The organism is Mucilaginibacter sp. P2_A5, assembly GCF_056404995.1.
This window is the reverse complement of record NZ_JBFUCY010000014.1, coordinates 1-115,343: the sequence shown is the minus strand read 5'-3', so window position 1 is coordinate 115,343 and position 115,343 is coordinate 1. Positions and strand designations below refer to the sequence as shown.

Annotated in this window: 97 protein-coding genes, 2 tRNA genes and 1 riboswitch; of the genes, 55 read left to right on the top strand and 44 right to left on the bottom strand. The window is 42.1% G+C overall.

Annotated elements, in window-relative coordinates; translation table 11 throughout:
- Window positions 1–579: 579 nt before the first annotated feature.
- The gene (tnpA, locus tag AC1DXF_RS14015) at window positions 580–1,044 is read left to right on the top strand and encodes an IS200/IS605 family transposase (RefSeq protein ID WP_477449361.1); all 465 of its coding nucleotides are present in this window, start codon (window positions 580–582) and stop codon (window positions 1,042–1,044) included.
- Between the two features lie 809 nt (window positions 1,045–1,853).
- On the opposite strand, the gene AC1DXF_RS14010 is transcribed toward tnpA, so the two are convergent.
- A complete protein-coding gene (locus AC1DXF_RS14010; protein WP_477449360.1) occupies window positions 1,854–2,045 on the bottom strand; it encodes a hypothetical protein in 192 nt (63 codons plus the stop codon).
- 311 nt (window positions 2,046–2,356) lie between these two features.
- On the opposite strand from AC1DXF_RS14010, the gene AC1DXF_RS14005 reads away from it, so the two are divergent.
- The 10 genes from AC1DXF_RS14005 (at window position 2,357) to trpC (ending at window position 14,619) form a co-directional block, all read left to right on the top strand.
- Window positions 2,357–4,810, top strand: coding sequence for a TonB-dependent receptor (locus AC1DXF_RS14005; RefSeq protein ID WP_477449359.1), 2,454 nt, complete (start codon window positions 2,357–2,359; stop codon window positions 4,808–4,810).
- 106 nt (window positions 4,811–4,916) lie between these two features.
- The gene (gene pnuC / locus AC1DXF_RS14000) at window positions 4,917–5,555 is read left to right on the top strand and encodes a nicotinamide riboside transporter PnuC (protein ID WP_477449358.1); all 639 of its coding nucleotides are present in this window, start codon (window positions 4,917–4,919) and stop codon (window positions 5,553–5,555) included.
- 46 nt (window positions 5,556–5,601) lie between these two features.
- Complete coding sequence (locus tag AC1DXF_RS13995) at window positions 5,602–6,693, top strand: acyl-CoA dehydrogenase family protein (protein ID WP_477449357.1); 1,092 nt, start codon at window positions 5,602–5,604, stop codon at window positions 6,691–6,693.
- A gap of 432 nt (window positions 6,694–7,125) precedes the next feature.
- A complete protein-coding gene (pafA, locus tag AC1DXF_RS13990) occupies window positions 7,126–8,844 on the top strand; it encodes an alkaline phosphatase PafA (protein ID WP_477449356.1) in 1,719 nt (572 codons plus the stop codon).
- 207 nt (window positions 8,845–9,051) lie between these two features.
- Window positions 9,052–9,675 (top strand): thiamine phosphate synthase, encoded by a 624-nt coding sequence (locus AC1DXF_RS13985; RefSeq protein WP_477449355.1) that lies wholly within the window; start codon window positions 9,052–9,054, stop codon window positions 9,673–9,675.
- A gap of 221 nt (window positions 9,676–9,896) precedes the next feature.
- Window positions 9,897–10,721: a hypothetical protein gene (locus AC1DXF_RS13980; RefSeq protein ID WP_477449354.1), complete on the top strand. Its 825-nt coding sequence runs from the start codon at window positions 9,897–9,899 to the stop codon at window positions 10,719–10,721.
- A gap of 69 nt (window positions 10,722–10,790) precedes the next feature.
- Complete coding sequence (locus AC1DXF_RS13975; RefSeq protein WP_477449353.1) at window positions 10,791–11,273, top strand: cytochrome B; 483 nt, start codon at window positions 10,791–10,793, stop codon at window positions 11,271–11,273.
- Window positions 11,274–11,552: 279 nt separating this feature from the next.
- Entirely contained in the window at window positions 11,553–12,962 is a 1,410-nt protein-coding gene (locus AC1DXF_RS13970; protein ID WP_477449352.1) for an anthranilate synthase component I family protein, read from the top strand.
- A gap of 80 nt (window positions 12,963–13,042) precedes the next feature.
- On the top strand, window positions 13,043–13,612 hold the full coding sequence (locus AC1DXF_RS13965; protein ID WP_477449351.1) for an anthranilate synthase component II: 570 nt from the start codon (window positions 13,043–13,045) through the stop codon (window positions 13,610–13,612).
- Window positions 13,613–13,836: 224 nt separating this feature from the next.
- The gene (trpC, locus tag AC1DXF_RS13960; RefSeq protein ID WP_477449350.1) at window positions 13,837–14,619 is read left to right on the top strand and encodes an indole-3-glycerol phosphate synthase TrpC; all 783 of its coding nucleotides are present in this window, start codon (window positions 13,837–13,839) and stop codon (window positions 14,617–14,619) included.
- 74 nt (window positions 14,620–14,693) lie between these two features.
- Here trpC and AC1DXF_RS13955 read toward each other — a convergent pair whose 3' ends face one another.
- From AC1DXF_RS13955 to AC1DXF_RS13885, 15 genes are all read right to left on the bottom strand, one after another.
- On the bottom strand, window positions 14,694–16,097 hold the full coding sequence (locus tag AC1DXF_RS13955; protein ID WP_477449349.1) for a SusD/RagB family nutrient-binding outer membrane lipoprotein: 1,404 nt from the start codon (window positions 16,095–16,097) through the stop codon (window positions 14,694–14,696).
- A 5-nt stretch (window positions 16,098–16,102) separates the two neighbouring features.
- Entirely contained in the window at window positions 16,103–19,378 is a 3,276-nt protein-coding gene (locus AC1DXF_RS13950) for a SusC/RagA family TonB-linked outer membrane protein (protein WP_477449348.1), read from the bottom strand.
- A 598-nt stretch (window positions 19,379–19,976) separates the two neighbouring features.
- The gene (locus tag AC1DXF_RS13945) at window positions 19,977–22,295 is read right to left on the bottom strand and encodes a GH92 family glycosyl hydrolase (RefSeq protein ID WP_477449347.1); all 2,319 of its coding nucleotides are present in this window, start codon (window positions 22,293–22,295) and stop codon (window positions 19,977–19,979) included.
- 173 nt (window positions 22,296–22,468) lie between these two features.
- Window positions 22,469–24,646 (bottom strand): hypothetical protein, encoded by a 2,178-nt coding sequence (locus AC1DXF_RS13940; RefSeq protein WP_477449346.1) that lies wholly within the window; start codon window positions 24,644–24,646, stop codon window positions 22,469–22,471.
- A 243-nt stretch (window positions 24,647–24,889) separates the two neighbouring features.
- Window positions 24,890–27,304: a Kelch repeat-containing protein gene (locus AC1DXF_RS13935; RefSeq protein WP_477449345.1), complete on the bottom strand. Its 2,415-nt coding sequence runs from the start codon at window positions 27,302–27,304 to the stop codon at window positions 24,890–24,892.
- Between the two features lie 315 nt (window positions 27,305–27,619).
- Window positions 27,620–28,543: an NAD(+)/NADH kinase gene (locus tag AC1DXF_RS13930; protein WP_477449344.1), complete on the bottom strand. Its 924-nt coding sequence runs from the start codon at window positions 28,541–28,543 to the stop codon at window positions 27,620–27,622.
- Window positions 28,540–29,562: an SPFH domain-containing protein gene (locus AC1DXF_RS13925; protein ID WP_477449343.1), complete on the bottom strand. Its 1,023-nt coding sequence runs from the start codon at window positions 29,560–29,562 to the stop codon at window positions 28,540–28,542. Before AC1DXF_RS13925 ends, AC1DXF_RS13930 begins: the two co-directional genes overlap by 4 nt.
- A 74-nt stretch (window positions 29,563–29,636) precedes the next feature.
- Entirely contained in the window at window positions 29,637–32,360 is a 2,724-nt protein-coding gene (locus AC1DXF_RS13920; RefSeq protein ID WP_477449342.1) for a DEAD/DEAH box helicase family protein, read from the bottom strand.
- Window positions 32,361–32,453: 93 nt separating this feature from the next.
- Window positions 32,454–33,566 (bottom strand): metallophosphoesterase family protein, encoded by a 1,113-nt coding sequence (locus tag AC1DXF_RS13915; protein WP_477449341.1) that lies wholly within the window; start codon window positions 33,564–33,566, stop codon window positions 32,454–32,456.
- Between the two features lie 98 nt (window positions 33,567–33,664).
- Window positions 33,665–34,486, bottom strand: a complete 822-nt coding sequence (locus AC1DXF_RS13910; RefSeq protein ID WP_477449340.1) for a universal stress protein — start codon at window positions 34,484–34,486, stop codon at window positions 33,665–33,667.
- A 10-nt stretch (window positions 34,487–34,496) separates the two neighbouring features.
- On the bottom strand, window positions 34,497–35,921 hold the full coding sequence (locus AC1DXF_RS13905; protein ID WP_477449339.1) for an inorganic phosphate transporter: 1,425 nt from the start codon (window positions 35,919–35,921) through the stop codon (window positions 34,497–34,499).
- A 149-nt stretch (window positions 35,922–36,070) separates the two neighbouring features.
- Window positions 36,071–38,863: a S8 family peptidase gene (locus AC1DXF_RS13900; protein ID WP_477449338.1), complete on the bottom strand. Its 2,793-nt coding sequence runs from the start codon at window positions 38,861–38,863 to the stop codon at window positions 36,071–36,073.
- Between the two features lie 88 nt (window positions 38,864–38,951).
- The gene (locus tag AC1DXF_RS13895; RefSeq protein WP_477449337.1) at window positions 38,952–39,776 is read right to left on the bottom strand and encodes a M57 family metalloprotease; all 825 of its coding nucleotides are present in this window, start codon (window positions 39,774–39,776) and stop codon (window positions 38,952–38,954) included.
- A 453-nt stretch (window positions 39,777–40,229) separates the two neighbouring features.
- Window positions 40,230–41,783 carry a PAS domain-containing protein gene (locus tag AC1DXF_RS13890; protein WP_477449336.1) on the bottom strand — a complete coding sequence of 518 codons (1,554 nt, stop codon included), beginning with the start codon at window positions 41,781–41,783 and terminating at the stop codon, window positions 40,230–40,232.
- Window positions 41,784–41,794: 11 nt separating this feature from the next.
- Window positions 41,795–42,388, bottom strand: coding sequence for a TlpA family protein disulfide reductase (locus tag AC1DXF_RS13885; RefSeq protein WP_477449335.1), 594 nt, complete (start codon window positions 42,386–42,388; stop codon window positions 41,795–41,797).
- 133 nt (window positions 42,389–42,521) lie between these two features.
- Between AC1DXF_RS13885 and AC1DXF_RS13880 the strand changes: the two genes are divergently transcribed.
- The 8 genes from AC1DXF_RS13880 (at window position 42,522) to AC1DXF_RS13845 (ending at window position 48,084) form a co-directional block, all read left to right on the top strand.
- Window positions 42,522–43,136 carry a C40 family peptidase gene (locus tag AC1DXF_RS13880; protein ID WP_477449334.1) on the top strand — a complete coding sequence of 205 codons (615 nt, stop codon included), beginning with the start codon at window positions 42,522–42,524 and terminating at the stop codon, window positions 43,134–43,136.
- 160 nt (window positions 43,137–43,296) lie between these two features.
- Window positions 43,297–43,369 (top strand) — tRNA-Met (locus tag AC1DXF_RS13875).
- 166 nt (window positions 43,370–43,535) lie between these two features.
- Window positions 43,536–44,174, top strand: coding sequence for an MBL fold metallo-hydrolase (locus AC1DXF_RS13870; protein ID WP_477449333.1), 639 nt, complete (start codon window positions 43,536–43,538; stop codon window positions 44,172–44,174).
- A gap of 266 nt (window positions 44,175–44,440) precedes the next feature.
- Window positions 44,441–45,667, top strand: a complete 1,227-nt coding sequence (locus AC1DXF_RS13865; protein WP_477449332.1) for an ABC transporter permease — start codon at window positions 44,441–44,443, stop codon at window positions 45,665–45,667.
- 9 nt (window positions 45,668–45,676) lie between these two features.
- The gene (locus AC1DXF_RS13860) at window positions 45,677–46,051 is read left to right on the top strand and encodes a hypothetical protein (protein ID WP_477449331.1); all 375 of its coding nucleotides are present in this window, start codon (window positions 45,677–45,679) and stop codon (window positions 46,049–46,051) included.
- 140 nt (window positions 46,052–46,191) lie between these two features.
- On the top strand, window positions 46,192–46,563 hold the full coding sequence (gene rbfA / locus AC1DXF_RS13855; protein WP_177183692.1) for a 30S ribosome-binding factor RbfA: 372 nt from the start codon (window positions 46,192–46,194) through the stop codon (window positions 46,561–46,563).
- A gap of 9 nt (window positions 46,564–46,572) precedes the next feature.
- Window positions 46,573–47,259 (top strand): peptidoglycan DD-metalloendopeptidase family protein, encoded by a 687-nt coding sequence (locus tag AC1DXF_RS13850; RefSeq protein ID WP_477449330.1) that lies wholly within the window; start codon window positions 46,573–46,575, stop codon window positions 47,257–47,259.
- A gap of 150 nt (window positions 47,260–47,409) precedes the next feature.
- Complete coding sequence (locus tag AC1DXF_RS13845) at window positions 47,410–48,084, top strand: energy transducer TonB (RefSeq protein ID WP_477449329.1); 675 nt, start codon at window positions 47,410–47,412, stop codon at window positions 48,082–48,084.
- Between the two features lie 54 nt (window positions 48,085–48,138).
- On the opposite strand, the gene AC1DXF_RS13840 is transcribed toward AC1DXF_RS13845, so the two are convergent.
- The 5 genes from AC1DXF_RS13840 to AC1DXF_RS13820 all read right to left on the bottom strand — a co-directional run bounded on the left by AC1DXF_RS13840 (window position 48,139) and on the right by AC1DXF_RS13820 (window position 51,653).
- Window positions 48,139–48,330, bottom strand: a complete 192-nt coding sequence (locus AC1DXF_RS13840; RefSeq protein ID WP_090640317.1) for a hypothetical protein — start codon at window positions 48,328–48,330, stop codon at window positions 48,139–48,141.
- 187 nt (window positions 48,331–48,517) lie between these two features.
- A complete protein-coding gene (locus AC1DXF_RS13835) occupies window positions 48,518–49,012 on the bottom strand; it encodes a thioredoxin family protein (RefSeq protein WP_477449328.1) in 495 nt (164 codons plus the stop codon).
- 391 nt (window positions 49,013–49,403) lie between these two features.
- Window positions 49,404–49,613, bottom strand: coding sequence for a hypothetical protein (locus tag AC1DXF_RS13830; protein ID WP_477449327.1), 210 nt, complete (start codon window positions 49,611–49,613; stop codon window positions 49,404–49,406).
- Between the two features lie 257 nt (window positions 49,614–49,870).
- On the bottom strand, window positions 49,871–50,635 hold the full coding sequence (locus tag AC1DXF_RS13825) for a LytR/AlgR family response regulator transcription factor (protein ID WP_477449326.1): 765 nt from the start codon (window positions 50,633–50,635) through the stop codon (window positions 49,871–49,873).
- Window positions 50,616–51,653, bottom strand: coding sequence for a sensor histidine kinase (locus AC1DXF_RS13820; RefSeq protein WP_477449325.1), 1,038 nt, complete (start codon window positions 51,651–51,653; stop codon window positions 50,616–50,618). Before AC1DXF_RS13820 ends, AC1DXF_RS13825 begins: the two co-directional genes overlap by 20 nt.
- Window positions 51,654–52,025: 372 nt before the next feature.
- Between AC1DXF_RS13820 and AC1DXF_RS13815 the strand changes: the two genes are divergently transcribed.
- From AC1DXF_RS13815 to AC1DXF_RS13780, 8 genes are all read left to right on the top strand, one after another.
- Window positions 52,026–52,469 carry a DUF2141 domain-containing protein gene (locus tag AC1DXF_RS13815; RefSeq protein WP_477449324.1) on the top strand — a complete coding sequence of 148 codons (444 nt, stop codon included), beginning with the start codon at window positions 52,026–52,028 and terminating at the stop codon, window positions 52,467–52,469.
- Between the two features lie 43 nt (window positions 52,470–52,512).
- Window positions 52,513–53,238, top strand: coding sequence for a DUF4397 domain-containing protein (locus AC1DXF_RS13810; protein ID WP_477449323.1), 726 nt, complete (start codon window positions 52,513–52,515; stop codon window positions 53,236–53,238).
- A 585-nt stretch (window positions 53,239–53,823) separates the two neighbouring features.
- Window positions 53,824–54,357 carry an RNA polymerase sigma factor gene (locus tag AC1DXF_RS13805; RefSeq protein WP_477449322.1) on the top strand — a complete coding sequence of 178 codons (534 nt, stop codon included), beginning with the start codon at window positions 53,824–53,826 and terminating at the stop codon, window positions 54,355–54,357.
- A gap of 35 nt (window positions 54,358–54,392) precedes the next feature.
- Window positions 54,393–55,535 (top strand): FecR family protein, encoded by a 1,143-nt coding sequence (locus tag AC1DXF_RS13800; RefSeq protein WP_477449321.1) that lies wholly within the window; start codon window positions 54,393–54,395, stop codon window positions 55,533–55,535.
- Between the two features lie 207 nt (window positions 55,536–55,742).
- Window positions 55,743–59,234, top strand: coding sequence for a TonB-dependent receptor (locus tag AC1DXF_RS13795; protein WP_477449320.1), 3,492 nt, complete (start codon window positions 55,743–55,745; stop codon window positions 59,232–59,234).
- Window positions 59,235–59,253: 19 nt separating this feature from the next.
- Window positions 59,254–61,230, top strand: coding sequence for a RagB/SusD family nutrient uptake outer membrane protein (locus tag AC1DXF_RS13790; protein WP_477449319.1), 1,977 nt, complete (start codon window positions 59,254–59,256; stop codon window positions 61,228–61,230).
- 39 nt (window positions 61,231–61,269) lie between these two features.
- Window positions 61,270–62,478 carry a DUF5000 domain-containing lipoprotein gene (locus AC1DXF_RS13785; protein WP_477449318.1) on the top strand — a complete coding sequence of 403 codons (1,209 nt, stop codon included), beginning with the start codon at window positions 61,270–61,272 and terminating at the stop codon, window positions 62,476–62,478.
- Window positions 62,479–62,515: 37 nt separating this feature from the next.
- Window positions 62,516–63,766, top strand: coding sequence for a DUF4998 domain-containing protein (locus AC1DXF_RS13780; protein WP_477449317.1), 1,251 nt, complete (start codon window positions 62,516–62,518; stop codon window positions 63,764–63,766).
- 280 nt (window positions 63,767–64,046) lie between these two features.
- Here AC1DXF_RS13780 and AC1DXF_RS13775 read toward each other — a convergent pair whose 3' ends face one another.
- Window positions 64,047–64,298, bottom strand: a complete 252-nt coding sequence (locus AC1DXF_RS13775) for a hypothetical protein (RefSeq protein WP_477449316.1) — start codon at window positions 64,296–64,298, stop codon at window positions 64,047–64,049.
- Between the two features lie 309 nt (window positions 64,299–64,607).
- On the opposite strand from AC1DXF_RS13775, the gene AC1DXF_RS13770 reads away from it, so the two are divergent.
- Window positions 64,608–65,507 carry a hypothetical protein gene (locus AC1DXF_RS13770; RefSeq protein WP_477449315.1) on the top strand — a complete coding sequence of 300 codons (900 nt, stop codon included), beginning with the start codon at window positions 64,608–64,610 and terminating at the stop codon, window positions 65,505–65,507.
- A 200-nt stretch (window positions 65,508–65,707) separates the two neighbouring features.
- Here the strand turns inward: AC1DXF_RS13770 and feoB are convergent, their stop codons facing one another.
- The 6 genes from feoB to AC1DXF_RS13740 form a co-directional block, all read right to left on the bottom strand.
- Entirely contained in the window at window positions 65,708–67,822 is a 2,115-nt protein-coding gene (gene feoB / locus AC1DXF_RS13765; protein WP_477449314.1) for a ferrous iron transport protein B, read from the bottom strand.
- Window positions 67,823–67,834: 12 nt separating this feature from the next.
- Entirely contained in the window at window positions 67,835–68,050 is a 216-nt protein-coding gene (locus AC1DXF_RS13760) for a FeoA family protein (RefSeq protein ID WP_090640265.1), read from the bottom strand.
- A 200-nt stretch (window positions 68,051–68,250) separates the two neighbouring features.
- Window positions 68,251–68,418 carry a hypothetical protein gene (locus tag AC1DXF_RS13755; protein WP_477449313.1) on the bottom strand — a complete coding sequence of 56 codons (168 nt, stop codon included), beginning with the start codon at window positions 68,416–68,418 and terminating at the stop codon, window positions 68,251–68,253.
- On the bottom strand, window positions 68,405–68,800 hold the full coding sequence (locus tag AC1DXF_RS13750; protein WP_477449312.1) for a VanZ family protein: 396 nt from the start codon (window positions 68,798–68,800) through the stop codon (window positions 68,405–68,407). Before AC1DXF_RS13750 ends, AC1DXF_RS13755 begins: the two co-directional genes overlap by 14 nt.
- The gene (gene gcvH, locus AC1DXF_RS13745) at window positions 68,800–69,180 is read right to left on the bottom strand and encodes a glycine cleavage system protein GcvH (RefSeq protein WP_477449311.1); all 381 of its coding nucleotides are present in this window, start codon (window positions 69,178–69,180) and stop codon (window positions 68,800–68,802) included. The genes AC1DXF_RS13750 and gcvH overlap by 1 nt, the downstream gene beginning before the upstream one ends.
- Window positions 69,181–69,710: 530 nt before the next feature.
- Window positions 69,711–70,625, bottom strand: a complete 915-nt coding sequence (locus AC1DXF_RS13740; protein WP_477449310.1) for a hypothetical protein — start codon at window positions 70,623–70,625, stop codon at window positions 69,711–69,713.
- Between the two features lie 346 nt (window positions 70,626–70,971).
- On the opposite strand from AC1DXF_RS13740, the gene AC1DXF_RS13735 reads away from it, so the two are divergent.
- Entirely contained in the window at window positions 70,972–72,531 is a 1,560-nt protein-coding gene (locus AC1DXF_RS13735; protein WP_477449309.1) for a glycoside hydrolase family 10-like protein, read from the top strand.
- Window positions 72,532–72,703: 172 nt separating this feature from the next.
- Here the strand turns inward: AC1DXF_RS13735 and AC1DXF_RS13730 are convergent, their stop codons facing one another.
- Window positions 72,704–73,489 (bottom strand): DUF1835 domain-containing protein, encoded by a 786-nt coding sequence (locus AC1DXF_RS13730; RefSeq protein ID WP_477449308.1) that lies wholly within the window; start codon window positions 73,487–73,489, stop codon window positions 72,704–72,706.
- 259 nt (window positions 73,490–73,748) lie between these two features.
- Here AC1DXF_RS13730 and tsaE point away from each other — a divergent pair, with 259 nt between their 5' ends.
- The 8 genes from tsaE (at window position 73,749) to metF (ending at window position 83,833) form a co-directional block, all read left to right on the top strand.
- Window positions 73,749–74,165, top strand: coding sequence for a tRNA (adenosine(37)-N6)-threonylcarbamoyltransferase complex ATPase subunit type 1 TsaE (tsaE, locus tag AC1DXF_RS13725; RefSeq protein ID WP_477449307.1), 417 nt, complete (start codon window positions 73,749–73,751; stop codon window positions 74,163–74,165).
- A 54-nt stretch (window positions 74,166–74,219) separates the two neighbouring features.
- A complete protein-coding gene (locus AC1DXF_RS13720; RefSeq protein WP_477449306.1) occupies window positions 74,220–75,446 on the top strand; it encodes an alanine dehydrogenase in 1,227 nt (408 codons plus the stop codon).
- A 40-nt stretch (window positions 75,447–75,486) separates the two neighbouring features.
- Window positions 75,487–76,134 (top strand): M15 family metallopeptidase, encoded by a 648-nt coding sequence (locus tag AC1DXF_RS13715; protein WP_477449305.1) that lies wholly within the window; start codon window positions 75,487–75,489, stop codon window positions 76,132–76,134.
- An 87-nt stretch (window positions 76,135–76,221) separates the two neighbouring features.
- Entirely contained in the window at window positions 76,222–77,214 is a 993-nt protein-coding gene (locus tag AC1DXF_RS13710) for a YihY/virulence factor BrkB family protein (protein ID WP_477449304.1), read from the top strand.
- 375 nt (window positions 77,215–77,589) lie between these two features.
- The gene (locus tag AC1DXF_RS13705) at window positions 77,590–78,318 is read left to right on the top strand and encodes a Bax inhibitor-1/YccA family protein (protein ID WP_477449303.1); all 729 of its coding nucleotides are present in this window, start codon (window positions 77,590–77,592) and stop codon (window positions 78,316–78,318) included.
- A 135-nt stretch (window positions 78,319–78,453) separates the two neighbouring features.
- Window positions 78,454–78,564: riboswitch (SAM riboswitch) on the top strand.
- A 155-nt stretch (window positions 78,565–78,719) separates the two neighbouring features.
- Entirely contained in the window at window positions 78,720–82,409 is a 3,690-nt protein-coding gene (gene metH / locus AC1DXF_RS13700; protein WP_477449302.1) for a methionine synthase, read from the top strand.
- Window positions 82,410–82,462: 53 nt separating this feature from the next.
- Window positions 82,463–82,801 (top strand): four helix bundle protein, encoded by a 339-nt coding sequence (locus tag AC1DXF_RS13695; protein ID WP_477449301.1) that lies wholly within the window; start codon window positions 82,463–82,465, stop codon window positions 82,799–82,801.
- 75 nt (window positions 82,802–82,876) lie between these two features.
- Entirely contained in the window at window positions 82,877–83,833 is a 957-nt protein-coding gene (gene metF / locus AC1DXF_RS13690) for a methylenetetrahydrofolate reductase [NAD(P)H] (protein WP_477449300.1), read from the top strand.
- 94 nt (window positions 83,834–83,927) lie between these two features.
- Here the strand turns inward: metF and AC1DXF_RS13685 are convergent, their stop codons facing one another.
- The 4 genes from AC1DXF_RS13685 to AC1DXF_RS13670 form a co-directional block, all read right to left on the bottom strand.
- Window positions 83,928–84,443, bottom strand: a complete 516-nt coding sequence (locus AC1DXF_RS13685; RefSeq protein ID WP_477449299.1) for a hypothetical protein — start codon at window positions 84,441–84,443, stop codon at window positions 83,928–83,930.
- A gap of 104 nt (window positions 84,444–84,547) precedes the next feature.
- Window positions 84,548–85,207, bottom strand: coding sequence for a DUF6891 domain-containing protein (locus AC1DXF_RS13680; RefSeq protein ID WP_477449298.1), 660 nt, complete (start codon window positions 85,205–85,207; stop codon window positions 84,548–84,550).
- 181 nt (window positions 85,208–85,388) lie between these two features.
- Window positions 85,389–87,221 carry a transthyretin-like family protein gene (locus tag AC1DXF_RS13675; protein WP_477449297.1) on the bottom strand — a complete coding sequence of 611 codons (1,833 nt, stop codon included), beginning with the start codon at window positions 87,219–87,221 and terminating at the stop codon, window positions 85,389–85,391.
- Window positions 87,222–87,536: 315 nt separating this feature from the next.
- Window positions 87,537–88,475: a hypothetical protein gene (locus AC1DXF_RS13670; RefSeq protein WP_477449296.1), complete on the bottom strand. Its 939-nt coding sequence runs from the start codon at window positions 88,473–88,475 to the stop codon at window positions 87,537–87,539.
- 360 nt (window positions 88,476–88,835) lie between these two features.
- Here AC1DXF_RS13670 and AC1DXF_RS13665 point away from each other — a divergent pair, with 360 nt between their 5' ends.
- The 4 genes from AC1DXF_RS13665 to AC1DXF_RS13650 all read left to right on the top strand — a co-directional run bounded on the left by AC1DXF_RS13665 (window position 88,836) and on the right by AC1DXF_RS13650 (window position 91,508).
- Entirely contained in the window at window positions 88,836–89,324 is a 489-nt protein-coding gene (locus tag AC1DXF_RS13665; RefSeq protein WP_477449295.1) for a hypothetical protein, read from the top strand.
- Between the two features lie 39 nt (window positions 89,325–89,363).
- Window positions 89,364–89,996 (top strand): hypothetical protein, encoded by a 633-nt coding sequence (locus tag AC1DXF_RS13660; protein ID WP_477449294.1) that lies wholly within the window; start codon window positions 89,364–89,366, stop codon window positions 89,994–89,996.
- A gap of 137 nt (window positions 89,997–90,133) precedes the next feature.
- Window positions 90,134–90,808, top strand: coding sequence for a sensor histidine kinase (locus AC1DXF_RS13655; RefSeq protein ID WP_477449293.1), 675 nt, complete (start codon window positions 90,134–90,136; stop codon window positions 90,806–90,808).
- Window positions 90,809–90,851: 43 nt separating this feature from the next.
- Complete coding sequence (locus AC1DXF_RS13650; RefSeq protein WP_477449292.1) at window positions 90,852–91,508, top strand: response regulator transcription factor; 657 nt, start codon at window positions 90,852–90,854, stop codon at window positions 91,506–91,508.
- A 5-nt stretch (window positions 91,509–91,513) separates the two neighbouring features.
- Here AC1DXF_RS13650 and AC1DXF_RS13645 read toward each other — a convergent pair whose 3' ends face one another.
- Window positions 91,514–92,410, bottom strand: coding sequence for an AraC family transcriptional regulator (locus AC1DXF_RS13645; protein WP_477449291.1), 897 nt, complete (start codon window positions 92,408–92,410; stop codon window positions 91,514–91,516).
- A gap of 125 nt (window positions 92,411–92,535) precedes the next feature.
- On the opposite strand from AC1DXF_RS13645, the gene AC1DXF_RS13640 reads away from it, so the two are divergent.
- Window positions 92,536–93,357: a phytanoyl-CoA dioxygenase family protein gene (locus tag AC1DXF_RS13640; protein ID WP_477449290.1), complete on the top strand. Its 822-nt coding sequence runs from the start codon at window positions 92,536–92,538 to the stop codon at window positions 93,355–93,357.
- A 100-nt stretch (window positions 93,358–93,457) separates the two neighbouring features.
- Here AC1DXF_RS13640 and AC1DXF_RS13635 read toward each other — a convergent pair whose 3' ends face one another.
- The 7 genes from AC1DXF_RS13635 to AC1DXF_RS13605 form a co-directional block, all read right to left on the bottom strand.
- Window positions 93,458–94,897 carry a family 43 glycosylhydrolase gene (locus AC1DXF_RS13635; RefSeq protein WP_477449289.1) on the bottom strand — a complete coding sequence of 480 codons (1,440 nt, stop codon included), beginning with the start codon at window positions 94,895–94,897 and terminating at the stop codon, window positions 93,458–93,460.
- 658 nt (window positions 94,898–95,555) lie between these two features.
- Entirely contained in the window at window positions 95,556–96,548 is a 993-nt protein-coding gene (locus tag AC1DXF_RS13630; RefSeq protein WP_477449288.1) for an L-histidine N(alpha)-methyltransferase, read from the bottom strand.
- A gap of 19 nt (window positions 96,549–96,567) precedes the next feature.
- Entirely contained in the window at window positions 96,568–97,719 is a 1,152-nt protein-coding gene (gene egtB, locus AC1DXF_RS13625) for an ergothioneine biosynthesis protein EgtB (RefSeq protein ID WP_477449287.1), read from the bottom strand.
- Window positions 97,720–97,723: 4 nt separating this feature from the next.
- Window positions 97,724–99,295 (bottom strand): ABC transporter permease/substrate-binding protein, encoded by a 1,572-nt coding sequence (locus AC1DXF_RS13620; RefSeq protein WP_477449286.1) that lies wholly within the window; start codon window positions 99,293–99,295, stop codon window positions 97,724–97,726.
- On the bottom strand, window positions 99,288–100,250 hold the full coding sequence (locus tag AC1DXF_RS13615; protein WP_477449285.1) for an ABC transporter ATP-binding protein: 963 nt from the start codon (window positions 100,248–100,250) through the stop codon (window positions 99,288–99,290). Before AC1DXF_RS13615 ends, AC1DXF_RS13620 begins: the two co-directional genes overlap by 8 nt.
- Window positions 100,251–100,259: 9 nt before the next feature.
- Window positions 100,260–101,645, bottom strand: a complete 1,386-nt coding sequence (locus tag AC1DXF_RS13610; protein ID WP_477449284.1) for a mercuric reductase — start codon at window positions 101,643–101,645, stop codon at window positions 100,260–100,262.
- Window positions 101,646–101,647: 2 nt separating this feature from the next.
- A complete protein-coding gene (locus AC1DXF_RS13605) occupies window positions 101,648–101,929 on the bottom strand; it encodes a DUF427 domain-containing protein (protein WP_477449283.1) in 282 nt (93 codons plus the stop codon).
- 195 nt (window positions 101,930–102,124) lie between these two features.
- Here AC1DXF_RS13605 and AC1DXF_RS13600 point away from each other — a divergent pair.
- A tRNA-Glu gene (locus tag AC1DXF_RS13600) sits at window positions 102,125–102,196 on the top strand.
- 491 nt (window positions 102,197–102,687) lie between these two features.
- Here AC1DXF_RS13600 and AC1DXF_RS13595 read toward each other — a convergent pair.
- Window positions 102,688–103,230: an OB-fold protein gene (locus AC1DXF_RS13595; RefSeq protein WP_477449282.1), complete on the bottom strand. Its 543-nt coding sequence runs from the start codon at window positions 103,228–103,230 to the stop codon at window positions 102,688–102,690.
- Between the two features lie 568 nt (window positions 103,231–103,798).
- Between AC1DXF_RS13595 and AC1DXF_RS13590 the strand changes: the two genes are divergently transcribed.
- The 10 genes from AC1DXF_RS13590 to AC1DXF_RS13545 all read left to right on the top strand — a co-directional run bounded on the left by AC1DXF_RS13590 (window position 103,799) and on the right by AC1DXF_RS13545 (window position 112,804).
- Window positions 103,799–104,224, top strand: a complete 426-nt coding sequence (locus AC1DXF_RS13590) for a hypothetical protein (protein WP_477449281.1) — start codon at window positions 103,799–103,801, stop codon at window positions 104,222–104,224.
- Between the two features lie 124 nt (window positions 104,225–104,348).
- Complete coding sequence (locus AC1DXF_RS13585; RefSeq protein ID WP_477449280.1) at window positions 104,349–105,542, top strand: tyrosine-type recombinase/integrase; 1,194 nt, start codon at window positions 104,349–104,351, stop codon at window positions 105,540–105,542.
- A gap of 80 nt (window positions 105,543–105,622) precedes the next feature.
- Entirely contained in the window at window positions 105,623–106,204 is a 582-nt protein-coding gene (locus tag AC1DXF_RS13580) for a hypothetical protein (RefSeq protein WP_477449279.1), read from the top strand.
- Window positions 106,205–106,363: 159 nt separating this feature from the next.
- The gene (locus AC1DXF_RS13575; protein WP_477449278.1) at window positions 106,364–106,744 is read left to right on the top strand and encodes a hypothetical protein; all 381 of its coding nucleotides are present in this window, start codon (window positions 106,364–106,366) and stop codon (window positions 106,742–106,744) included.
- A gap of 351 nt (window positions 106,745–107,095) precedes the next feature.
- Window positions 107,096–107,449, top strand: coding sequence for a hypothetical protein (locus AC1DXF_RS13570; protein ID WP_477449277.1), 354 nt, complete (start codon window positions 107,096–107,098; stop codon window positions 107,447–107,449).
- 351 nt (window positions 107,450–107,800) lie between these two features.
- Window positions 107,801–109,138 (top strand): serine/threonine-protein kinase, encoded by a 1,338-nt coding sequence (locus AC1DXF_RS13565; protein ID WP_477449276.1) that lies wholly within the window; start codon window positions 107,801–107,803, stop codon window positions 109,136–109,138.
- The gene (locus AC1DXF_RS13560; protein ID WP_477449275.1) at window positions 109,131–109,844 is read left to right on the top strand and encodes a PP2C family protein-serine/threonine phosphatase; all 714 of its coding nucleotides are present in this window, start codon (window positions 109,131–109,133) and stop codon (window positions 109,842–109,844) included. The genes AC1DXF_RS13565 and AC1DXF_RS13560 overlap by 8 nt, the downstream gene beginning before the upstream one ends.
- 383 nt (window positions 109,845–110,227) lie before the next feature.
- Window positions 110,228–110,470, top strand: coding sequence for a hypothetical protein (locus tag AC1DXF_RS13555; protein WP_477449274.1), 243 nt, complete (start codon window positions 110,228–110,230; stop codon window positions 110,468–110,470).
- A 176-nt stretch (window positions 110,471–110,646) separates the two neighbouring features.
- Window positions 110,647–112,167, top strand: a complete 1,521-nt coding sequence (locus tag AC1DXF_RS13550) for an AAA family ATPase (protein WP_477449273.1) — start codon at window positions 110,647–110,649, stop codon at window positions 112,165–112,167.
- 1 nt (window position 112,168) lies between these two features.
- The gene (locus tag AC1DXF_RS13545) at window positions 112,169–112,804 is read left to right on the top strand and encodes a hypothetical protein (RefSeq protein WP_477449272.1); all 636 of its coding nucleotides are present in this window, start codon (window positions 112,169–112,171) and stop codon (window positions 112,802–112,804) included.
- Window positions 112,805–112,901: 97 nt separating this feature from the next.
- Here the strand turns inward: AC1DXF_RS13545 and AC1DXF_RS13540 are convergent, their stop codons facing one another.
- Window positions 112,902–113,045, bottom strand: coding sequence for a hypothetical protein (locus AC1DXF_RS13540; RefSeq protein ID WP_477449271.1), 144 nt, complete (start codon window positions 113,043–113,045; stop codon window positions 112,902–112,904).
- 32 nt (window positions 113,046–113,077) lie between these two features.
- Here AC1DXF_RS13540 and AC1DXF_RS13535 point away from each other — a divergent pair, with 32 nt between their 5' ends.
- Both AC1DXF_RS13535 and AC1DXF_RS13530 read left to right on the top strand, forming a co-directional pair.
- Window positions 113,078–114,010: a Dam family site-specific DNA-(adenine-N6)-methyltransferase gene (locus tag AC1DXF_RS13535; protein WP_477449270.1), complete on the top strand. Its 933-nt coding sequence runs from the start codon at window positions 113,078–113,080 to the stop codon at window positions 114,008–114,010.
- On the top strand, window positions 113,982–114,719 hold the full coding sequence (locus tag AC1DXF_RS13530) for an HNH endonuclease (protein ID WP_477449269.1): 738 nt from the start codon (window positions 113,982–113,984) through the stop codon (window positions 114,717–114,719). Before AC1DXF_RS13535 ends, AC1DXF_RS13530 begins: the two co-directional genes overlap by 29 nt.
- A 408-nt stretch (window positions 114,720–115,127) precedes the next feature.
- Here the strand turns inward: AC1DXF_RS13530 and AC1DXF_RS13525 are convergent.
- Window positions 115,128–115,343 (bottom strand): transposase (locus AC1DXF_RS13525; protein WP_477449268.1); only part of this gene is annotated, 216 nt, incomplete at its 5' end.

Below are 115,343 nucleotides of genomic sequence, written 5' to 3'. Positions count from 1 at the left end.
TGAGGTGAAAGGAGAAAGGTAAAAGGATAAAGGTGGGAAATAGGCATTAATATTTGTGTAGCTCAACCATCGCTACAAGAAAAACGGCTTTACATTGATATTCGTTTTCTTTTAACCATACATCGCGGGTTGATTTTTTTTGCACCGTTAGGTGCTACCTGTTTGTAGCACTAATCAACAAAAATCATTTGCGCCGTAGGTGCTACCCCTTACAACAGGATAGCCGACAATTTTAAACATACACAGGTGATACCATACATCGCGGGTTGATTTTTTTGCACCGTTAGGTGCTACCTGTTTGTAGCACTAATCAACAAAAATCATTTGCGCCGTAGGCGCTACCCCTTACAACAGGATAGCCGACAATTTTAAACAAACACAGGTGATACCAAACATCGCGGGTTGATTTTTTTGCACCGTTAGGTGCTACCTGTTTGTAGCACTAATCAACAAAAATCATTTGCGCCGTAGGTGCTACCCCCTTACGACAGGATACCCGACAATTTCAAACATGCACAGGTGATACCATACACACAGAATATTATATTTGAGGAATTCATCCATTATTAAAATTTGATTATGCCTAATACCTACACTCAACTTTATATTCATTTTGTATTCGCTGTAAAATACAGGGCCGCAGTTATTCAGCCCGATTGGGAAGAGAATTTACATAGTTATATTACCGGCATTGCGCAAAACAACGGCCACAAAATGTTAGCTATTAATTCTGCAACAGACCATACGCACATTTTCATCGGACTTAATCCCAAACAGTCGATATCCGAAATAATGAGGTTGGTTAAGGGTGATAGTTCAGAATTTATTAACAAGGAAAGATTTACAACGCGTAAATTTAATTGGCAGGAGGGTTATGGCGCGTTTAGCAACAGTAAATCTCAAATTGATGATGTTGTAAAATATATCCATAAACAAAAAGAGCATCACAAAAAGAAGTCGTTTAAGGAGGAGTATTTGGACATGTTAGTTAAGCATGGTATTGATTACGACGAGCGATATATTTTTCACGATCTGATGGATTAATGGCGTCTTTAATATCGCATCGTTTAGGGTAGCCTCTACGAGGCAAAAGATGGGGGCGGGGATCTTTCTACAAACAGGTAGCGCCTACGGCGCATGCACATCATTTACGAGTAATTTATCGTCACCTTAAACGCATTACAACAGGCAATTAACATACCTGTACATACGAAGCACTATTATTGAAAAAATTGTTTTTTTTAGGACGATACACATCCTAATTGCGGCAAATCATGCCTCGTAGAGGCTACCTGTTTGTAGAAGAACCACACAGACAATATTTTTTGCGCCGTAGGTGCTACACTCAACTTGCACGGTTGCCTGCATTTTGTCGATAAGTAGCCTTCCCGGGAACAAAAGATGGTGGACGGGCTTTTTCTACAATCAGGTAGCGTTTAAAGCTTATGTACGTGGATTAATAGCGTCTTTAATATCGCATCGTTTAGGGTAGCCTCTACGAGGCAAAAGACGATGGGGTGGCATTTTTCTACAAACAGGTAGCGCCTACGGCGCATGCACATCATTTACGAGTAATTTATCGTCACCTTAAACGCATTACATCAAGCAATTAACACACCTGTACATACAAAGCAGGATTATTGAAAAAACTGTGTTTTTTTAGGACGATACACATCCAATGCGGCAAATCATGCCTCGTAGAGGCTACCTGTTTGTAGAAAAACCCACAGACAATATTTTTGCGCCGTAGGTGCTACCCACACTTTGCACGGTCGCCAACATTTATCAACCGGTAGCTTCTAACGGTGCTTGCAATAACAAACAACCCGATTTATTGATGAGGTTCAAAATAATCATTCTATTGTTTTCCTCAATACAGCGTCAACCCTTTTATTGGCTTCTTCATTTGATATCCAAAACCCATTTTCAATCTGGTCTATTCCCTCCTGAACAGCTTCGGCCTCCTCCTCACTTAATTGATAAACATCTTCCTGTTTTACTGCGTTATTCGTAAATATAATGCCTTGTTTTTCAAATCTAAGCATAAATCCAAAATCAATTTATACATTTGCCCCATAATTCTCAAGGGGTGCCTTGCTTTGGTATATCTAAAAAACGAACTACAGAGCGTTTTTAACCAAACTGAAAGACAGGCTGAGATCAAACCCATTGGAGCGTTGAAAGTTAAATGTTGAAAGTTGTATGCACTAACCGGCTTACAACTTACAACACACAACCTACAACACCCCATGCACCTGATCCGGGTAATGCCGGCGGAGGGAGAGGTGACAAGTTAAGTGTACTGCCATTGTACCCTGGTGAGCAGATGGTTTAACTAATTTTTAGTTTAAAAATTTTGAAAAATGTATTCGCGGCTATCATAGCCCTGCTGTTGCCTGTTTTGGCATCGGCCCAGCTTTCCATATCCGGAAGAGTAACCAATCAATCGGGCGAAGCACTGCCTGGCGCAACTATCACCATTAATAACCCAGCGGCCAGCGTGATTGCCGATGCCGGTGGCAAGTATGGCTTTGCCAATCTTAAGCCCGGCAGCTACATGTTAAATGCCAGCTTTATTGGTTATCAATCCATCAGCAAAAATATTGTATTGGCTGCAAACCAGGTTATCAACCTAACGCTCGTTAATGGCACACTCGCCGCTGAGGAAGTTACAATCAGCGCTACCCGCGCGGTTAAAAACTCGCCAACAGCATTTACCAATTTAAGTAAAAAAGATCTGGCCAAAAACAACTTCGGGCAGGATTTGCCTTACCTGCTTAGCCTTACCCCATCGGTAGTTACCACATCCGACGCAGGCGCGGGCATAGGTTACACCGGTATCCGCATCCGCGGCTCTGATAATACCCGGGTGAATGTTACCATCAACGGTATTCCGCTAAATGATGCCGAAAGCCAGGGATCGTACTTTATCGACCTGCCCGACCTGGCCTCATCGGTAGATAATATCCAGGTGCAGCGCGGTGTGGGTACATCAACCAATGGCGCGGGCGCGTTTGGCGGCAGCATCAATATCCAGACTACCACGCGCCGCGATACCGCTTATGCCGAGATCAATACATCGGCCGGCTCTTATGGTTCTATCAAAAACACGGTTAATGCCGGTACCGGTTTATTGGGCGGGCATTTCAGTTTAGATGGCCGTTTATCGCGCATCCACTCCAACGGTTATATTGACAGAGCTACGTCCGATTTAAAATCCCTTTACCTGAGCGCCGCCTGGTATGGCAAAAACAGCACCATCAGGGCCAACGTAATATCGGGCCATGAGCGCACTTACCAGGCCTGGAACGGTATTGCCGATTATGTTATTGGCGATAATACCCGACCAGACAACCGCACCTACAACGAATTAGGTTTAATGGCCGATGGCTCGTTTTATAAAGACCAGGTTGATGATTACCTGCAAAACCACTACCAGCTACTGTACGATCAAAAGATAAGTGATAAGCTTTCTTTTAGCGGCGCGTTGCATTATACCAAAGGCAAGGGCTATTACGAGGAGTACCGCCAGCAGGATGCTGTAGCCAATTACGGCTTAAGCCCGGTAATTATTGGTACCGATACCATTAACAATACCGACCTGGCCCGCCGCCGCTGGTTGGATAATGAATTTTACGGCGTTACTTATGCGCTAAAATATCAGCCCCAAAGCAACCTGAACATGACCCTGGGCGGTGCTTATAACCAATACTCCGGCGCACATTATGGCAATGTTATTTATACCAAAGAAAGCGCCGGGATAGGCCCCAACTATGAGTATTACCGTGATAATGCCAAAAAGAACGACTTTAATATTTTTTACCGCGCCGAGTGGCATTTAAACAAGATTTTACTTTATGCCGATGCACAGTACCGCCATATTTACTACAGTTTTTATGGGATAGACAGGAACTTACAAGATGCACAGCAAAGTGTTGAGCTCAACTTTTTTAACCCCAAAATAGGTATCACCTATCAGCTTAATGAGCAAAGCAATGTATATGCATCATTTGCTGTAGGCAATCATGAGCCAAACCGCGATGATTACGTTAACTCTACCCCGCTGGCCAGGCCAAAAGCCGAAAATCTGAAGGATTTTGAAGCGGGCTACCGTACTATCGGCAAAATTTTTAGCGGCGGCATTAATGGCTTTTATATGTTGTATAAAAACCAATTGATATTAACCGGCGCGCTTAACGATGTGGGTAGCGCCATACGCACCAACGTTCCGGATAGTTACCGTGCGGGTGTAGAATTGGATGGCAAAGTGCGCATAACCAGCCAGCTTAACTGGGGGCTTACTGCAACCTGGAGCGTTAACAAGATCAAAAATTATAGCCAGTTTTTCTCAAATTACGATGATGGCACCTTGGTTGAAGAATCATTTAAAACAACAACCATTGCCTACTCACCATCGCTTACCGGCGCAAGCATTATCAGCTACACCCCTGTTAAAGGCGGCGAGATCGCTTTTATCAGCAAATACGTAAGCAAACAGTATTTAGATAATACCATGAACCAAAACCCGGCCGGGTTTAATATAGCGCCGGATAACGCCGCTAATCCGTATGCTGCCAACAGGTATCTGAAAAGCTATTTTACAAGCGATGTAAGGCTGCGTTATAACTTCAGCATCAGCTCGGTTAAAAACATTGGTGTTGGCTTGCAGGTTAATAACATTTTCAGCAAAAAGTACGAGGCCAACGGCGCCACTTACCCGGATATTGAAGGTGGCAACGTGGTAAATTATAATTATTATTTTCCGCAGGCAACGCGCAACTTTATGGCGATGCTGTCGCTTAATTTCTAATACACACGAATCGTCACGAATTTGAGCGAATTTCACGAATCTGGGTGGAAGTTGTGTTTGGGATGGATTAGCTATACAGATGACAAATTAATTAAGAAACGCGTTTATGCATGATTTAATAAAGCTTTTTATTGATCAGATAAAGGAAACCACCTGGGTGCAATGGCTTGCTGTTGCCCTGGGTATTGCCGAAGTTTTGCTGGCGCGAAAAAATAATATTTTACTTTATCCCGCGGGTATTTTGGGTACAGCTATAATTATTTATTTGTTATTTAATGTGGGGCTTTACGCCGAATCAATCCTGAATGGCTATTATGTGGTCATGAGCGTTTATGGCTGGTGGTATTGGATAAAAAGGCGCAACGAGCCGCCTGTAGAAATTTCATGGAGCACCAAAAATGAATGGCTGATAAGTATTGCTATATCTGTTATTGGATGGGTGTTTTTTTATATACTGCTCAAAAACCTGCCTGCTAAGTATTTTACGCCATCAAACGTACCGGTTTGGGATGCATTGATCTCGTCGACAGCCTGGGCAGGCATGTGGCTGCTGGCCCGCCGTAAAATAGAGAACTGGATTTTTTTAAACATATCAAACCTGTTTGCCGTACCTATCCTGTTTTACAAACACCAGCCCTTGCTTGCGCTGCTCACCACATTTTTATTTGTAGTAGCTATTTTTGGATACTTTGACTGGGGGAGGAAGCTGAAAGCCGAAGGCCGAAAGCATAAAGCCTTACATTAACTCAAATTGCTTTAAGCTTTATGCTTTTAGCCTTAAGCAATACTATATGTCCCATCCATCATACTTACTAAAACCCGAATGGATAAAAACCATCCGGGATACCGCCGCAGAAGCCGAAAAGCTGGCCATGCTTCACCCTGATCAATTGAACCTGGTTTATGAGCAGGGCTGGTTTAAATTCCTGGTGCCCAAAGCATATTCGGGCCTGCAACTGCCTTTACCGGACATGGTGCGGCTGGAAGAGAGCCTGGCCTGGGCCAACGGTAGTTTGGGCTGGGTGGTTACCCTTTGTAGCGGGGCTGGCTGGTTCGGCGGCTTTTTATCGGCAGATATAGCCCCGGAATTATTGAACAATCCTGCTTTATGCCTGGCGGGCAGCGGCGCATCAACCGGTACGGCTACTATTACCGATGGCGGCTACATCATTAACGGTGCCTGGAAATACGCAAGCGGTGCACACCATGCCACCCATATAACAGCCAACTGCATTATCAAAAACGGCGATGAATCAGTTTTGGATACTGACGGAAACGAGCTGGTATTACCTTTTATTTTCGATAAGAAAGATGTGGAAGTGTTCCCCGCCTGGAAATATATTGGCATGATGGCCACCGGCAGCGATGCCTACAAAGTGAGCAACCTTTTTGTTAAAACCGACAGGTGTTTTAAAATCGATCCGGAATATGCAGTTATCAACGAGCCTTTGTACAAGTACCCATTTTTGCAACTGGCCGAGGCCACACTGGCCGCAAACATATCGGGCATGGCCGTGCACTTTCTTGACCTGTGCGGGCCGCTGTTTGATGAAAAACAATTAGGCAAACGGCAACCCGGCAACCATCGCGATGCAACCAGGCAATTGCTGGATGAACTTACAATCAACCTTAACGAAACCCGGGCCGAATTTTACGAGGCCGTTGACGCTTCCTGGCAGAGTGGCTTAACTGGCCCCGCCGGGTATCTGAATGAGGTAAGCGCTGCCAGCCGCAAACTGGCCAAAACAGCACGTGAGAGTGTTGACAGGTTATATCCCTACTGCGGGCTGCAAGCCGCCAACCCCGATACCGAAATAAGCCAAACGTGGCGCGACCTGCATACCGCAAGCCAGCATAGTTTGTTGAATAGCATACCGGAGTAAATCACTGTTTGGATATTTTTTCCATTTTGAGTATATTTGTATGCAGCAGCTACTAGGCGTTTATGGAATGGTCATAAACGCCTTCACTGTTTAAAACAAAAAGACCAATTGCGTATATTGTTAGTTTAAAATATTGATTTACAGTAGATTAAATAAAAATAAAAGCAATCAAAAGTAGCAGAAAAGTGTTAAAAAATATCGGGAAAATATGCAAAAGTATCCAAAAAGTATATGAAAAGTATAGGAATAGTATCCGTTAAAAATGCCGCTTATTTTTAGGCTCAAACGGAAATACCTGGCCCGAAAATTTTCTGTCTTGATTCTTGACTCTTAATTCTTGATTCTTATTTTGTAACAAAACCCATACTTAACATAAACTTCATATGGCTTTTTAATTTCATTGTTGATATTTGGCGATCCAAAAACAAAAAAATGAAGCTTAAATATCTGTTGCTTTTAATTTTAGCCTCTGCCACCCTTTCGGCATCGGCACAATCTCACAAAAAAAAACATAAACATACCACCAGTAGAAACAGCGATAGCGAAATTACCTACCGCCGCGAACGCGCTATGCCCATGCCCACCGGCCTGCCCCGCCCCAAGCTAGTTATAGGTCTTGTGGTTGATCAAATGCGTTGGGACTACCTGTACCGCTATTTTGACCGTTACGAAGATGGCGGTTTTAAACGAATGCTGGGCGAGGGCTTTACCTGCGAAAACACCAATATTGATTATATCCCCACGGTAACCGCTGCCGGGCATACCTGCATTTACACCGGGTCGGTACCTGCCATACATGGCATTGCCGGTAATGATTTTATTGTACAAGCCACCGGCAAATCAATGTATTGCACGGACGACAGCACTGTAACCGCCGTTGGCAGCACCTCGAAGGCCGGGCAAATGTCGCCACGTAATTTACTAGTAACTACAGTTACTGACGAGCTTAGGCTGGCTACCAATTTCCGCTCAAAAGTTATTGGCATAGCGTTAAAAGACCGCGGCGGAATTTTGCCGGCAGGGCATACCGCCAACGCCGCTTACTGGTTTGATGACGCCAGCGGCAACTGGATAAGCAGCACCTACTACATGACCGATTTGCCTGCCTGGGTTAAAAACTTTAACGGCCAAAAAATTGCTGAAAAATACCTGAAACAGGATTGGAATACCCTTTACCCTATAGCCACCTACCTGCAAAGCGCCCCCGATAACAGCAGCAAATACGAAGGAAAATTTGCAGGTACGAATGCGCCAACCATGCCGGTCAATACATCGGCATTGTACAACGGCCATTTAGGCATGATACGGTCTACACCTTACGGCAACTCGATGACGCTTGATATGGCCAAAGCAGCTATAGAAAATGAACAATTAGGCAAAAACACAGTTACCGACTTTTTAGCGGTTAGCCTTTCATCAACAGATTACATCGGGCACCAATTCGGTCCTAACTCTGTAGAAATAGAGGACACTTACCTAAGGCTTGATCATGACCTGGCTGCTTTTTTTACTTATTTAGATGGCACGCTGGGCAAAGGCAGCTACTCGGTATTTTTAACCGCCGACCATGGCGCGGCCCATAACGCCAGCTTCCTGAAAGACCACAACGTGCCCGCCGGAACCTGGGATGATGCCGCCGCGCAGAAAGAAATGAATACAATGCTGAACGACAAATACAAGGTTCAAAACCTGGTTATCAGCATGGATAACTACCAGGTTAACCTTAACAATGCCGCCATTAAAAAAGCAGGCATCAGCGAAGAGGCCATAAAACTTGATTGTATAAACTATCTGCAAAAACAACCGGCTGTACAATTTGCCGTTGATATGCAAAACGCAAACGCAGCCACCATCCCGGTTGATTTGCGCAGCCGCATTATAAACGGTTATAACACCGAACATAGTGGCGTGATACAAATTGTATTAAAACCAGGCTATTACTCAGGGCACGGGGCAACCGGCACAACCCACGGTACCTGGGCGCCATATGACACCCACATTCCACTGGTGTTTATGGGCTGGGGCATTAACCATGGCAATACCACACGCCAAACCCACATGACGGACATTGCCCCTACCGTGGCATCACTATTACACATACAAGCCCCTGATGGCTGTATTGGCAAAACCATTAGCGAGGTGATCAGGTAATTCGGGGTTCGGGTTGCGCGGTTCGAGGTTCGGGTTACCCGGTTCGGGAACCTGATTTTACAGGCAACACGACACTCGCAACACGAGCCACAGAACCATGTTCGGGAACTTGTTCTTTAAAATATCAATTAAGAGGCGCATATTTGCGTCTCTTTTTATTTAGTTGATTAGCTTCCGGCAACACGAACCAGGCAACACGCTACCGAAATGAAAAAATACATCTCCCGATTTCATTACATCACACATGACATGCCGCACCGTAGCCATATTGAGCAGGCTGAGATTGGCTGTAATGCCGGAGCCAACTGGATACAATATCGATGTATGACTAAATCAGATGACGAACTGGTTGCCGAAATTAACCAGATAGCATCGATTTGTGATGATTGGGGCGCTACGCTTATTATTACCAATCATTATCACCTGCTTGATAAGGTTGATGCGCAGGGCGTGCATATCGAAGATTCGGATGCTGATCTTAGCACCATCCGCCAGGTTATTGGCGAAGACAAAACTTTAGGGGCCTCGGCCACTAACCTGGCTGGCTTACTAAAAACCCAGCATTCAGGCGTAGTTGATTACTGCGTATTTGGCCCGTTTGCCCATACTGAAACCAGGCCAAATAACTCCCCCTTGTTGGGTTACGATGGTTACCGTCAATTGGAAAAAGTTTCCATTGAAATTCCTGTTATTGCAACCGGCGGGATCCAGTTACAGGATGTTGAACTACTGCTTAAAACGGACATTTACGGCATAGCGGTTTCGTCGGCTATCAATCGTTCTGTTGACCCGGCCCGAATGGTAAAAGAATTTTACCGCAAAGTGTATTAAACCTATTATAGCCCCTGTGGTAAGTTTCATTTTTGGTATGAAATTTCGCGCTTTCTCCTACATGCCCAAAACAGCAGTAAATCGCAAGTAAAAAAGGGTGGGGCTTAGTATAACCGATGCGCATTTAACTACAACAAAGATTATTTTAGTTTATTGAACAAAATAAGTCATTGATTTTGTAAATTGCATGTAAATCAATTATATAAACCTATAATCTCGGTATGGAAAACTATAACAAACTGTGGCGGTTGTTTTTTGCTATTGCGTTAGTTTCAATTGCGGTGCAGCAATTTATCTGCTCTGGTTTCAGGCCGGTTATTATGCCTCCCGAACCGGCGTTTATAGGGCAAAGCACTTTTTGCATGTGTGTAGCAAGCATTTTGATAATACTGATATCCGCCGCTATTATTTCGGGTATCAACTCGCATATAGTTGCCGATTACCTGGGGGCATTCATGTTGCTTATGATCATCCTCTCACATATACCTTACAATATAAAAATTAACCCCTTTTTTTTGGCAGGATGGAACGATGCCTTTAAACTGCTGGCTTTGTGTGGCGGGGCCTTTATCGTGGCTACCTCCTTCCCCGCCGATACCGTAAGCGGCATTGATGCGGTTACAGAAAAGCTACGGCCGGCCGGGCCATACTTTTTTGCAACAACTATGATTGTTTTTGGCATAGAGCATTTTATTTATCCAAAATTTGTAGCGTTGCTTGTGCCATCATGGATTCCTTCTCATTTATTCTGGAATCCATCATGGCTCCCATTTAATTTATTCTGCGTGTATTTTGCAGGCATAGCGCTTATTGCGGCCGGTGCGGCCATTATGTTTAAATTTAAAGTGAAACTCGCAGCCACCTTGTTGGGTATCATGTTGTTTTTGTGGCTTGTTATGGTGCATATCCCACGCGGGCTCGATACCTCCATACTTGACCGGGCCAATGAATGGACAAGCGTTTTTGAAGCCTTAGCATTTAGCGGAATTGCGTTTTTAATAGCCGGCACCTATAAATCTGCGCAAACGGCAGCAGTCAGCAGTTAGTCAAATCATCCGCGTGGGTTTTAGCTGATTTGGTTTTGTTGTATATTCACGCAAAATTTAAAACTCATCATGGTTCATAACTTTTTACAACACTTACATTCTGGCTTTAGGTATATTGTATTTGCCTTAATTCTGTCAGCTATTATAGCCGCTCTTATTGGTTTAATAAGGAAAACACTTTATACTGACGGCAACCGCAAGCTCAATCTATTTGCCATGATATCGGCACATACGCAGCTACTTATTGGCATAGCTCTCTATTTTGTAAGCCCTTTTGTTCAATTCAACAGCGATACCATGAAAAATGACGTTATCCGTTATTTTACTGTGGAACACTTGACTATGATGCTTATTGCCATTGCCTTGATTACCATTGGACATGGTAAATCTAAAAGAGCATCCACAAGTGAAAGCAAACATAAAACAATTGCACTTTTTTATTCATTAGGGTTACTTGTAATTATAGTAGCGATTGTCACCGGCCATATTTCCGTTTTAGGAAAAGGTGTAGAGGAATGGTTTAAAGTCTTTTATGAACGCCATCTTCAATAACAACCTACTAATTTTAGCAGGTATTATACTTATCCCACGTAGCTAATAGGATTTAGCAATAAATAAACTTTCAAAAAAATTTGATAATTCATTTTTCTTTATAAATTTGTGGCCACGATGATTAAAAACACAAATAAAAATAGCTGGTGGCACCAATTAAATTTGGCAGCCGGATACGTTTTTAGTCAGCGATGATCTAATCAATTGTAAACCTAAGTGGAAAACCCGGCGACCCCAATTCGCCGGGTTTTTTTATTTATATATTTTTGAAAACATAACATGAGCACTTTTAAAATAACAACTACCCATAAAAAACTACTGGCCGATACCACCACGCCGGTAAGCATCTACCTGCGCCTGCGCGATGTGTTCCCCAATTCGCTGCTGCTGGAAAGTTCGGACTATCACAGCCGCGAAAACAGTTTGAGCTACATTTGCTGCGAACCTATTGCGGGGCTGGTACTCAACAACGGGATATTAAAAAAGCATTATCCCGATGGCAGCCATGAAACCCATGATGCCGGCAGCTTTGAGCTTATCGACCAGCTTAACCAGTTTGTGGGCAGTTTTGAAACCGACGCCAATCCGTTAAAAATTATCTCGAACGGTTTGTTTGGCTATTTCACTCATGAGGCGGTTGAGCATTTTGAAACCATCAAACTAAAACAAACCGACGACAATCCGCGGCAAATCCCGGTAATGCAATACCACATTTACCGTTATATTATCGCTGTAGATCACTTTAAAAACGAGCTTTACATTTTCCACAACCAGGCCGAAGGCGGGCCAACCAACGGTGGTATCGAAAAACTGGAATACCTTATCAAAAACAAAAATTTCCCCGAGTACAGCTTTAAAAGCAGCGATGTAGAAAAATCAAACCTTACCAACGAGGAGTTTATCGCCATTGTTGAGAAAATGAAGCAGCATATTTACCGGGGCGATGTTTTCCAGATAGTGCCGTCGAGGGCATTCTCCCGTACCTTCCAGGGCGATGAGTTTAACGTTTACCGGGCTTTGCGTTCCATTAACCCATCACCCTATTTATTCTATTTTGATTATGGCGATTTCCGCATCTTCGGCTCATCACCCGAAGCGCAAATCACTATCAAAAATAATGTGGCCAGTATTTTCCCTATTGCCGGCACCTTTAAACGCAGCGGAGATGACGTGAAAGATGCCGAGATAGCCCGCAACCTGGAAAACGACCCCAAGGAATCGGCCGAGCATGTAATGCTTGTAGACCTGGCCCGTAACGACCTGAGCCGCCATTGCGAGCAGGTACAGGTTAAAGCCTTTAAAGAGGTACAATACTATTCGCACCTTATCCACCTGGTGTCGCATGTAAGTGGTAAGCTTTTGCCCGGCGTGTCATCATTCAAAATAGTTGCCGATACTTATCCCGCAGGTACCCTAAGCGGGGCGCCAAAATACCGGGCGATGGAGATCATTGACGAAAATGAAAAGGCCAAACGCAGCTTTTATAGTGGTGCCATCGGCTTTATGGGCTTTAACGGCGAGTTTAACCATGCCATCATGATCCGCTCGTTCCTAAGCAAAAACAACACCCTGCACTACCAGGCAGGTGCAGGCATTGTAGCCGGCTCTGTCGCCGAAAGTGAACTGAAAGAAGTGGATAATAAAATAGCGGCTTTAAGGCGGGCTGTGGAACTGGCGGAGGAATTATAGTTGCCGGGAGCGAGTTGCGAGGTTCGGGTAAAGCCAACCTTTCTTTAGGATTTAAACAATTAGGATTTAGAATTTTACAGATGAACAAGATATTAATAATAGACAATTACGATTCCTTCACCTATAACCTGGTGCATTTGGTTAACGAGCTGGGCCTGCAATGCGAGGTTTGGAGGAACGATAAATTTGCTTTGGAAGATGTGGATGCTTATGACAAGATCATCCTATCGCCGGGGCCGGGTATACCGTCCGAAGCAGGTTTGCTGCTGGATGTGATCAGGAAATATGCGCCAACCAAAAGCATTTTTGGTGTTTGCCTGGGGCAGCAGGCCATTGCCGAGGTATTTGGCGGCAGCCTGTATAATCTGAGCCAGCCCATGCACGGGATAGCTACACCAATTAAGGTAACTGACAGCCAGGAACAGCTTTTTAAAAATCTGCCCGAAAGCTTTAAAGTGGGCCGGTATCATTCATGGGTTGTAAGCGCGAATGATTTGCCCGATGTGTTAAAAGTTACTGCTATTGACGAAGAGGATAATTCTATCATGGCATTATCGCATCGCGAATATGATGTGCGCGGCGTACAATTTCACCCCGAATCGATACTCACCGAGTTTGGTAAGGAGATGATGGGTAACTGGTTGAAATAATTATAATTAAATTTGTCATCCTGAGTAGTAAAATCCGCGGATTCTGAAGGGGAAATGACATTCAAAAATAAAACATTGTCATCCTGAGGCACGAAGGATCTATTCGCGAACTTTTCTATCGGTCATGCATAGCTGATAGATCCTTCGTGCCTCAGGATGACAGTAAGTGTTAGAGTTTTCAATCAAAAAATTCCCCCTTCAGGGGGCTAGGGGGCTTAGGCTTTATGACGATACTTGATAAAATAGTTGCCAATAAGAAAAAAGAAGTGGCCTACGCCAAAAAGCGGACTTCGTATGTACAGCTGGAAGAATCTGAATATTTCCACAGGGAAACCTATTCATTTAAAGATTTCCTGCTTGATCCTGCCCGGACTGGTATTATTGCTGAATTTAAGCGCAAATCGCCTTCCAAAGGCATTATTAATGATAAGGTGAGAGTAAGCAAGGTAACAACAGATTACGCGGCTGCAGGCGCATCCGCGCTATCTGTTTTAACCGATCGCGATTTTTTTATGGGCCGCAAAGCGGATTTAAAAAGAGCGCGTTCTGTAAATAATATCCCTGTTTTGCGCAAGGATTTTATGATAGACGAATACCAGGTAATTGAAGCCAAAGCATTGGGCGCCGATATTATCCTATTGATAGCTGCAATACTTACTCCGGCAGAAATTGATAAGCTTGCAACATTGGCCAAAAGCTTAAACCTTAATGTGCTGCTTGAAGTACATAATCTGGAAGAGTTGGAGCGCAGCATTCACCCAAAACTGGATGCCATTGGGGTAAACAACCGCAACCTGGCCGATTTTACGGTATCTGTAGAAACTTCCTACCAACTGGCCAAACATATTCCTGCCGAATTCATGAAGATATCTGAAAGCGCCATCAGCGACCCGGAAACCATCAGGCATTTAAAACTGGCCGGCTTTAACGGCTTTTTAATTGGCGAAACCTTTATGAAGCAAGCCGATCCGGGATTGGCCATGCGGGATTTTGTGGCGCAGTTGTAAATGAAAAATCAAGCCAATAAAAAAGCGGGGCTGCCAATCGGCAACCCCGCTTTTTTTTTAATAGTTACTATAAATTAGTGCTTATCGAAGAACAATTTGGTAGTTACCAAATCGCCACCTATGGCAGCCGATGCGGCTTTATAGTTAGCACCGTTTACGTTGCTCTCTGCAATTGGGTAAGGAAAACGAACCGGGAAAGCGCTTGACGCTGTTGATGGTGCAACTAATGCTGGCACATCCAGCCTGCGTGTTTCTATCCATGCATCCCAGCCCCTGTTATAATCTGCAATCCATTTTTGATAAGCAAGATTAGAAGGGGTATATGGATTAAGCAGTAGATATGCCGTAGCGTCACCAGCGCCCCAATAGGAATAAGAAGCTTGAACACCTTTTTCATAATAGAATGCAGCTGTACCGGTAGCAATATATCCTTTTGCAGCAGCCTCTGCCATATAAAATGACACCTCGGCGTAATCAAGCAATAAACCGGGAAACGTTGGCGCGGTTAGTGTAGGGCTAACGTGCGAGAAACTGTCATAGTTTGATTTAGCACCAGGCGCACTGCCTTTATATGTACCATCGGCTAAGGCAGTAAAATACTTACCCACGCGGGCGTCTGCATGACCGTTTAAGTAATTAACAAGCGTATTACAGGCAACATAGTCAAACCGGCCACTTTGAACTATATCAACATAAACCGGGTTTGTATTTGGAGTAGCTCCTAAATAAGCAAAGGTTGCGTTATCAGTATTAGAAGTAAACACACCGCCAGAAACCGCAGATGCAGCCGTTGCAGCCGCAGTAGTCGGGTCAGAGTCGGCTATGGTCAAAGCCATTTTCAATTTAAATGAATTGGCAAACTTTTTCCACTTTGTTGTATTGCCTCCATAAATTACATCAGCACTTCCAAAACTGCCTGCGTTTGTATTTAACGCCGCTATGTCTGCATTTAAACGGGTTAGCAGATCTTTGTAAATGGTTGCTGCGTCATCGTACTTAGGAAAGTTATTGGTGGCATCAAATGCCTGGGTATAAGGAACGTTACCGAAAGTAGTTACCAGGTAATAAAAAGAATAAACCTGCAGAATATCCAGTATTGCTATATCGTTTTTCTGAATGTCAGCGCTGGCGATAGAGGCATCGGTAGGTACAATGGTTTTAGCCAACCGCAAGTTATTTAATACATCACGATAAAGTGCGTTCCATTCAGCGCCATTTATATTACGGGCATTAATGAGGTAATTACTTTCATCAGTATAGGTGGTTTCTTGCCATTGCTGTTCAATTAACCGATAGATATTAGTGTTTACACTTGATGTAGTAACCGTATTTGTTAGCACCCTTTCAGCCTGAGTAAATAATGAGGCGGCCGGAACCGTTGGGAAAAGCTTTGGGTTCGAATTCAACGAAGCCAGGTCTTTATGGCATGCTCCAAGCGAAAGGATTGGAAGCAATGCCGCGATAAAATATTTTTTCATAATCGTTAGAATCTTACTTTTAAGTTAAGGTTAAACATTCTGGCAGTTGGGAAAGCACCACTCTGATAGCCTTGCAGGTTACCTGAGCTTAAACCTTCTTCAGGATCGGTATAAGGGGTGTTTTTATGGATAATCCATAAGTTACGACCACTTAAACCAACGTCAACTCCTTTAACACTACCAAGCCGTGAAATAACAGATTGAGGCAAAGAGTATGCAATTGCTGCCTCACGTAATTTCACATAACCCGCGTCATAAACGAAACCAGCTGCAGGATTATGCTCATAGCCATATAAACCAGAACCTGTGTTATCTGCTCTAACGGTATTTTGAGCTCCTGTAGAGGTAACGCCAGGTAAAATCACACCGCCACCATCTGACAATGCATTTCTTGAGGGTTTACCTAAATCATTGGTACCTACTGTTTCAGGATACAAACCTGTATCCATACCATAATAGGTATCTAGCGAGAATACGCTGCCGCCTTTTTTAACGTCAACCAGGAAACTTAAAGTAAATGATTTATATCTGAATGAACTGTTGATGCCGCCTGTCCAGTTTGGGTTAACGTTACCCAACACTACGTTATTGCTTGAAGAAAGCACGTAATATCCGTCGTCTCCAACAACTTGCTGCCCGTTTTTAGTAGCAAGGGCATTTCCATCTTTATCAACGTAACCGTTACCGCGAATATCGCCGTAAGGACGATCTAAGCTTGCATTAAGCGAAACCCCGCCCTGGAAAGAGCTAAGCTGAAGATTGGTAGCCTGTTGACCAGAACCATCAGTATACAGTTTTAATACTTTGTTTCTGTTACGGGTAAAGTTAACATTCATTTTCCAGGTAAAGTCTTTAGTTTGTACCGGTGTACCATTCAATGCAACTTCGATACCTTTATTTTGAATAGTACCAGAGTTAATATAAGCGGCATTATAACCGGTGGCGGTAGATAATGTTACCGGAATTAGCTGATCAACAGTTTTGTTGTTGTAGTAAGTGAAATCAAAACCTAAACGGTTGTTGAAAAATGCCATTTCCAAACCACCCTCAGATGCTTTTGTACGCTCGGGCTTCAATTTTGCATTGTTTTGAGTTGTACCTATAAATGCCTGAGGGCTTGAGCCAAATGCCGTAGTAAGCGAATAATAATTGCTTGTGCTTTGTGGTGTACCGCTATTACCAACTTCGGCATAGTTAATTCTTACTTTACCATATGACAGCCATGAGTATTGTTTAAGCAGTTCAGAGAAAGTAAAACCTAAATTAACCGACGGATAGTAATATTTATTGCTATATGAAGGCAAAGCCGAAGAAGCATCACGCCTTAAAGTACCATCCAAAACCAACATTTTTTTCCAGGTGAAAGTAGCACCGGCAAAAATACCATCTGTTTCAAATGGGACATACGTTTCAGTTGGAGCGTTTGGCGTATTTTTAGAGTTTGATAAGCTATAAATACTTGGTACAATTAAACCTCCGTTTGTAGTTGCCGCAATTGACTGGTAAAGATTTTTACGTACGTTAACCCCTAACAGACCTTTAAAATTGAGATCCTGAGTTATATTATTGTCAGTTGTAGCAAGGAAATCAAAGTTGGTTTCATTAAAGCTCAGGTTTCTCCTGGTGTATGATGATAAACCAACAGAACCAACCTGCCTGCGTTCTTCCTGAATCTGGCTCCAGTTATCAACAGTTACACGGCCTAATAAATTTAGCCAATTTGTAGCTTTATAATTTAAACTAACATTACCGAAGTAACGGTTGCGGGTATCTGTTTCAAAGTTTTGGTGACGGATAAAGTATGGGTTATCCCAATAAATTGGAACCAGATTGGTTGGACTTGCCCAGTTCCAGGTAATATTTTGACCACCAGAAGCAAAGTACTGATCTTTAAGCTCCTTGATATCGTTATTTACCTGATACCATTGCCTGAAAGAGTTCAGGATGTTATCTGACTGATAACCGCTTCCGTAACGTCCTTTACCATCTGTACGAGTGTAGTTGATATTGGCGGCTGCAGTTAGTTTACTGTTGATGTTATATGTTCCGCCGAAGTCAAGGTTGTTTTTCAACTCGTTACTGTTGGGCATAAAACCAGTTTGGTTATTGCGGGTATAACCTAATTTAAAAGTACCATTGTCGCCGCCGTTAGTAATAAACAAGCTTTGGTTATTGCTGATTGGATGGGTAAAAAATGTATTGGGGTCATTCGCAGCTGCAACCCATGGCGTTGCTTTGCCGAAATTAGGAGAGAACTTGCTAAATGCATCCCATTGATAAACCTTCAGGTTTGGATCGAATGCATGACCATATGACGCATCTTCGGTTAAAGGATCAACCAAATCTTTAACACCGTCGCCATTGATGTCTCTGTAAAGGAAATAACCGCTTGGATCTTCGTAATACGTTCCGTAACCGCCACCATATTGTTTCTGGTACGTTGGCAAGGTTGATTTATCAACAGCACCGTAACCGTAACTGGTGTTAAAAGTAATACCAAGGCCTTTATTAACCTTTTTGGTTGTAATTAAAATTACACCATTGGCGCCGATAGAACCGTATAGCGCCGTAGCAGCAGCGCCTTTAAGAACGGTAACCGACTCAATATCATCGGGATTGATATCCGAAGCAGGCGAACCATAATCATAACCACCTGTACCGGCCGCTACTGAACTCGAGTTGCTGTTACCCTGGTTGCCACCGCCAGAACCGCCGTTGTTGTAAGGCACACCATCAACAACAAATAACGCCTGGTTATTGCCGAGTATTGATTTAGTACCACGTAAAACAACGTTTGTTGAACCGCCAAGGGCGTTGTTCTGCCTGATTTCTAAACCGGCTACCTTACCTGATAAGCCGCTTACAAAGTTACCGCTACGTTGCTTACTTACCTCGTCGCCGGTTACTTTTTGTGCAGCATAGGCTTGCTGGTTACGCGTTCTGTTTAAGCCCAGCGCGCCCGTAACTACAACCTCGCCAAGTTGCTGGCTCGAGGCAACTAAAACAGCGTTAACTGTTGGCCCGTCGGCAGGCAACGTTTGGGTAATGTAACCAAGAAAACTAAATGACAGTAAAGCATTGTTGGGCACGGATAAGGAGTACCTTCCGTTTGCATCGGTTTGGGTACCGGTTGTAGTACCCTTAATGCTTACTGATACGCCCGGTACCGGTAAGCCATCTTCCCTGGCCGTAACCTTTCCGGTTACGGTATGGTTTTGCGCATATAGCTGTGTTGCAGCAAGTAAAAAGATGCACAAAGTCGTAAGTAGACTTTTTTTCATGAATAAAATGTGTTAGTTAATAGTTAAAAACTTTAAGAGGATAAATCTATATGGGATTTATAAAAAATCAAATTAATAATTGTAACATTTCGTTTACATATATATTATTAAACAAAAAGTAAATTATTCATAGAAAATTCATAAACATTTAGTTCCTTTGTCTGTTCTTACCATATTACTAAATCATTTAGTTAATAATAAGACAGTTAATTAAGTTAATTAGAACAGGGAAGATGCGCGAGGCATTTTCCCTGTTTGCTTTTATTGCCTATTCCATAAAATTAACTTGAAAATGGCCTTAATATTCCAAAATAAACAACGAAAACCATGCCTATCCCAAGAGCCTTTTAAGGAAAACTTTATAAAGGATTTTACAACATCAGGAAAAGACGACAGCCCAGGCCTTAAAAAAAAGCAAACCACCGGCAAATACCTGGCTATTAACGCGTATCTATTATTTAAGATAATCGATATTAAATATACATTTCGTTTAAGTAAATAAAATGTTACAATTCACTAATTAGCTGTAAAATAAATGGTTAATTAAAAAAGGCTTGTGTTTCCACAAGCCTTTTTTCAACCCATACAATATTGGGAATTATTTTTCGTTGCTCATCGAAAAAGGCTCGTCGGCATCCTTTGTGCCGCGTTCTTTATTGGGTGTAGCAATCATATCAAAATCCAAATCGGCACCGTTTAACAGGCCTTTGTGGCTCACCCAATTGTTGGTGTAAGGCTTGCCATCAATGGTAAGGTTGTTTACATATTTGTTATCGGCACTGTTGTTGGGTGCCGTGATGGTTATGTTTTTACCATTCTCTAAATTAACAGTTACTTTTTTAAATAAGGGCGCGCCTAACACGTATTGGTCGCTGGCTGGTGTTACAGGGTAAAAGCCCATGGCCGAGAAGATGTACCAGGCCGATGTTTGCCCATTGTCTTCATCGCCGCAATAACCATCGGGGGTAGCTTTGTACAGTTTATTCATGGTTTCGCGGACCCAGTATTGGGTTTTCCATGGCTGGCCGGCATGGTTGTATAGATAAATCATGTGCTGGATAGGTTGATTACCATGCGCGTACTGCCCCATGTTGGCTATCTGCATCTCGCGAATCTCGTGAATAACGCCGCCATAGTAACTATCATCAAATGTAGGTGGCATGCTGAATACCGAATCCAGTTTGGCTGCAAATTGTTGTTTGCCACCCATCAGGTTTATCAGTCCCTGGATATCATGAAAAACGCCCCAACTGTAATGCCAGCTATTGCCTTCAGTAAAGGCATCGCCCCATTTAAAAGGATTAAACGGTGTTTCAAAAGTACCATCCTGGTTTTTACCGCGCATCAGTTTAGTTTGCGGATCGAAGATGTTACGGTAATTCTGGCTGCGTTTTTTATAGATCTCGATTTCTGATTTTGGCTTACCCAGGGCTTTCCCTAACTGGTAAATGGCAAAATCGTCATAGGCATACTCCAGGGTACGTGCAGCATTCTCGTTTATTTTAACATTGTAGGGCACATAGCCAAGGGTGTTATAATATTGCACTCCCCTGCGACCGGTTGCGTTTGGCCCCTCGTTGTTAGCGCCGTGTTTAAGTGCCTGGTACAACGTTTCAATATCATAACCGCGCATACCCTTCAGGTACGCTTCGGCAACTACCGATGCTGAGTTATTGCCTATCATACAATCAGCATAACCAGGGCTCGACCACTCGGGCAGCCAGCCACCTTCTTTATAATCATTTATCAGGCCCTCCTGCATCTCTTTATTGATAGAGGGATAAACCAGGTTCAGGAACGGGTACAAGGCCCTGAATGTATCCCAAAAACCTGTACCGGCAAATAAATAACCGGGCATTACCTTACCGTTGAAAGGGCTGTAGTGAATTTTTTCGCCTTTGGCATCTATCTCGTACATTTTATTAGGAAAGAAAAGCATCCTGTACAAGCTGCTGTAAAATGTTTTGGTTTGCTCCACGGTGCCACCTTCTACATTCAGCCTGCTCAGGGTTCTGTTCCAGGTGTCTTTGGCTTTTTGACAAGTAACTTCAAATTTATCATCGGCCAGTTCGCGCTTTAAATTAAGCTCGGCCTGCTCAATGCTTATAAATGACGAAGCTACTTTAACATGTACCTGTTCGCCGTTGGCGGTTTTCAGGGTGATAACCGCACCCGCGTGGTCGCCTGTGTATTCCAGCTGGCCGTCGTCTTTTTTCCAATCGTGCCATGCCGATGCCAGCGCAAAGGGTTTATCTACATAAATAACAAAGTAGTTTTTGAAGTTAGCCGGAACGGCGCCACTGTTTTTGGTGCTGTAACCTACAATCTTTTGTTCACCGGGAATAATCTTTACGTATGATCCTTTGTCAAAAGCATCAATTACAATATGCGAGCTATCGCTTTTAGGAAAGGTAAAGCGGAAGCTGGCAGCACGCTCGGTTGGTGTAATTTCGGTAGTTACCTCATAATCGGCCAGGTAAACGCTGTAATAGTAGGGCTTAACAATTTCGGCTTTGTGCGAGAACCAGCTGGCGCGTTCCTTTTCATTCAGTTTCAGCTTACCTGTTTCGGGGAAGATAGAAAACATACCGTAATCATTCATCCATGGCGATGGCTGGTGCGTTTGTTTAAAGCCCAGAATTTTATCGGCATCATAAGTGTACTGCCAGCCATCGCCCATTTTGCCGGTTTGGGGAGTCCAGAAGTTCATGCCCCAGGGCAAGGCAATTGCCGGGTAAGTATTCCCGTTTGAGAGGGATGGCTTGGATGCTGTACCCATCAGCGGGTTAATCAATTCAACAGGGTCTGTTACCCTGGCGCTTTGCTGGGCAATTGCAGCTGCCGGTAAACAGGCCAGGGCCAGTAAGAATAGTTTTTTCATTAATCGGAGTTTGTTTTTTAAGGGTGATGACAGCAACAGTGGCTATTATAAAAGCTTCTGTTGATATCGTCGGATGTGTTTGCTTTGTTATTTGTTCTAATAATTTTTTCCCGGTGCGAATATGGCAATCTGCTATAAGTAAAAAAACTCCCGCGCATGAAAATTCACGCACGGAAGTATTATTCAACTTTCTCTCAAAAAGTATTTTTTCACCATTTCAACTCAACCTTTATACCATCGGGACTATTAGCGAAGCCCAGGTATAAGGTTTTTGACGAGGTATCCCATGATGTTTTAATATCAGTAATAATTTGCCCTTTGCTATCGGTTATAACAATTTGTTTTGGTTGGCCCGGCAATAAAACCCGCGCGCTGTTAAGCGTTTTCACCGGGCTTTTGGCTATAAAAGAATAGCTGCCGGCTGCAACTTTTTCGTCATAGATCCTGGATGCCGAAGCTAATACCTGGGGTATGTTTTTATTGGCAACCCTTGCAACATTGTATAACAATGCCTGCTCGCCGGGATTGATCACCTTTTCGGCCAATATCGGTAACTGCGGATCGAACAGATCAATTACCGGGCCTTTTATGGTATAAGGCTTGCTATCGGCATTTTCATCCATCACAGCTACAATATCGTAAGGGCCACGGGCCAGGTAAAGGCTATTTTTAAACGTTAAAGCGCCTGCATGGGCATCTTTTTCATAGGCTTGTTTAACGGTGCTGATGTAATTGCCATCGTTAGCTGCCTGCAGTACGTATTCTTTTGGATTTTGCCTTAACACATATACTGCGCCTTTACCAACGTTAAACTTTTGGCTGTCGGCATTAGGGTTTACGCCCAATAGTTTAAATAAGTGTTGCGATGGTGCGGTATAGTTATTCCCCCTGGTATCCCACCATTCCATCACCGACTGGTAGGGGTCATCATCCCGGCCGCAATAAATTAATACTCCACCCTGCTTTACCCAGGCCGCCAGTTGCTGGTGAATTTGTGGCGATACAGGCTTCATATTAGAATAACTCATCACCAGCACCTTGATATTTTTAAGCGATGCCGCATAGCCCAGGTTTTCCATATGCACGGTTTGTACCGGAACGCCATGTTTTAGCAGTGGCAACGTTTGGCCGTAGAAGTTTGAAAACTGCGGATCCTCGAACCCGTTATGTGTAGGGAAACGCTGAAACATTAGTGTATTACTCATCAATACTCCAATACCGTTTACGCCGGTTACCTTATTGGCTGATGGCGGCATACTGTTTAGTGCATTAACCATCACCTGCATCTGGGTTGAGTAATATTGAGGGATCAGGATCTTTTCATCACTATTGGCAACCTTGTAGGGATGCGTATAAATGCGCTCGGGCCATGGCATTACTTCATAATCAGATACGGTTGGGTACAATAGTTTTGCTGTAAAAGTGGCCTGGTAATTTCGTTTATAATCGCTCCAGTCCTTTTGCCTGTCTTCAATCGGGTCGGTTAAAAAAAACATTTTGCGGCCGGTTGGCGCTGTCATGGATACCATCGACCCATATTCCAGGTAGGCGTTTTCAAATACGCGTTCTTTTTGCAGGCCGTTAAAATAAGTAGGCTCGCGCGAGGTGCCTGTCCACACCTGGGCTATATAACCATCAATACCGGGCAACGAAGCCAGGCTTGCCTCAGGGCTAACAATTTGCCACGACGAATAGTTAACCAGCGAATGCGTGGCTATAAACACTTTTATATTTAAGCCCTTGCTTTTGCCATAGGCTTTAGCGTAAGATGATACTTTTTCAATGGCATCATAATACAGGTGGTACTTTAATTTGCTGGATAGGTAAGTATTTTCGGCAGATGCATCCTGCGGCTTCCAGGGGAAACCGTAATAGCTTTGCCATTGAGTTTTGAAGCCCGCGCTATAGCCTGCACGTGCCCAAAATTCAGGTTCTTCTAAAAATATATTGGTGATGCCAACATCAATTACCCTTTTAATAACCGCTGTTTTCATATACTCGATGAACGAGGCATCGGGCACTACGTATGGCATATCCCTGCCATGAAAAATAGTATCGCCCTTTTGGGTAACCTGCCCAACGCCCAGGTGGTTTTTACCATCCCATTTACCCAGGAAATAATCTTTGTAATCGCCCCAGGCTATGCCGGTCATGAAGTTGGTTTGATAACCATGATCGCGCCAGGTTTGCACGCGTTGTTCAAAGGTCATGCCCGGGCGGTCGTTGGTTCCGTAAACAATGGCGATATCACTGCGTACATCAATCTCGGGCATCCAGGGGCTGGCGGTTTGGAAAGCGGTTTTCTCTTTTAACGGTGCTGGCGTCTGTTGCGCAAAAACGGCAGACGTCAGCATAGTTAAACAACAGGAAACAAAAATGTTTTTCATAGATAGGTGCAGGGCGATAGATGCCGCTTAATACCATACAATGATAGGATAGGTGGTATTAAAACAAGGGTTAATAAATGGGTTAACCCGGTTTAAATTTCATTAACCCATTAAAATTAATCGCTTTATTAACCGCGAAATGGCTGAAAATCTTTAGTCGGAAGTCTTAAGTTCTAAGTCAAAAAGGACGATTCAGATTTATGAGTACTTCTGACTTAACACTAATAGTTCTATTAACGCCCCCTATTTACCGCAAATTTTATCAAATGGAATAGGGTAATCAATCCCTAATGATCTTTTGTATTCGGCTATAAAATCATCGTAGGTGCGGCGGGCGTGTTCAATACCCCTGGTGCGCCTGATGGCTTTCAGTTTATAGTTGATGCCGGCATCGCTAAACGGGTCGATATTTAAAATCAGCCGGCTTATCTCCAGTGCTTTTTTAAACTGTCCCTCATCATAGGTGTTTTTTATTACAGGCTGCAAAGCCGGCATTAACGCTTCTTCGTACGCTTCCTTAAAATCATCCAGCCAAACATCGGGCATAGCCGGCAGTAGGCCGCCACGGGCCATCAAATCAAAATGCGGAACCTCCAATGCTGCTGCCCCCTGCCTGTTATTAAGGCTGGCTTGCACCACAAAATAATCACAAAAAAAGGCATCTGAAACAGTGAAGCTATACGTATCATTGATGTAAGCCAGCTCAACCCCGTCCAAATCAGCAAGAATACTTCTCAGGTGATTTAAGGTAACGCCCCTGATATTTTTTGTTTTGGCTACATCTTTATCGGCCCAAAGGGTGGTTGAAATGCGCCTGGAGGTTACACCGTTTTTATCGCGGCTGTTCAGTAAAATCAAAATGAATAGCTGTTTTATTTTAGGGCTAAACAGGTAGGTAATATCCTTGCCGCTTTTATCATAAACCATAAATGCGCCCAGCAAATAAACAGCATTAACTTTGTTGCCGATAACTTCCAATACACTTTCACCCTGCGTTAAATCAGCAGTATCCGGCACCGGTTTGGCTTTTTTTCTTTTTAGGTAGATGAATGCGCCGCAGGCTACAAGCAGCATCGCAGCCAGCACTCCAACATAGCTATACACACTGGTTGTTGTGCTTTTAGCCTGTTTCGATTTTAAATAAGCGGCATAACTCACCGGGGGAAATGCCAGCGAATAAATTTTGATACCCGATTTTGCAGGCGAAGTAAACTCCTGTGTGGCGCAATAAAATTCGTTCGCGTTGCTGTTAAAAAACAGGTTAACATCGGTTTCAATCCGTTCGGATGTTACCGCAATCTCGCCGCTTACAACCTCGTATGATCCATCTTGTACCGAATACTTATAAAGCTTCAGGCTGGTTTTAGGCCGCTCGTGCGGGTAACACAGCACATAAAAATATTTTCCATCCTTTGATGGTACAAGGTTATTGGCAGGCACAAAAGCCTCTTCATCAGGCTTAATTTCCCATAGTTTTTTGATGGTGCGGCTGGTTAGGTTAACCCGGTACAAATCATAAAAATGCATGCCACCTACAACCTGGCTACCCGATTGATTGCCAATACCGCCAAATATATACACGTCGTTATTCGCGTCGGCAACGCTGCAGGCCGAAAAAAATCGCGGATCGATATGGTCGCCGGTAAAAATTACCTTTTGCCAGTTATTATTCAGGGTATCAAACTTAAAAAAATCATTATAGTATCTGAATAAGCCATAGCCACCAAACAGGTAAAGATCATGGTACTTATTATCGTAAAACACATTGTGGTGGTGCCGCTGTGACGGAAGCGCGGCGTTTCCTTCAACCTCCCAATTTAGGTTTTTCAGATCAAGTGATGCCATACCCGATAACCGGCCCCGCGCATTGTTTACCTCATACGCATACAATTTATTTTGTTTTGGATTAATAATGCTTTTGCCCAGCAGCAGTGGCATGGGGAGTGGATTTTGATAGGGCTTAGATGATTCCTCATCCTTCCTTACATCATAAATAGTTAACGAGTTGCCGTTAAACAGCATAACACTTTGATCCTGTTGATTAAAATTAAGCCCGACGACATCGCTAAAGCTTTTTGAAAACAGTGGCTTCCAGAAGTACGATTCATTAATAAGCCAAACCGGGTTTTCAACAAAGCCAACCTCGTCGCCATTGCTGCTGTGCACGTTTTGGCCTTCCCATTCATCTAACGGGAACGAATAAATTTGAGAAGCATCGCCAACTTCCAGGTTGCGGATGGCCATATTGGGCACATCGGAATAACGCGAATTTTTGCCAAAGGTAATTACCGGGCTGATGCTGCCGGTAAAACCAAAGCCCGAAGCGCCATATGGTTTACTGTTAACCCACACGGTTGCTTTATCCCCACGCAAGTCCAGTTTGATTTTGATGGCTGTCCATGTCCTTTTTGACAGCTGGGCGGCGCTCAGCGGGATGGTGATCTTATTGCTCTTACTGTCAATATTGAAATTTAAGTAAGGGGTACCGTTCAAATAAATATAACTGAGGCTATAGGAGTTGTTTTTACCATCGGCAAGATTTAAAACATAGCCCAGGTGCGAATTATCCCACAAGGCCAGATCGAAACGAATGGACAGTTGATCGTTAAAGGTGGGCTGATCCTGCTTAAAAACGGAATATGACGTCCGTTTTTCCATTAAACTATCATTCGAGTTGAATTGTAAACCCTGCGCTTGTAATTTTAAGCACGGGCCAAGGGCGGCAGCAAAAACCAAAATCCTATATACCCAGGGATGAAGTAATAAAATCCGGCTCGCTTTTGTCATTGAATACACTTGTCTAAAATCCCCGGGACCAGGGGAATGGCCCGCTATTGAACGCAAGTGCTAAAATATGTTTTTTTTAAGTATGGTAAATGGGGAATTTGTGATCGCGAATTGATCCCCACTATGCTTCACCCGTTCCGCGCCTGATGGCGCTTTTAAATTTTTGTTTAATGATAGTTGTTTGGGTCATTTTTTAATTACCAGGTTAGCGGTCTCTGCCGCAACGCCAATTGTAGCCACCGAGCCGCTGTTAAACCGCAAAAAGTCAGCCTCTACACCATCGCTGAATATAATGCCGTTCGTGGGCATCAGCGATTCGATAGTTAAAATTTGCTGGTTTTTAATAACACCCGCAGCGATATTTGTTTTGGTACGAATGCTTTGAAATGGCTCGCGCACCGCAAATAACAGTTCGTTTGTTTTAATTTTTGGCTGTTTTGGTTTAAGATTTTTTTCGAACAAACCTGTTACACCATAGGCCATATTAAAAATGGAACTTAGCCAACCGGTTGAACCTGCGGGTGTAGAGACTATCAACCCGCTTGATGATTGCTCCTCTGTTTTTGCACCGTATGAGATCTTGTACCGCGCCGATACATGCGATGCGGCGCCAATAAACAAATCATTAAAAGCCAGCAGCCTTTGGCCATCGTTCAGTTTGGCTTCGGCAAAGGCCATGGTTTGCGAATTGAATTGACCGGCGATCACACTCTCTACCCCGCCTATAAAATTGCCCGTATCAAAAGGCAGCAGCACCCCATCATAACGTTGTTTATCGGGATTTACAGCCACAATGGGAACACCCCTTGCATATTTGGCGGTGTTGGCCACCAATCCGTCCTGCCCTATCACAATGATGATATTCTTCGCGGAAAAGATAAACGACGGTACAAATGCCCGCTCAACTATTTTGTATTTAATGGTTTTGGAAAGCTGCGCCTGCAAACTGCTTAAGGCAAGGTGAAAAGTTTCGTGCTCCGCTTCATAATCATTAAAATCGCCGCCAAGCCTTTCTATATAAAACTTGGCCTGGGCTTTGGTATTGAAACGCTCAATTAAAAACTCGAGCCGCGTTTTATTTTTCACAATGATGGCATATTCAACGCTCATTTTTTGTTCTCAGACTTATCTTTTAAAAGCGAATCCAATAATTCCGGGCTGATGTTCAGGTTACCTATTTTATCGGCATTTTCGGCAAGCTCCCTGAATGCCAGCGAGATGTTAAACCTTGGGTCTGGATTATTATTCAGCGCTGTAAGTAGTTTCCAATCCATGTCTTTGTAAGGTTTAAGCGTTGTTTCAATTACAAAACCCTGGGTTTCGGCTTCTTTTTTGTCGTTGGCGGTTTTTTGTTCAATCAATAGTTTTCGTTGATTTTCAACCGCTATGTCGGCCTTAAGTTTCATCTCTCTGAGCTTCCTGTCATTGTCAGACTTCTGCACTTCCGATTCCATTTTCTTTTCGGCTATCTGCTTTTGCTTTTCCTCAACGGCTATTTCGGTATTCAGCTCGGTTTCTTTTATTTTACGCTCCTGCTCAACAGCAAAATTACGGCGTTCAAAAATGGCCTGGTCGGCCTCCTGCTGCAACTTCTCCCGTGTTTCGGTTTCCAGGGCGCGGGCCATTTCGGGAGTGGCCGAAATGCCAAGGATATTAACCCCCATAATCTCTATCCCCATTAAACCAATGGCAGCCGAAGACTTAAGTCCCTCCAGGATCTTCTCCTCAATAGCCTTTGCCGAACGGATAGCATCCTTCAATTTTATCCCATGAATATAGGACGACGTAGAGGTTTGCGCTTCGTTAATAATACGCTGGTTCAATTTTTCGATGTCGTTTTTCTTATACATCCCGTTATCATTCACGGTAAAATCAAGTACATCGGCAAGCGCTTTGGGTTTGCTTATTTTATAACTTATTTGACCTTGTATAGTTACCGACTGGTAGTCGTTAGTCGATTCGCTAAATATAAAAGGCAGATCGTTACTCCCCATAGGGATGGCCACAATAGAACTATTAGGCGAAAAGTAGAAAAATGATAGCCCGCGCCCTTCTTTTACGATATCTCCATTTTTAAAATGAAGTACGTAGGTCATAGCGTCGAACTTAATATGCTGAATTCCAAACATGTGATAGTGGTTTATGGTTACTTAGTTATTGTATGCTAATATAAAACTTTTTTAATAATGAACTCATACAAGCTTCATCGCCATTTATTAACCCGCTCTGTACTATCGTCAAACTGAGCCGATAAAGAATTCATCCGCGATGCCAACAGTAGCTGATGACCCTCGAGACCACGAGTAAAGACAAGATCGCAATAGCCAACATTTTTCTGCCATTGTTCCATAAAATAATTGGCAGATGCTTTCGTTCTGCCAATTAATTCGGGCACAGCATGATAATCTTTTTGCTTCACAAAAAATAAAAACATATTCCTCCTCACGATAACGTACCGCGGGTTATCTATAAGCCCGACTATTTCATGCAACATATTAATAAAAGCAGAGTGCTCATATGTTGTGCCGCCATCCAAAAAACAATAAACGTTGCCAAACCGGTCAACCGATGAATCTACCCTAAGTTTGGCGCGGTCTGTTTTAACAACCTTTATGTGTACCATAGAGCTTAATAATGCATTGGCTATTTGCTCAACATCCTTTGATATATCGCGGTATTTAATAAAAAGTCGCAAAGCTTTAAATGCCAGGCGGCCAAACACAAGAAAGCCGGTTATTGCAATGATAACAAGGTAGATAGAAATCCCCTCACGCGACGATAGTAACCTTCCTGCCCTGCCCAGGCTTTGCAATATGGCAAATAAATAATCGAGCATACCAAAACCAAGCGCGGCAAGCAGGTTGGCAATAGTTTTATTAAGGTACATGGTTTTCACAGTGCTGTATTCGCGGTCGCTTTCAAACGGGATCTTGATCTCTTCAATTAACGTGACGCCATTTTCCAGTGCAGTATTCCATTTTGCTTTAAGGGATTCCCTGTCGGCCGCGTAAGTAAGGGCCTTTTTATTTTGTTGTTCAACATCATCCCACCGTTTTATGCCGGGCGGGATATTTAACCGGCCTACACCATTTTCGATGCCGCCGCCATCTTTAAAAGAGATGCCAACAAAGCTTTTAAACCTGCGCTTAAGCATATCAAAATCTTCGCCACCAGTAGTGGTAGTTGGGTCGATACAACATAAGTGCCAGATGTTGCCCGTTTTGCCCAGGTTACCTTTTTGGGTACGAATGGCGCGGCCTCGCATTTGGTTGGACAGCACAAACGAGCCAACAAAACTGGCCAGCACCAACGAATTAATTGCAGGCGCATCCCAACCTTCGCCCAAAAGCGATTTTGTACCGATCAGCACCTCTATTTCGCCCGATTGAAAAATCTGTGTAATGAGATTAACAATATCGTTTTTTACCTGCTCGCTCTGTTCAACCAAAACGTAATCGCTTGCAAATGGCACCCTTTCGCAATTAATTTCGCCCAATCCATAATGCTTCACCTTTTCCCGGAACACCAGGTAAGCCGAATACGGGACAATGACCAAGGATCCCGTTAACACCCCAATTTTGATACCGGCGGCATTCTGGCGCCTTAGTTTTTCAAAAATGGTCATCACGCCAATTTTGTTCAGCTCAAAATTATTGACATCGCCATTGATATAAAACTCTTTGCGGATATAATCTGTCAATACTACCATGCGCAGGTTGTGACCCAGTTGCTGATATTCAAAATTGACAATATGTTGTATGCTATCTAATTTGCTGATACTGGAAGTTAAAGCCCCGGTCACTTTTTTGTTTTGCGAAAAGCTGATCTGCCGTTTTTCTATAGCCCCATACCGATGCAATTTGCCTTCGATAATTTTTTGATGGGCGGCAAAAGTTTTAAAATGTTCCTTATCCCGGTACAGGTAAAAATCCAGCAAAACCTCCATCCAGCTGTTATCAAAAACGGGGATTTTCAGTTTTTTGTTATCAATAACGTCAAGATGATCTTTTGATATAACCCTTCCGTTGGCATTTAAAAAAATGAGCGAAGCGGAATAGTAAGACAGATTGGTATAAATCCAATCTAAACTCCCCTGCGGATTTTGCCAGGCCGGATGATTTTCAATGGCATTGATTAAGGTTTCGTCGGCTTTAATCTCTGTAAAAAGTTCTTCGATACCCTGCCTGAACGCGGTTATCCCTTTAATCTCATCTTCGGCGGGTAGTGATAGGTAAACATAGTCCTGGTGCGGGCACAAATCGCCTTCAATTATTAACTCCGGCACCGAAATTTCAATATTGATCGGCCCGTTTAATTCCAGGTAACGCTGCCATTCTGTTGCCGATACATCATACGGTGGCGTGGCGGTTAATCCTATAATCATGGGATCTATCGCTTTTTTAACCTTATTAAGCGTATGCCACCATTCATTTTTTAAATGGTGCGCTTCGTCAACCACAATGGTTTTTACCTGCTGCTCTTTTAAGCCGTTTACAATATTATCAAGGTTATGGTTGGCCGATGTTACGGGTTCGTGTTCGTCAACTTCTTCTTCGCTCTCGCTTTCCGGTTCGGCAACTTTCAGATCGTTGCAGGCAGCATGCAGACCCTGGTAGGTTATCACGGTAAGGAAACCAGGCTTCCGGATATCGTGCGAAACCCAGGCAGGCGTTTGTTCCTGTTGTAAAAACATTTCACAAAACCGCTGTATCCACTGATTCCTGATAGCTATGGTTGGTGTGAGGATCAGCGTAGGCTGGTTAATCCTGATGGCAACTTCCAGTCCTAAAACTGTTTTTCCCGAACCCGGTGGTGCTATAACGTGTAAATGGCCGTCTTTTAAATACTCATCCAGCCCATCAAGCACACGCTGCTGATATGCCCTCCAACCATATGAAAATTTGATGTCAGCAGGAAACTCTTTCAATTATTACAGATACTTAATTTGCTAATTTATAATTTTAAAATTGAGCGGCAATTTTACCGATGATTTCGGATTTAAAATTCAAGCAAAGTGGCTTTACTTTGCAGGCTGCTGCATCGGCACAAGTTTATTATAGGTATCCACAAGGACTACCTCTTTATCCTGTACCGCATAATATTCCGTACCCAGGCTTAGCCCATTATCTGTACGTTCCAATATTACCTTGACAAAACCATGCCGGGTATCGCATGAATACACCAAGTCGGCTCCATTCAGAACTTCGCTTCCGGCGCTAAAACGCTCGTCATCGATATGGGCCACAGGATGCAGTTCGTCAAAACCACCTGCGCCGGCTACTATGTATGGCACGGTGATGCCATTTGGATAACGCTTGCTGATACGTTGGTAATTGTGCACGTGCCCGCTAAGTACCATATCGGGCCAAATATTGGTTTCGCCAAAAGCTCCTTCCAGGAATTCGATCATGGGCAAGCTGGAACCATGATTAACATCGGCCGAGTATGGCGCGTGATGGATACAAACCAGCAATGCCTTTTCTGGATGGTTTTGCACCGATGACTTTAATTCCTGCAGGAACCACTCCTGCTGCTCGGGCGTTATTACGCCATATTTGGGCACATTGCTGTGCAAGCCAATGATCGTGGCAAGCGGCGTATCCAACGTCCAGTAAATATTGGGTTGAACCATGCTTTTCCGTGGGCTGTCGCCGGCAAATGGTATTGCCCGTTGTTGGGTATTGCAAAAAACAGCAGCAAAGGCATTCAAACTTTGGTATGGCTTATCGACATTGGGGTTTATGTCACTGTCGTGATTGCCGGCTATGGCAAATACGGGGCCGGGGTAATTGTTATAGGGATCAAAAAACTGACTCTTGTAATATTTTTCTTCGCCATGGCTATACACTACATCGCCTAGGTGATACAGGAACGAAGGCCTGTTTGCTGCCACCGAGGTTTGATACTGTGAGGTCATGGCATTGGGTACCCTCTTCTGAAAATCAGGGTCGCGAAAGCCACCGGTATCGCCCACTACATGAAATACCATGCGGTTATCGTTTATATCGGGCAATATGTCGTTAACATTTAAATGGTATGGGTACTTTCCCGGCGGCGGCGGCAAAAACTTATAGGTATCGTCGGGCTGATCTTTTTTAAAAACGGGGGTGGTATATTTAGGGGATATTGTCATTTAGCGTTAATCATCGAAAGATCAAACATACCAAACAAATATAAATTGAAGGTGAACAAAAGTTTAAGTAGCCGCCACTAACGGTTTGCTGTGCCGAATTATTCGTGCAGCACAAGGATAGCTTTAACTGATTTATTTATTACCTGGTTTACTGTACTTCGTGTAAATAACCGGTAAACAATATTATGATGATGTTTAACCAGGCAAAGGATATCGGTTTCGTGCGTTTGTACAAAATCAACAATGCCATTTATAGCGCTGCTGTTATTAATATAGTTAAAATCAAGTTCGGCATTTTTTATCAGGCTGCTTAATTTGGCTTCCCCTATTTTGATATGTTTATCGTCGGGCTTATCGGCTACATATAACACCTGCATTTTTGCCGATGCAAATGCCTCCACCATCTCGTTCAAAGCGTTTACATCGTCGGCAGACAATCGGGTTTCAAAATCTGTAGCCAACGTAATCACCGGCACCCTGGAGAACTTGCTTTCCAGCGGAATGATTAAGGTAGGCGTTTTCACCTTGCTTACCATCATACTTGCATTACTACCCACAATGCCCGCGATACCTGTTGCGCCGGTTATACCCATCACTAAAAGCTCCACCGGGTTTCCATCTACATAACGGGTTATTACATTTTTTAAAAAACCTACATCGCAAAGGGTACTAACCTTAACCGAGGCATAAACATCCTGCCGGGTAAATTCGGCCACCCATTCTTTTAAGGCCTCCCTTTTGTTGTTATAATAGTCTTCAATAAAAATAGCGTTGTAGGTGCTGTTGTTAATGCCCTCGGTAGGATGTATGGCATGTATAACGCAAACATCCCTGTTTAGTACGGTGGCCAGCTCCATAGCGTAGGCCATTGCGTTGGCAGCGCTTTTTGAAAAATCGGAAGCAACAAGAATCTGTTTCATTTTTGGCCTTTTAAATAAACAAATGGAAAAACATGAATAATAAAGATGCTAAAATTATTGCTACCGGTAAAGTGAGCACCCAGGCCATCGCAATATTTTTTATGGTTTTATTATTGAGATTGCCTTTACCGCCCGAAGCAACCATAGCACCGGCAATGCCGCTTGAAAGCACGTGTGTAGTACTTACCGGCAAACCAAATGCCGTACTAAGGCCAATGGTTGATGCCGCAACAATTTCGGACGTGGCGCCCTGCGCATAACTTAAATGTTCGTTGCCAATTTTTTCGCCAATGGTAACTACAATCCTCTTCCAGCCAATCATGGTACCCAGCCCAAGCGATACGGAAATTATGGCGATAACCCAAACCGGCGCAAAATCTGTTACATGTTCCAGCTCATCGGATGCCGATGTAAGCATATCACGATCATTTGCCGGCAATTTTATCTTATTATCTTTAAGCACCGTTCGGATTGCCTTTACAGTTCCCTCTACCTGTTTACGGTAACGGTAAGTTTTGGCAACATCGGTTTCATTTTTTTCGGCCAGCGAGGCTTTTGCCTGCCCAATTATAGTTGCCAGTCTTATAAATTCACTATTGGGGGCTTTGTTTGCGGTGGTGTTTTTAGCTATCACGAGACTGGCCTGGTTAAACGCCGCCAAAACTTTATCATTACTTATATTATGATTAACGGCAAACCGGGCAGGTAAAAAGGCTATCAGGATAAGCATAAATAAACCAACACCTTTTTGCCCGTCGTTACTGCCATGAAAAAAGCTAACCAGGGTACAGGTGGTGATGAGTAAAAGCCTGATTAAAATTGGCGGCCTGTCATTTTCGCCGGTCGGGATATGAAACAGGGCATGTGATTTAGTCACATGCTTTAAAAACAACATAAGCAGGGCCGCGCCGCCAAAACCAACAATGGGCGATAGAATAAGCGACAGACCTATCTCTTCGGCTTTGCTCCAGTTTACGCCGGGACCGTGGTAATACCAGGTAAAGGCCAGGCCCGCACCAATCATGGCGCCAATCATGGTATGCGAACTGGAACACGGAATACCAAGATACCAGGTGCCCAGGTTCCAGATGATGGAGGCAAGCAACACCGATAATACCAGGCAGGCGCCAACGCTTACAGGCAAAGTCATCAAAGCATCAAGCGGCACAAGTTTTAAAATACCCATGGCCACTGTTACGCCCCCCAGAAATACCCCTAAAAAATTCCATAAGCCCGACCACGGAATAGCATATGCCGGCTTCAAAGCCCTGGTATATATTACGGTAGCTACCGCGTTTGCAGTATCGTGAAAGCCATTCACAAACTCGAACCCGATAACAGCCAGGATGCAGACAATAAAGACAATCAGTAAATAACCATTTAAATTAACCTGGCCAATAAAAGGAAGTGTGGCTGCAAGTATTGAAATATGCATATCAAATTATGTTTGTGCCCCGGCAGGCTTATTTAGCCTTTCTAACCCGCTCTCAAATAACAGCTTCAAACATTGCTTTAATACCAATTCATGGTTAATTATTTGTTATTTAATTGTTTATGATTTCTAACAATATCAGCATTAAACACCTATAGCTTTATCAGCTTACCATTATACACCACATGGCCGGCTAAAGAAATTACATATACATAAATACCCGGATTAAGGTTCACCGCGACCGTATTTTGCAGATTGTTGAGCGTTTGCGTTATGCTGAGTTTGCCGCTGGCATCATATAATTTAAAGTCGTAATTGTTGATATCGCCGCTTAAAATGGTAAATTGTTTATCAACAGGGTTTGGGTACACGGCAAACTGCTTGTTTTGCAACACAACGGCTTCAACGGTATCGGTATAAATAACCTGGTTATCGGTAGTGATCAGTTTGGCCCGGTAATACTGTACCTGTTTGGGTGCCGCATCCGTAAACTGGTAACTAAGCTGGTTTGTAATTACCGGCGAAGCACCGATTGACCTAAACGAGGCAGGGCCTGTCATTTTTTCCCAGGTAATGGATTTTAGGTTCACGGTACTGCCCAGGTAAAGATCTAATAAAACTTTATTGCCCGTTACATTTGCCAGCAATGTTTTCACATAACAACCCACTCCTTGCGTGGTAACATCAATGGTATAGCTTTTTAAGCCCTCAAAACCATTGCCCATAGCGCTCACGGCAAAATATTTGGAGGTTTGTTGTTGTGCCGGAATAATGAGCATGGTATCTGTTGTTGTGGCCAGTTTTTGTAAAAGGTTGTCTTTAATGGTGTAAACCACGTAGCTCGTACTTCCTTGCTGTGGCATCCAATGTAACAAAGTGCCCTGGGTGCAGTTGTAGCCCACTTTTAGTCCTATCGGAGCCGAAATATTAAATTCGGCACTTAAAAATGAGCTGTTGCCGATATCCATTTTTAAGATGGCAGTGCCAAATACCCCGGGCGTCTGCCAATCATAAAAATTATTTTTTATGGTTACGTTGTTAAGGGCTTGCCATGTTAAACCATGATCGTAGCTTACACTGAGTTTGCCCTGTGCTGCACCGAACGAGCTTTGCCAGCGCAGGTAATTATCATCGGCGGCAAAAAGCTGGTCGGCAGCTGCCGGATAAATCCATTCAAACTTATTTGCCTGGGCTGCCTGGTACGCCATGTAAAATTTTTGCGGCCCTGATGGCACTTTGCGGCCTTTTACGTATATGGTGTAGCTGCCGGCAGCCGGGTTTGCAATAACCACCTGCTCCGTATTGTTTAACGTATCTGTAAGCCTTTGCGCGGGCTTGTGCAACGAATCGAGCGAAGGGAAGTTACTTAACGTCCAGGGTAAAATAGTTTTTCCATCGGGCGTTGAAATTGATAGGTCGAGGTCGTTAATCAGCGCCTCGGGCGCGTTTAACGGGGCGGCCGGGTCTGTCCAGGCTATTGATACCTTCAATTCTTTTGAACCCGGGGATACATCTATCCTAAAATCACTTTGCGCTCCCTCAGCTACCACCCCACTGTTAAACCTGTTTTCCTGTAAGGTACGCATCGCTTCCAGGCCATTTAACTTGCCATAACCGGTTTTAAAATCGACGTAGGAGTTGCCAATATCATCGGCCGAATTGATCAGCAACGCCTTTACTAAAGCAACCGGGGGCAAATTCATATGCGTTTGTTTATAAGCCTGCTGTAATAAAGCAATAGCGCCCGAAGCCAGGGCCGCGGCTCCTGATGTTCCGTCCTCGCCATCGGCAACCAGCTCGGGCTTTACGCGTCCATCATAAGCTGGCCCACCAGAGCTTAAATCTTCGGGGATATTTGTACGGCCTGTACCGCCTATCACCAACACGTTTTTTGCCTGCTTAAAATCGCCCGATAAATTGGCTACGCCCGGTAAACCGTTATAAACGCCTGTAGCCGGTGCGGTAAGCCCAACATTGCCCGACGAAAACACATGTACAATGCTGTCATTTGCTGATACCTGCTCATCATACGCTACGGTTTCGGCTCCGTAATAATTTTCAATGCCGGTACCATAGGAGTGGTTTTGGAGGCCTATATCGAACGTTTTAAAAACAGTGGTGCTATCAGGAAACAGGTTGATGAAATCGGCAGATGTAAAACGCACCTTAGGCGCGGCGCCAAGCCCTTTTATAAACGAGTTTGCATTACCGCCAATAAGGGTGGCCATGGTAGTAGCATGCCCGGAAGTTGTAGCTGATGCCGGAAAAGATTCAAACGTGCGGCCAAGCAGATCCAAATCGTTATCATACCTGCTCTCCTTAACACTTACATTGATGCCCTGCCCGTTGATGTCCGGGTAATTGCTCCGTATCGCGCTAATGGTATTTGCACCCAAATCAATATCGCTGATTGCCAATTCGGCGTGTGCCTTGCGGGTATTATCTGCAAAAACAACATAGGGTTGCTGTAATAATTCATTTAACTTATTAATGGGGATATTGACTGTTGCCCTATTGCCGTTTGTGGCTGTTATTTCGCCATATTTTTTTACCTCACCCTGCGCGGTGGTATTATTCAGGGTAATATCAACGGTAATCGTTTTACTGCTGTTAGGATGCTTTTGGGTGACCAGGGCAAGATTATCTGATGCCTTCCACAGGGAGTTTGCGGGGGCTATTATTTCAAAATCTGCATTCTGGGGGATGGGTTTGTTTGATGCTACAATATAATAATTGTATGAAAGTCTTTTTATAACGCGCGCATTCGCGGAGGGCGTAAATGGCCGTTTATTGATCTTAACAACATAAAAATTAACAGAGTCGGCTAATGCAGGTTTATTTGTTGCCGAATAAAGATCTTTGATCATTTTGTCGCCCGTTGTTTGCTGCGACCAGGAGTACTCAAAACAAAGCAAAAAAACAAAAGGCAGTAATTTTTTAACCATGCTTTAAGATTAATAAAAATAAGGGAGAGCACCGCCCTCCCTTATTAATAGTAGTAAATAATATAATACCCGATAGTATTACAAATGTTTAGTATAAATAATTTAAGGCTATCACATCATTCGGATTAAAAGTACGGTCGGTACCCGATGAGCAAGCCAGCATCCATGATCCGGCATCTGCCTTGGTAGGGGTGCCCGGGATGTTGATGGCGCCAATACCTGCGCTGCCTTCATTAACATGTCTGCCGCCGCAGCTAAACGCACGGTTCATATAATCGGTATGGCGGAAACCGATGCAATGGCCTATCTCATGCTGCAAAACCGAGGTTAAATAATTTACATCGGGATTGGTACCGTAAGCCTGAGCATTGGTGTTCATTTGAATTTGGCTATAAGGATCGCCGGCTGACGTTGGGAACCCGGACGAACCCAGGGTAATGTAACCACCGCTTGGCCCTTCGTTAAAGCCAATTACCTGGATATTACCGCCGCTGCTTACCACCTGGAATTGGATAGTAAGGCCTAACGCATTGTAACGCGCCACCGCATTGCTTGTTGCTGTAGCATAAACAGTTGGCAGGTTTGATACCGAAACAGTAATTGTCCTGGGCAGGCTTTTAACCAGGTTGGTGGTCCGGTACTGCTCGTTTTCGGCAATCCTTAAATTGGGGCTGGTGCTTGCTTCTGATAAGTTGGCCGAAGTTAAAAGAATATCCCCCTCTACCAGGTAATTATCGCCCTGCTTTCTAACTTCGTCGGTGCTAAAGCCCAGGTCACTTATCTTTTTTAATACATCAGCCGAAACAGCTGTGGTTTGCTTTGCCGGCTGGCTGTTGTTTTTAGTACAAGAAAATAGAACGGACGCAGCAACAATGGCACCAAGGCCAATTGTTAGTAATACTTTGTTTTTCATGTGTGCTTTTCGTGTTAAGTTATGTTTGTAAGGTTTTCCTAAAAACTACAATTGGCTGGCCAGCATTGAAATAATATAACTTATCGGGTAATTATATTATTCGGTTAATTGTATACAATTACAATTTTAATTTTTAGTTAAGCGTAAATTAATTTTTATTTTTCTAAAAAACAAAAAATGACAATTAATTTTTTTTCCGCATTAAACATATAACCCTTTGGTTATTTGTGAATTTGCTATTACTTTTCATTAACAAACGCGCAACCGGAAGCAAATAGCGGGTTTAGTAATACCCTAAGGAGGGGCGTTCTGCAAAAAGAAGTCTTGATAGGATACTATGTTCAGGAATGTATATAAGTTAAAAAGAGGCTGATTATGGCCTCTTTTTTAATGTGATCTTTCAGTTGTTTTTCCTGGATTTGGCCAATCGCAGAAAAATTATCGGCCTCTCAATTAACTACTCGTTTTTTGAGTTATATTTTTAATCACTTCATCCAATTCATTTGCCGACGAGGCCAGGTATTCCAATACCTTTTCTCTTTCGGGATCATCGGGGGCCATGTTTTTTATGATAGGGATTAAGCCCATTATCCGCACAAGCGGAGCCCGGATAATGTGCGATTGGATCCATGATATTTCTTTGAGTTTTGTGTTTTGCTTTTCAATTTCAATGATATGTTTCAGCTGGTCGGTAATATCATGTGCAATAATCAGTTTGGCTTTTTTGCCCCTATAATCCATGCTGTTACTTTGAATATCAACCTGGATAAGCTCGCCACTCTTCTTTTTATGAGTGAAAGTCCCTCTATTGATCAACAAATTAGGCTCAACCGGCTCATTTACAATTTTTTCTACTTTCGCAGCGTCCTCCTGCGGTCTGATGTCCTTTATTGTCATCGACAAAAATTCATCCCGGCTATACCCATATTTTTTTATAGCCGCGGCATTTACATCTAAAAAGCGTAAGGTTTCTATATCCACAACCCATTTGGGCAAGGGGCTTAAATCAAATAAATCGCTATACCTTTTTTCAGATTCAAGTAGTAAGAGGTCTGATATTTTGCGTTCGGTAATGTCTTTAAAAAAAACCGAGAGGCCGTCATCTGCCGGGTAGGCACTAATGTCATACCATTTTTCCAGTGGCGTAAAATAATCTTCAAAATGAGTATATTGTTTCGAAGCCATTGCTTCGTGGTACCTTTTATATGATTCTGAATTTATCGAGCCTTCAAATACCTCCCATAAATTCTTTCCTAAAATGGTATGCCGGGGCGTTTTCAGTACTTTTTCGGCTGTATTGTTCCAGTAAGTAACAATCCAATCGTGGGTTACAGCAAAAAAAGCATCACCTATGCTTTCCAGTATCCTGTTCTTTTCTTCAGATAATTGTCTTCGCTCCAGCGAAAATTGCACCTCCTTTTGCATCTCTGCCATTTGTATGCTCTGATTAACTTGCAATTCGTTATACTTTTTTAGTTGAAATGCCCAAAGCGCGCAAATAAATGAGATAACCGCGGCCAAAACTATATGTATCACGAATGTGCGGAGGTCAAAATAGCTGAGTTGGGTAAAGTATATGCCCGCCACGCCGGCATCTTGAAGATAGCTGAATAGCGCGTGGTGGATAACAATCACCACAAGTATCGGAATTTGAAGCTTCCAGTTTTGATAAGTGATCATGGCAGTACACCCTATGAAAGCAAAAAAATGCATTTCAAACATTCCGTGCATCTGGTAAATGAATTGGGCCATAAATAAACCAAACACGGCACTTAAAACATATTGGTATAATGTTGAACCCCGCAAAAGTAATTTTGTAGAATAGTAGGCTATTAAGCAAATACCTCCTACCCCAAACGCAATAAGCCAGGTACTATAAAACGTTGCCCAAAAAAGGCCTACTATAAAATAGGCGACCAAAAAATAATTCATTATTCTATCCGACCGCTCTTTTACACCAAAAAGGAGAGCATTGGGCTGATGTGATAATGAAGCTTGGTTGTACATACTTTAAATAATCATTTATTGCAATTGGGTAACTGGCAGCCATATGCCCTAAGCGCAAGGTCGCTAAAAGCCAGTTTAGGTTGTGCCGCTAATAAACCCGTTATAGCAATTTTTGCATAATTTGTTTTTTCATCGGTACAATACCTGCTTCGGTTATAGTTGCCGCGGTAGTATAACTCGTGGCGCGGGTTCAGCAGCGCAACTTGGGGTGTTGAATATACGCCACAGGCCTTTGCAATATACGGATCGAATATCACCGGAATAGTTAAATCAAATTTATCCTGGATTTGTTTGGCTGTATAATAGTCGTTATTTAATACTACCACTACAAAATGTACCTGGCGGCCGTATTGGTTTACCAGCGATTTGAAATTGGCTATGTTGAACCTCGAACACGGGCAATCCGGGTTAAAAAAGTGAAAGAAAACAGGCTGTTTTTCATTTTTTAACTTCCCGTTTAAACTGATAAGCTGCCCCTGGTAAACCGGTTTATAGTTTTTGGGGATAGGGGTTGGTAATTGATAAATTAATTGGTTATACCAAAATAAAGCCCCAACAGCGCCAAGTAAAAAAAATAGCCAAATACCCACCACGAGCTTTTTCATCCTGTTTTTTACGTAATGATACTTCAAAAGTTACTTATTATAATCATATTATGAAGAAAAGGAATTAATTGCCCTTACCCGGAATTTTTTTTATAAATAAAAATGTAAACAGATTTTTTTCTTATCATTACGGATGCGATTTTATCTGGGAACCCTTACCCTTTTATTTTTCCTTATTTCGGCTAATAGCCCGGCCGACGCGCGCCGTGCAGTCCGTAAAAAACATAAAGTGGCTAAATCTGCAAAAAGACATCTGCATTACACCGCTTACACCAGGCCGGTTATTGATACAGCCATCTCAACCGGCTGCGCCAGCCCCGAAGAATTAATAGCTTTTGCAAAATCGCTGCAAGGCATCCCTTACAGGTTTGGTTCAACCAATCCCGAAAAAGGTTTTGACTGCTCCGGCTTTGTTAACTACGTATTCAATCATTTCGGCATTTCTATCCCCAGGAGCTCGGTTGACTTTACCGGCGTTCAGGGCGGGGTAGATTTAAAGGATGCCAAATTTGGCGACCTGATATTATTTACCGGCACCAAAAAACATACCCGCCGGGCCGGCCATATCGGCATCATTATATCGATGCCCGGTGAGCCTGTTACCTTTATCCATTCCACATCGGGCGAGGCAAACGGCGTAACCCTTACAACTATGAACGACTACTACATGGGGCGTTATATGCGCACCATACGGGTATTTTCGGATAATAACCAGGCCAATATGTACCCCGAAATGGCCGCACGTTAATAAGCCTGCGGCTGTTGCCATAGCAGGCACCCCTTTATTACTTCATCTCCAATATTTAACTACCTTAAAACGAGCAACATATTGGATACTTGCATTTATTCTTCCAACATTCGGGGGCCAATGCCAAAACTTATCATACATTTGCAACCCATCAAAACAGTGCGGGATGGAGCAGTTGGTAGCTCGTCGGGCTCATAACCCGAAGGTCGTAGGTTCGAGTCCTGCTCCCGCTACATTTAAGTCGAAAGCCTCAAGTCGGAAGATTTGAGGCTTTTTTAATCTCCAGCTAACTGTTAAGCAAGAACCGGCTGAATAAACTGATAATAAAAAATCCGCCCCCGTTGGCACGGGAATCAAAAATGGCGGCTTCCCAACAAATTAAATCCGTACTTTTACCCCATGGCAAAAGTTATATCATTTGAGAACAATCCTTACCAGGAAAACACTTACATTTTATATGACGAAACCGGCGAATGCGTAATTATTGATCCGGGAATGTATACCGCTACCGAGCAAAATGCAGTAGTAAATTTTATAAAGGATAATAATTTAAAACCGGTTTTACTGCTGAATACCCATTGCCATATTGACCATGTACTGGGTAATAAATTTGTATTTGATAAATACGGCCTTAAACCTCAATTTCACAGGGGCGAGTTGCCGGTATTAACAGCAGTAGTATCATATGCCCCGCAAATGGGTATCAGGTATGAGGTATCGCCACTGCCGGATGAATACCTGCCCGAAACAGGCAACGTAAAGTTTGGTAATACTGCTTTAGAGCTCATTTTCGCCCCCGGCCATTCGCCGGCCTCGCTGTGTTTTTATGATAAAGCTGCCAATATTTTAATTGGCGGCGATGTATTGTTCAGGCGAAGCATTGGCCGTACCGATTTACCCGGCGGTAATTTTAACCAACTGATAGATAATATCGAAAACAAATTGTTCGCCCTGCCCGATGATTGTACCGTTTATCCCGGCCACGGCCCCGAAACAACTATCGGTTACGAAAAACAAAACAATCCTTTTTTGACTTAGCACATTGGGGAGGTTATACGTTGGACGTTTTACGTTATACGTCGCTGAAAGAAAATTAACAATTAACTAATCAAAAAAACGTATAACTTTTTTGACTTAGCAATTGGGGAGGTTATACGTTGGATGTTTTATGTTATACGTGACCGAAAAGAAAAATCGAGCACTAATCAATAAACGTATAACTTACCACGTAAAACATACAACATTATAAACATTCAACTAATCAAAAAAACGTATAACTTACCACGTAAAACGTACAACCTAAATTGAACACCTCGGTATACATAGCTAAAAGATACTTGTTTTCGGGCAAGAAGATGCACGCCATCAATATCATTTCGGGCATATCCATGCTTGGGGTATTAATTGGCAGCGCAGCTTTAATTATTATTTTATCGGTGTTTAACGGGTTCGAGAAAGTGATCCTGTCGCTTTATAGCAATTTTACACCGGAGATTAAGATAGAGACCCGCCTGGGTAAAACCTTTGATCCTAATACGCCTTATTTTACCTCGCTGCATAAAGACCCGCAATTGTTTTCGTTCACCCAGGTGCTACAGGAAAAAGCACTGATAAAATATGGAGATAAACCATTTTTGGGGACGGTTAAAGGCGTAAGCGACGATTTTTTAAAAAATAAACAACTGGATAGCACGGTTCAAAACGGCTCCTTTACCCTAAAAAGCGAGGGACGAAATTTCGCGGTTATCGGGTCGACCATCCAGGGCAGCCTGGGCATCAATGTACATGACGAATTATTGCCGATACAAATATATTCGCCCAGCCGCACCACCGTAAACTCGGCGAACCCGCTTGACGAGTTCAGGGTGCGCTCTATAAACGTATCGGGCGTGTTTGGTATTCAGCAGGATTTTGACGATATCGTGGTAACCCCCATCGAGTTTGCGCGCGATTTACTCGATCAGCCTAAAGAAGTGAGCTCATTGGAACTTACTTATAAAAAAGGGACCAACCTTACATCGGTGCAAAACAAAATAATTGATGCCATCGGAAAAAACTTCACGGTAAAAAATCGCAAAGAGCAAAACACCGAGCTTTATAAAACCCTGAACTATGAGCGCTGGAGCATTTTTATGATATTGACTTTTGTGCTTATTATTGCAATATTCAATATCATTGGTTCGTTAACCATGCTGGTTATGGACAAGCGCGCAGATATTGCCATTTTAAGCAGCCTGGGAGCCAATAAAATGTTAATACAGGGCATTTTCTTTTTCGAGGGCATGATGATATCTGTATTTGGCTGCATTGTTGGCATTGCCCTGGGCCTTGGCTTTTGCCTGTTGCAACAGCACTATGGTTTAATAAAAATGGGGGCTATGTTAACAGTGCTGGATGCTTACCCAGTGGACCTGGAAATAGCCGATTTTGGGTTGGTTTTTTTAACCGTTGGCGCAATTTCTGTAATTGCATCAGGAATAAGTGCACGATTAAGCATCAAAGGATTGGACGAAATCAAACAGGATTTGTAAATTTGTTATATGAGGATAAGCTATTTTAGGTATTGCGCCTTTTTATTTATTTTTTTTATAGCGGCATCCTCCTGTAACAGGAAACCGGATAAAACAGATAAGCCCATTGTTTATAAAGGTTTATATAGTTTTGGCCCCGAGATAAAATCATTTAAGGATTGCGATAACGGCCAGGAGTTTTGGGTTACCGATAGTTCGGCACGGCTGGAATTACAATATTCTCAAATGAATTTCGAAAAACCTTATGAGCCTGTATATGTTGAGGTAGAGGGTGTAAAATTAAAATCGGGCAAAGAGGGCATGGGCTCGGAGTATGACAGCACCCTCGTGGTAAAAAAAGTAGTAAAAATAACAAAAGAGATCCCACAGGATATGTGTAATTAGTTTTAAGTCCAAAGTCTTAAGCCCAAAGTCAGAAAGAAAAATCTAACTTTTCTGCTTTGGACTTTAGACTAAAGACTTCCGACTTCATAAAGGGAACCAAATAAATAAACATCTGCCTCAATTGGCGTTAACTAATCATCATGGAATCAAAACGTCAGCAAAAATTTGCAGGGGTAATACAGGAAGACCTGGCCGCCATTTTTCAGCGCGAAGGCATGAACTATTTGCCTAATACCCTGGTAACCATAACCAAAGTACGTGTTACCCCCGATTTGGCCATTGCCCGAATATTTTTAAGCTTTTTTGGCAACACCAATTTGCAGCTGGCCTTGCAAACCATCAAGCTGCACGCCTCCGAAATTCGTTACAAACTGGGTGCCCGTATTAAAGACCAGGTAAGGATTATCCCCCAGCTGGAGTTTTTTGTAGATGATACCAGCGAATATGTAGAGCGTATGGATAAAATCTTCGACAAAATAAGCAAGGAAGAGCGCCAGCCCGATACCGAATAGTTGATATAGATGGACCGGCACCAACAGCTGAAAACTTATTTACAAAACAACCCCGGTGCCATTGGCAAAGTGGTTGACTACGATGCCGGCACCGACCGGCTTTTTCCGTTGGATTTTACCGCCGCAAATACCGAATTGAGTACCGAGGTTATTGCCGATACCCAACGGTTTACCAGTTGGGTAAGCGATAAGCTAAAGGCCAATAATTGCCGCTACGGCGTTGGCGGCTACATGGAGCACCGCACTATTTACGCTGTAAGCGCTCATTTTGATACAGAAGATGAACCCCGGCGCCTGCATTTGGGTGTTGATATTTGGGGGCCTGCGTATATGCCCATTTATACACCGCTCGATGGCAAAGTGCATAGTTTCCAGGATAACAATAACCAGGGCGATTATGGGCCATGCATCATACTGCAACATAACCTGCAGGGTTTAACGCTGTATAGTCTTTACGGCCACCTGAGCCGGAAAAGTTTGCAGGGATTGACTGTTGATATGCCGGTAAAAAAAGATCAGCAAATAGCCACACTTGGCAACAATACCGAAAACGGCCAATGGCCTCCACACCTGCATTTTCAGCTGATGTTTGATATGGAAGGTAAGTTTGGCGATTACCCGGGCGTATGCAAATACTCAGAGATGGAAAAGTATAGGGCTAATGTGCCAGATCCGGTGTTGGTGCTGGGGTTTTAATTCTTTTTAAACTTCAAGGGATGTTATTATCTTACTTCACAATCTCTTGATTTTTACAACTGCTAATTACCCCCGTTATCTACACACGCATCACCAAACATTCTTTATATCCCCAAACATTATTCCCGTTTTATTGTCGATATTTATACTATGATAAAGCACTTGCTCATCAGTGTAACGGCAATAGCAGCAGTATTCACCGCCGGTGCCCAGCCTGCTTTTAAAGGCGGGCAACGGGCATTGGACGATTTTTTGAAATCGAAAATAGTTTACCCGGAATATTCGAGCCGTAATTGTATTTCGGGTACGGTAAACGTGTCATTCCGGCTCGATAAACAAGGCCGGGTAACGGATGCCAAAGTACAGCAAGGCCCCGGTATCGACCTGGATGACGAAGCCCTGCGGGTTATCAAACTTACATCCGGGCTATGGACGCTGCCTGTGGGCTATAACCCCACAACCAACCTGATACAGCCCATCAGGTTTGATCCTGATCAAACGCTTTGCGGGCAATCGACCATAAAAGACATGCAGGCCGCAATTACTGATTATAAAAACCGGCAAGAACTTGAAAATGCTGTTACCAATTATTACATCAATAAATACCAGGGCAAGGCCGATCTATCCAAAGAGGCTACCATTATAGCCCTTAAAAAACAACTGGGCTTTGATGACGAGCTGATAGACGATATCCTTAGCAAGGCCAACGAGAAGTTAAAGCAAAATGACCTGGAAGGCGCCTGTACCGATTGGAATTTTATCCGTAACATAGGCAGCGATAAGGCCGACAGCTTTATCCAAAAATATTGCAACAAAAAGCCCTGATCAGCTTACCGACCAGGGCTTTTTGAGTTTGTTTGTGAAAACAGATGTCGCTGGCTAAATTGCCAGTTCAACCTCTCCAATGGCCAGCAGCATAAGGCGGCCCTGGTATTCAACCCACACATCGGCAAAGCCATTACCATCATAACCTAAAAATTTCATGATGGGGCTGCTAATGTTCAGATTTTTCCACCTTTTACCAATGTACTTAAGTAATTGACCTCGTTTTAGAGTGGTGTGCTTTGCCATAAGTTTGATTTTTAAGGGTGAAACAATAAACTAAGATAATTAACAATTGAGAAAATATTTAACCTTTAGAAAATAAAATTTCTTTTGTATCGGATTTATTACAACAACAAAACAATGGTGCCGATATTGATAAATGTTTACTTTTTGGTAAGCTGTTGTTGGCCAATAGCTTACCAATAAAAATGGTCTATTTGGTTTTATTATAACTTTTTGGATCAAGCGCCCCGGGCGACCAGGCTTTAAAAAACCCCAATATTTTGTCTTTACTATAGCCTTTGCCCTCTTCCAGGTATTCGGAGTTTTGGGTATGCAGGCGGTTGCCTTTATCATCCAATACTATAAATACCGGGAAACCAAAACGTTGCGGGTACCCCAGGTTTGTCATTACGGCATCGTTGGTGTTTTCCTGGCTGTAATTTACGTGTAAAACAACGTAGCTTTGGTTCATATAGGTATTAAGGGCACTATCAGCTGTTACCTGGTTATTAAATTTGATGCACCAGCTGCACCAGTTGCCCCCAATTTGCAGTAGTACATTTTTGTGCTGCTTAGCCGCCTGTTTAACGGCAGCCGTAATTTCGGCCCTGGCATCGGCAGTTGGGTTGTATATATGAGGTTTCTCCTGTGCCCTGGCACTTAAAGCAAATGCAAACACAAGGGCAATTAAAAACAGTTTTTTCATAGCGGGCATACATGCTTAGATAATTGGGTTTATAGTTTTATATAAGCAACCCAATTTACATAAAAACCGGCTGCTTATGCATGTTGTTTTAAAATTATTACACAAAAAGCATAAAAAACGCTTAAAAAAGGCACTTGTAAACACATTGTGGAAAACTCTGAAATTGAATGATAATTTAAGAATAATAAATTTGATATAACATACCCAAATTATATCTCTTTATTCCATTTACCCGTTGGGGGCTGATACGTGCAGACGCTTATTTAAACTTGAGTTTTTTCAGTTATAAATAGTTAATATGTGTGAAGCCCCTGCGTAAAGCGGGGCTTTTTTTTTGCGCAATTAAAGCTGTTAGGGATTGATATATTGAACTGCCCAGAAAGCACCTTTGTTACACTAATACATGGCATTCAAAACCCAGGTCGGCAAGTATTTGAATAATGGTTAGCGTACAAAATTTGCCTCCCTTGACCCGCAGTATACTATCACAATCATCCAGGTCGAAGTTTATTTCGGCAAAAGGCAAATAATGTTGCAGCACTACAATCAGCGCATTTGCGTGTGCCGGGTTTTTAACATTAGTTTTAAAAATTTCAAACATGTCCGTTTTTCTTGCGACGAAGCGATTAACATTAATTTTTACAAATTTCCTGGTGATGTTAAAGCGGCTGTTAACCGCATTCACAGTATCAAATTTGCATGATACCAGGCTGCTTTAATAACAAAAGATACCCGAAGCGGACAAAGTGACGCCGGAAGCGGAATAAGAAAGATAAAAGATGCAGATTAAGTTTACCGGAATAATCCGGAGCTGTTCAATATTAACAATGGGAAACCATAGCAAGGCGTTTATACATATCAGCCTTTTGCAAGCCAGCTAAGAAATTGGGGGGCCTTACCTTTACTTACAATTACCTTTTCGCCAAAAGGCACATTGAGGTTTATAGAAAGCTTTCGCGAAAAAAAATTAGATACATCTGTAATGGCTTTCCGGCAAACCAGGTATTGCCTGTTCGCCCTAAAAAAGTAGTTCCCCGAAATCCGTTCCAGTTCGTCGAGGTTTTTATTTGGATAAAACGTTTTCCCCGAGAATGTAAGCAAGTGGGTAATTTCATTGGCCAGGTAAAACATGGCTATATCATCCAGGTTAACCGGAATTATCTTGTCCTGGTGATAAACCAATACCGAGGCCGCTTTTTGTGTATCCTTGCCGGCCAGCATCTGAATCAGGGCCTCGTACTGTGGAGTCTGATCTGTAGAAAACAATTGTTTTAACCGCCCGTACTTTTGAAGGGCGTCGTTCAGCGTTTTGCTGGTAAAAGGTTTTAAGATATAATCTATTCCATTGGCTTTAAAAGCATCCAAGGCATATGCGTCATAGGCGGTACAAAAAATAACCGGTACTGACAGAAGCGCGGCGACAAAAATTTCAAAACTAAGCCCGTCGCCCAATTGAATGTCGCTAAAAATCAAGTCCGGCGCATCGGCGGTTTTGAAATATGCCAGACCTTCTTTGACCGATTTTATTTGTACAATATTCACGGGTTCATCCATCAGTTTCCTGATGTTCAGCTCCAGGTCTTCGGCAACCAGGCCTTCATCTTCAATGATTACGATGTTCATTCTTTAACAACTTTATAGTTACCGAAAACGAGTTCGGTTCTTCTTTAATAATAATATCATCTCCCGACCATATGTGGTATCTTTCGGCCAGGTTGGCCAGGCCATAATTGGTTGATGCAACTTTAATGTTTTTCACTTGCCGGTTATTACTGATAACCAACCAGTCATCCTGCTGACTAATGGTTACGCAAAGCGGATCTTCCCGGGTAAAATTGTTGTGCTTAATGGCATTCTCCAACAGTGGCTGTAGCGAAAACGATGGCAGGTAGTACCCTTTTAAGGTTTCTTCGGGCAGCGTAATGGTACAATTTAGCGCGGTTCCAAACCTTATCCGCTGCATTTCCAGGTAATCAAATAACAGGCTCACTTCATCTTCCAGTTTGGATACGTTTGATGTATGATGAAATATGGATGCCCTTAAAAAATTAGCCATATGCACAATATAAGTATCGGCAGTTTGCACATCTTTATGATACAAGGCCTTAAGGGTATTTAGCGCGTTGAACAGAAAATGAGGTTGTATCTGCTGTTTTAACAGCAGGTTGGTAGCCTCGGCATTGGCCGCCTTTAGCCTTGAAAGTTCCAGCTCGCTAGATAGTTTATGCTCGTATAGCAAAACCGAATCGTGTAAAAGCATAATCATTGTATTAATCACAATACCCGACCCAACAAAGGCAAAAAACAAACCAACATCCCAAAACGACCACTTTTTATGGGCCACATAAGCAAAAACGGGCCATAATGCCAGGTAAATAAATACGCTTACCGGGTAGGTTAACAAGCGGCGGTACAAAGTAAATTTTTTTGACCGTAACGGATATCGCACCAACAGAATGACCATAAGGCCGACATCGGCATAACCAACCAACAAAATACCCGACATGGTTAATAACGTATAAGGCAATACAGGCTCTGCAGAGCCGCTGCGGGAAATGATGAGGTAAAAGATAACGCCGATAATTACCGATAGTAACCAGCTTAAGCGATTTAAACGTTTTACGGGTAATTTTTCATGCATATAAGCAAATGTACCTAATAGATTGAATGTAAGTAAGGATGTTAAACCGAAGCGGGCAAAAGCACGCCCCAACTACTCCGATACCGGGCCGAAAAGGCAAATAACCGGCCAAAACCTTTAAGTTAAGCAGCCTTGCCGGCAACTTCAAAACTATCGCCCATCAAAGTTACCACAGCGCGGTTTTCGCTAACCAATTTATATGATTGTTTACCATTCATAAAACCGTCACCCTAATAAAAGCACGTTTATTCAAACTATTGAACATAACCTTCAGGCGCAATTATGCCCGTTTCACTATGTTTTTGATAGCGCCTGGTTAACCCGGCCGGTACATTCGCCTTCAATTAATGTTAAAATTAAATTTTTACAACTATGAAAAAAACAACTGTATTTAGCATCAACATGCTTATTGGCCTGCTGTTTATCTCCCTTGCTTCTTATATACAAGCCCCGGAAACACAGGTTAAAATTACCGGGATCAGATCTGCCGGGGGCAAAATCATTCTTAATGTTTTTAAAGATAATGAAAGCTACGGCAAGGAACAGCCTTACAAAAAGATCACATTTGATAAGAAAGCGATTAATAACGGTACACTAACGGTAATGGTTAACCTGGAGCCGGGCACGTATGGCATAACCCTTATCGACGACGAAAATGAAAACGGAAAAATTGACAAAAATTTAATAAGAATGCCCAAAGAAGGTTTCGGTTTTTCCAACTTTTTTATGGAAAAGCTTAAAAAGCCGGCATTCGATGATTTTAAGGTCGATTTAAAATCAACGGCCAAAATCGACATCAGGGTAAAATATATGTAAACCCGCCCGGGGAAGCCTCAATAAAAAGAAACTATCACCCTATATGAAAAATACATTTAAAATCAACCTCAATAAAAACAACATGAAAACATCAGCAATTTATAGCAAACTATTAACCGGTATAGCAATGCTCACCACAGCCATATCTTTTTCATCCTGCGAAAAAAACACAATCGACCCTTCAGGACAATTCAATATCAAAGTAGTTAACGCGGCGTCAACTTCGGGGCCACAAAGTTTTACAATTGCTAATTCGGTACTGGTAAGCGGCGGACTTGAATATACCAATGCCTCTCCTTATATCACTACCGCTTCAGGCAAAAGGCTGGTTATGGAATTCAAAGATGAAGGGGCGACCAATGTTTATGCGTCCGGCGAACTTTATACAACAAACGGCGTAAGTTTTACAGTGTACATGGCAGGCAAAGGATCATCGGCCCGGGTTAAATCTTTTGAAGATGACCTGGCAACGCCTAATAATAGCAAGGTAAAAATCAAATTTATCCACTTAAGCGATAACGCGCCTTCGGATATCAATATCAAAGATGCATCAGGCGACGATCTGGTAACCAATATCAGCAGGAATATTGCAAGCGGTTACAAATATGTTGATCCGGGAACGCTATCGGTACAGCTATATGGCACGGCCTCCAGGAAAAATATCGGCAACTTTAATGTGGCCGACCTGCAGGCGGGTAAAATATATTCCCTGTTCTTCAGTGATGCAAGCGACGGCAGCCTTAGTTTAAATAAGGTGCTGCACAATTAATACGCTTGTTTATTTATTGTGAAAGGCCGGCTTGTGATCACAAGCCGGCCTTTTTTTGGCAAGTTGTTGGTGGGTTTGATATAAATCCACAGTATTATATATGGCTGAAATTACTATCAATCTTTATTGCTGAAAAGAAGGAAGAAATTTAAAAGCTAATTTCACCCAACGCATTATTGTTTAAATAACACTTAATTTTTATAATTTTAAAATAATAAAATACCATTTTGCACCTTAACCTCCCAAATAAAAAACGCATTATTACGGTATAACAATCAACCTGAAGCGGTTATTGTTGTTGTAAAAAAGGCTGGCTGTAATTTCTTTAATTTCAATAAAGGGTATTGATATAACAGGTTTTCTGTTAATTTATCAAAAAAGCAGTTGACGATTTTGTTTAACGCCGCTTTTCCGCACCAGCCATGCAGTTTTTCCAATTCCGTTAATCTGAAGTTCGTCTCATAGATATATGCATAAATTATTTTTTACAAAATTTTCTTTTAATTGTGACTTTGACAATAAATATTATATCTTAGCTTTTGATAGGCGCCTGTCTGTTGATTTTTAACCAGTTAAAACCATTTCATGAAAATCCTGAATGATGCTCAAATTATGGAGCTATTAGTAATGGGCAACAAGGAAGCCTTGGAACTGCTATTTAAAAAATACTACAAACTCCTTACTATATCGGCCTTTTATATTTTAAAGGATGAAATGGAAGCAGAGGATATGGTTCAGGCTTTTTTTGTCGACTTTTGGGAAAGACAGCTGTTTAACAATATCAATTCATCGCTAAAGGCTTATTTAACTACTGCTATCCGCAACCGTTGTTTAAAAGAAATTGAGAAAGAGGCAGTGAGACAAAAAAAACTAGCCGATTATCAATACACAATATCAGAAATAGAAGAAGAGCAGGAAGTTATATGCGGGGAAATTAATGTTGAAAAAATTCTGGCAGATTTATCTGTACAGCGGTTCCAGGCCGTAACTTTGGTACATTATCAAAACAAAAAGTATAAGGAAGCTGCCTATGAAATGGGTATCAGCGTCAATTCGTTAAAAACACACTTAAAGCTGGCCTTTAAAACCATGCGGGACGGGGTAAAAAACGTAAGGTAGTTCACCCTTTTATTCAAAATCTGGTCTTATATATAATGACATATAATAAAACATATATTCAGGAACTAATAATTGACAAAATTGCAGGGGCGATAAGTGAAGAGGACGACCATATACTTCAGCAGGCCATACGTGCAGACCCCAAAGTTGCAAAACTTTGGATGGAAATGCAGGATACTTTAACCTCTGATAAAGCTAAATTCTTTTTTGACAATATAGACGAAAATGCAGCCTGGGATAAAATTGAACCCCAAATTGAACAGGTAAAGGCAATTCAATCAAAGCAAAAGGGATTTATAAAATGGATGTCGGTTGCTGCCTTGCTGTGCGTTACGCTTTCGGCCGTTTATTATTGGCAGGCAAAACCTGTTACCAATTCAGTAGCCGTAAAACAAACAAAAAAGCCATCGATAGAGCTGCGGATGGCCAACGGACAACAAATTGATTTATCCGACACCGCCAAAAGCGTTATTAACACCCCTTTTGCCAATATAAAAAAAGGGGCCAATGGCCTGAGTTATACGCTTGGCGATGATAAGGCTCAAACCTGGAATACCCTTATTGTACCGGCAGAATTAGACTACCAGATAGCCCTATCGGATGGCACACAGGTTTGGCTTAATTCGGCTTCAAGTTTGCGCTTTCCGTTTTCATTTACAGGTGCCAACAGGGAAGTTTATTTAACCGGCGAAGCTTTTTTTAAAGTAGCCAAAAACGCGGCCCACCCTTTTATTGTTCATACCGATCAAACAAATGTGCAGGTACTTGGCACCGAGTTTAATGTAAATAGCTACCATCCAAATATGACCACTACGTCACTTGTTGAGGGTAGCGTATCTACAAGTGGCCAGCATAACGAAAAACTTTTACTTAAGCCCGGATACCAGGCTGTTTATACCCCCGTAACCGGCTTTTTAAGGCAACCATTTGATGCTGGCACAGAACTGGCCTGGATGCATGGCCAATACTATTTTCATAACCAGAAGCTGCGCGATATAAGCGAGGTACTACAGCGCTGGTTTAATTTGAAGGTTGTTTTTGACGATGCCGGCAGAGCTGAAAACACATTTAGCGGCGCTATTGAAAAAAACAAACCAGTGCAGGTTTTTATCCAAAACCTAAAATCTTCTGCCGGCGTGGATGCTATTATTAAAGACAATGTTTTACATATAAAGTAAGGCTGCCCCAAAAGCAAATTCCCGCAAGCACATATCAATTTATACAAAACCGGCTTCCAGATAAGCGCGGTTTTGTAGGTTAAAAGGGTCTGTTGAATTATTTTTTTCCTTACCGGCATTTAACAGAACATTTTTTTTAAAAATTTCGTTCACCCATTTTTCTCAGAAGCGGTCTTTAGTAAAAACCCAATTATAAACCAATAAACTATGGAGAAAATTTTATTTTACCGGCGGCTGCTACTGCCTGTTTTTATTTTTTTATGGGGTACCCAGTTTTGTAACGCACAAACGCAAAATCCGGGCCCGATAACACTCAAAAAGGCTAATATCACCTTAGCCGATGTGTTTCAATCCGTTAAAAAACAAACAGGGCTAACAGTTTTTTACAGCAACAATTTATTAAACGACAGGGAACTGGTAACGGTTGATTTTCAGAATGCCAGTGTGCAGGATGTTTTTACGTTTCTTTTAAAAGGCAAAAGCCTGCGTTATGTACTACGCGATCAGCTTATCGTCATTGAAAAAGTCGCGGTCGAAAAACCAGTTCCGGCAACGCCCAGAAAAGAGCCGGCACAGGCGCCATTGCCCAAAACCTTGCAAGGTACAGTTATCGACGAGAAGGGCCTTACCCTGCCCGGCGTAAGTATTAAAGTAAAAGGTACCGGCATAGGTACTCAATCGGATGTTAATGGTAAGTATTCTCTTAGTCTGAAGGGAACCGATAAAACCATCATCACATTTTCATTTGTAGGATCTAAAACACAGGAATTTGATTTAAACAACTACCAGCCATCAAATGGTACATATGTATTAGATGTAACCATTGGTACCGATAAAACCGCATTAGAGGAGGTTGCCATTGTAGCTTACGGTACCCAGAAAAAGACAAGCTTAGTGAGCTCTATAACCACTATAAGCCCCAAACAACTTAAGGGCCCGTCAAGTAACCTAACCACTATGCTTGCAGGCGTTGTGCCGGGGATGATATCATACCAGCGCAGCGGTGAACCGGGCGCCGATAATGCCCAGTTTTTTATACGCGGCGTTGGCACCTTTGGTGCCGGTAAAGTTGACCCGCTGATTTTAATTGATGGTATTGAATCGTCAACCACAGATCTGGCCCGGTTACAACCCGATGATATTGCTGGTTTCTCAGTATTAAAAGATGCCACTGCTTCATCGCTATACGGTGCGCGCGGTGCAAACGGCGTAATACTGGTAACCACTAAACGAGGCGATGTAGGCGCGGTTAGATTCAATGTGCGCGGCGAAAATTCAACATCGTCCAACATCAAGAACATCGACCTGGCCGATAATATTGCTTATATGACTTTGGCCAACGAGGCGGTACTCACCCGTAACCCGCTGGGTGCCCTGCCTTACTCGCAAAACAAAATCGACCATACAGCTAATGGCGACGATCCGCTGCTGTACCCCAGTAATAACTGGATAAAACAGTTGATAAAAACCAAAACAAGCAACCAAAGGTTCAACATGAATGCCAATGGCGGGTCCGAAAAAGCGAAGTACTACTTAGCCATGACCTATAATATTGACAATGGTAACCTGGCCGAAAATAGCCTGAATAATTTCAGCAACAATATTAAGCTGCAAGCATACTCCATTTTATCAAATACCACCTTAAACCTCACTAAAACTACCGAAGTTGTAGTTAGCTTAAAAGGGCAGTTTGATAGCTATCACGGCCCTATCGGCGGTGGCGGCTTTACCTTTTTAAATGCTTTGTGGAGTAACCCGGTAGCTTTTCCGGCTATCTACCCCAGCAATTTATTGCCATATGTAAACCATCCGCTTTTTGGGAATGCCATTATTCCCAGTGGCGGCCTGTATGTCAATCCTTATGCACAATCGCTTTCAGGTTTCCAAAGCTCAAATACCAGTACTTTAACCGCACAGTTAAATTTAAACCAAAAGTTTGATTTTATTACCCAGGGCTTATCAGCAAGGGTTATGGCATATACAACCCGCTATTCGTACTTCACCGTAGCACGCCAGTATAGCCCTTATTATTATCAATCAAATGTACTGAACGGACAATTTAATGGCTTAACGTTACTTAACGATGGATCATCGGGAAGTATAGGCGCCACGCCAACCGAGTATTTAACCTATAGCCCGGGGGGGAGCGTATCCAACGCTACTACTTATATCGAAACAGCCATAAACTACAACCGCACATTTGCCGAGAAGCACGCCATCAGCGGTTTGTTAATTGGTACTATGCGTAATTATCTTACCGCTAACGCGCCAACGTTACAGTTATCGCTGCCATCGCGTAACCAGGGTGTATCGGGCAGATTTACTTATGGTTACGATAACCGTTACCTGCTTGAATTTAACTTTGGCTACAATGGTTCCGAGCGTTTTGCCAGTAACCACCGGTTTGGCTTTTTCCCATCAGTAGGTGCCGGCTGGGTTGTATCAAACGAAAAGTTTTTTGAACCAATGCTTTCAACTATTGATAATCTTAAATTCAGGTTTACTTATGGTTTGGTGGGTAACGACCAGATTGGATCGGCAAACGACAGATTTTTTTACCTGTCGGATGTGAACTTAAACAGCGGCAGCAATGGTCAGTTTGGTACCAATTATGCCTATAGCAGGCCTGGTGTGGTTACCTATCGTTATGAAAACCAAAATATTACCTGGGAGCAATCAAGGCAGACCAATATAGGTATGGATTTAACTATTGCAAAAGACTTTAGTTTAACCTTAGATGCATACCAGAACAAACGGGATAACATTTTAATGGTGAGAAGTACCATCCCTACTTCTATGGGTTTACAGGCCAACATATCGTCAAACGCGGGTAAGTCATCAAGCAAGGGCGTTGATGTTGCCATGGATTACAAGAAAAACTTTACCAACTCTTTCTGGATCCAATCGCGCGGTACGCTTACTTACGCTAAAAGTAAACTGTTAAAAAACGAAGAGCCCGTTTACCCTGATAACCTGCAATACCTGACCAGGGTAGGTAACTCTTTAAGCCAGATTTACGGTCTTGTTGCCGAACGTTTATTTATTGACGATGTAGATGTAGCCAACTCACCGGTACAAAGCTTTGGCAATTATAAAGCCGGCGATATTAAATACCGCGATATGAACGGCGATGGCAAAATATCCAGCTCAGATGTGGTGCCGATAGGCCACCCGCTTGTGCCCGAGATTATTTATGGTTTTGGTTTCTCTGTTGGGTATAAAAACTTTGATATCAGCGCATTCTTCCAGGGGTCGGCCAGGTCGTCCTTTATCATCAATTCTGCCAATATTTCGCCTTTTTACCTGGTTAATGGGTACCAGCAAAATACTGGCCTCAACTCTGGTAACCAAAGCGGCTTGCTGAGCTCAATAGCCAATGATCACTGGTCAGAAGACAACCGGAACCCGTATGCCTTTTGGCCTCGCTTAAGCAGCACTATCCAGGAAAATAATACACAAACATCAACATGGTGGTTGCGAAATGGCTCTTTCCTGAGGTTGAAATCGGCAGAAATTGGATACAATTTTACAAAAAATCAGCTTAAAGGCATTCATTTGAATAGCGCACGTATTTATGTAAACGGCCTAAACCTGTTAACCGTAACCGGCTTTAAACTGTGGGACCCCGAAATGGGAACTTCCGGCCTGGGATATCCAATTCAAAAGGTGTTTAACTTGGGCTTAAGGGTAGAATTTTAAAAGCTTTCAAATCAATTATATGAAAAGTAATTTTATACAAAAAATTAAGCATACAGTATTAAGCCCCGCACCTAAAGGGTATATCGCCCTGCTATCGGTGGCTTTAATGATAATTTTGCCGGTATCATCCTGCAAAAAATCATTCCTGGATGTTGTTCCTGATAACGTATCAACAATAGCCAACGCTTTCGTGTCAAAAACCGAGGCAGAAAAGTATCTGTTTACCTGTTACTCTTACCTGCCTACAGAAACCGACCCTACCTATAACGTAGGCCTTACCGCCGGCGATGAAGTTTGGGTAGAAGACCCGGCAGGACACATCCGGCCAACAAACGTATTGCAGTTGCCAAGGAATTCTCAGAATTCGTCAGATCCTATTGCCAATTACATGAACGGTACCCGGGACGCGGCACCAAACTACAAGGCCATACGCGATTGTAACGTTTTTATCGAGAACGTAAGCGACGTGACGAAGGTTCGCGATTTGGATATTGATACCCGCGAGCGCTGGATAGCCGAAGCACAGTTTCTGAAGGCTTTTTATCATTTCCAGTTGTTCAGGGCTTATGGACCAATTCCTATTATCGATAAAAACCTGCCTATCGATGCATCGATAGACGAAGTAAGGGTAAAACGCCGCCCGGTTGATGAAGTGGTCAATTATATAGCCGGTTTATATGACCTGGCAGCAACAAAATTGCCTTTGACTATCAGGAACGAAGGTAGCGAACTGGGTCGTGTTACCAAAGCTGCAGCTTTAAGCATGAAAGCAAAATTATTGGTAACTGCCGCAAGCCCGCTGTTTAATGGTAACCCCGACTATAATTCCTTTAAAAATAAAGACGGAGAACTGCTATTTAATTCGGCCTTTAGCGCCGAAAAGTGGCAACGTGCGGCTGATGCCTGTAAAGCAGCCATTGATTTTTGCGAGGCGCAAAGTATACAATTGTACACTTTCCCTGCACCAACCCTGCCGCTTAGCCAAACTACCATGACGCAAATGAGCATCAGGAACGCCATGAGCGAAAAATGGAACGACGAGCTGATATGGGGTTTAACTGCCAATAATAATATCAACTTTAACTCATTCCTCCAATCGATGTGTGCAGGCCAGTATGATTTTGATAATGCGGATGCAGCAAAATCGGCCAACCGCCCTCTGCTTGGCCCTACTATAAAAATGGCCAAAATGTTTTACACTAAAAATGGGGTGCCTATTAATGAAGATAAAACGCTTGATTTCAGCAACATATCGCAGCTACGGGTGGGTACTCACGATGAGCGCTTTAATATCAAAGAAGGCGAAACTACCGCCAGGCTTAATTTTGACCGCGAACCACGTTATTATGCCGACCTTGGGTTTGACCGTGGCGTATGGTATATGGCCAACAGCCCAACCCGTACCGACGAAAATACCTGGTGGTTAAAAGCCCGAGGCGCCGAAGTAGGCCAATCGTCGCCAATACCAATTGCCGGTTTTTATATGAAAAAAGCGCTTAACTGGCATTATGAATGGTCAACAGTTTCCTATATCAATTACCCTTGGCCCGAAATGCGCCTTTCTGATTTGTATTTGCTTTATGCTGAAGCGTTAAACGAAGCCCAGGGGCCGGTAGCAGATGTATATACCTATGTAAACCGTATACGGGCAAGGGCCGGTTTGCCTACCGTGCAGGAATCATGGACAAACTATAGCATCAACCCAACCAAATACACCACTAAAGACGGGATGCGGTCAATCATTCAGCGCGAACGCTCATTGGAGCTTTGTTTTGAGGGCCATCGTTTTTGGGACTTGTTGCGCTGGAAAACTGCGGGTGCCGAGCTTAACGGAAACGTAACAGGATGGACGATAAATGAAAATTCGCCCGAATTGTATTACCGTGAACGATCAATCTTTTCGAGGCACTTTGTAATTCCGCGCGATTATTTATGGCCAATACAGGAAAACGACCTGTTGGTTAATCAAAACCTGGTGCAAAACCCTAACTGGTAAATGTATAGCAATAATATGTTTAACAATAAAAACATTAAAATGAAAACACTGAAATTACGGGTGGGCTTCTATATCGGGCTATTAGCAATAATAGCAACCGGCTGCAAGCAGGAAACACTCAATAAAGCTACCATAACCAATAACAATGCCCCCGGAGTTGTTAGCAATGTACAGGTGCAAAACCAAAACGGCGCGGCCAGTTTAACATACACGCTGCCCGGCGATCCCGACCTTTTTTATGTAAGGGCTGTTTATGAAATAGCGCCTGGTAAAACACGCGAAGTAGTGGCATCGCACTATACCAATACGCTAACTGTTGATGGCTTTGGCGATACGCTGGCGCACGTAGTAAAGCTATATGCTGTAAACTCAAGCGAAAAGGCATCAGCCCCGGTTACTGTTACCGTTAACCCGCTAACACCGCCCTTCATCCTGGCCTTCCGGTCGCTTAAAGTAACGCCTACTTTTGGTGGCTTTAATGTAACCTGCGATAACCCTACCAAAGACAACCTGGCCATTGTACCTATGGTTGATACAGCTAATAACCATTTATATGTACAGCCAAAAGGAATGGATAATATTTACAGCAACAGCGTTTTAATTAAAGCGGCTGTACGAGGCCAGCCGGCTATTGAAAGGAAATACGCGTTTTTTGTAAGAGACAGGTTTTTAAACCGTTCCGACACTTTATTTTTGAACCTTACGCCGTACTACGAAGAACAGTTTTCAAAATCCGACTGGTCTCCATATGTGCTGCCAGGAGACGCCACCCCTCTTTATCCAGGTTATACAGATATAAATAGAATTTACGACGGCAACTTTACAGGTGGCTGGCCAAATTGTTTGTTTACAGAAGAGAAGGCCGGTAGTCCGCAGACGGTAACCCTTGATCTTGGCAAGCCGCGCATATTCAGCCGTCTTATACTTAACCCTTTTATTGAATTGGGTAACGTATACTACGTAAGGGGCAATTTAAGGGAATTTGAAATCTGGGGCTCCAACAATCCTAATTTAAGCGGTGCCCTGGATGCATCCTGGACCAAACTGGTTACCTGCACGGTAATAAAACCCTCCGGCTCGGCATCAGGTACAGAAACCACCGCCGATCAAACTTATGCACATGATGGCTGGGGCTTTGATTTCCCTGCAGGGCTAAGCTCATACAGATATGTACGCATCAGGAGCCTCCGCAATTGGACTGGATCGTACTTTATGAGCATCAGCGAGTTCACATTGTTTGGGAAGTAGTAAATGTTTAAACGCATTTTTTAATTAGATTTTGATTATGAAATATTATAAAATAACATCATACCTCCTGTTAGTGTTAACGGCATTTGTTATAAGCGCCTGCACTAAAATGGATGATTACAAAAAGAAATACGAGCCGAACGGGCCTATCATTTATCCCGGCAAACTGGATTCTGTGCAGGTGTTTTCGGGCAGGAACCGGGTGCTTTTAACCGGCCTTTTCACATCTGATCCTAAAATTGTAAAGTACCGCGTGTATTGGAACAGTAAACAGGACTCGATAGAAAAAGCGGTAACCCGCACATCTGGCGTGGATACAGTAAAACTGCTTATATCCGGTTTACCCGAGGGCGTAATGAGCTTCGAAATTCGTACGTATGATAACGCCGGGCACATATCTATCCCGGTTAACTTAGCCGGCAATGTATATGGCAGCCTATACCAAAGTTCGCTCGCCAACCGAGGCATAGCCAAAGCCGAATTACAAAATGACGGATCGGCCCTGATTAACTGGGCCGATGTTAATGCCGACGACGGTTTAATTTCCATGCGAATTAAATATACCGATGTTACCAGCAAGCAACACGATACGTTAATAACATCGGTACCAACAGACTTAAGTACATCGCTGCCCAAATTTAAGGCGGGAAGCTCTATCAGCTATAGTACAGCCTTTATACCAAACAAAACGGCTATAGATACTTTTTATGTAGATTATCAAACCCACAGTGTAAAGGCCGAGGTAACCAGCATTTATTTATCAAACGTAAGCAGCCCCTTTCAAAGGGCTACCTTTGATGGAAGGTGGGGTACCCTTGCCGCGCCATGGATTACAAATGCAGCCGCTAAAAACAAGGATAACGGTGTTAATGGCGGCTACAGCTCTGATGCCGGCGGTGTTATTAACTGGGAAACATGGAATAATAGCCCCGTTGTTGATGGGATACTATATCAACCCACCTCTTCGCCGCTACCTGCCGGAGAGTATACCGTTTTATTCGATGCATATTCAGAAGTTCAAGCTAATTCCACCGTTTATTGTGTTGCTGCAGCAGGCGGAAATGGCTTGCCGGTACTTGCTAACCTTTCCACAGCATTGGGATCCGCTGGTATGTACAATGGAGTTCCGGTAGGTAAAACGGGCCCCAGTTCCAGGGAAACAAGAAGTTTTACATTTAAACTTACCAGTCCGCAGGTTGTATCAATCGGATTTTTAGGAAACATGGTTGGCAACGGCAACCCGGGCAACTATTTCCAGGTATTTAGTATCAAACTATATAAAAACTAACCCCTGGTTTTTATTAATAGTGAAACCGTCTCATAAGCAATTATGGGGCGGTTTTTTGTTGATTTTAGTTTAAGATGAAGGGAAAACCGGGTAACTTTAAAACCCCAAAGGCAAATTTAAAACAACATCTTGCTAACACGAAACGGGCTTATTGAACTTTGGGTAAACTTGAATTAGGCGGCTTTGCCGGAAACCTATTTTTTGTTCGAGTATAATCCGGGTTTCTTCATGACGGGCTTTACGGGCATCAAATAGTCGATGATAACATCTGTATCGCAAATTACCCTTTCCGCTGCCATCCGGATTTCCTTAAATCAGTTGCATCCATTCCTTTTCCGGTAAAAACCTCGTGCAGTTCTGAAACATCTATTGCATCATCGCCTGGTATCACGGTAACCCCGTTTATATAAAACTCCCGTTTCTTTTTGGCAGCGGGATGTTGGTCAGCAACAGAGAAGCCCAGGTATTTCCCCAGATCTTTTAAAGCCTCCAGCGTTTTGCCGTTTTTATACTTTATAGTTACTTCTTTCATGATGCAATTTTCCCGGGGTTATTTTAACAAACAATATAACGAATTATTCCATAAAACCGGCAAGCTGAAACACGGACATCCTGGTGTTGAATGATGATGGGAAAACTTTGGTGTTTCGGTGTCTCCTCTTTAAAAAGATCCAGAGGCCTTTGTTAAGTAACAAATTATTTATCTCCGAGTTAAATTGCAACCCGGCGTACTATGCTGGCGAGACCTTAGCGGGTGAAAATCCATTTTAAACATGTTATTTCTTTTATATATAAAGCATAACTATTATATTTATAGACACTTAACTTTATCACACCCATCATGACAACTAAACGCGACTGGCTGGATTACCTGGATTTTGCAATTAAAACAATCGGGGGAGGCATCCTCTTCGTGCTGACAACTTACTTACACGAGTCAAACGATCTAAATAAAGCAGCAAATGCACTGAAACAACAAGAAATAGATAATACGATGAGATTCGGTGTGTTTGCGCAGTCAATGATCAAAGATTTGCTGGTACAAGATCAAGATTCTTCTAAATTAAAGACTGATTTAACATTTATCACTTTAAACCGAACTATTGGGGATAAGGATACTATATTAATTGGAGAGCTGGGTGCAAGAATGATTAAAGATTATTATAAAGCAAGGGAACAGGCTGACACAAAATCAATAGATACTGTAGCATATGAAGACGAAATGGCTACCGTAGCCAATATTGTTAAGGACCGAGATACTATTGCATACATAAAAGCCATGGGGTATAGGGACGCTTACAATTCATGGCTGTATAAAAAGTTACAACATGCCGTGTACTTAAAAGCAAACAAGTCAACTAAGCCGGCAAATGGGGCAAAGACTACCGATACTGAGAGTATTGCCGAAAATATTCCAGATAAATCGTGGGCACAATTAACGCTCATCCCTTCTAAGGCTACAGTTTTTATTCAGGTAAATAAGACCAGTGACAGTGCACGTGTTTGGGCAAACGATTTACGAGCGCAATTAAATAATAAGGGATTCAACGCTCCCGGAATAGAAATGATTACAAAATATCCATTTTATAACTCAATCCTATATTATTATGATGCCGATAAAGCCGCTGCAGACAAAATAAAAAACGAGGCGAAAGACATTTTGAAAATAGATATGGTCCCAAAAAAGTTAACTAACAGCAAAGTACACCGCGGCACTATTGAGCTTTGGGTAAATTACTAATAGCTGCTCTATGCGGTAGTCAACTACAGTTTACTCCATGACCTGTCCCTTTGGGTCGACCTTGAAAGAGAACCACAATGTTATTAAGCAATGATTCACGCAAAGACGCCAACGCCTTCCTGAATCATTGCTATGGTGTTTTGTTGCTTAACTTAATAGAGCAGTATGGACAATTACCCATGACCTATGAACAGCCGCCACTATTTCAACAAATGATAAACCATAAAACTGGCCGAATACGCCAGCACCGTCATGTAAGCAAACTGGGCGGCGGGCCAGCGCCAGTCTTTAGTTTCACGGTATACTACAGCCACTGTGCTGGCGCATTGCATGGCAAAGGCATAAAACATCATGAGCGAAAAGGCTACAGCTAAAGTAAACACCGGCTTACCTGTATCAGGGTTGGTAGCGCTATGCATTTTTTGCTGAACAGATTCCATCTTGTCAGCGTCGCCTTCTACACTGTAAATGGTGGCCATGGTGCCCACAAAAACTTCGCGGGCAGCAAAGGAGCTAATGAGGGCTATCCCTATTTTCCAATCGAACCCTAAGGGCTTAATAACAGGTTCAATTACGTGGCCAAAAACACCGGCATAGGAGTTTTCCAGCTTTTCGGACGCGATAACTTTACTCAGGCTATCGGGTGTCATGGTTTTGGCGAACCTGGGCTGGCTATAGGTTTTATCTATTTGCGCAAACTTATCGCCGGGCCCGTATGACTTTAGCACCCATAGTATAATAGATACAGCTATAATCACTTTTCCTGCCTGCAGTACAAATGTTTTAGACCTGTCATACATCGTAAACGCCACATTCTTCCACCGGGGCATGCGGTAAACGGGCAGCTCCATAATAAAGTAGCCGCGTTCGCGGGCCTTTAGAATAAATTTCATGACAAAGGCAACGGTAATAGCCGATACAATGCTGAGCAGGTACATAGCTGTCAGCGCCAGGCCCTGCAGGTTAAAAAGCCACCAAACGTTACGGTTGGGCACCACCAGGGCTATCAATAAGGTATAAACCGGTAACCGGGCCGAGCAGGCTACCAGCGGGGTAACCATGATGGTAATCATCCTGTCTTTCCAGTTTTCGATATTACGGGTGCTCATAATTGATGGCACAGCGCAGGCAAAGCCACCAATAAGCGGCACTACCGATTTTCCGTTAAGCCCCACTTTACGCATCACTTTATCCATCATAAACGTAACACGCGACATGTAGCCCGTATCTTCCAATACTGATATCAGCGCAAACAAAATAGCTATCTGCGGTACAAAAACCAACACGCCGCTTAAGCCGGCCAATACGCCATCGACCAATAAACTAACCAGCGGGCCAGCCGGCAACACTTTGCTTATGGCACTTTGCATCCATAAAAACAAATCGCCGATGAGTTCCTGCGGATAAGCCGACCAGGAAAATATAGCCTGGAAGATGAACAACAGTATGGCAAAAAATATAATAAAGCCGAATACCTTATGTGTTAATATTTTATCTATTTTATTGCTTACCGTTTCGTCATGGGCCGTTTCGGGCTTTTTAACTGTATCGTATAGCAGGTCGTTTATAAAATTGTACCTGGCAATGGTTTCAGTTGCCTGGGCCTTTTGCGAGTGGAAGGAATGCTCTTTTTCCAGCTGTTCAACACGGTCACTTTCCCCGGTAGTTAAAAAACCAAGCGTTTCGTGCTGGTGGGCCAGTTGCAGGGCAAAATAAGGGTTATCTATTTTGTACTCGTTTTGTATTTGTGCTATAAGCCGGGGAGCAATGGCTTCTACATCAATGGTATCTTGCTGCAGGGCAATTTTATTGGCGTAAGCAATGGTTGTTTTAAGCTGATCAATCCCCTTTATTTTACGGGCCGATATAGGCACCACCGGCACGCCCAGCTTTTGGGCGAACAGGTTTACATCAATTGTAATACCCGCCTTTTCAGATACGTCAATCATGTTGAGGGCAACCACAACCGGAATTTTCAGATCGGCTATCTGCGTATACAGCAGCAGGTTGCGTTTAAGGTTGGATGCATCCAGGATCACCACAATCAAATTGGGCACCATGCCTTTGGCTTTATCGGCCAAAACAGAAAATACAATAGATTCGTCTTTACTTTTGGGGTAGATGCTGTAGGTGCCGGGCAAATCGATGATCTCGGCGGTACGGCCGTCGGGCAGCAGGCAAAAACCTGTTTTTTTGTCGACAGTAACCCCGGGAAAATTTCCTATTTTTTGATTAAGACCGGTTAAAATATTGAACAGAGTTGATTTACCGGTGTTTGGGTTTCCTACAAGCGCAACTCTTATATCGGCTTTCAATGCTTACAAAAACTACTGCAAAATAATAGTGGAGGCCTCAAATTTACGAAGGCTTAACTGATAACCTGAAACATGGATAGCTATCGGATCGCCAAGGGGGGCTATGCGCGAAATTTTAATTTCCTCACCCGGTAAACATCCCATTTCCATCAATTTAACCGACATTTCAAGGTCGGTAAATTCCTTAACAATTCCTGTTTCGCCTACTTCAAGTTGTGAAAGTGTCATCGTATAAAATTAACCTGAGCAAATGTAAGCTTATTTATATTAAATCCAAATAAAGAAGAAGCTTTAGATGTGCAAATTTCAGATGTGCAGATATGCAGATGAAAAATTTACATGCGGATGTCCGGTATATACATTGTTTCAGATAACCCATTACATTTTTCTTCCATCTGCACATCTGAAATCTGCATATCTGCACATCGCTAACTCATCTGCATATTTGAAATCTGCATATCTGCATATCCTTTTCCTCCTGCACATTTAACTTTTCCAAACGTTGGGCAACCGCAACCTTTTTTGAAAATACCACAGGAGGAGGAGCCGGTGAGCAGGATTGCCGCACCGATGATGATCAGTTTACTTTTTTTCATTGCCAATTGCAGCTGTTGTTAACATAACGCCAAAAATACCCATACATACGCCCAGCACATCGCAAAACATATCGCTCCATTCACAACTGCGCCAGGTAAAAATTGTTAATTGTAATATTTCTATTAATCCGCCAAAAACAATGGCGGCTATAGCAACCAATAAGGCTTGTTTATACGAAAATGACCTGGGCCTTTGTTGCCGTATTATGCCATTACAAAACAATACAACTAATGTAAAAAATAGCCCGGTATGCGTAAGCTTATCAAAGCCTCTAAAAAACATAGGCGAGTCGCCTACCCCGCCCAGGTTAACAGAACAAATGATCAAAACAAATAAGGCCCACAAATTTGCGAGCCCATAATATTTTAATGTACCTTTCATTAAGCGCCAACTACCGATTTATAGTCATCAGCAGACAAAAGGCCTTCAATTTCTGAAGCATCGGCAACGGTTATTTTCACCATCCAGCCTTCGCCGTAAGGGTCGGAGTTTACAAGGTCGGGTTGGTTGTTAAGGGCGGGGTTAATTTCGGTAACTGTACCGGTAACCGGCATAAACAGGTCTGATACTGTTTTTACCGCTTCAACGGTGCCAAAAACATCATCTTTCGCAACTTCTTTCCCTAAGGATGCAATGTCTACATAAACAATATCGCCAAGCTCGCTTTGTGCAAATTCGGTAATACCAATTGTAGCTTCATTGCCTTCAACTTTTATCCACTCGTGGTCTTTAGTGTATTTTAATTCAGCGGGAAAATTCATGTCGTTAAATTTTATGTGCCCAAAAATAATAAAAATTAGGCTATAGCAATAATTAAAGATTTATTGGGAGAAAGGGGGCAAAATAGAGATGCCAGGCTGGGTGATAAAATTTCGCGAAATTCTGAAGGGAGAAAGATATTCAAAGTAAAATGACTGTCCTGCTGAGTGGTAAAATTTCGCGAAATTCTGAAGGGGGGATGACATCAGTTAATCCCCAATGTCATGCCGAACTTGTTTCGGCACCCCACATGCTAAGTGTACTTCATGCGAGCCACCTGTCCTGTGGGATCGCGATCCGTTAGCTAACGGACGGCATGACTTCCGTTTTTCAACATGTCATGGGTAGGAACGAAGCATCTATTCGCGAACTTTTCTATCGGTCATGCATAGCTGATAGATCCTTGGTACCTCAGCATGACAGGAAAATTGGATATGTCATGGATAGCTCCATGTTGTTTACCCTACATTACAAACAAAAAGCCCTGTTCCATCATCCGGAACAGGGCTTTCATCAATTAAATTGAATTATTTTATTTCAGTGTAAAACCTGTTTTTCCCATAGTACCGCCGTCTGCATAAAGCAAAACGGTATAGGTGCCTTTTACAAACGGCGGGGTTGGGTTAACCCAGTCAATAGTGTATTCGGTACCGTCGTCTTTAAAGTCGATAGCGGTTTTGTAGGTGTATTGCAGGTCTGCGTTGTCGGCAGTAAAAGTTCCGCCATCGGGTGCGGTTATCAGGTTGCCGGTAGGGTCAATAATACGTACATAAATATCGTGCATTGTTTTATTGGCCAATGTATTGCTGGCAACGGTAAAATTAATCTTTATCTTTTTGGCAGGCCCGGCGCGGGTTACGTCAACTTCTTTACCGCTGCCCTTTATTTTATAGGCCACAATATTTGATGTGGCCAGCTTTAAGGCCTGCGCCACTTTTACCTTGGCATCAAGGTCCTGGTTTTGTTTGGAAAGCGTATCGGCCTTTTTAGATACCACGGCCAGGTTGTTCTTCAGCGTATCCCGTTCTGTTGTGAGCGTAGCATTCTGCTTATGCAGCTCTTCAATATCAGCGGTGTATTTGGTTACAAAATATCGTAATTGTTTAACATCTTCTTCAGCTTTTACCAGCTCGGCTTTGGTAAGTTTGCCTTTTGCCAGTTGAATCCTCAATACCTTAATTTTTGCTTTTAACGAGTCGTTTTTGGCAATCATCTCGGCCGACATTTTGGCTTTGCCCGCGTTTACCAGTTCAACCTGGTGCTCAAGGCTGTCCAGGTCGGCCTTTAATTTGGTTTGTTCGTCCTGTTGTGTAACTATCCGTACGTCCGACTTATTTTTTTGCAAGTACAAGTACACATCGGTACCTAACAAAGCCAAAACCACCACAATCAGAAAATAAATTACGTTTGAATTTTTCTTTGGTGGTTGCCCATATTGATTTTCCATAGCAATTAAATTATTTAAAGTTTAAATACAGTTTAAAACGGCTGGTGTTTTAAAAATTTACCATTTTACCGGGATGTTAATGTACAAGCATATTCATATTAATTGATATTACATGCTTTTATTGCAATTCTAACTGTTTTTTAGTGGTTAACTCTTTAGCGATATTAAACGTAAAAAGGTTAAAAATATGATTTTCAAAAAAAATGCAGGTTGAAAAATGTATTGGTGACGGCTAAAATTAAGCACAAAATGCCAAAAACACAACATGCAAGCAAATTTTATAAGTTATAATAAAACACCTGCAATATGAGTTTTATATCTTTGCAGCTTTAACAAATCGGCTTTAATGCATATATCCCGTTATATTTTACTCCTGGTAATTACACTGTTTATTATTACAAACGCTAAGGCGCAACCGGCCGAACCCGCCGATGCGCCAACCGCTGTTAAAACCCAGCCCAAGCGCGAATTCAGGGGTGTGTGGATAGCAACCGTGGTAAATATTGACTGGCCGACAAGTACAAAGCTTACCATGGAAAAGCAAAAGCAACAATTGCTGGATATCCTGAACTCGCACCAGGAAACCGGGATTAATGCCATTATGCTGCAGGTAAGGCCTGCCGCCGATGCCCTTTATGCCAAAAGCCGCGAACCATGGTCAAAATATCTAACCGGTAAACAAGGCCAAAACCCGGGTTATGATCCGCTGGAATTTGCCATTACCGAAGCACACAAACGCGGCATGGAACTGCATGCCTGGTTTAACCCATACCGGGCAACATTTGATGGCAACTTTGCGGCGCTTAGCCCGCAGCATATTACCCGGATAAAACCCGAGTGGTTTTTTACCTATGGCGGCATCAAAACTTTTAACCCCGGCCTGCCCGAAGTGCGCGATTACATTGTACAGGTAATATTGGATGTGGTAGATAATTATGATATAGATGGCGTGCACATGGACGATTATTTTTACCCCTACCCCATTGCCGGCCAAAAAATAAATGATGAGGATACCTATGCTAAATACGGGCAGGGCTTTGATAATATAAAAGACTGGCGCCGCCACAATGTTGACCTGCTGATAAAAATGATTGCCGACAGTGTACACGCCCATGATCCTAATATCAAATTCGGCATCAGTCCGTTTGGCATCTGGGCCAATAAGGCTCAAAATGACGAGGGGTCTGAAACCAACGGCGGCTCATCCTACTACGAAAACTATGCCGACTCGCGCAAATGGATGGAAGAGGGTTGGATTGATTATATAAACCCGCAGCTATACTGGCCTATTGGTAACCGCGCTGCCGCGTTTGATAAACTACTAACCTGGTGGAGCGAAAATACCTTTGGCAGGCACCTGTACATTGGCCAGGCCGCCTACCGTATTAACGAGCGTAAAACCCTGGCATTTAAAAACCCTAACCAGCTGCCCAGCCAGATAACCCTTATGAGGAATAACCCGAGGATACAGGGAAGCGTTTATTTCAGTTCCAGCTCGCTCACCAATAATCCTTTGGGCATAACAGATTCGTTAAGAGATAATTATTACCGGTACCCCGCCCTACCCCCGGTAATGCTTTGGCGCGATTCGATAGGCCCCAATGCGCCCTTAAACGTTACCGCCCGCCCGGCGATAAGAGGAGGCGTAGCGGTAAGGTGGCAGACACCCACTTTGGCCAAAGACGAAGAACCGGTTTACGGCTACGTGATATACCGTTTTGATAATAACGAGAAGATAAATATTGACGACCCTAAAAACATCCTGAAAATTCAATATAATGCCAACCCAGCCTACGATGACAATACCGTACAAAAAGGTAAAACCTATTTTTACGTAGTAACGGCGCTTGACAGGATGAAGAACGAGAGCGAACGGTCGCCAACCATAGCGGTCACGGTGCCGTAGTGGTAGGCCTGATGTCATTAGGTAAAAAATAAGCACAAATAATATCGAATAACGCATTTCGAATATCCAACACCGAAGTTTTCCTTCATTATTCGATATTGGACATTCAGTGTTCGATATTTAAATCGATCGTAATTTCTTAACTTGATAACATTGCGGGCACACCGGCAGATTAATTTATGAGTTGTTTTTCGCTCAGGCGATCAAGGTAGGTATCAATCTCGCTATCTCCCATACCAAATATTTTTTCTGTCGACCAGAATGCCTGATAAATTTCCGGTTTGGTTTTTATACCGCTGTTGTAAATATCAAGCAGCTTTTGTTCTACGTAGTTTAATCCGCCGGCATTAACCCTTAGCCGCTTTAAATGTGCAAGCAGCGCAGGTTTTAATAGGTGTAACGCGCCCCAAAAGGAATTTTCATTAAGCCATTGTTCTAATTCATCGGCATTACCCTTAACGTATAAAGGCCATGCCTGGGCAGCCAATTCAAATTCCCATTCGCTCAGTTGTACACGGCCATCATACAGGTCTTCAAGTTGATCGCTGTTTAACTGGCCGATACCCCTGAAATCGTCGACGCCGGGGAATTCATCGGGGCAGATCAGGAAAATGGCAGGCGCCGACATATTGGTTTGCCGGTTCAGCATTTGCATTACGCCCAGCAGGTTTACCTGGCAATGCAAATCAAACTCAAACCAAAGATTAATTTCATCGTACGTGCCGTTTAGTTTACCCAGTTCATCAATCACCTTATGTTGATATCCTGCGGCAGTTTCCTTAAAAGTTTCGCCAATCCATCTGGAACGATCATTCCAAAATCCGGCGGCCGAGATATCATCTTCCAGGGGGCCTTCGGATAAAACCTCGCGCCAAACCATAACGTCGCCATCCAGCCCGGTTTGGTTAAAACTATGCAGCGTCGAATCGCCGTTAAGTACATGCAGAATATTGCTCATAAGTTGCACTTTTTTGTAAATAAACAACGTTTTTGTATAAAAAAATTGCATTTTTTTGAAATATTTTTGTGAATATCTTGCTTAAGCATTCAATGAATTTTGAAATTTTCGGTTGAGAATATTTGATTATTTTTGACGGGAAGACTTTTGTCATCCTGAACGTAGTGAAGGATCTACCCGGCGACAGGCATCATCACCATAAAAGTTCGCAAATAGATGCTTCGTACCTCAGCATGACAAACGTAAAATACAAGTGCTCATGCAACTAACCATTCCATCCATATCCAACTTACCCCAGGCGGCCCAATCCATTATTGAGCACGCGGGCAATAACCGCATTTTTTTATTTTATGGCGATATGGGCGCAGGTAAAACCACCCTGATCAAAGAATTATGCAAGGCCCTGGGTACTACGGATAATATTAGCAGCCCTACGTTTTCTATCGTTAACGAATACCACACGGCAAAGGATAAAATTTATCATTTTGATTTCTATCGCCTTAAAGATCAAACCGAAGCGCTGGATATGGGCTATGAAGAATACTTTTATGCCGGCGCCTGGTGCTTTATTGAATGGCCCGAAAAGATCCCTGATCTGCTGCCCGAACACTATTCCAACATCAGTATCAAGGTTTTGGACGATGGATCGAGGCAGGTCAATATCGAAAATATTTAGTTTTCAGGATACATCCTTTTTTCTTATCTTCATCAGCCAGAAAAACACACATACATGAGTTCAGGGAAATACAGCGGGTTTTCGGATGTTGCCAGGCAGGCCATGATGCAGCCCCAGGAGTCGATGCTGGAGGTTAAAAACAAAAAGAACCAGTTATTTATTGGTATCCCCAAAGAAATTTCCTTCCAGGAAAACAGGATCCCCCTTACGCCGCTTTCGGTTGCGCTGTTAGTTAATAACGGGCACCGGGTAATGCTGGAAAGCAATGCCGGGCAGGCTGCCAATTTTAGCGATAAGGATTACAGCGAACAGGGCGCCCTGATTGTTTACGATACCAAAACTGTTTACGAAGCCGATATTATCATTAAAATTGCCCCGCCTATGGTGCAGGAAATCGAAATGATGAAGCATGGGCAGATCCTGATCTCGGCCCTGCAGCTGGCTACCCTAAAAGCCGACAGCCTGCACGCCCTCATGAAAAAAAATGTTACCGCCCTGTGTTTTGAGCATTTGCTTGATGAAGGCGGCTCGTTAACCGTGGTAAGGGCCATGAGCGAAATAGTGGGGGCCACATCTATACTGATAGCCGCCGAATATTTAAGCAATGTTTTTGAAGGTAAAGGGTTGATGCTGGGTGGTATAACCGGCGTTCCGCCTACAGAAATTGTGATATTGGGCGCCGGTACCGTTGGCGAATACGCAGCCCGCACAGCTATATCATTAGGCGCCGAAGTAAAGGTTTTTGATCCATCAATATATAAGCTGCGCCGCTTACAAAATAATATCGGGACCCGGGTGTTTACCTCCGTGGTTCAGCCTATCGTGTTAGAAAAAGCTATTACCACCTGCGATGTGGCCATTGGCGCCATCCGTGCCGAGGATGGCCGCAGCCCGTGTATCATATCAGAAGCTACGGTAAGCCGCATGAAACGCGATTCGGTGGTGATTGATGTAAGCATTGACCAGGGCGGGTGTTTTGAAACCTCGGAGGTTACCAACCACACACACCCGGTTTTCCGCAAATACGATGTAATTCATTATTGCGTGCCCAATATCGCTTCAAGGGTTGCCCGTACTGCTACCTATGCCCTCACCAATATTTTTGCCCCCATTTTGCTGGATATTGGCGAGCAGGGAGGTATTAAAAACGTGATATGGCAAAAATCGGGCGTACGTAATGCGGTATACATTTACCAGGGGCAGCTCACCAATAAATACATTGGCGAGCGGTTTTCAATCCCATGTAAGGACCTTGACCTGCTCATTGTATCGCACAGGTAATGGTATGATGCGTTGCTGCCTGTTTATCTTTGCCCTTGTTATGGTTGGCTATAATGCCCCTGCGCAGCATTATAAATATATTGACAGCGCCCGCGTTTGTGGTATTACCGGGTATAAAAAACAGGTAAAAGCCGATTCAAATAAGCGCCTGGTTGAAATTATAAAATACGTCCCGGCTATAAAACTGGATATCCGCTATGCTACAACCAACAACTTTATGCATAGGGCTATGTACAGGCGAGCTAAGGCATACGCAAGATTGCCCGTGGTAAAAGCTTTAAAGGATATTGAGGCTGATTTAAAAACACGGGGCCTGGGCTTAAAAATATTTGATGCTTACAGGCCTTATTCGGTCACGGTAGCGTTTTACGAAACCACGCCCGATACCAATTTTGTGGCCAATCCAAAATTCGGCTCCAAACATAACCGGGGCTGCGCTATCGATCTTACATTGATCGACCTTAAAACCGGAAAAGAACTGGATATGCCCACAGGCTTTGATAGTTTCAGTAGAAAGGCATCGGCTAATTATGCAGGTGCTACACCACAACAAACGACTAATCGCGAGCTGCTTAAAACAATCATGTGTACGCATGGGTTTACGGTACTGAATACCGAGTGGTGGCATTATGATTTTGACGGGTGGCGCAATTATCAACTGGCCGATATTCCGTTTACGGCATTATAAATTCAACCGGAAGTAATTTAAAGCGACAAAGGCACTATAATTGCTCGCCAATTGCAGGAGGGCAATAAAATGATTGATATGGTAAACATGAAAGTTATCAGCAAAGAATATTTAAAACAGCTTTGGAAAGTGTTAATAGCTACCTTCAAGGGCTTTGCAAATGATAACGGGCTGAAACTAAGCGCCTCGCTGGCTTATTACACTGTTTTTTCCATAGCCCCGTTGCTAATCATTATAATATCAGTAGCCGGCCTTGTTTTTGGCCAGGATGCGGCTACCGACAGGCTTTATCCGCAAATAGCCCATTATGTTGGCTCGGGACCGGCGCGGCAAATTCAGGATGCTTTAACGCACTTAGCACTTTCGGGCAAATCGGGCCTGGCTGTGGTAATTGGCACAGTTACCTTATTATTGGGCGCCAGCAGTATCTTTATCGAGATACAGGATTCATTAAATACCATTTGGCGGGTAAAAGCCAAACCTAAAAGTGGTTGGATCCAATTGCTTAAAAATCGTTTTGTATCCTTTTCGCTAGTTATAAGCCTTGGGTTTTTACTATTGGCAACACTTACCATAAACCTTGTACTTGATGCTTTAAAGGGAAGGATAGCACATTTTTTTCCAATTGTAACAGGGTTTCTGCTGAAAGGGATTAACCTCGCGCTCACGCTTATTGTGATAACTACCTTGTTTGGCATTATCTTTAAGTTTTTGCCCGATGTAAAAATCAGGTGGAAAGATGTGCGCACCGGCGCGTTTTTTACCGCCTTGCTATTTATGTTGGGGCAATACCTGATCAGCTTATACATCCAGTACACCGCCCAGGGCTCGGCTTACGGCGCAGCCGGGTCGATAATAGTTATCCTGGTTTGGATCTATTATACATCGGCCATATTGTACATCGGCGCCGAATTTACACAGGTATATGCCGAGGCCATTGGCAGCCACATAGAACCGGCAGATTACGCTGTGTCGGTACAGCAAACAGAGGTAGAGCGCCATGTAAAAAGCTTACCACCTCAAAATCCACAATTACAGGGGCATTTGAAAAAAGAAGAAATTAAAGAAAGTAGCAAGTAGTTAGTATCAAGTAGCAAGATTTTGACTTTCTGACAAAAGACTTTCGGACTGGTTTGATGTGCGCAGCCTTCTTGATACCTGGTACTAACTACCTGATATTCATGGAAATCGCTTTTAAAACAGGAGGCACCTACGGAGCCAAAAACTGTTACTTTTTTTACTATAAACACGAAACTCCGCTGGAGTTATAAACCTGCAACTGTTGACTCCAGCGGAGTCACGTGTTTATAGTATTACACCCACCCGCACAATTTGGCTCCGTAGGTGCCTCCTGTTTGTCTTTAATTTTAAAAGCGATTTCCCTGACCTGATACTACCCTTCACAATATATTCACCAATTCTTCGTATATTCGTGTAGTAATTTATTATCAAAAAATGGAAACTAAAGATCAATACGTTTATAAAAACGTTATACAATTAACAGAGGACGATGCATCCCGTAAATATTTGGGTAAAGTATTTGCATGGATGTTTATTGCATTAGGCATTTCTGCTTTTTGCGCTTTCGAATTCTTCTTAAATCAAAACCTGATGAATTTGATTGTTAACCCTGCAACGCAGGGATTTTCAACTTTAGGCTATGTAGCCTTATTTGCACCGGTTGCTTTTTCAATGGTCATAAGCTTTGGCCTCAACAGGTTATCATACCCGGTTATTTTGTTTTTGTTTATTGCCTACGCCGCTTCAGTTGGTATAAGCCTGAGCATTTTCGGCCTTATTTATACAGCAACGTCAATATTTACCATATTTATCAGCGCCGCTGTAGTTTTTGGCATAATGGCTATTGCCGGATATTTTACCACGATGGATTTAACCAAATTTGGTTCAATTTTAATCATCATCTTTTTTGGTGCATTTGCTGTGGCCATGGTTAACTTCTTTTTAGGTAGCCCTCAGTTAAGCTACGTGCTTAGCTTTGTATTTGTTGTATTGATGGTTGGTTTAACAGCCTACTACATGCAAATGCTGAAAAGAATTGGTGCCGGACTTGAGTATGGAAGTGCAGAGTCAAAAAAACTGGTGATCATGGGCGCATTTGTGCTTTATACTACATTTATTAACTTGTTTACTTCAATGCTGCGTCTTTTTGGTAGCAGGCGATAATAAACAACCAACAAATTATTATTAAAAAGCTGCCCCGCAAAGGCAGCTTTTTTTGTGGATATAAATTTACTTAGCGTACACATAGCCTGGCATATAAACTATTGCATTTTACGGCTTTATTATGCACCTTTGCACTGCTTATGGAGAAAGACGGAGGGATTAGACCCTGCGATGTCTTAGCAACCTGTGCTTCACAAGGTGCTACATTCTACTCAGCCAGCTAAACAGCCCTGGGAAAGATAAGCGAAAGTCAATTGAACACCCGACTTTTCGATGTAAGCTTTTTTTTAGTAGCAAGTAATTAGTATCAAGTAGCAAGATTTTTTTGCGTTGATCTAATTAAAAATCAGGCGCCGGAGTTTCCGTACTTGATACTTGATACTAACTACTTGATACTAACCATGAACATTAGAAAAGAATTAGAAAAACGCATCCTTGTAATTGACGGGGCTATGGGTACCATGATACAGCGGTACCAGCTTACCGAAAAGGATTTTCGTGGGGAAAGGTTTAAAGATCACCATAGTGATTTGCAGGGGAATAATGACCTTTTGAATATTACGCGCCCGGATATTATCAAGGCCATCCATGCCGAGTATTTGGATGCCGGCGCCGATATTATTGAAACCAATACCTTCAGCACACAAATTATTTCACTGGCCGATTATAAGCTGGAGGAACTGGCCTATGAGCTTAGTTACGAAGGCGCCCGTATTGCCCGCGAAGTGGCCGACGAATACAACCAAAAAAATCCGGCAAAACCGCGCTTTGTGGCCGGTGCCATAGGGCCAACTAACCGTACTGCCTCCCTATCGCCAGATGTTAATGACCCGGGCTACCGTGCCGTTACCTTTGATGATTTGGCCAACGCCTATTACGACCAGGTGCGTGGCCTGGTTGATGGCGGATCGGATTTATTATTGGTTGAAACCATCTTTGATACACTGAATGCCAAGGCAGCCTTGTTCGCTATCAATAAATACGCCCACGAGTCGGGCAAGCATCTGCCTATCATGATTTCCGGTACCATTACTGATGCCTCCGGTCGTACCCTTTCCGGGCAAACGGTAGAGGCTTTCTGGAATTCTATCCGTCACGCCAACCTGCTTTCAGTAGGTTTAAATTGTGCTTTGGGTGCCAAAGAAATGAGACCGCATTTGGCCGAACTATCTGAGAAAGCAGATGTATTTATATCTGCCTACCCTAATGCTGGTTTACCAAACGAGTTTGGCCAGTACGACGAAACCGCGCATGAAACCGCCCACCAGGTTGATGATTTTATTAAAGCCGGTTTGGTAAATATTGTGGGGGGTTGTTGTGGCACCACGCCCGAGCACATCAAATGCATCGCCGAAAAGGCAGCCAAATACCCCCCAAGGCTTATCCCCGAAATTGAACCCGACCTGCGCCTGAGTGGCCTGGAAGCGGTGACCATAAAGCCCGACAGCATTTTTGTAAATGTGGGCGAGCGTACCAACATCACCGGTTCGCCAAAATTCTCGAAACTTATTTTAGCCGAAGATTATGAAGCCGCATTAGCCGTTGCCCTGCAACAGGTAGAGGGCGGTGCCCAGGTTATCGACATCAATATGGACGAGGGCATGATCGATTCGGAAGCGGTGATGGTGAAATTCCTGAACCTGGTAGCATCCGAACCGGATATTGCCAAACTGCCCATCATGATCGATTCATCAAAATGGACGGTTATTGAGGCGGGTTTAAAATGCATCCAGGGTAAGGGCATCGTAAACTCCATATCGCTTAAAGAGGGCGAAGAAAAATTTATTGAACAGGCCCGTAAAATCCTGAGCTATGGTGCCGCCACGGTAGTAATGGCTTTTGACGAAACCGGCCAGGCCGATTCGTTACAACGCCGTATTGAGATATGTAAAAGATCATATGATATTTTGGTTAACGTGGTTGGTTTCCCTCCGCAGGATATCATTTTCGACCCAAACATCCTTACCGTTGCAACCGGTTTAGAAGAGCATAACAATTACGCGGTTGATTTTATTGAGGCCACCCGCTGGATAAAACAAAATCTGCCTCATGCCAAAGTAAGCGGCGGGGTAAGCAACATTTCCTTCTCGTTCAGGGGGAATAATGTGGTGCGCGAAGCCATGCACTCGGCATTTTTATACCACGCCATTGGCGCCGGTATGGATATGGGTATTGTGAACGCCGGCATGCTGGAAGTTTACCAGGAAATAGATAAAACCCTGCTTGAGCTGGTAGAAGACGTGCTGCTTAATCGCCGCGATGACGCAACCGAACGCCTTGTTGAATATGCCGATACCATTAAAAGTAAAGGTAAAGAAGTTGTACGCGATGAAGAATGGCGCAAAGGAACCGTACAGGAAAGATTATCGCATGCGCTTGTAAAAGGTATTATTGAATACCTGGATGATGACGTAGAAGAAGCCCGCCAAACATACAGCAAACCGCTGGAAGTAATTGAAGGCCCCTTGATGGACGGCATGAATATAGTAGGCGACTTATTTGGCGCCGGTAAAATGTTTTTGCCACAGGTGGTAAAATCGGCCCGGGTAATGAAAAAGGCGGTGGCCTACCTACTGCCATTTATCGAGCTTGAAAAACAACGGGTTATTGATGCAGGCGAAGACAGTAGCGGAAGCCGTGCAAACGCCGGTAAAATATTGATGGCCACCGTAAAAGGCGATGTGCATGATATTGGTAAAAATATAGTAGGCGTAGTTTTGGCCTGTAACAACTTTGAGGTGATTGACCTGGGCGTTATGGTACCGGCACAACGCATTATTGAAGAGGCTAAAAAGCAAAATGTAGATATCATCGGCCTCAGTGGTTTGATTACGCCGTCGCTGGATGAGATGGTGCACTTTGCTAAAGAGATGGAGCGCGAGGGTTTTACTATTCCGCTGATTATTGGCGGGGCTACTACCTCGCGTATCCACGCGGCCGTTAAGGTCGATCCGCATTACTCGGGCGCTGCAATCCATGTACTGGATGCATCGCGCAGTGTTACCGTGTGTAGCAGCCTGATGAACCGCGATGGCCGGGATGCCTATATCAAAAACATAAAGGAGGAATATGCCAAATCCCGCGAAGCGCATTTGAATAAAAAATCGGATAAACGTTTTGTTACCATCGACCAGGCAAGGCAGGCCCGTTTCCAGATTAGCCTGGACGGCGATGTAGCGCCAAAGCCAACGTTTACCGGTACCAAAGTATTTGAATCGTATCCGCTGGAAGAATTAGTTCCTTATATCGACTGGACACCGTTTTTCCACACCTGGGAATTGCGCGGCAGCTATCCCAAGATATTTGCCGATAAGTTTGTAGGCGATGAAGCCAAAAAGCTTTTTGATGATGCCCAGGTGTTGTTAAAAAAGATAGTAAAAGAAAAACTGCTGCATGCAAACGGCGTTATCGGTTTTTGGCCGGCTAATAGCGTAGGCGATGACATTGAACTATATACCGACGAAAGTCGCAGTACGTTGTTAACCCGCATCCATACCCTGCGCCAACAGGCCGAAAAGGTTAAAGGCGATCCGTATTATGCATTGTCGGATTTTATCGCACCAAAAGAAAGCGGAGTGCCGGATTATTTTGGAGGCTTTGCGGTAACCACAGGCATTGGCTGCGATGAACTGGTTGCCGAATTTGAGGCCGACCATGACGATTATAACAGCATCATGGCCAAAGCCCTTGCCGATCGCCTTGCCGAGGCCTTTGCCGAAAAAATGCACGAACTGGTACGTAAAGAATACTGGGGCTACAGCAAAGGCGAGCAGCTAAATGCCGACGAACTGATCAAAGAAGAGTACCAGGGTATCCGCCCGGCCCCAGGCTATCCTGCCTGCCCGGATCACACGGAGAAAACAACTTTGTTTGAGTTACTGAAAGCGGAAGATGCTGCCAAAATGCACCTGACTGAGAGCTTAGCGATGACACCGGCCGCTTCTGTAAGTGGGTTCTATTTTGCACACCCGCAGGCAAGGTATTTTGGATTAGGGAAGATAAGTAAGGACCAGGTTGAGGATTACGCTTTGCGGAAACAAATGCCGCTTGAGGACATCGAGAGGTGGTTGGGGCCTAATATAAATTATTGAGTTGTGTGTTGAATGTTGTAAGTTGTATGAGAAAAAAGCTTTAATTAAACGACGTGCAAAGCGATTATAAAAAATACATAGAATTAAATGTTTGGATTGAAGCAAGGAAGCTTGTTAGCGAAGTATATTCTGCAACACGTTCATTTCCAAAAGAAGAGCAATTTGGGTTAAGCAATCAAATGAGAAGGTGTTCGGTGTCTATCCCATCGAATATCGCAGAAGGATGTGGACGAAATCATAAAAAGGACAGCCTTCAGTTTTTCTATATAGCAAGAGGATCATTATATGAATTAGAAACACAACTCTTTTTAAGTAGCGATTTGAACTTCATTGAAAAACCACAACTCGACAAATACTTATCACAATTGGAAATTCGTAAGAAAACTGCTTAATGGTTTCATCAGATATTTTAGTTCTGAATAAATCTTTTTACTTACAACTTTCAACACACAACCTACAACAAAATAATGAAAATTACAGATCATATCAAAAACGCCAACGGAAAAACGTTATTCTCTTTCGAACTAATCCCACCCTTAAAAGGCCAAAGCATCCAGGGTATCTACGATGCCATTGACCCCTTAATGGAGTTTAAGCCGCCGTTTATTGATGTTACATCCTTACGCGAGGATTTTATTTACAAACAGCATGATAATGGCTTGCTGGAAAAGCTGAGCTATCGCAAACGTCCGGGCACTATCGCTATCTGCGCTGCTATCATGAATAAATATAAGGTAGATACCGTTCCGCATTTGTTGTGCGGTGGTTTTACCAAGGATGAGACGGAGAATGGGTTGGTCGATCTCCAGTTTTTAGGTATCGAGAATGTGTTGGTTTTGCGGGGCGACGCACGCCGGGGAGATGCATCCTTTGTGCCAACATCCAATGGGCATAACTATGCTACCGATTTGTTACAACAGGTAGTGAACATGAACAACGGTATTTACCTGCATGAACATAACGACGATAGCCTGAAAACCGATTTTTGTATCGGTATTGCCGGCTACCCCGAAAAGCATTTTGAAGCGCCAAACCTTAAAACCGACTTTAAATACCTGAAACAAAAGGTAGATATGGGTGCAAATTTTATTGTTACCCAAATGTTTTTTGACAATCAGAAATATTTCGACTTTGTAAATAACTGCCGGGCCAACGGCATTACCGTACCCATTATACCAGGCTTAAAACCTGTTACCACATCAAAGCAACTGATTAACCTTGCCAAAACCTTCCATATTGATATGCCCGAGGATTTATGCGACGCTGTTAACGGATGCAAATCTGAAAAAGATGTAAAAGATATTGGCGTGGAATGGATGATAAACCAATGCCGCGAGCTGATGGCTTTTGGTGTTCCGGTACTACACTTTTATACCATGAGCAACGCCGGGCCAACTAAGCGGATTGCGGAGGCTATTTTTTAGTGGGATATAAATGCCCTGTTGTGAAAACGATGTTCTAAAATAAGGGCATCGTTTTTTGTTTGTAAGAAAAAAATATAGTTGCTTTTTTGTGCTCTTAGGCATATGGTAATTCGCTATTAAATTCTTCGAGATTCAATCTCAGTTGCTCCAAATCGTTCCAGCCTTCCTCAAGATAATGCCATTTGTAAGTTATTTTTAGTCCCTCAACATGAATGGTTAATGTATAATTGATACCGTCAAGCACAATTCCTTTTTGTTCTTTAAGGATGGGTTTAATAGATATCATTTTTGCGAGACCGATAATCGTTGCGATCTTTTGAGCATCAATTACACCTTTTTCATAGTTTATAGTTGGTTTTATTTCCTGTCCAATATACTTCAGACCTTCCACAGGGTTATGAAATTTGGGAGTATCAATAAGTCTCGACCATGTTGTTCTATACCATTTAACAGCCTCTTCACCTATTTCAAGCTGCAAATTAATACTGTTATCAAAAGAGGGTTCGATAACCAATTGTATGTACTGTTTATCAATATCAATAATTTGTCCCTGAAACAATGTGGCTTGTGCAAGGGTTTCAAATTCAGGCCATTTTAACTTGTTGCCCATCTGCTTAGTTATTTATATTTAAGAACCTGCCACTAGTAATGGCTCTGGCATCCCTACTATGTGTGGCTTACTTTTCAACATTACTCGCCAACATCGTGTTTGCATCACCATAGCTTCCAAAAAGGCTTCTGATTTGATCCCGGTTTAGCCAACATCTGTATAACCCGCTCCGCGCCCCATTCCTCATCATCTGGAATCTTTTTCCAATCGATATTTTTAATTTCTATCCTCTGTTCAACAGTTTCCGGCCAGCTTACCTGGAAACCATTTTCCTCCAGCGTCGAAACAATCATCCGGGCAACATGTAACGCTTCATCATCATTTTGTGTAGCACTATCAAACCCCAAGTATAGGTTCCGGATGAAAGGGTCAACCGCCCTCGCTAAATCCTGCGAGTGATAATAGCAAAAGCCAATAGCTTTAACACCCAATTCATCCAGCTTTTCAATTGTTTCCATGCAGTCACCTTGTCCGTCTTGTTTGGTATAGCCGGCATTGTGCAAACACACTATCTTTTGCGCAATAAGTTGGTCAAATGCCTTGGCAAGCTTATCAAATCCGGTTGATTTTGCCCACTGCAAAGCTTCCTTTTGATGTTGCTTATATTTTTGATGGATGGTTTGTCTTAACCAAACATCATCAATATCATCCTCATCGTAAAACATATCTTCTAACCCATCAAAAATTTGCTGCTCATTTTCAAATCCAACCTTAATATCCAGTTCTATTTGTTCTAACGCCTCGTTTTTGGCTTCCTGTGTCATAAGCTATGGTACCATTAATTGTAATGATAAAGATGTTCGCTTTAAACCTGCTTACCAAATATCTACATTTAACAATTACTATACACCTGATGGATTGTGTAATTTTTTCACACATCAAATATATGTTAATGCAAAAAGGGTATCCCGGTTAAGCGATACCCTTTTGTATGGATAGATTTAATTACTTGCAAAAAATAACCTGGTTTGTTTTGCCTTGATCGTTCGAGTCGCCTGTGGTCAACTTACGCACGGTGCCTAAGGTTAAGCTGTAGGCGCATGACGGCCAGGTACTAAATGCCGGCGATATGGCAGCTGTTGCAAGGTTATATACCGCGGCAGCCCCTCTGGGTACATTGCCGGATGGCAGGCCAGATACACTACCTATCGCGTTTGACCATATGCCAATGTTCCAGCTGCCTATCAGTTCATGATCAACCGTATAATCAACGTGGGCTTGTGATTGTACCGGGGTACAACCGCTGCCGCCACCGGCAAACAGCTCTTCCAGTTTAAGCAGGCTTACCTCGTTCCAGTTGTTTACGTATATTTTACCGATGATAGATTGCGTATTTAAATTGGCAGATGCAGGATTGGCCGGATCATCTGTTGTTTGAAACTTAAGGTACAACATGGTGCCGTTTTTTTGATTTGCCGCGCCAACCGGGCTGCCTGGGGTTAAACCTGCGCTGGCATCGCCGCCGCCAATAATGGTATTGGTATTTAGTAAAACCAACGGGCCGTAAAACCCATTATCCAGGGCAGGCTGATCAACCCTTATCCAGCCGTTAGCATCCGGGTGAAGCACATGATCTGCAATTGGGCTGGGGAAATTATCGGCGGGTATGCTATCCGGTACCGATGCTGGCTGTCCAAGGTCTATCATTACATTCTGAAATGCAGGGCCACCATTCCACGTAATTTGGCGGGTAGCAACCTTAAGCTGCGTAGGGTCCATCTGGGCGGCGGTAACGGGGCTATAATTCACGTTGTCCAGCGAGTATAAAAAGCGGTAATGCAAAGCGCTTGCTGGCGCTGTTGGCACCTTCTTGGTGGCGTACCCAACCAGGTTTACCGAATTGAAGAAGCCATAGCCCACGCCTCCAACGCCCGATTTGGCGGTAAGTGTTTTACCCGCGGCATCAATATCTGATGTGATATTAAATTTACCTACCGATGTAAACCAGGGCACATCACTGGTGTAAACGCCGCCATCTTTGATGCAAAGTTTTACGCAGAAACAGTTATGCGCGTTGTGCCTGTCGGTTTGGCGGCCACGGGTACGGTCTTCCTGTAATAAAACAGCACCTGAAGACGATTCTACCCTAAAATAATAATCCGGACCGGCGGGCCACTCTACATTTAAAAATGGCGACAGCAAGGTTTGCCTGAAATTGGCGCCCGGATATACTATGGTAAATTTGCCATTGCTATCGGTATAGGCATTACCCAAAGTATCATCCTGTATCAGGTCGACATCGTAGGCAAATACTTTAACACCCGATAACGGCTTTTTAGTTTCGCAATCGGTTACTATTCCGCAAACCACCCAGATATCTAAGAGGGTAAGGATACGGCAAAACCATTTGGGATCTATTCTGTATTCAAAGAAAGCTACCTGGTCACCTTTTTCGGTTTGCTTGTAGGTTGGCTGCAAAGTGGTGATATGAAATTGCAACGAAAGGTCTTTTTTAGGCCCCGGCCCTATCTTTATGGGGGTATTGCCGCAATACCAGTCAACATCTACCGTTCCGCCATCGTAGCCGCTTTTTTCGCCAATCTCAATAACAAAGTCGCCATTATCCTGCAGGCGGCCTTCGGCAATAAACAGTTTTTCTTTTTCTTTCAGCTCGGCATCGGTAACCTGGTGAAAGGTTTGTTTGGCATCGGCAACGGCCAGGCGGGTTTCGTTGGCCCTGTCAAAGGTTTTGTAAACTTTTACCGAGTTGCCCGATACCGGCATCTCGCAATCAGAACATAGCAAACCGCGTAGGTTTCCTTTAATAATAAAGCTCATAGGTTTTTGTTTTTAGATTTCTTCTTCCCGCCTACTCTTTGATTGGATTTTCGGCATGCTCCATAACATTTTCCAGCACAGGCATTAGCACTGCTGGTTTGTTATGCCAAAGGTTTAACTAAAAAAAAAACCTATCAACGTTGCTACTACTGTTTTATGCCCTATGATTGTACGCGATTGAAAACGTACTACTACAGTTTCTGCTGCGTAGAAATACGCGGAAGGGGGGATAATATTTTTACTATAATAGTCTGATAAACGCAAAAAAGCGCCTTTCCCCCTAAAAGGAAAGACGCTTTTTTTACGGATAGATACTTATTGATATAAATAGGTATCCGTTAAATGTTGCATTGCTTCCTGGAAAAGGTTGTAAGCTGTTGCCTCATCGCTATTATTTATTGAAGTAATTGACGTTTGAATATACTTGTCATAAATTTCTTTAAATATAACGGCCTGGTTTTGCTCCTTATCAATGGCCTCAAGCAGGGATGCAGAAATTGTATAATATTTTTCAATCTCGGCTCCGGTAAATTTATCCTGTAAAATTTTATCCCTGAAACCCCTAAGCACATTTAATTGGCCATCAGCTTCTTTACCGGCAAAGTTGGTTGCAATACGGGTAAGGGCGCAGGGGTCTGAACTGGTGGAAGAGGGACAACCCGCTGAGCCAGGACAAGGAGCTGCTATTTCAATAAACATATTCATTCCATCCGATGGCTGAATAATAAGTTTATATGGCAGGTTTTCGACGGCTGAATAGCCAAAATGATAAATAAAGGTGTTACAATCTGTCGCGTTTAAAAATTCGTTTAAACGAACCTGCCCCATGAACGAGCCGCGATTAATTTGGGTATAATGCGCGGTTGGCTCTAATTTCTTGAAATTCAGCACATGGTTAAATAATACCTGCCATGTTTTTTCAAGAGAGATCCGCTCGCCGGTGTTGGTCATGAAACCGTTTTTGTTAATAATAGAGTTGGGTAAGCTGTTAGTCACCGTGTAATTACCAGGAATCAATACCAATATCCTCGATGAAGGATCATTTACGTCTTCAAGGCCGTTCATAAATTTAATGCCCGATACGTTGTCTTCGTTTAAAACCGTCTCAACGGCCAACCGGCTAAGGGTTACAGAACGAATTTCTGATGGAAATTTTTTTTGAAAGTCTTCCGTTAGTTCTTTGTAAAGATTTTCGCTAATGAATCCTCCTACTTGTTCGGGACTAATTTGGGTACTCAACATTTCTGTTTTCATTTCAATTGGTTTATGGTTTTAAATTTGATTAATTACTTATCAATGCATATAAATATAATATGCAATTATTGTAGTATTCCTATTGCGCCGCCATATAATTATTAACAGTTGTTAAAATCAATTTTGTCTATAGGCTGGCATATTATGCCCGCGTAGTACTACAGTTTTTGTTGCGTAGAAATACGCATTATCCTCCCGGTGTTAAAACGGGGAGGATTTATTACGCACTGTAAATGAATTAATTACGCGAACATTCAAAAATTAGACATGGCAGTCGAAACTTGCGCCACTGTTGAAATAACAACTTATTAACCTTAGTTTTAGCCAAACTAATTCCTAACCCACTATACTAAATCAATCATGGAAACCAAACCAAGAGACACCAACCCAATTACCGGCGACGAAGGCGCCCCAATCGATCTTGAACTTGCCGCACAATGGACAAAAAATCATAGGCACAGACATCCGGACGGAGTGGTATCTCAATTTTTCGGACAAAAGATTCTGAATACTATATTGCAACAGGACGGTTGCTTGGGCATTCGCATTTACTACGCCAACAAACAACATCTTACAGGCTGGCAAAAATTCTGGATTTCAGTTGGAAACTTCTTCATCAAGGTCGTAGCTAATGCCGAGGGTGAAAAACGTTTTGTGATAACGGGCGTGCGGGCCGATGGGCAGGACCAGTTACCAGGAGAGGTAAAAAAAGAGGTTGCTGCTGTATCTACAGAAATAAAAACTTTTAAGTTATCCGCAGCTTCTACAAGCGACGATATAGTTGGAAATCAGTCTCATCCTTGTCCTGGATCTTCTGGATGCCCGCAAAACGTTTTAAGCGGATCGTAACATAATATACTATAAACAAAGCAAAGAGGATATAGGGTAATGGCTTTAGATATTACTTTGGATATTGCTTCGACATGTTCGGGGTTTATGCCGGTTTTGGCCGGAATTTTTAACTATAAACGTCTTGATAAACTGTTAAAAGTTTCCATCGTTTACTTTATTATATCCTGCACTTTTGATCCCATTATGTGGCTAATGGCAAAAAACGGCGCAAAAAATAACATGCCGGTAATTCATGTTAATGTACTAATCTCACTAATTTTTTTTTCATACATTTATTATCATTTATTTAAAAAATCGGTACTTAAAAAATTTGCCATTGTAGTTGCCATTACCACCTTTTTACTAATGGTTTGTTTTAATAGCAACATGTTTGAATATCCAACGGTATCAAATACCGCTTTAAGTATATCATTGATTATATTGTCTCTGATTTATTTTTACCAGTTGCTAAATCCTTTAGAGTACATTGACATTGAAAAACAAGGTTTCTTTTGGATAAATGCCGGTGTGCTGTTCTATTCTGCCGTTAATATTTTTTTATTTATGCTATTGACGCAGATACCGGTAAACGATCGGCACAATTATCTTATCATTAATAGCATAACTAACATAATTGCAAACACATTATTTTCAGTAGGATTACTTTGCCAGCCACAAAAAACAACCTGATTCCGATATTAAAAATCGGGAAGGTTACTTTGCCAGCCCCAGAAAGCAACCTGATCCCCGTATTAATTATCGGGACATTAGTGGTGGTTGTATTAATCACCTGCTTATTTTTTTTCGTGATCATTTACCAGCGTAAAATGATCAAAAACCAGGTTGAACTGCGGGCCCTGCATGACGCGCGCCAAAGCGACCTGATGGCTGCCGTTTTTGAAACCCAGGAAAGCGAACGTAAACGCCTGGCCGAAGATTTACACGATAGTGTAGGCCAGGTGTTATCGGCCATAAAACTTAACCTGCACCGGCTGGATAAAAGCTGTGTTACCGATACCACGCAGCCATTGTTGGCCGATACCCGCAGGCTTACCGACGAATGCATCCAGGAGATCCGCAATATTATTCATAACGTTTTGCCGCCTGTACTAACCGATTATGGGTTGCTGGTAGCGGTTGAAGCACTGGCAAACAAGGTAGAGCAAACCACGCACATTAAAGTAAAGTTCAGCAAAAACATGCCCGATCAGCGGTTCCCGCAGGATATTGAGCTTACGCTTTACCGTATTGCCCAGGAGCTTTTTGGCAACGCCATTAAGCATTCGGATGCTTCAGTTATCCACCTTTCCATTAACCGGGAAGGCAATTTTATGGTGATGGAATTTAAAGATAACGGCGTTGGCTTTAACCTGCCCGAGGTAAAAAGGGGCTTTGGTATTAAAAACCTCGAGAGCCGGGTGCAGCTTATAAACGGCGAAATAAACATTTATAGCAAGCCATTAAATGGCAGCCTGACTACTATTAAATTAAAAATAGCATAGTTTTGTATCTTTAATCTATCTTTATCCAACTATTTGTTAATCAATGGGTACAATTAAATTAGGCATAGTAGATGATCATAAAATTTTCAGGAATGGTTTAAAGGCCACCCTTGAAGAATGCGAAGATTTTGATTTGATACTTGAAGCTTCAAACGGCAAAGAGCTGATGGGTTTGTTAACAACCCAAACTCCGGATGTGCTATTGATGGATATTAAAATGCCCGAGATGGATGGCATCCAAACGGCAGCCTTTGTACATCAGCATCATAAAACCATCAAGATACTGGCGCTATCGATGTTTAACGAAGACAAGTATATTGTGGATATGATGAAAGCCGGCGCATCTGGCTACCTGCTAAAAAACGCCGAACCGGAAGAAATCATTGAAGCGGTATCTACGGTACACAATAAGGGTTTTTATTTTAATGAGCACCTGTCTATCACCCTTATTAAACAGCTGGTAGGCAATGACCATTCCGAAAGCATTGCCCCCAATAAAGCTGATTTGAATGAGCGCGAAATTGAAGTGTTAAAACTGGTTTGCCAGGAATACTCCAACCAGGAAATAGCCGACAAAATTTTTCTGAGTGTACGCACCGTGGAAGGGTACAGGGCACGTTTATTTGAAAAAACAGGATCAAAAAACCTGGTAGGCCTGGTAATATATGCTATAAAACGTGGTATTATAAATGTAACCTGATTTTTTTATGCCGATAGCTTTTTGGCGCTGCTGGCAAGGTTACGCATAAATCTTTTGCGGTAATTAAGCGGGCTTAAATTCATTTTGGCCTTAAACATTTTATAAAAGTGGGATACATCGCCAAAGCCACTCTCGTACGATATTTCTGATATAGGCTTATCGGTTTGTACCAACTGCTGTATAGCGTAATTAAGCCGGTACTCAATTATAGTTTCCATAAATGTTTTGCGGGTTACTTTTTTAAAGTACTTGCAAAAAGCATTGGTGGTCATGTTGGCAATACTCGCTGCTGCATCCAATGATACCTGTTTCCTGAAGTTTTCTACCAGGTAAGCAAATACCGGGTTAATCCGTTCCTGCTCTGCCTTTGAGCGTTCGGCTATAATCCGGTGCTGATCAAGCAAAATATATTCGTCTGATGATGCCAGGCGCTGCAATATTTCCAGCAAACCTATCAATACCCGGAAATTACTTTTTTCTTCGACCAGGTTTTGCAGCAGCAGCTTTACATCCTGTTGCGTTTCCGAATGAAACGACACACCGCAACCGCTTTTCTGAAAAAGCTTTTTGATATGCAATAATTCAAACTTGTTAAAAAATTCGTCGCCCAAAAAGGTATCGTTAAACTGGATCACGATGGCGCTTGCCTCCTCGGGCAAAACATTGGCAATATCCAGTTTCCAGCAATGGGGCAAATTGGGGCCAAGCAGCACCAGATCGTCCGATGCAAAATCCTCCATATGGCTGCCCACGTACCGCTTGCCGCTGCCTTTTAAAATGCATGTCAGCTCATATTCCGGGTGAAAATGGTAGGGAGCGTCAAATGCCAGCTTATCAAATTTTTTGACAAGGAACGATTGGCTAATAGAGGGCTGAAGAACTTCGTACGAGGCTTTTATCATTGCATATTTTAACGTAGAATTTATTTTAAAGTTAGCTTACGGATAAAATAATCCATAATTACACCATTCATTTCATTTTTTGTCAGCTAAAGTTAAACTTACTTTGAATATAAACTAAAAAAAATATGAATACAAAGGTTTCTGATCTGTTTATACTGGACGATTTTAAAAAATTACCAGAAGAAACTATCCTCGAATTTCGCGAAAAAGGGCATACTTTGATTCAAAACATACTTTCAAATGAAGAAGTAGAAGCTTACCGCCCGATAATTGTAGACGCTGTTGACCGGTATAATACCGAGAAACGCAAACTGGAAGACAGGGATACCTACGGCAAGGCATTTTTACAGATTATGAACCTATGGCAGGTTGATGCCGATGTAAAACGCTTTGTTTTTGCCAAACGAATGGCCAAAATTGCCGCCGACCTTATGGGGGTTGAAAATGTACGTATATATCATGACCAGGCCCTTTTTAAAGAAGCCGGCGGAGGCCCCACTCCATGGCACCAGGACCAATATTACTGGCCGATAGATACCAACAATACAGTTACCATGTGGATGCCTTTGGTTGATATTGATGTAGATATGGGCATGCTCACCTTTGCTTCAAACTCGTATGTCAATGGCGCGGTATTTAACCATGAAATATCCGACGAGTCGGAATCGGCATTTGACGATTATGTAAAGGAGAAAGGCTTCCCGATAAGCAGGGCGCAAACCATGAAAGCCGGCGATGCCACCTGGCACCGGGGCTTTACCATTCACAATGCGCCGGGCAACAACTCCGATAAAATGCGCGAGGTAATGACCGTTATTTATATAGCCGATGGCGCACGCATCACGCCCTACAAAAACGACTGGCAAAAAAGCGACCACCACAAATGGCTGATGGGCAAACCCATTGGCGGGCTGATAGATTCTGAACTGAACCCTAAGCTGTTGTAATAAACAAAAAGCTGTTTTTATAAATAAAACAGCTTTTTGTTTATTATATGCTATACTATTTGACGGTGTTGCCTATATACAAATCCGTCATCGCTATTTATCATGGAGTGGCCACTGTCCACTGCTGGCAGGTCGATCCATTATAATCATATAATGCAAGCTGAACTCCGTCTGCCGTTGATGCGTTTGGCACCTCAACAACCCGGTTGCCATTTAAAGGAGTAAATACTAAGTTGCCATTACCGGCCCTCGACAAATCAAACTTCTGGCAATTATTATTGAGATAAGCATAAAGATCCAGCGGAGCCCCATTTGCCGCATTGCAATTAACAACATCTGCAGCTAAACCGCCTTGTGCACATGTTATTTTAAAAACACCGTTTCCAAGAGCAGTAAAATCCCATTGCTGGCATAAAAGTCCATTGCTTGTATTTTGTGCTATTGCTTGTTGCGAAGCCCCTGTACAGCCCCAGTCGTCCCAAACTTTACCGCTGTTGCTATTTATAATTTTATAACGACCGGCGGCTATCCAATCCTGCGTAATAAAAGGCCAACCACCCGACCAACCCATATTACCAACTGCCAATGTAGGCGTACCATTGTTATTGCCATCATAATAATGATAGGTAAGAAAATTGAACCCGTTTTCGGTATAGTAGCCAACCTGCCCCGGGCCAATATATTTACCCGATGTACTTAATACCGTAGTACCGCCGCCGCTAAGCAGGTTTACGCCGTTTTTATCTACATAAGTACCATTAGGGCTGGTCGACCTGCCCATTTGCACATAGTAAGTGCTGCTGGTTCCGTTGCAGCAAATCCCCTTATTGTAAAACAGGTAGTAGTAACTGCCATTCCTGATCACGTACGATGCTTCATTTTCGCTGCTACTGCTGCCGGCTATATTTTTAACTGTACTGTTAAGTCTTTTACCTGTTGCCGGATTTATTTGGGCTATCCAGATGCCGGTTAAGTGCGATCCGAATGTCATCCAGTAGTTTCCGCTGGCATCAGCGAAGACCGAAGGATCGATAGAACCGTATACAGTATTATTATCTGAGTAAACAACCATACCCTGGTCTGTCCATGTAGTTAAATCGGTACTGGTTGCTACACCTATTGCACAAGGCCTTGCACCCATCGAAACAGAGTAATACATATAATACTTGCCTCCCATGTAAATACATTCGGGGGCCCAAAAATTGCCTCCAAAGTTAGAAACGTAGGAGTTTATCCAGCTGGGCCAGGTACCTGAAGCGAAAACGGTTGAGGCTGTTGTCCATTTTATTAAGTCGGTTGAGGTAAGGTGATATATCTGATTACCGGTACCCCAGATATGATAAACCCCGTTGCGCTTAATTATGGTAGAAGGATCGTGAATGCCGGTAGCACCAGCTAATGAATTGATGGTTTTGGCCTTACTCACCATCGGCACTTCTGTTTGCGTAGAACTATTGAGCTTTTCGGTTTTTTTGCAGCTTATTATTATTCCCGCAGCGAGAATTATGCAAAGCGCGGCCAGTGAAAAATATCTTTTCATAAAAAATTTAGAATAAATGGTAATTGCCTACTCTTTTAGATTTTCGGCTTCGTCTTTAATTGGTAGTATCAATAAAACCCTGCAGGAAATTATTAGTGTTTATTTAACAATTATAATTAAATAAACGCCAAAATGAAACAAATTCAAAAAATATTTATTACCAGAATTAGTGTAAATAATACACTTTAGGAGTATAATATTTAGCTGGTAATCAGTATCAAACAAAAATTAACATTAATATAATATTATTTTACCAATAAAATGGAATATGCATAAAAAAAGAGCGGAGTGAGATGGACTGATTAATAATTGTGTTAATAACAACTAAATATATACAGGTGAAAACGTTTGGCTTCGGCAAGCCCCACCTTAAATCTATAGCAGTATGCATTGCTAAAAAAGTTGACTGATTTTGTGCCGGATTATAATCTCCGGAACCGGTTTTACAGGCTTAAATACAAAAAAAGGTTGCCGGTTTAATACCAACAACCTACTGTTAAGTCAATAGTACTAAGTCGTAAGTCTAAAGTTGTTTTTTTCTTTTTTTGGCTCAGAACCTAAGACTTTGGGCTAAAGACTATTCGTCAATTTATCGTTGACATGACACTACATGTTTTTTAAAATACATCCCTTAAAAAAACAAGGTAATTGCCAAAGCCTACCCTGCAACCCAAACCGCATCGACAAACCATTTTTTACCATCAAAAAACTGGGTTACCGGTGCAAACCCGGCATTTACGGCTATTTGATCTGTTTGCATGATGGTAAATTTCTGGGAAATTTCCATGTAGATGTATTCATCTTTTTGAAAATGGATAGTTTCTTTCCCATTGATAGTTACCTGCTGATCTTCCAGGCTGATAAGGTAACTTTTGCAGGCCCCGGTTTCGGGATCATAGGTTGGGTAATGATCGAATTTGGCAAGGTCAAAATTGGCATGAAGCTCCCTGTTGATCCTTTTCAGCAGGTTAAGGTTAAACCTCTTGGTGATGCCATCTTTATCATTATAGGCTGCCAGCACAACCTTTGGATCCTTTTTTAAATCCATTCCTATCAGCACCATATCGCCTTCAGAAAGGTGATTGCGTAATTCCCGGCAAAACTCAATAGCTTCGGGTACCGGCATATTCCCAATGTTCGACCCTAAAAACAGCACCACTTTTCGTCGTGACGATATAGAGGCTGCTTTCTTAAGCATATCAAAATACTCCCCGTTAAGACCGGTAATATTTAAGCCCGGCAAGGTAACGGGTAAAGTGATATTGAGGTATGATATTACATTATCGGATATATCGATGGGCAGATAAGTAAAATCGGCCTTTTTAGCCAACAGGTCTTTGAGCAGATAGGTTGATTTCATAGCATCGCCGGCGCCAAGTTCTATCAAATCAAAAGAATCGCCATCTGCAATAAGCGCATTGGTGATCTCGTCAGTCCTTTCCGAAAATATTTCCAGCTCGCAATTGGTTGGATAATACTCCTCGCAATTCATCAGCTCCTGGAAAAGTTTATCGCCATTGGCATCGTAAAAATATTTTGAATTTAACCGCTTGGGGGTTCCCCGTAAGCCGGCAATAACATCATTATAAAATGAATTTGTGTTTGTGTTTGATGCCGCCATCAAATCTGTTTGTGCGAAGGTTGAGTCCATATCTTCCTTTTTTGTGCGTTTACTTTGCAAGCCTTATGCCTGTAAACTGCCAACGTAAATGTGTTTGAAAAAAATTGCGGTAAGTTATCCTGCTATGCCCCGGCGAAGTTGCTTCTGATGCGCCACGCAACACCTTTTGATTTACCATAAACTTGCCATTGTATTCGCCAATTGCCCCTGGCGCTTTTGCAAAGCCGGGGTAAGGGAGGTACGAACTTTCCGTCCATTCCCAGCTTTTACCCCAGCTAAATTTTGTTGCCGCAGCCTCCCACTCAAATTCAGTAGGCAGCCTTAGTCCCTTCCATGAGGCATAAGCATAAGCCTCGAAATAGCTGATATGGCAAACCGGATCTTCTAAATTAAGCAACCTTAAGCCCTGGTAGGTATAGTTATACCATTCGCCATCAATTAAATGCCAGTAAAGCGGGGCCTCCACTTTATTGCTATTTACCCAATCCCAGCCCTCGGCATGCCAGTGCCGAAAATCGTGGTATCCACCATCGTTAATAAACCGCAGGTACTCCGCATTGCTTACCAATTCCGGGCTTATCTCATAGGCATTCAGGTAAACTTTATGCCGGTTTAATTCATTATCAAAACAAAAGCCATCGCCTTCAAAACCTATCTCATAAATACCTTCACCCATCTTTATAAAATCAGGGCTGGCAGCGCCTTCTGTTTTGGGCGATACATAGCCATCATCATAAGCCGGAAATAGTGGGTTATGCCCTAAAATGTATTTAATATCGGTTAGCAAAAGCTCTTGGTGTTGCTCCTCGTGGTTAAAGCCAAGGATAAGCAACTCCCTTATTTCTGCCGATGGTTCCTGGCATAGGAATTTGGCCATGGCCTCATCCACATAAGCCCGGTACAGGTAAATATCGGCAACTGTAGGCCGGCTTAAATTACCCCTGTCGGTACGGATAACCCGGTTGCCAACGGTTTCATAATAGCTGTTAAAAACGTAATTGTAATTGGGATTAAATTCCTGGTAGCCCATGAAATATGGCTTCAGGATAAAGGTTTCAAAAAACCAGGTAACATGACCTATATGCCATTTAGGCGGACTAACATCAACCACGGGCTGCACCACGTAATCTTCGGTTTGCAGGGGGCTGCAGATCTGCTCCGTTCGCTGGCGAACTTTTTTATAACAATCAGCTAAATCCATCGGGTTACTTGTTATTCAAATATCGTTTGAGGTTTGAAATTGTTTTAATACCTAAACTTTTTGCCTGCTGCCGGCGCATCATCAGCGCGTAGGCATTATTAAAGCCAATGGGCCTGAGCCATTTTACCTGGTAGCGCTTTTCAAATTCCTGCTGCACATAATTATAGGTGCTATCCTTACTTTTAGTTACCTGGGCAACCGTTTTTGGCGATGCCTGTAAAATGGCCAGCAAACCGGTACCTGTGTACTCGGGGTAAAAATCTATCTGGTCATTGGTCAGTGCATCAAAACAAATTTTAGTGCCGCCAAGGCCGGTTTTTGTTGCCACATCATAATTGGTATAACCGCTTATCAGCATGCTGTATATATTAGCCAGAATGTATTGCTCACCAAATATTTTTGAGCCGATACGAACGATTCCGGCATTCCCCTCTCGGGATGGTTTATATAGTTTATTTGCCTCCAGGAAATCCTTCGCTACCCGTTCGGGGCTTTGGTGAAGATAGTCGGTACGGTAGTTTAATTCCGTCATAACGGAATCATTTATTTTGCCTGATAGCAGGTTTAATGTCTTTTCAAGGTCAGGAAATTTTTTGAGCGATTCTTCCCGCACAATTGGGGCAGCATAGTACGGAGGAAAAATATTTTTATCGTCATCCAAAACCACCAGGTCATAAGCCTTTAGCCGGCCATCGGTAGAGTAACCGCTGATAACATCCAATTCCTTTTCAAACGCGGCTTTATACATCACCGCGTCGCTGATGACTACAGTATGAATTTTTAAACCGTATTTACTTTCAAGCCCCAGGTTGCCATCCTGCCTGCCCATAAACTCGGGGGTAAAACCCGCTATAAGCTTGCCTCCATATGCAGATGGGATAAAATAGAAAGATGACAATAGTACCAACAAAACCGGCAATGCATAAGTACCTTTCTGTACCTTTTTAAAATTAAGTTTTTGCAGCCGCGACAGCAAAAAATCGAAGATAATGGCCAGCAGGGCGGCCGGAATAGCCCCTGCCAGTATCATATTGGTATTATTGAGTGAAATGCCGCCGAAAATAAACTCGCCTAAGCCGCCTGCGGCAATATATGAAGCCAATGTTGCCACGCCCACATTTATCACCGTAGCGGTGCGGATTCCGGCCAAAATAACAGGCATAGCCAAGGGGAGCTCTACTTTAAACAAAACCTGCCACTTATTCATACCCATTGCCACTGCCGCCTCCTTTACCGAAGCATCTACCCCGGTAATGCCCGTATAGGTATTACGGATGATGGGCAACAGTGCATAAAGCAACAGGGCCACAATAGCGGGTTTAGCACCAATACCAAGAATAGGGATCATGAAACCCAACAGGGCGATGCTCGGAATGGTTTGCAGTATGCCGGCTATGCCCAACACCGCGCCGGATAACTTTACTTTACGGGTAATGAAAATGCCTAATGGCAAGCCAATGATAACAGCTATAAAAAGGGAGATAAATGTAAGGCCGATGTGCTGCAGGGTTTGCATGCCAAGCTTATCGGCCTGTTGCTGCATAAACTCCCATAAGGATTGTTGATGCTCACTCATGCCCTTGCTTGTTTTTATATTGATAAAACGCCGACATCAGCTGCTCAAAACTTACCGATTTCTGCTTATCGTTATCCTGGCCAATACGGATGGTTTCTTCATCGCTAAACTTGAAACTTTCCAGTGCCGACCATACATCAATATCGGCAGATAACGATAATCCTTCGGCCTTTTTACGTGTGTTGGGCAGCAAATCCCAAAGATCGTTTAATCGCACCGCCCTGAACTCCAGTTGCAGGCGCTGATCTTTCAGGAAATTTTCGACAAAATCATTGGCCGGGTTAAACAATAGTTCAGCAGGAATTCCTGATTGAACAATTTTTCCTTTGTCCATCAGGCAAATCCTGTCGCCCAATTCAAAAGCTTCCTGTACATCGTGCGTAACCATAATGATGGTTTTTCGTTTCAGTTCATCAAGCGCTTTAAACTCTTTGTGAATGTTTGACCGGGTTACATTATCCAACGAACCAAAAGGCTCGTCCATGAGCAACACAGGAGGATCAGACACCAAGGCCCTGGCCAAACCTACACGCTGTTGCTGGCCGCCACTCAATTCATTAGGATAAACATGCAGATAGCTTTTATCCAGGTGTAGCTTTTCCATTAACTCGGCAATGCGGCTTTCGGTTCTTTTTTTATCCCATTTCAGTAGCTGCGGCACTATGGCGATGTTTTCGGCCACGGTATAGTGAGGAAACAGGCCATTGTTTTGTAACACATAGCCAATGCCCCGTCTTAAAACCTCAGGCTGCTGCTCAAGTATGTTTTTATTATTGATGTAAATATTACCGCTGCCGGGCTCAATCAACCGGTTGATCATTTTTAGTGTAGTGGTTTTACCACAGCCACTTGTGCCCAGCAAAATAAGGTTTTCCTGCGCCTGCACCTCGAAAGAGGTAGCGTCGACGGCTTTAACCATACCAAACTGTTTGCTTATGCCGTCAACTTTAATCATACAGTAAAACTAATCTTCAAGCGCCAGGAACAGGTTATTTAACGATTCGGAATACAACGGGTGTGCAAAAACGCAGTAGCGGATCCTGTCGTAAGTAATGCCACCCTCCATAGCCATTTGCAGCACAGTCATGATCTCGCCACCTTCGGGGCCCAATACTGTGGCCCCTAATATCTTTTTGGTTTTAACATCAACTATAGCCTTCATAAAGCCACGTGTATCACCGGTTTCAATGGCACGGGCCACCCGGGTCATGGGCAGTTTGGCCACTTTGTAATCCAATCCCTGTTTTTGTGCCTCGGTTTCATCTATCCCAACCCTACCCAATTGTGGGTCGGTAAACATGCAATAAGGCACCGGCCTGTCGGTAATGTTCAGGTTTTGCTTTTCGATGAGGTTGCGGTAAACTATGGTATAATCGTTGTACGAAATGTGCGTGAAAGCCGGGCCGCCTTTTGCATCACCAAGGGCGTAAATGCCTTTTACATTTGTTTCAAGCTGGGTGTTTACTTTAATGTTGCCTTTTGCGTCTGTTTCTACCCCCGCGTTATCTAAGCCCAGCGTTTCAGTTTGCGGTGTACGCCCAACTGCTACCAGCACATGGCTGCACCTGATTTTTTTTTCTTCGCCATTTACCGTTATCGTAGCCGTTATTTTACCGCCCGGTTTCTGTTTGAATTTTGTAGCCTGTGCATCTGTAAGTACGTTGATCTTTTCGGCTTCCAGGATCTTTTGCATTTCGGCAGAAATATCCTCATCCTCGCGCGAAACTATCCTTGCAGATTTTTCTAAAATAGTAACCTTACTGCCAAAGCGGCGAAACATCTGCCCAAACTCCAGGCCTATATAATTGCCACCAAGCACCAATAAGTGTTCCGGCACATAGTCAAGATCAAGAATGGTGGTTGAGGTAAGATATTTGATATCACCTAGTCCGTAAATTGCAGGGATAAACGGTTTGGCACCCACGTTTAAAAATATCAGGTCGGCCTGCAGGTTTTGCTTTTTGCCATTTTTGAGTTTTACCGAAACTGTTTTATCGCCCGTAAATGTTGCTTCGCCAAAAACAACATCCAGCCCTTTTGTTTTTTCGGCAGCGTGCTGGCTCCCAATACGCGATTGCATTACTATCTCGTCTTTGCGCTTTTTTATACGGGGCATGTTCACAACAAATTTCTTTACCGGCACACCCAAATCGGCGCTTTTGTTGGCCATATAAGCCGCCTTAGCCGATGCCACCCAGGTTTTGGTTGGGGTACAGCCATCGTTAACACACGTACCGCCATAAAAACGCTTTTCAATAATCACAGTTTTCATTCCGGCCAGTGCCAGCTTTTTGGCAAGCGGCGCCCCCGCCTGGCCAGCACCTATAACAATGGCGTCAAATTTTTTCATTTTTATGGGGTTACTTTAACACCTTTCCAAAACGCTACATAGTTGGTAATGTTTGCGGCGGCATCTTTAGGCTGCGGGTAATACCAAGCGGCGTCGGGATTTTTCTTCCCATCAACGTTAAGGGTATAATAAGATGCCAGCCCTTTCCACGGGCAGGTAGTATGTGTGTCGGTAGTTTCCAGGTATTCGCTTTTTACACTTTCAATAGGGAAGTAATGGTTGTTTTCAACAACAATAGTATCATCGCTTTCGGCAATGACCCGGTCGTTCCAAATGGCTTTCATAATATGAATAGATTTTACGATAAAGATAGCCTTAACCCATGCAGATTTACAATGCAATTGGCTTATTTTGTTTACCAATTAAATATATAACATTCATAATCAGCATTAAATAAAAAAAGTTTAAAATTTATTTTTATTTAATCAATTAAGCTTTATCTTTGCATTCCCAAAATAAGGGAAACAAAAATAAAAAAAGGCCCGTTCGTCTAGGGGTTAGGACGTTAGATTTTCATTCTAGAAACAGGGGTTCGATTCCCCTACGGGCTACTAAAAACGCTGATTTCATACAAGAGATCGGCGTTTTTTGCTTAATGGGGCGCGCAATAGGTAAAATTTCTACGAAGTTGAATGACGCGGAATGAAGCTGAAACAATGACATTCTACCGTCGTAACCTCATCATTAAAATAAGCCCCCGAACAACCGAACATTTAAAAAGATTGATTTTGATGTTGACAAATGAGATTTGATCAATCAATTTACCCGTTATCAAAAAGGGTAAAATTCTTAGTTTATATCACAGAGCAGGATATCTTATAATGGAATCTTCACGTACCTCAAAAGCGTGGCGGTAAAGTTTCACCTGATTTGGCGGATAAATAATCGCATTCACGAAAAGGAGCGGTTCCTACCGAGAAAGTTCTGCGATTTAAGCCAGTAAATTTGTTGAGAGCGCAACGATAACTCAGTTTAATGAGGGAATAGCCATCGGCAAAAAAATCAAACGGCAGACGGCATTAAATCATTTAACGAAACAATCTTAATTTACAATTTCACATTTCGTTAAGTACATCTCATACTCACTTGATAACGTTCCAGCGTAATTACCTTGAATATGTATAGTTTGTCCTACTTTAATATTTAAAATCTCCTTAGGCCACTTATTTTTGGTACTGTTACAGTTGGTACATCTTATTTTTCTTAGCAAATGTGATCCTTCAATTTCTAACGATAAACTTGGGCAATCGAACGGATTTTCTATGCTACCAATGACTCCTGTTACATCAATCCAATCATTGTTGTAAATTTTATCAAATGCAACTTTGTTTGAACTAAATCTTTGAAACCAAGAATCAGCAGAATAATCGCTTTCAAATGTCGGCTGGTCAATCTTTGTATGATTAACAAGTTGAACCGAATCTGCTGGGATGGGATCGTCCATTAATTCTCTTACACTATCCACATTATGTTTTTTGATTATAATTAAAGCAATTAACACGAATGCTATTATGCATATAGCCGCTAAGGCGCGAGTTTTTCTGCTTAGCTTCTTTGTGTAATCTGGTTTGTCAATGGTTTTCATAGAAGGCTTGGGTTTACCTTCAGTACCGGAGGTCATTTAAAACAAGCAGCGTGGTACTGATAGCCATCTGCAGAGAGGTACTGGTATACCTAAAGCACAAAAAACTAAAAGCCCACGCTGTAGCATGAGCGATAGTTTTCCTCTTGTGCTTTTAAAAATTACCAGTTTTCTCTGCAAGCTGAAACTAACGCTGTATCGTTAACTATATGTTATATCCTTTTTTTATCTATTCAATAATTTTTTGATTTATTATTTCATGGGCTAATATCGGCGATTTAATTCGTAAAATAAAGTTTGGCCAAGCTTTCAAAAATGCTGGCCTGCCGCAAGAGCAGGCCTACAGCAGCGAAGCGCTGATATAGTTTGCTTCTTTCTTGAGCGATAGCGAAAGGAAGAAGTAAACCGGATATAGTAATTTGCTTTCTTTCCTTGTTATCTCTTATTGTAATCTTATACTGCGACGCGGTCGACTCCCCCCGGGTCAATTAAAAGATTTCCCCAGGTCAATATAGTGACCACCCCATTCCTACATGGGAGTTATGTAAGATATAAACACAAATATTTAAAAATGGAACATCAGAAAAAACAAGGGAAAGAGTTTGTATCACAATGGAGCAATCTAAAGGATAAGCACAGGATTTATGTAGGCTTGGTGCCTCTTTTAGAAGACGCAGAATTAAATTGTCCTGCGAGAATCCTATTTCACATCGTAAGTTCATTGAGTTATGTCGAGGGCTTTTGCTATGCAACAAATGAGCTTTTAGGAAGCCGGCTGGGGTTGAAAAAAGGAATGGTTAAGCGATATCTCAAAGAATTACAGGATTTCAAGTTAGTGAGGGTAGATATGGTGCCATGCAGCAGAGGGTTTCAAAGACAGATACATGTTGATTTTATAGGAATTACAAAACGATACGCAAAGATTCAAAAGAAACAAGTAAATAATGAAGAGGTGCAAAGTAAACCAAAGCTTCGCCTAAGACAAAGTTCACGGTAGTTTTTTTACTTTAAAAAGTACCAAATTCTTGTAAATCAATATATTAAATAAAATAAACATTGTCAAAAACTTTATTTTCCCAATAACTCGCTGGAAATTAGCCAGCATCAAACAACAAATAATTATGAAACTAACATTCAATCTCAAATTAACATTACGCACAGATAAGGTAAAAGCTGATGGTAGTATCCCGATTTATTGGGCGGTACGGTATACTTCTGGTACCAATCGCTTACCAACTGGTAGAAGCATACAAATCAAAGATTGGGATAGCCAAAATAGCCGTCTTAAAAATAATTGTAAAGAAAATCAGTTGACCAATGCCTTTTTCGACAAGCGGAAAAGTGAATTTAATTCCTTCATGCTTGAGGCTTTGACAATGGGAAAACCACTGAGCCTGACAATCGCAAGTAACTTTTTCAGGAGTGAAACCAAGGAAACATTTTACAGTTTCTTTGAGCGCCAGATCGAAATATGGAAGGTAAGCAAAGAACACAATACGATTAAATCATACCGCTCAACTTTGAATGTGCTCAAACAGTTCAGAAGCAAACTTGAATTTGGTGAGTTGACTTACAAGTTTATAGAAGATTTCGACTATTACATGAGCACAAAACGCAATAACGGAGCGGGCGGCAAGTTCACAAAGCACAAATGTTTGAAAGCTACGATAAGGCAGGCCATAAAAGCCAACTACATGAAGCCGAGTGATAACCCCTATAGTAACGGTAATGGTTTTACCATAAAGGCGGTGGCCGGCAAACGGGAGTTCCTAACTATTGATGAAGTGACTAAGATAATGAACCTGGAAATACCTGATAAAAACGGATTTTTAAACCGGGTGAGGGACTTGTTCATTTTTAGTTGCGTGACAGGATTACGTTATTCAGATGTAGTAAACCTAAAATGGGCAAACGTCGATACAGCGAAAAACGCTATCACGGTTGAGATGACCAAGACTAAGAAGCAAATTACTATACCATTGGTAAAACAGGCTTTGGAAATCTTATCAAAATATGGTAAGCACACTATTAAAGTGCCATTAGCGAAGGTATTACCTCAAATGACTAATCAGGTACTCAACCGGGAGTTAAAGGTGCTAATAGAGAATTCAGGGATTAACAAACCTATAACCTTTCATTGTGCCCGTCATTCATTTGCATCGAATTTGATTGAGGCTGGTACACCGATATTGTTTGTCCGTGACTTACTCGGACACCAGAATCTTAACGAAACGCAGATTTACGCAAAAGCTTTGATGAAAGACCTACACGGTAGCATGGATAATTTGTCTTCACTTTACAAGAAGGCCGTTTAACCATGGCCGACTGAATATCAAAACTCTCAAAACAACCATGCTATACATCCGCATGGAATTTAAAAATCAAAACATGGAAAATGATGAAAAATAATACCGCCAAACTAATTCCAACGCGAAGCTATCATGCTTCCCCTCGCCTAACTCATGACTTCAAACGTAAACTTGAAAGAAATGTGAAGTTGCTGTTCGTAAACAAGGAACTTATTGAGTTTATAGAAAAGACTCTTAAAAAACTGCCTCAGAAGGATAAGTTAGATTGTTTACATTATTTCAAAAAACTTGCTTTGCAGGTACACCGCGTCCCTGATCCTGACCACTATAAAGCTTTTGAAGATTTATATCTTGAGGAAATGAGCAAGATTGCTGATGAGCAAAAGTTTTATAATCCCATAAAATGGATTATCGCGGAAATTGAATATCTACAAGCAAAGATTGGGGCACTGGAAGCGGATAGTCCACAGCAGAATGAGCAAATAGCATCGGAAAAGATGTTTGATGAAGAACTTGTACCTGAAAAAATGGTGATTAAAATTTTAGGCATGAGCAAAAGCAAACTTTTAAGGCTAAGAGCCGAAGGGTTGCCTTCTCAGAAAATAGGGAAACCGATATTCTATGATTTGAAGAAAGTCAAAGAGTGGTTAAAAACCGAAGCCGCGTAACTGCCGAGCCTGGTCCGAAAGAATCAGGCTTTTTTCATGCTTTTAAGTGACGAGGGCAAACGATTCTTGGGTTAACTGGATAAGTGCCCACGCCAAAGCAAAAGCGGCTCTCTCAACAGATTTTTCCATTAAAATAAACTCATACAAACGATAACTACCATGACCAAGAAGTATAAAACTAATCATGCCAATGAGCATAAGAAACAGCAACATTGTGTTACCTGTAATCGCTACGTCGCACACCATGAGCGCTACCCAGATTATGTATGCAAAAAATGTGTTGAGCTTGCCAAAGATAAAAGCGGCAATCCGGTGGCTTTCTATAATATTACCGCATCAGGCCATGGGTGTCAAGGCAAATATTCCGTTGACGGTAAACTTTATCGAGGAAATATCTGCTATATTAAGGATATTAAATGTTTTGCTGAAGAAGCTTACTTTGGCGGTATTGTCATCAGACCATTTAAGCGAAATCGCAAAGTAGGAGAAGCATCCGTCGTTTGTGAGATTGAGCCTGATGAAATAAAGATTATGACATGAGAAAACTATTTTCCCTTCCTCAGTTAAGAGGAGAAAAGGGGGCTGGGGGGAAAAGTGGTGTTTGTGTGAGCGCCGCAGGCACCTCTCCGGGGAAAGGTAATCTGTTTTCTCTCTGAGAAAGTAAAATAGAATCTTCTCGTCTAATGATGTGTAACCCCAAACAAAACCATTTGATGAAAAGCAAAGAAGGCTTTGAAGTTTGATGAACCTGTAAGGAGATCAAGTCTCAAGGCCTATTTTGTTGAAAATCCTTTGAATACTCAGAAAACGATGGGGAACAATAGTCAAACAATAATAATTCATTTGGTAAGTTTGTAAAAAAACAACATTTTGCTCATCAACTTAATACCAATGAGCAAAAATCACACTTATCCTTTAAAGTATGGTAGCTTTGAAGATTTTTACAACAATAGGCTAACGCAATTCAAAGCTCAAAACCCAACGTTTACTAGACTTGATGGGCTGATGAGTGGTAGCAGCCAAAATGCTTTCGCATATTTTATTTATCAAAATAAATGTTGGAGAATTGATGCTGACTGTTCTATTGAAAAACTTGATTTAGCTTATAGTCGTCTGTTAATTGATAATGAAGTTCTGATTGAAAAGCCGACGCGGAAAAACAAGAATATCTGTCTTGAAATCAAAGGTGAGCCTTCTTTTAAAAAACTTTTTTATGTGTATTTAACAGCTCTAAGCGTTGAATGAATATACTTGAACATTCAAACAGATCGTTGTTCAAACTTGTATAGATTTTTTTATTGTTCAGTCACCGCTTCAAAGGAAATTATAGTAAAAAAATGCTTGAGAAGTTACCTAATGAGTAAGTCTTCAGCGATTCCGCTAATCATTGCGCCTGGGCATTAAAAAGCATCTTAAGCACATCAAAGATTGAAGAGTTTTTTGGTATTTGCGTTCTCAAATCATCAGAAACTTTATCTATTGCCTTCCCTATCTATTTTTCTTATATGTGGCCTTGTATAGGAGAATAGCCCAAACCGAAGCAACCTTTTTGTAGCGTAAACAATATATTTGCTTAATAACTCTAAACTAATTATCATGGAATACACATTTATAAAGCATATTGATCACGGAGGATTTGGTAAAGTAGAGAAGGTTAAAGGAAGTGATGGACAGTTTTATGCCAAGAAAACATTTGAACTTGACCCAAGAATGATGGAGGGGGGGCTTGAAGAAAATGCTAAAAAAAGATTTATACAAGAGGCGCAATTTCAATCAAGTTTAAATCATAAAAATGTAGTTCCTGTGATAGAATTGTTTATAGATTCTGATCCACCTTTCTTTATAATGCCGTTGGCGGAGGGTTCCTTAGAAGAAGATGCAAAAACAAAGGCAATTAACGCATCGAACTTCATGCAACCTATACTAGACATTCTTTCGGGGTTAGAAGAACTTCACTCTTTAGATATCTATCATAGGGATTTGAAGCCCAGTAACGTATTGAGATATCGTGATGAACGCGGAGCAGTATATTATGCTATTGGTGATTTCGGGTTGATGAGTTTAAAGCATAAAACAGGCATAACCGCTTTAACTTCGGCAACTATGAAAAAGGACTCAGATTACTATACCGCACCGGAAATAAACCAACATCTTCGAAATGCAACTGCCGCCTCGGACATTTATTCCGTGGGGTGTATTATACATGATTTTGTTGGAAAGGGAAGTAGAATACCAATGTTTCAGATAATAGATAGAGGATCTTACTCTGAAATACTCGCAATTTGTACTAAACTTGATCCTAAGAAAAGATTTCAAAGTGCAGCTTCGTTGCGAGATGTTTTGGCAACCGTTGACATTGATATATCGGTAGCGAACACTGAAATTGGCACCAGAATCAAAGAATACTTGGAACGCAATGAGGCGATACTCTCAGAAGAAGAGATTGACGAAATCTCTAATTACTTAGAAGATGATTTAGAAAATGTTATTGAAAGAAAAAGTGTTCTTTTGCAGATCGACTTAGAACATATCGAGATAATTAAAAAAAGTGATGGCCTCAAGCGTTTTGCGAACATATACTGTGAATTCATAAAAAACGGTAGTTTTCAATTTGGATCTTGTGATGCATTAGCTTCAAGGATTAGTAAACTAATAGAAGGTGAAGGCCCAAGTACCCAGACAGATGGAGTAATGGCTTTGCTATATATGGGCACAAATCACAACCGGTGGTATGTAGAAAATATGTTTCAACGAAGGGTTGATAGTTCAGCTGATTTGAATTTTATCAAAAGGTTAAATATGGAATTTGAGGTAGAAGGAAAAAAAATATGTACAGCATTAAACCATTTAACCTGGTCAATTCGTTTTTCGTATGATTCAATGCATCCAATTTTATTAAATACTGTAAATAAAATTTGCAAAATAAATGATTGAGAAGTTTGGCTACTCTGTTATCGGTCCAAGAGCTAAAAATGAAGACTATTATGAGTCAGCGCGAATTGATGATGGTGAATTATTTTGTGTAGCTGATGGGGTTGGGGGTAATTCTTGTGGTGGGTTTGCATCAAAATTTAGTGTCAAAACGTTTATCGAAGATGTAAGATCGTCCATTAATGACACTACTAATTTTAAAGATATTTTAATTAATGTACATGAAAAGTTAATAAATGAAGCATTTAGTAGACCTAAATGTAAGGGTATGGCGACTACTTTTATAGGCTTATTTTTAAAACGAAATTACGCTTATGTAGTACATACAGGCGACAGTCGATTGTATCTTTTAAGAGGAAACGGTCTAAAACAGCTTACTCAAGATCAAACCGAAGCGCAAAGATTAATTAATGAAGGTCTATTAACATTTAGTACAGCTTTGTCTTACCCTCGCCGAAACATTTTAGATAGTGCTTTAGGGATTGATAGGATGCCGGCGATATCATACTTTAGCTTTATGTGCAATTCCAGTGATCGTTTAATCATATCAACCGATGGCTTCTACGATGCCTTTTCTAAAGTTGAACTTAGAGATCTTTCGATTTCGAATAAAAAATTTGGAGAATTTTGTCAACGGATTAACGGCCTTTTAAACGAAAAGAAATTAAAAGACAATGCTACGTATTTAAGCATTGAAATTAACCCATGAATGAATAATCGAATAAGCCTACGGTAGGAAAGTTAGAATTAACCTTTCCATTACCGAAATTTGTGGCAGATTGAGTAATCGCCGTACTGTTTCATATTAAATTACAAATTGCACATATACCCAGCCTTGATCGCAATCGTTACGCTCCGGCAATAAAAAGCGTATTTAAGTGTTTCGGGAGGCCGAGACATTGCTGATATCTAACCTTACGGGGCAATTATTTTACCTATAGCGTTACCTGGATTTTTAGTGCTTAGATAGGTTTTGTAAAAACGGATATTCCCAAATGGAATCGAACCTACCATGCGGTAATACAATAGCTATCTTTGTCTAAAATTAACTGATTAAAGTATGGCATTATATATACCCTTTTATTACTGGATATGAGAAAACAAATTTTTCAAAGGATGAATAATATAAATCAAACAAGAAATGAGCATATCACAAATAACGTCGTTTCTATGGTTCACGCTAATATGCTAATTCATATAAGAGAAGTTGATCTTCATGATAATAGCTTAGCCTTGGAAAAACAAGGGAGGAAAGAAGATCAGGCTTTGTATGACAAATTAATAATGGAATATAGGGACGAGACAGGAAAATTCCTAACGGCTTGGGTTCTATAAATATTCGATCAATTGTTAGTGACTATGGTAACAAATGTTATACTTTATCTCGATAATTTAGCCTGAATAAGCGTGACAATTCCCCGATTACTGTGAAAGCAAATAATTTATTTCGCTTATGTTGTTGCTTAAACCGTTCTAATATTGTGTATTTTTAAAAGCCTAAATATTATATAATGTTTAAAATCTTATCGCTTGAATTCTATAGTCACCCTTTTTTTGGTTCGACCATTATCCCTTTTGTTGAGTCACAAGAGATTGGAAATAATCATTATATCAGTTTCATAATTGGGCCAAACGGAACAGGGAAAAGTAAAATATTTTTGACTCTTATAAATATAATCAACTCAATTCAAGGTTGGCAAAGGCAAAGGCGATTTAACTTCGATTTTGCTTTTAAATTGAAATATGTTAGTAATGGAAATCTTCATGAACTTTATTTTAATGGTGAAACTATCTATTTTGATTACGTTGTACTTGATTTCTTTTCTGAAGATTTAGAACTTCCTGACAAAACGCTTATATCATGTTTTAGCTTTAATGATAAATACCCTCTACGTGAACAGCGTGGTAAAGTGCTAAATGATAAGTATCATTATCTCGGATTAAAATCGGCCAGTAATAATATTTTCATTTCTAACCCCACAAAAAATGCGATAGGTAACCTTTACCACGCCATACTAAAAAATAAAGACATTGAGCCACTACGGGAAGCGTTCACGATACTTGAATTGGCTCCACGTATGACTCTTGTTTATAAGACAGGGAAATATTTTAAATTTTTAACGCATTTCGCGAGAAGCAGTAGTGATATGTCTAATCGTGACTTTGCAGACCTTTTCCGTGCAGTAGTGGACGAGCGCAGAAGAACATCTTTTCAGCCAGAGCTTAAACGGTTAGGTAATGAGAAAATCGATAATTTTTTCGGTTTTGAAGAGAACGTATCAGATTTACGACACTATTTAGATCAGCATTTAAATGAATTAACTCAAGTTTATAAACGAGAAATTGGATTGATGCCTGTGCTTGACCTTGAATCGGAGCACACATTTGCTAATTTCACCAGTCATGTGTCGCCGCTACAAGCGCTTAGTGATTTAGAGATTATTAGCTTTCAGCGTTTCGAAATTAAAAAACAGCGTGAGAACTTTTCGTTTGATGATGCCAGTAGTGGAGAATATCACATAATTCTTACATTTTTAAATATTCTGTCATTGATGGACGATCGTTCACTCGTTTTAATAGATGAACCTGAGATCAGCTTACATCCAAACTGGCAAATCCGTTACATGGACATCTTTAATAGAATATTTTCAAAGTTTCCAGGTTGTCACTTTATTATTGCTTCACACTCTCATTTTTTAGTAAGCGATCTTCAGCATCGGCACTCTTCAATTATTGCTGTTACCAATTCTGAGAATGGTGCTATACAAGCAAGGATGTTGGATGCTAATACTTATGGCTGGTCCGCAGAGCAAATCTTGCTCGATATATTTAATGTTGCAACCACCAGAAATTATTATTTGACTGCGATTGTCGGGAATATTCTTAAAGAATTAGCACATATTGACCCAGATTTAGCAAAAGTACGCTCCGATATTCAGAACTTGAGACGTTTGGACATATCAAATTTAAATGAAAATGATCCTTTAAAGGCTGTTATTGTCAAATTGATAAATAAAACCAATCCTGTATAGTATGCTGCAATTTGACTTGAAAGACATAAGCACACTTAATAAATACCCCCCTGGCGCAGGCAGAACATGGGAGGAAAGTATTTATAACCGCATTAAAGGAAATATAAAAAAGTATTATTGCATACAACAGAGGAGACTTTGTGTCTATTGTCGCACCGAACTAACCTCAGCATGCCATTCAGAACATATCGAGCACGTAGTAAACAAAGACCTAAAACCACAATGGATGTTCGAGCCACTCAACCTCGGCTTATCTTGTAGTCAATGTAACACAAAAAAAGGAACTTATAATACACTTAGGTCACACCTGCATATTCATAACCTCGCAGTATTACCACAAGGCAGTTACCATTATCGAATTGTACATCCTCATTTTGATAACTACGATTTGCATATAGAAATCGAAGATGATTTTTACGTAAAAGCGAGAACTCGCGATAAAGGGCAGCAGACGATTGATATGTGCCACTTGTGGCGCCCTTTGTACGCAGATCGCCGCGCAAGAGCTATAGGATTGTCGCAGGCAGGCCGACACACGGCGTGGCTATTTCGCGTGCAAAAACCAGGAGTATCTCAACAAGAAAAAGACGCTTTTTTAGAGGAAATTGATGATCTCGCCGCAATTTTAATTGTTTAAACTTAAAATATTGGCGGCTGATTGCGTTGCCCTTAAAAGGAATCGAACCCTTAAAAAGGCTGGCCGTTTAAGCCTGCCCTTATAAAAATATCAGTTGTTAAACCTTTTGATAACTTGCAGTTCCTAATTCAAATTCATAACGCGCTGCCTTATCAACTATAGTCACTTCATTTGGAAAATGCAACTGTGTGATGATCAAATCACTTCGTAAACCTTTGTTTAATCCTTTTATTACTTCCAATCTTTAAAATATTTTAGCGAATTTCGTAGGGTATGAAACTTCCCCATCCAATTCCTTACCAAGGCAGTAAGCGTAATTTAGCTAATCAAATATTAGCTTTTTTCCCCAAGCCTCTGTCAAAACTTATTGAGCCATTTGCCGGGTCAGCTGCAATATCTATCGCCAGCGCCTTTCATAAAAAAGCTGATAACTACTTAATAAATGATATAAATAAACCCTTAAGTAGTCTATTAGAAATGATCGTTAACTGCCCTGATAAAATATCAGATAAATATCAACAATTGTGGAATGATCAACATGATGATCACAATATTCATTTTCTAAAAGTTCGCAGTGATTTTAATCGAGATCGGGACCCTGCATTATTGTTGTTTCTCTTAGCAAAGTGTGTCAAGGCTGCGGTTAGGTATAATGCATATGGGGAGTTTAACCAGAGTTCGGACAAGAGACGATTGGGTAAACAGCCGGATACCATGAAGAATGACATATATAGTGTATCACATTTATTGAAAGGTAAATGTACTTTTATGGCCGAGGATTACAAAATAGTGTTAGATCGCGCTCTACCTGATGATTTAGTTTATATGGATCCACCGTACCAGGGAACTGGGAAAAACGGAGGATTTAATTATGCTGGCAATATCATTTTTGAAGAATTTGTTAATTCTCTCACAGACTTAAATTCTCGCAATATTCCATACATCTTGAGTTTTGATGGCAGAACAGGAGATAAGACGTATGGAATTGCTCTACCTGACAACCTTAAGCTCTATCCAATTGAAATTAATGCCGGTAGATCATCACAAGCAACACTTTTAAATCGAAAAGAATACACAGTTGAACTTTTATATTTATCACCTTCCCTTGTGTCAAAAATAGATTTGGAGAATATTTTGACATTACATACATTGCAAGAAAACGGCCTTTTTGCAATTTATGGAAACCAAGAATCAAGATTATCCTGATGATTTTATAAAGTATATTCAGTCAGTTACAAACAAGAGGGCAAAAATAGTAATAGATCACATCCTTAAGCATGGGTTTATAACTACAGAAGACCTTGAAAATACCTATAAGTATAGCCACCCGCCGAGAGCTGCCAGAGATGTAAGGGAGGCAGGAATTCCATTGGTTACTTTTAGCACTAAGTCTATCACCGGTAAATCAATCGCTGCTTATAAGTTTGGTGATCCTAACTCAGTTAAAAGAGATAGAATAGCTGGTCGGATTACTTTTACAAAAAAATTTAAGACCAAACTTTATGAAAAATATAATGGTCACTGTTCAATTTGTAATGGAGAGTTTGAAGAAAGATATTTACAGGTAGATCATAGAGTTCCATATCAGATAGCTGGTGATTTGGTATCTATTATCGACGAGAAAGAATATCTTTTGCTATGTGGATCGTGTAATAGAGCAAAGTCTTGGTCTTGTGAACATTGTAAAAATTGGAGTGAGATTCTAGACCCTAACATATGTTTGCAGTGCTATTGGGGTGATCCGCTAAGCTATTTACATATTGCCTTGGAAAATGTCAGGAGGTTAGATATTCAGTGGTCAGCTGAAGAGATTGAACAATACGATAAATTTAAATTATTGTCAGAATACAAGGGTATAACTGTTATCGAATTATTGAAAGAGGTAATGTCTGAAAGTATTGAGAAGCCGAAGTAAATAGGGGTGTGTTTAGGGGCTAATTATTTGATCTAATAGCCTTTGTTTGATTTGAACTGCATTATATTGAGAAAAATTTCTGCATAAAAGATAAATTAATAGTTAATTAGGTACTCTCGTCGGGACACGAACTCATGGGGATGGAAATGGGGCAAATTCAAATGACACTTAACAATGCGGTAACAAGTCATTTTGACACTCAATAAAGCGGATACGATACAAAACCAACATCAATCTAATTCCCCTACGGGCTACTACAATAAGTTTAAACCACTAACAAAATGATTGTTAGTGGTTTACTTGTTTTTAAACTAAGGTATTTTCTCTGCCAGACTTTGGATCAAGCCGTATTTCTGGGGGAAGATCAGTTTAAGCAGGATCAAGCCGTATTTCTGGGGGAAGATCAGTTTAAGCATATATTTTAGCGAGCCTGAAGAGGAAAAAGGTAGTATCTCTAACACCTCTTGAAGTAGCCCTGAATGCTTTGATCTTGGCGTTGAATGATTCTGCTGAGGCATTGGTACTTCTGTTGTTAAAGAAGTTCAGGATCGATTCATAATGCGTTTGTACAGACCTTGCCACCGTTTTAAAAGCATCTATTCCCGACTCTTCCACATCGTTATA

What these genes read in the sequence shown, in the direction of transcription:
- tnpA (WP_477449361.1), top strand. Translation starts at nt 580, where the DNA reads ATGCCTAATACCTACACTCAACTTTATATTCATTTTGTATTCGCTGTA.
- AC1DXF_RS14010 (WP_477449360.1), bottom strand. Translation starts at nt 2,045, where the DNA reads ATGCTTAGATTTGAAAAACAAGGCATTATATTTACGAATAACGCAGTA.
- pnuC (WP_477449358.1), top strand. Translation starts at nt 4,917, where the DNA reads ATGCATGATTTAATAAAGCTTTTTATTGATCAGATAAAGGAAACCACC.
- AC1DXF_RS13995 (WP_477449357.1), top strand. Translation starts at nt 5,602, where the DNA reads ATGTCCCATCCATCATACTTACTAAAACCCGAATGGATAAAAACCATC.
- pafA (WP_477449356.1), top strand. Translation starts at nt 7,126, where the DNA reads ATGAAGCTTAAATATCTGTTGCTTTTAATTTTAGCCTCTGCCACCCTT.
- AC1DXF_RS13985 (WP_477449355.1), top strand. Translation starts at nt 9,052, where the DNA reads ATGAAAAAATACATCTCCCGATTTCATTACATCACACATGACATGCCG.
- AC1DXF_RS13980 (WP_477449354.1), top strand. Translation starts at nt 9,897, where the DNA reads ATGGAAAACTATAACAAACTGTGGCGGTTGTTTTTTGCTATTGCGTTA.
- AC1DXF_RS13975 (WP_477449353.1), top strand. Translation starts at nt 10,791, where the DNA reads ATGGTTCATAACTTTTTACAACACTTACATTCTGGCTTTAGGTATATT.
- AC1DXF_RS13970 (WP_477449352.1), top strand. Translation starts at nt 11,553, where the DNA reads ATGAGCACTTTTAAAATAACAACTACCCATAAAAAACTACTGGCCGAT.
- AC1DXF_RS13965 (WP_477449351.1), top strand. Translation starts at nt 13,043, where the DNA reads ATGAACAAGATATTAATAATAGACAATTACGATTCCTTCACCTATAAC.
- trpC (WP_477449350.1), top strand. Translation starts at nt 13,837, where the DNA reads ATGACGATACTTGATAAAATAGTTGCCAATAAGAAAAAAGAAGTGGCC.
- AC1DXF_RS13955 (WP_477449349.1), bottom strand. Translation starts at nt 16,097, where the DNA reads ATGAAAAAATATTTTATCGCGGCATTGCTTCCAATCCTTTCGCTTGGA.
- AC1DXF_RS13950 (WP_477449348.1), bottom strand. Translation starts at nt 19,378, where the DNA reads ATGAAAAAAAGTCTACTTACGACTTTGTGCATCTTTTTACTTGCTGCA.
- AC1DXF_RS13940 (WP_477449346.1), bottom strand. Translation starts at nt 24,646, where the DNA reads ATGAAAAACATTTTTGTTTCCTGTTGTTTAACTATGCTGACGTCTGCC.
- AC1DXF_RS13935 (WP_477449345.1), bottom strand. Translation starts at nt 27,304, where the DNA reads ATGGAAAAACGGACGTCATATTCCGTTTTTAAGCAGGATCAGCCCACC.
- AC1DXF_RS13930 (WP_477449344.1), bottom strand. Translation starts at nt 28,543, where the DNA reads ATGAGCGTTGAATATGCCATCATTGTGAAAAATAAAACGCGGCTCGAG.
- AC1DXF_RS13925 (WP_477449343.1), bottom strand. Translation starts at nt 29,562, where the DNA reads ATGTTTGGAATTCAGCATATTAAGTTCGACGCTATGACCTACGTACTT.
- AC1DXF_RS13915 (WP_477449341.1), bottom strand. Translation starts at nt 33,566, where the DNA reads ATGACAATATCCCCTAAATATACCACCCCCGTTTTTAAAAAAGATCAG.
- AC1DXF_RS13910 (WP_477449340.1), bottom strand. Translation starts at nt 34,486, where the DNA reads ATGAAACAGATTCTTGTTGCTTCCGATTTTTCAAAAAGCGCTGCCAAC.
- AC1DXF_RS13905 (WP_477449339.1), bottom strand. Translation starts at nt 35,921, where the DNA reads ATGCATATTTCAATACTTGCAGCCACACTTCCTTTTATTGGCCAGGTT.
- AC1DXF_RS13900 (WP_477449338.1), bottom strand. Translation starts at nt 38,863, where the DNA reads ATGGTTAAAAAATTACTGCCTTTTGTTTTTTTGCTTTGTTTTGAGTAC.
- AC1DXF_RS13895 (WP_477449337.1), bottom strand. Translation starts at nt 39,776, where the DNA reads ATGAAAAACAAAGTATTACTAACAATTGGCCTTGGTGCCATTGTTGCT.
- AC1DXF_RS13890 (WP_477449336.1), bottom strand. Translation starts at nt 41,783, where the DNA reads ATGTACAACCAAGCTTCATTATCACATCAGCCCAATGCTCTCCTTTTT.
- AC1DXF_RS13885 (WP_477449335.1), bottom strand. Translation starts at nt 42,388, where the DNA reads ATGAAAAAGCTCGTGGTGGGTATTTGGCTATTTTTTTTACTTGGCGCT.
- AC1DXF_RS13880 (WP_477449334.1), top strand. Translation starts at nt 42,522, where the DNA reads ATGCGATTTTATCTGGGAACCCTTACCCTTTTATTTTTCCTTATTTCG.
- AC1DXF_RS13870 (WP_477449333.1), top strand. Translation starts at nt 43,536, where the DNA reads ATGGCAAAAGTTATATCATTTGAGAACAATCCTTACCAGGAAAACACT.
- AC1DXF_RS13860 (WP_477449331.1), top strand. Translation starts at nt 45,677, where the DNA reads ATGAGGATAAGCTATTTTAGGTATTGCGCCTTTTTATTTATTTTTTTT.
- rbfA (WP_177183692.1), top strand. Translation starts at nt 46,192, where the DNA reads ATGGAATCAAAACGTCAGCAAAAATTTGCAGGGGTAATACAGGAAGAC.
- AC1DXF_RS13850 (WP_477449330.1), top strand. Translation starts at nt 46,573, where the DNA reads ATGGACCGGCACCAACAGCTGAAAACTTATTTACAAAACAACCCCGGT.
- AC1DXF_RS13845 (WP_477449329.1), top strand. Translation starts at nt 47,410, where the DNA reads ATGATAAAGCACTTGCTCATCAGTGTAACGGCAATAGCAGCAGTATTC.
- AC1DXF_RS13840 (WP_090640317.1), bottom strand. Translation starts at nt 48,330, where the DNA reads ATGGCAAAGCACACCACTCTAAAACGAGGTCAATTACTTAAGTACATT.
- AC1DXF_RS13835 (WP_477449328.1), bottom strand. Translation starts at nt 49,012, where the DNA reads ATGAAAAAACTGTTTTTAATTGCCCTTGTGTTTGCATTTGCTTTAAGT.
- AC1DXF_RS13830 (WP_477449327.1), bottom strand. Translation starts at nt 49,613, where the DNA reads ATGTTTGAAATTTTTAAAACTAATGTTAAAAACCCGGCACACGCAAAT.
- AC1DXF_RS13825 (WP_477449326.1), bottom strand. Translation starts at nt 50,635, where the DNA reads ATGAACATCGTAATCATTGAAGATGAAGGCCTGGTTGCCGAAGACCTG.
- AC1DXF_RS13820 (WP_477449325.1), bottom strand. Translation starts at nt 51,653, where the DNA reads ATGCATGAAAAATTACCCGTAAAACGTTTAAATCGCTTAAGCTGGTTA.
- AC1DXF_RS13815 (WP_477449324.1), top strand. Translation starts at nt 52,026, where the DNA reads ATGAAAAAAACAACTGTATTTAGCATCAACATGCTTATTGGCCTGCTG.
- AC1DXF_RS13810 (WP_477449323.1), top strand. Translation starts at nt 52,513, where the DNA reads ATGAAAAATACATTTAAAATCAACCTCAATAAAAACAACATGAAAACA.
- AC1DXF_RS13805 (WP_477449322.1), top strand. Translation starts at nt 53,824, where the DNA reads ATGAAAATCCTGAATGATGCTCAAATTATGGAGCTATTAGTAATGGGC.
- AC1DXF_RS13800 (WP_477449321.1), top strand. Translation starts at nt 54,393, where the DNA reads ATGACATATAATAAAACATATATTCAGGAACTAATAATTGACAAAATT.
- AC1DXF_RS13795 (WP_477449320.1), top strand. Translation starts at nt 55,743, where the DNA reads ATGGAGAAAATTTTATTTTACCGGCGGCTGCTACTGCCTGTTTTTATT.
- AC1DXF_RS13790 (WP_477449319.1), top strand. Translation starts at nt 59,254, where the DNA reads ATGAAAAGTAATTTTATACAAAAAATTAAGCATACAGTATTAAGCCCC.
- AC1DXF_RS13785 (WP_477449318.1), top strand. Translation starts at nt 61,270, where the DNA reads ATGAAAACACTGAAATTACGGGTGGGCTTCTATATCGGGCTATTAGCA.
- AC1DXF_RS13780 (WP_477449317.1), top strand. Translation starts at nt 62,516, where the DNA reads ATGAAATATTATAAAATAACATCATACCTCCTGTTAGTGTTAACGGCA.
- AC1DXF_RS13775 (WP_477449316.1), bottom strand. Translation starts at nt 64,298, where the DNA reads ATGAAAGAAGTAACTATAAAGTATAAAAACGGCAAAACGCTGGAGGCT.
- AC1DXF_RS13770 (WP_477449315.1), top strand. Translation starts at nt 64,608, where the DNA reads ATGACAACTAAACGCGACTGGCTGGATTACCTGGATTTTGCAATTAAA.
- AC1DXF_RS13760 (WP_090640265.1), bottom strand. Translation starts at nt 68,050, where the DNA reads ATGACACTTTCACAACTTGAAGTAGGCGAAACAGGAATTGTTAAGGAA.
- AC1DXF_RS13755 (WP_477449313.1), bottom strand. Translation starts at nt 68,418, where the DNA reads ATGAAAAAAAGTAAACTGATCATCATCGGTGCGGCAATCCTGCTCACC.
- AC1DXF_RS13750 (WP_477449312.1), bottom strand. Translation starts at nt 68,800, where the DNA reads ATGAAAGGTACATTAAAATATTATGGGCTCGCAAATTTGTGGGCCTTA.
- gcvH (WP_477449311.1), bottom strand. Translation starts at nt 69,180, where the DNA reads ATGAATTTTCCCGCTGAATTAAAATACACTAAAGACCACGAGTGGATA.
- AC1DXF_RS13740 (WP_477449310.1), bottom strand. Translation starts at nt 70,625, where the DNA reads ATGGAAAATCAATATGGGCAACCACCAAAGAAAAATTCAAACGTAATT.
- AC1DXF_RS13735 (WP_477449309.1), top strand. Translation starts at nt 70,972, where the DNA reads ATGCATATATCCCGTTATATTTTACTCCTGGTAATTACACTGTTTATT.
- AC1DXF_RS13730 (WP_477449308.1), bottom strand. Translation starts at nt 73,489, where the DNA reads ATGAGCAATATTCTGCATGTACTTAACGGCGATTCGACGCTGCATAGT.
- tsaE (WP_477449307.1), top strand. Translation starts at nt 73,749, where the DNA reads ATGCAACTAACCATTCCATCCATATCCAACTTACCCCAGGCGGCCCAA.
- AC1DXF_RS13720 (WP_477449306.1), top strand. Translation starts at nt 74,220, where the DNA reads ATGAGTTCAGGGAAATACAGCGGGTTTTCGGATGTTGCCAGGCAGGCC.
- AC1DXF_RS13715 (WP_477449305.1), top strand. Translation starts at nt 75,487, where the DNA reads ATGGTTGGCTATAATGCCCCTGCGCAGCATTATAAATATATTGACAGC.
- AC1DXF_RS13710 (WP_477449304.1), top strand. Translation starts at nt 76,222, where the DNA reads ATGAAAGTTATCAGCAAAGAATATTTAAAACAGCTTTGGAAAGTGTTA.
- AC1DXF_RS13705 (WP_477449303.1), top strand. Translation starts at nt 77,590, where the DNA reads ATGGAAACTAAAGATCAATACGTTTATAAAAACGTTATACAATTAACA.
- metH (WP_477449302.1), top strand. Translation starts at nt 78,720, where the DNA reads ATGAACATTAGAAAAGAATTAGAAAAACGCATCCTTGTAATTGACGGG.
- metF (WP_477449300.1), top strand. Translation starts at nt 82,877, where the DNA reads ATGAAAATTACAGATCATATCAAAAACGCCAACGGAAAAACGTTATTC.
- AC1DXF_RS13685 (WP_477449299.1), bottom strand. Translation starts at nt 84,443, where the DNA reads ATGGGCAACAAGTTAAAATGGCCTGAATTTGAAACCCTTGCACAAGCC.
- AC1DXF_RS13680 (WP_477449298.1), bottom strand. Translation starts at nt 85,207, where the DNA reads ATGACACAGGAAGCCAAAAACGAGGCGTTAGAACAAATAGAACTGGAT.
- AC1DXF_RS13675 (WP_477449297.1), bottom strand. Translation starts at nt 87,221, where the DNA reads ATGAGCTTTATTATTAAAGGAAACCTACGCGGTTTGCTATGTTCTGAT.
- AC1DXF_RS13670 (WP_477449296.1), bottom strand. Translation starts at nt 88,475, where the DNA reads ATGAAAACAGAAATGTTGAGTACCCAAATTAGTCCCGAACAAGTAGGA.
- AC1DXF_RS13665 (WP_477449295.1), top strand. Translation starts at nt 88,836, where the DNA reads ATGGAAACCAAACCAAGAGACACCAACCCAATTACCGGCGACGAAGGC.
- AC1DXF_RS13660 (WP_477449294.1), top strand. Translation starts at nt 89,364, where the DNA reads ATGGCTTTAGATATTACTTTGGATATTGCTTCGACATGTTCGGGGTTT.
- AC1DXF_RS13655 (WP_477449293.1), top strand. Translation starts at nt 90,134, where the DNA reads ATGATCAAAAACCAGGTTGAACTGCGGGCCCTGCATGACGCGCGCCAA.
- AC1DXF_RS13650 (WP_477449292.1), top strand. Translation starts at nt 90,852, where the DNA reads ATGGGTACAATTAAATTAGGCATAGTAGATGATCATAAAATTTTCAGG.
- AC1DXF_RS13645 (WP_477449291.1), bottom strand. Translation starts at nt 92,410, where the DNA reads ATGATAAAAGCCTCGTACGAAGTTCTTCAGCCCTCTATTAGCCAATCG.
- AC1DXF_RS13640 (WP_477449290.1), top strand. Translation starts at nt 92,536, where the DNA reads ATGAATACAAAGGTTTCTGATCTGTTTATACTGGACGATTTTAAAAAA.
- AC1DXF_RS13635 (WP_477449289.1), bottom strand. Translation starts at nt 94,897, where the DNA reads ATGAAAAGATATTTTTCACTGGCCGCGCTTTGCATAATTCTCGCTGCG.
- AC1DXF_RS13630 (WP_477449288.1), bottom strand. Translation starts at nt 96,548, where the DNA reads ATGGACTCAACCTTCGCACAAACAGATTTGATGGCGGCATCAAACACA.
- egtB (WP_477449287.1), bottom strand. Translation starts at nt 97,719, where the DNA reads ATGGATTTAGCTGATTGTTATAAAAAAGTTCGCCAGCGAACGGAGCAG.
- AC1DXF_RS13620 (WP_477449286.1), bottom strand. Translation starts at nt 99,295, where the DNA reads ATGAGTGAGCATCAACAATCCTTATGGGAGTTTATGCAGCAACAGGCC.
- AC1DXF_RS13615 (WP_477449285.1), bottom strand. Translation starts at nt 100,250, where the DNA reads ATGATTAAAGTTGACGGCATAAGCAAACAGTTTGGTATGGTTAAAGCC.
- AC1DXF_RS13610 (WP_477449284.1), bottom strand. Translation starts at nt 101,645, where the DNA reads ATGAAAAAATTTGACGCCATTGTTATAGGTGCTGGCCAGGCGGGGGCG.
- AC1DXF_RS13605 (WP_477449283.1), bottom strand. Translation starts at nt 101,929, where the DNA reads ATGAAAGCCATTTGGAACGACCGGGTCATTGCCGAAAGCGATGATACT.
- AC1DXF_RS13595 (WP_477449282.1), bottom strand. Translation starts at nt 103,230, where the DNA reads ATGAAAACCATTGACAAACCAGATTACACAAAGAAGCTAAGCAGAAAA.
- AC1DXF_RS13590 (WP_477449281.1), top strand. Translation starts at nt 103,799, where the DNA reads ATGGAACATCAGAAAAAACAAGGGAAAGAGTTTGTATCACAATGGAGC.
- AC1DXF_RS13585 (WP_477449280.1), top strand. Translation starts at nt 104,349, where the DNA reads ATGAAACTAACATTCAATCTCAAATTAACATTACGCACAGATAAGGTA.
- AC1DXF_RS13580 (WP_477449279.1), top strand. Translation starts at nt 105,623, where the DNA reads ATGATGAAAAATAATACCGCCAAACTAATTCCAACGCGAAGCTATCAT.
- AC1DXF_RS13575 (WP_477449278.1), top strand. Translation starts at nt 106,364, where the DNA reads ATGACCAAGAAGTATAAAACTAATCATGCCAATGAGCATAAGAAACAG.
- AC1DXF_RS13570 (WP_477449277.1), top strand. Translation starts at nt 107,096, where the DNA reads ATGAGCAAAAATCACACTTATCCTTTAAAGTATGGTAGCTTTGAAGAT.
- AC1DXF_RS13565 (WP_477449276.1), top strand. Translation starts at nt 107,801, where the DNA reads ATGGAATACACATTTATAAAGCATATTGATCACGGAGGATTTGGTAAA.
- AC1DXF_RS13560 (WP_477449275.1), top strand. Translation starts at nt 109,131, where the DNA reads ATGATTGAGAAGTTTGGCTACTCTGTTATCGGTCCAAGAGCTAAAAAT.
- AC1DXF_RS13555 (WP_477449274.1), top strand. Translation starts at nt 110,228, where the DNA reads ATGAGAAAACAAATTTTTCAAAGGATGAATAATATAAATCAAACAAGA.
- AC1DXF_RS13550 (WP_477449273.1), top strand. Translation starts at nt 110,647, where the DNA reads ATGTTTAAAATCTTATCGCTTGAATTCTATAGTCACCCTTTTTTTGGT.
- AC1DXF_RS13545 (WP_477449272.1), top strand. Translation starts at nt 112,169, where the DNA reads ATGCTGCAATTTGACTTGAAAGACATAAGCACACTTAATAAATACCCC.
- AC1DXF_RS13535 (WP_477449270.1), top strand. Translation starts at nt 113,078, where the DNA reads ATGAAACTTCCCCATCCAATTCCTTACCAAGGCAGTAAGCGTAATTTA.
- AC1DXF_RS13530 (WP_477449269.1), top strand. Translation starts at nt 113,982, where the DNA reads ATGGAAACCAAGAATCAAGATTATCCTGATGATTTTATAAAGTATATT.